This is a genomic window from Cytobacillus sp. FSL M8-0252, from assembly GCF_038007345.1.
In the GTDB taxonomy this organism is placed as follows: Bacteria; Bacillota; Bacilli; order Bacillales; family Cytobacillaceae; genus Cytobacillus; species Cytobacillus kochii.
The window spans coordinates 2824068-2939410 of record NZ_JBBOWZ010000001.1; the positions used below are offsets into that span (position 1 = coordinate 2824068).

General features: G+C 36.1%; 118 protein-coding genes, 1 pseudogene and 2 riboswitches (1 of these 121 only partly in view). Of the genes and pseudogenes, 16 read left to right on the forward strand and 103 right to left on the reverse strand.

What is annotated here, in order from left to right; translation table 11 throughout:
* From MKX83_RS14165 to MKX83_RS14205, 9 genes are all read right to left on the reverse strand, one after another.
* Positions 1–981 carry the 5' portion of a DEAD/DEAH box helicase gene (locus MKX83_RS14165; protein WP_095372952.1) on the reverse strand. 483 nt of this gene lie to the left of the window's left edge, so only the first 981 of its 1464 coding nucleotides appear in the window; its start codon is at positions 979–981; its stop codon lies off the left edge, out of view.
* 183 nt (positions 982–1164) lie between these two features.
* Positions 1165–1365 (reverse strand): cold-shock protein, encoded by a 201-nt coding sequence (locus MKX83_RS14170; protein WP_095372951.1) that lies wholly within the window; start codon positions 1363–1365, stop codon positions 1165–1167.
* A 241-nt stretch (positions 1366–1606) separates the two neighbouring features.
* Positions 1607–2449 carry a bifunctional 5,10-methylenetetrahydrofolate dehydrogenase/5,10-methenyltetrahydrofolate cyclohydrolase gene (locus MKX83_RS14175; RefSeq protein ID WP_095372950.1) on the reverse strand — a complete coding sequence of 281 codons (843 nt, stop codon included), beginning with the start codon at positions 2447–2449 and terminating at the stop codon, positions 1607–1609.
* A gap of 39 nt (positions 2450–2488) precedes the next feature.
* A riboswitch (ZMP/ZTP riboswitch) is annotated at positions 2489–2571 on the reverse strand.
* A 729-nt stretch (positions 2572–3300) separates the two neighbouring features.
* On the reverse strand, positions 3301–4947 hold the full coding sequence (locus MKX83_RS14180; RefSeq protein ID WP_095372949.1) for a glycerol-3-phosphate dehydrogenase/oxidase: 1647 nt from the start codon (positions 4945–4947) through the stop codon (positions 3301–3303).
* A 37-nt stretch (positions 4948–4984) separates the two neighbouring features.
* Positions 4985–6475, reverse strand: a complete 1491-nt coding sequence (gene glpK / locus MKX83_RS14185; protein ID WP_322909499.1) for a glycerol kinase GlpK — start codon at positions 6473–6475, stop codon at positions 4985–4987.
* Between the two features lie 15 nt (positions 6476–6490).
* Positions 6491–7132 carry a phosphatase PAP2 family protein gene (locus tag MKX83_RS14190; RefSeq protein ID WP_095372947.1) on the reverse strand — a complete coding sequence of 214 codons (642 nt, stop codon included), beginning with the start codon at positions 7130–7132 and terminating at the stop codon, positions 6491–6493.
* Positions 7133–7198: 66 nt separating this feature from the next.
* On the reverse strand, positions 7199–8059 hold the full coding sequence (ku, locus tag MKX83_RS14195; RefSeq protein WP_095372946.1) for a non-homologous end joining protein Ku: 861 nt from the start codon (positions 8057–8059) through the stop codon (positions 7199–7201).
* Between the two features lie 195 nt (positions 8060–8254).
* Positions 8255–8509 (reverse strand): spore coat protein, encoded by a 255-nt coding sequence (locus tag MKX83_RS14200; protein WP_233435229.1) that lies wholly within the window; start codon positions 8507–8509, stop codon positions 8255–8257.
* A gap of 94 nt (positions 8510–8603) precedes the next feature.
* Positions 8604–9509: an ATP-dependent DNA ligase gene (locus MKX83_RS14205; RefSeq protein ID WP_341055946.1), complete on the reverse strand. Its 906-nt coding sequence runs from the start codon at positions 9507–9509 to the stop codon at positions 8604–8606.
* Positions 9510–9620: 111 nt separating this feature from the next.
* Between MKX83_RS14205 and ligD the strand changes: the two genes are divergently transcribed.
* Complete coding sequence (gene ligD, locus MKX83_RS14210; protein WP_224938493.1) at positions 9621–10826, forward strand: non-homologous end-joining DNA ligase; 1206 nt, start codon at positions 9621–9623, stop codon at positions 10824–10826.
* Positions 10827–11147: 321 nt separating this feature from the next.
* Here ligD and dapF read toward each other — a convergent pair whose 3' ends face one another.
* From dapF to MKX83_RS14280, 14 genes and pseudogenes are all read right to left on the reverse strand, one after another.
* Positions 11148–12137, reverse strand: coding sequence for a diaminopimelate epimerase (gene dapF / locus MKX83_RS14215; RefSeq protein WP_341055947.1), 990 nt, complete (start codon positions 12135–12137; stop codon positions 11148–11150).
* Between the two features lie 128 nt (positions 12138–12265).
* Entirely contained in the window at positions 12266–12733 is a 468-nt protein-coding gene (gene ribH / locus MKX83_RS14220; RefSeq protein WP_224938495.1) for a 6,7-dimethyl-8-ribityllumazine synthase, read from the reverse strand.
* 46 nt (positions 12734–12779) lie between these two features.
* Positions 12780–13370, reverse strand: a pseudogene (gene ribB / locus MKX83_RS14225) (3,4-dihydroxy-2-butanone-4-phosphate synthase); the annotation flags it as partial.
* Positions 13371–13380: 10 nt separating this feature from the next.
* Positions 13381–14022 (reverse strand): riboflavin synthase, encoded by a 642-nt coding sequence (gene ribE / locus MKX83_RS14230; RefSeq protein ID WP_224938510.1) that lies wholly within the window; start codon positions 14020–14022, stop codon positions 13381–13383.
* Positions 14023–14282: 260 nt separating this feature from the next.
* A riboswitch (FMN riboswitch) is annotated at positions 14283–14425 on the reverse strand.
* Between the two features lie 932 nt (positions 14426–15357).
* Positions 15358–15822: a YxiG family protein gene (locus tag MKX83_RS14235; protein ID WP_341055949.1), complete on the reverse strand. Its 465-nt coding sequence runs from the start codon at positions 15820–15822 to the stop codon at positions 15358–15360.
* Between the two features lie 89 nt (positions 15823–15911).
* Entirely contained in the window at positions 15912–16112 is a 201-nt protein-coding gene (locus tag MKX83_RS14240) for a hypothetical protein (RefSeq protein WP_341055950.1), read from the reverse strand.
* Between the two features lie 104 nt (positions 16113–16216).
* Complete coding sequence (locus MKX83_RS14245; RefSeq protein ID WP_224937597.1) at positions 16217–16777, reverse strand: hypothetical protein; 561 nt, start codon at positions 16775–16777, stop codon at positions 16217–16219.
* 143 nt (positions 16778–16920) lie between these two features.
* Positions 16921–17853 carry a ribose ABC transporter substrate-binding protein RbsB gene (gene rbsB / locus MKX83_RS14250; protein ID WP_341051433.1) on the reverse strand — a complete coding sequence of 311 codons (933 nt, stop codon included), beginning with the start codon at positions 17851–17853 and terminating at the stop codon, positions 16921–16923.
* A 39-nt stretch (positions 17854–17892) separates the two neighbouring features.
* Positions 17893–18837 (reverse strand): ABC transporter permease subunit, encoded by a 945-nt coding sequence (locus MKX83_RS14255; RefSeq protein ID WP_095372933.1) that lies wholly within the window; start codon positions 18835–18837, stop codon positions 17893–17895.
* Positions 18824–20329 carry a sugar ABC transporter ATP-binding protein gene (locus MKX83_RS14260; protein ID WP_307313344.1) on the reverse strand — a complete coding sequence of 502 codons (1506 nt, stop codon included), beginning with the start codon at positions 20327–20329 and terminating at the stop codon, positions 18824–18826. The genes MKX83_RS14255 and MKX83_RS14260 overlap by 14 nt, the downstream gene beginning before the upstream one ends.
* On the reverse strand, positions 20329–20718 hold the full coding sequence (gene rbsD, locus MKX83_RS14265; protein ID WP_307313342.1) for a D-ribose pyranase: 390 nt from the start codon (positions 20716–20718) through the stop codon (positions 20329–20331). Before rbsD ends, MKX83_RS14260 begins: the two co-directional genes overlap by 1 nt.
* A complete protein-coding gene (gene rbsK, locus MKX83_RS14270; RefSeq protein WP_095372932.1) occupies positions 20693–21601 on the reverse strand; it encodes a ribokinase in 909 nt (302 codons plus the stop codon). The genes rbsD and rbsK overlap by 26 nt, the downstream gene beginning before the upstream one ends.
* A gap of 23 nt (positions 21602–21624) precedes the next feature.
* Positions 21625–22608 carry a LacI family DNA-binding transcriptional regulator gene (locus MKX83_RS14275; protein WP_263624248.1) on the reverse strand — a complete coding sequence of 328 codons (984 nt, stop codon included), beginning with the start codon at positions 22606–22608 and terminating at the stop codon, positions 21625–21627.
* A gap of 250 nt (positions 22609–22858) precedes the next feature.
* A complete protein-coding gene (locus MKX83_RS14280) occupies positions 22859–23479 on the reverse strand; it encodes a TetR/AcrR family transcriptional regulator (protein WP_095372931.1) in 621 nt (206 codons plus the stop codon).
* Between the two features lie 205 nt (positions 23480–23684).
* On the opposite strand from MKX83_RS14280, the gene MKX83_RS14285 reads away from it, so the two are divergent.
* A complete protein-coding gene (locus tag MKX83_RS14285; RefSeq protein WP_322909504.1) occupies positions 23685–24431 on the forward strand; it encodes an SDR family NAD(P)-dependent oxidoreductase in 747 nt (248 codons plus the stop codon).
* Between the two features lie 51 nt (positions 24432–24482).
* On the opposite strand, the gene MKX83_RS14290 is transcribed toward MKX83_RS14285, so the two are convergent.
* The 4 genes from MKX83_RS14290 to MKX83_RS14305 form a co-directional block, all read right to left on the reverse strand.
* Positions 24483–24794: a hypothetical protein gene (locus tag MKX83_RS14290; RefSeq protein WP_095372929.1), complete on the reverse strand. Its 312-nt coding sequence runs from the start codon at positions 24792–24794 to the stop codon at positions 24483–24485.
* A 74-nt stretch (positions 24795–24868) separates the two neighbouring features.
* A complete protein-coding gene (locus MKX83_RS14295) occupies positions 24869–25441 on the reverse strand; it encodes a TlpA disulfide reductase family protein (RefSeq protein ID WP_322909505.1) in 573 nt (190 codons plus the stop codon).
* 79 nt (positions 25442–25520) lie between these two features.
* On the reverse strand, positions 25521–26291 hold the full coding sequence (locus MKX83_RS14300; protein ID WP_322909506.1) for a hypothetical protein: 771 nt from the start codon (positions 26289–26291) through the stop codon (positions 25521–25523).
* A 165-nt stretch (positions 26292–26456) separates the two neighbouring features.
* Positions 26457–27299, reverse strand: a complete 843-nt coding sequence (locus tag MKX83_RS14305; protein ID WP_341055959.1) for a patatin-like phospholipase family protein — start codon at positions 27297–27299, stop codon at positions 26457–26459.
* A 415-nt stretch (positions 27300–27714) separates the two neighbouring features.
* On the opposite strand from MKX83_RS14305, the gene MKX83_RS14310 reads away from it, so the two are divergent.
* The 3 genes from MKX83_RS14310 (at position 27715) to MKX83_RS14320 (ending at position 31149) form a co-directional block, all read left to right on the forward strand.
* Complete coding sequence (locus tag MKX83_RS14310; RefSeq protein ID WP_095372926.1) at positions 27715–28200, forward strand: DinB family protein; 486 nt, start codon at positions 27715–27717, stop codon at positions 28198–28200.
* A gap of 178 nt (positions 28201–28378) precedes the next feature.
* Positions 28379–29674: an IS110 family transposase gene (locus tag MKX83_RS14315; protein ID WP_341054155.1), complete on the forward strand. Its 1296-nt coding sequence runs from the start codon at positions 28379–28381 to the stop codon at positions 29672–29674.
* Between the two features lie 764 nt (positions 29675–30438).
* Positions 30439–31149 (forward strand): DUF421 domain-containing protein, encoded by a 711-nt coding sequence (locus MKX83_RS14320; protein WP_224937586.1) that lies wholly within the window; start codon positions 30439–30441, stop codon positions 31147–31149.
* 336 nt (positions 31150–31485) lie between these two features.
* On the opposite strand, the gene MKX83_RS24665 is transcribed toward MKX83_RS14320, so the two are convergent.
* Together MKX83_RS24665 and MKX83_RS14325 are read right to left on the reverse strand one after the other, a co-directional pair.
* On the reverse strand, positions 31486–31641 hold the full coding sequence (locus tag MKX83_RS24665; protein WP_445293186.1) for a YkoP family protein: 156 nt from the start codon (positions 31639–31641) through the stop codon (positions 31486–31488).
* Positions 31642–32015: 374 nt separating this feature from the next.
* A complete protein-coding gene (locus MKX83_RS14325; protein WP_191811190.1) occupies positions 32016–32339 on the reverse strand; it encodes a DUF4870 domain-containing protein in 324 nt (107 codons plus the stop codon).
* A gap of 211 nt (positions 32340–32550) precedes the next feature.
* Between MKX83_RS14325 and MKX83_RS14330 the strand changes: the two genes are divergently transcribed.
* From MKX83_RS14330 to MKX83_RS14340, 3 genes are all read left to right on the forward strand, one after another.
* Complete coding sequence (locus MKX83_RS14330) at positions 32551–33330, forward strand: undecaprenyl-diphosphate phosphatase (protein WP_224937585.1); 780 nt, start codon at positions 32551–32553, stop codon at positions 33328–33330.
* 106 nt (positions 33331–33436) lie between these two features.
* Entirely contained in the window at positions 33437–34564 is a 1128-nt protein-coding gene (locus MKX83_RS14335; protein ID WP_224937584.1) for an amidohydrolase, read from the forward strand.
* Positions 34565–35057: 493 nt separating this feature from the next.
* The gene (locus tag MKX83_RS14340) at positions 35058–35618 is read left to right on the forward strand and encodes a GNAT family N-acetyltransferase (protein WP_224937583.1); all 561 of its coding nucleotides are present in this window, start codon (positions 35058–35060) and stop codon (positions 35616–35618) included.
* 21 nt (positions 35619–35639) lie between these two features.
* On the opposite strand, the gene MKX83_RS14345 is transcribed toward MKX83_RS14340, so the two are convergent.
* Together MKX83_RS14345 and MKX83_RS14350 are read right to left on the reverse strand one after the other, a co-directional pair.
* Positions 35640–35795: a DUF2639 domain-containing protein gene (locus MKX83_RS14345; protein ID WP_341055961.1), complete on the reverse strand. Its 156-nt coding sequence runs from the start codon at positions 35793–35795 to the stop codon at positions 35640–35642.
* A 56-nt stretch (positions 35796–35851) separates the two neighbouring features.
* Positions 35852–36625 (reverse strand): SDR family oxidoreductase, encoded by a 774-nt coding sequence (locus tag MKX83_RS14350; RefSeq protein WP_341055962.1) that lies wholly within the window; start codon positions 36623–36625, stop codon positions 35852–35854.
* 189 nt (positions 36626–36814) lie between these two features.
* Between MKX83_RS14350 and MKX83_RS14355 the strand changes: the two genes are divergently transcribed.
* Together MKX83_RS14355 and MKX83_RS14360 are read left to right on the forward strand one after the other, a co-directional pair.
* A complete protein-coding gene (locus MKX83_RS14355) occupies positions 36815–37279 on the forward strand; it encodes an Hsp20/alpha crystallin family protein (protein ID WP_224937581.1) in 465 nt (154 codons plus the stop codon).
* Between the two features lie 18 nt (positions 37280–37297).
* Positions 37298–38752, forward strand: a complete 1455-nt coding sequence (locus MKX83_RS14360; protein WP_341055963.1) for a flavin monoamine oxidase family protein — start codon at positions 37298–37300, stop codon at positions 38750–38752.
* A gap of 248 nt (positions 38753–39000) precedes the next feature.
* On the opposite strand, the gene MKX83_RS14365 is transcribed toward MKX83_RS14360, so the two are convergent.
* The 7 genes from MKX83_RS14365 to MKX83_RS14395 form a co-directional block, all read right to left on the reverse strand.
* A complete protein-coding gene (locus MKX83_RS14365; protein WP_224937579.1) occupies positions 39001–39771 on the reverse strand; it encodes an SDR family NAD(P)-dependent oxidoreductase in 771 nt (256 codons plus the stop codon).
* A gap of 104 nt (positions 39772–39875) precedes the next feature.
* The gene (locus MKX83_RS14370) at positions 39876–40520 is read right to left on the reverse strand and encodes a GntR family transcriptional regulator (protein WP_341055965.1); all 645 of its coding nucleotides are present in this window, start codon (positions 40518–40520) and stop codon (positions 39876–39878) included.
* Positions 40521–40866: 346 nt separating this feature from the next.
* Positions 40867–41709 carry a CAP domain-containing protein gene (locus MKX83_RS14375; protein WP_341055968.1) on the reverse strand — a complete coding sequence of 281 codons (843 nt, stop codon included), beginning with the start codon at positions 41707–41709 and terminating at the stop codon, positions 40867–40869.
* 479 nt (positions 41710–42188) lie between these two features.
* The gene (locus MKX83_RS14380) at positions 42189–43592 is read right to left on the reverse strand and encodes a sensor histidine kinase (RefSeq protein WP_341055970.1); all 1404 of its coding nucleotides are present in this window, start codon (positions 43590–43592) and stop codon (positions 42189–42191) included.
* Complete coding sequence (locus MKX83_RS14385; RefSeq protein ID WP_095372912.1) at positions 43589–44269, reverse strand: response regulator transcription factor; 681 nt, start codon at positions 44267–44269, stop codon at positions 43589–43591. The genes MKX83_RS14380 and MKX83_RS14385 overlap by 4 nt, the downstream gene beginning before the upstream one ends.
* Positions 44266–45240 (reverse strand): YncE family protein, encoded by a 975-nt coding sequence (locus tag MKX83_RS14390; RefSeq protein ID WP_341055971.1) that lies wholly within the window; start codon positions 45238–45240, stop codon positions 44266–44268. Before MKX83_RS14390 ends, MKX83_RS14385 begins: the two co-directional genes overlap by 4 nt.
* Before the next feature lie 75 nt (positions 45241–45315).
* Entirely contained in the window at positions 45316–45579 is a 264-nt protein-coding gene (locus MKX83_RS14395) for a hypothetical protein (RefSeq protein WP_095372910.1), read from the reverse strand.
* A gap of 100 nt (positions 45580–45679) precedes the next feature.
* Between MKX83_RS14395 and MKX83_RS14400 the strand changes: the two genes are divergently transcribed.
* The gene (locus tag MKX83_RS14400; RefSeq protein ID WP_341055973.1) at positions 45680–45922 is read left to right on the forward strand and encodes a DNA alkylation repair protein; all 243 of its coding nucleotides are present in this window, start codon (positions 45680–45682) and stop codon (positions 45920–45922) included.
* Positions 45923–46013: 91 nt separating this feature from the next.
* Here MKX83_RS14400 and MKX83_RS14405 read toward each other — a convergent pair whose 3' ends face one another.
* The 10 genes from MKX83_RS14405 to MKX83_RS14450 all read right to left on the reverse strand — a co-directional run bounded on the left by MKX83_RS14405 (position 46014) and on the right by MKX83_RS14450 (position 56672).
* Positions 46014–46832 (reverse strand): hypothetical protein, encoded by an 819-nt coding sequence (locus tag MKX83_RS14405; RefSeq protein WP_341055974.1) that lies wholly within the window; start codon positions 46830–46832, stop codon positions 46014–46016.
* A gap of 220 nt (positions 46833–47052) precedes the next feature.
* Positions 47053–47973: a CobW family GTP-binding protein gene (locus MKX83_RS14410; protein WP_341055976.1), complete on the reverse strand. Its 921-nt coding sequence runs from the start codon at positions 47971–47973 to the stop codon at positions 47053–47055.
* Positions 47974–47995: 22 nt separating this feature from the next.
* Positions 47996–48358, reverse strand: a complete 363-nt coding sequence (locus MKX83_RS14415) for a hypothetical protein (protein ID WP_307313291.1) — start codon at positions 48356–48358, stop codon at positions 47996–47998.
* Between the two features lie 56 nt (positions 48359–48414).
* Entirely contained in the window at positions 48415–49314 is a 900-nt protein-coding gene (locus tag MKX83_RS14420) for an LCP family protein (protein ID WP_322909517.1), read from the reverse strand.
* A 181-nt stretch (positions 49315–49495) separates the two neighbouring features.
* Positions 49496–50701 (reverse strand): MDR family MFS transporter, encoded by a 1206-nt coding sequence (locus tag MKX83_RS14425; protein ID WP_340975308.1) that lies wholly within the window; start codon positions 50699–50701, stop codon positions 49496–49498.
* A gap of 5 nt (positions 50702–50706) precedes the next feature.
* Entirely contained in the window at positions 50707–51942 is a 1236-nt protein-coding gene (locus MKX83_RS14430) for a multidrug effflux MFS transporter (RefSeq protein ID WP_341055980.1), read from the reverse strand.
* A 429-nt stretch (positions 51943–52371) separates the two neighbouring features.
* Positions 52372–53865, reverse strand: coding sequence for a S41 family peptidase (locus tag MKX83_RS14435; protein WP_341051451.1), 1494 nt, complete (start codon positions 53863–53865; stop codon positions 52372–52374).
* Positions 53866–54363: 498 nt separating this feature from the next.
* Positions 54364–55221, reverse strand: coding sequence for a M15 family metallopeptidase (locus MKX83_RS14440; protein ID WP_095372900.1), 858 nt, complete (start codon positions 55219–55221; stop codon positions 54364–54366).
* Positions 55222–55530: 309 nt separating this feature from the next.
* Positions 55531–56232: a purine-nucleoside phosphorylase gene (deoD, locus tag MKX83_RS14445; protein WP_307313278.1), complete on the reverse strand. Its 702-nt coding sequence runs from the start codon at positions 56230–56232 to the stop codon at positions 55531–55533.
* A gap of 131 nt (positions 56233–56363) precedes the next feature.
* Positions 56364–56672: a YodL domain-containing protein gene (locus MKX83_RS14450; protein WP_095372898.1), complete on the reverse strand. Its 309-nt coding sequence runs from the start codon at positions 56670–56672 to the stop codon at positions 56364–56366.
* A 185-nt stretch (positions 56673–56857) separates the two neighbouring features.
* Between MKX83_RS14450 and MKX83_RS14455 the strand changes: the two genes are divergently transcribed.
* A complete protein-coding gene (locus tag MKX83_RS14455) occupies positions 56858–57736 on the forward strand; it encodes a glycerophosphodiester phosphodiesterase (RefSeq protein WP_095372897.1) in 879 nt (292 codons plus the stop codon).
* A 74-nt stretch (positions 57737–57810) separates the two neighbouring features.
* On the opposite strand, the gene MKX83_RS14460 is transcribed toward MKX83_RS14455, so the two are convergent.
* Positions 57811–57993, reverse strand: coding sequence for a YozD family protein (locus MKX83_RS14460; protein WP_095372896.1), 183 nt, complete (start codon positions 57991–57993; stop codon positions 57811–57813).
* 148 nt (positions 57994–58141) lie between these two features.
* Between MKX83_RS14460 and MKX83_RS14465 the strand changes: the two genes are divergently transcribed.
* Positions 58142–58312, forward strand: a complete 171-nt coding sequence (locus MKX83_RS14465; RefSeq protein WP_157733954.1) for a hypothetical protein — start codon at positions 58142–58144, stop codon at positions 58310–58312.
* Here the strand turns inward: MKX83_RS14465 and MKX83_RS14470 are convergent.
* The 21 genes from MKX83_RS14470 to MKX83_RS14570 form a co-directional block, all read right to left on the reverse strand.
* Positions 58287–59003: a hypothetical protein gene (locus MKX83_RS14470; RefSeq protein ID WP_095372895.1), complete on the reverse strand. Its 717-nt coding sequence runs from the start codon at positions 59001–59003 to the stop codon at positions 58287–58289. The two genes, MKX83_RS14465 and MKX83_RS14470, sit on opposite strands and share 26 nt — an antisense overlap.
* 354 nt (positions 59004–59357) lie before the next feature.
* Positions 59358–61073, reverse strand: a complete 1716-nt coding sequence (locus tag MKX83_RS14475; RefSeq protein ID WP_341055989.1) for a SulP family inorganic anion transporter — start codon at positions 61071–61073, stop codon at positions 59358–59360.
* 93 nt (positions 61074–61166) lie between these two features.
* Complete coding sequence (locus MKX83_RS14480; RefSeq protein ID WP_341055991.1) at positions 61167–63047, reverse strand: alkyl/aryl-sulfatase; 1881 nt, start codon at positions 63045–63047, stop codon at positions 61167–61169.
* Positions 63048–63095: 48 nt separating this feature from the next.
* Positions 63096–64685 (reverse strand): class I adenylate-forming enzyme family protein, encoded by a 1590-nt coding sequence (locus MKX83_RS14485; RefSeq protein ID WP_307313265.1) that lies wholly within the window; start codon positions 64683–64685, stop codon positions 63096–63098.
* Between the two features lie 27 nt (positions 64686–64712).
* Positions 64713–65882, reverse strand: a complete 1170-nt coding sequence (locus MKX83_RS14490) for an acyl-CoA dehydrogenase family protein (RefSeq protein WP_341056007.1) — start codon at positions 65880–65882, stop codon at positions 64713–64715.
* Between the two features lie 78 nt (positions 65883–65960).
* A complete protein-coding gene (locus tag MKX83_RS14495) occupies positions 65961–67466 on the reverse strand; it encodes a tripartite tricarboxylate transporter permease (protein ID WP_341056009.1) in 1506 nt (501 codons plus the stop codon).
* A gap of 28 nt (positions 67467–67494) precedes the next feature.
* Entirely contained in the window at positions 67495–67947 is a 453-nt protein-coding gene (locus tag MKX83_RS14500) for a tripartite tricarboxylate transporter TctB family protein (RefSeq protein ID WP_307313261.1), read from the reverse strand.
* 34 nt (positions 67948–67981) lie between these two features.
* Entirely contained in the window at positions 67982–69013 is a 1032-nt protein-coding gene (locus MKX83_RS14505; protein ID WP_341056012.1) for a tripartite tricarboxylate transporter substrate binding protein, read from the reverse strand.
* Positions 69014–69051: 38 nt separating this feature from the next.
* The gene (locus MKX83_RS14510) at positions 69052–69858 is read right to left on the reverse strand and encodes a GntR family transcriptional regulator (protein WP_180316956.1); all 807 of its coding nucleotides are present in this window, start codon (positions 69856–69858) and stop codon (positions 69052–69054) included.
* Between the two features lie 677 nt (positions 69859–70535).
* Positions 70536–70754, reverse strand: a complete 219-nt coding sequence (locus MKX83_RS14515) for a YozE family protein (protein WP_095372886.1) — start codon at positions 70752–70754, stop codon at positions 70536–70538.
* 68 nt (positions 70755–70822) lie between these two features.
* Positions 70823–71113 (reverse strand): YokU family protein, encoded by a 291-nt coding sequence (locus MKX83_RS14520; RefSeq protein ID WP_095372885.1) that lies wholly within the window; start codon positions 71111–71113, stop codon positions 70823–70825.
* A gap of 10 nt (positions 71114–71123) precedes the next feature.
* Positions 71124–72539 (reverse strand): lysine 2,3-aminomutase, encoded by a 1416-nt coding sequence (gene ablA / locus MKX83_RS14525; protein ID WP_341056015.1) that lies wholly within the window; start codon positions 72537–72539, stop codon positions 71124–71126.
* A gap of 218 nt (positions 72540–72757) precedes the next feature.
* On the reverse strand, positions 72758–74173 hold the full coding sequence (locus MKX83_RS14530; protein WP_307313254.1) for a sigma-54 interaction domain-containing protein: 1416 nt from the start codon (positions 74171–74173) through the stop codon (positions 72758–72760).
* A 75-nt stretch (positions 74174–74248) separates the two neighbouring features.
* A complete protein-coding gene (gene ablB, locus MKX83_RS14535) occupies positions 74249–75109 on the reverse strand; it encodes a putative beta-lysine N-acetyltransferase (protein WP_341051466.1) in 861 nt (286 codons plus the stop codon).
* Between the two features lie 70 nt (positions 75110–75179).
* Positions 75180–76601 carry an aldehyde dehydrogenase family protein gene (locus tag MKX83_RS14540; RefSeq protein ID WP_307313249.1) on the reverse strand — a complete coding sequence of 474 codons (1422 nt, stop codon included), beginning with the start codon at positions 76599–76601 and terminating at the stop codon, positions 75180–75182.
* Positions 76602–76691: 90 nt separating this feature from the next.
* Positions 76692–77960: a peptidase gene (locus MKX83_RS14545; RefSeq protein ID WP_095372880.1), complete on the reverse strand. Its 1269-nt coding sequence runs from the start codon at positions 77958–77960 to the stop codon at positions 76692–76694.
* 108 nt (positions 77961–78068) lie between these two features.
* Positions 78069–78731: a 3-oxoacid CoA-transferase subunit B gene (locus MKX83_RS14550; RefSeq protein ID WP_095372879.1), complete on the reverse strand. Its 663-nt coding sequence runs from the start codon at positions 78729–78731 to the stop codon at positions 78069–78071.
* Positions 78716–79408, reverse strand: coding sequence for a CoA transferase subunit A (locus MKX83_RS14555; protein WP_095372878.1), 693 nt, complete (start codon positions 79406–79408; stop codon positions 78716–78718). Before MKX83_RS14555 ends, MKX83_RS14550 begins: the two co-directional genes overlap by 16 nt.
* Entirely contained in the window at positions 79405–80775 is a 1371-nt protein-coding gene (locus MKX83_RS14560) for an aspartate aminotransferase family protein (RefSeq protein WP_095372877.1), read from the reverse strand. The genes MKX83_RS14555 and MKX83_RS14560 overlap by 4 nt, the downstream gene beginning before the upstream one ends.
* 330 nt (positions 80776–81105) lie before the next feature.
* A complete protein-coding gene (locus MKX83_RS14565; RefSeq protein ID WP_340975324.1) occupies positions 81106–82080 on the reverse strand; it encodes a S66 peptidase family protein in 975 nt (324 codons plus the stop codon).
* A gap of 172 nt (positions 82081–82252) precedes the next feature.
* Positions 82253–82426: a YjcZ family sporulation protein gene (locus MKX83_RS14570; protein ID WP_095372875.1), complete on the reverse strand. Its 174-nt coding sequence runs from the start codon at positions 82424–82426 to the stop codon at positions 82253–82255.
* A gap of 206 nt (positions 82427–82632) precedes the next feature.
* Between MKX83_RS14570 and MKX83_RS14575 the strand changes: the two genes are divergently transcribed.
* Together MKX83_RS14575 and MKX83_RS14580 are read left to right on the forward strand one after the other, a co-directional pair.
* A complete protein-coding gene (locus tag MKX83_RS14575; protein WP_341056022.1) occupies positions 82633–83721 on the forward strand; it encodes a GDSL-type esterase/lipase family protein in 1089 nt (362 codons plus the stop codon).
* A gap of 78 nt (positions 83722–83799) precedes the next feature.
* Positions 83800–84888: a DUF3500 domain-containing protein gene (locus MKX83_RS14580; RefSeq protein ID WP_341056023.1), complete on the forward strand. Its 1089-nt coding sequence runs from the start codon at positions 83800–83802 to the stop codon at positions 84886–84888.
* 11 nt (positions 84889–84899) lie between these two features.
* Here the strand turns inward: MKX83_RS14580 and MKX83_RS14585 are convergent, their stop codons facing one another.
* The 3 genes from MKX83_RS14585 to msrA all read right to left on the reverse strand — a co-directional run bounded on the left by MKX83_RS14585 (position 84900) and on the right by msrA (position 86802).
* Entirely contained in the window at positions 84900–85679 is a 780-nt protein-coding gene (locus MKX83_RS14585) for an IclR family transcriptional regulator (protein WP_180316955.1), read from the reverse strand.
* A 147-nt stretch (positions 85680–85826) separates the two neighbouring features.
* A complete protein-coding gene (msrB, locus tag MKX83_RS14590) occupies positions 85827–86264 on the reverse strand; it encodes a peptide-methionine (R)-S-oxide reductase MsrB (protein WP_095372872.1) in 438 nt (145 codons plus the stop codon).
* Positions 86257–86802 carry a peptide-methionine (S)-S-oxide reductase MsrA gene (gene msrA / locus MKX83_RS14595; protein ID WP_095372871.1) on the reverse strand — a complete coding sequence of 182 codons (546 nt, stop codon included), beginning with the start codon at positions 86800–86802 and terminating at the stop codon, positions 86257–86259. Before msrA ends, msrB begins: the two co-directional genes overlap by 8 nt.
* 208 nt (positions 86803–87010) lie before the next feature.
* On the opposite strand from msrA, the gene MKX83_RS14600 reads away from it, so the two are divergent.
* Positions 87011–87670, forward strand: coding sequence for a DUF4397 domain-containing protein (locus MKX83_RS14600; protein ID WP_341056025.1), 660 nt, complete (start codon positions 87011–87013; stop codon positions 87668–87670).
* An 83-nt stretch (positions 87671–87753) separates the two neighbouring features.
* Here the strand turns inward: MKX83_RS14600 and MKX83_RS14605 are convergent, their stop codons facing one another.
* From MKX83_RS14605 to MKX83_RS14750, 30 genes are all read right to left on the reverse strand, one after another.
* Entirely contained in the window at positions 87754–88335 is a 582-nt protein-coding gene (locus MKX83_RS14605) for a YpmS family protein (protein WP_095372869.1), read from the reverse strand.
* Between the two features lie 12 nt (positions 88336–88347).
* Positions 88348–89163, reverse strand: coding sequence for an SGNH/GDSL hydrolase family protein (locus tag MKX83_RS14610; RefSeq protein ID WP_233435227.1), 816 nt, complete (start codon positions 89161–89163; stop codon positions 88348–88350).
* A 309-nt stretch (positions 89164–89472) separates the two neighbouring features.
* Positions 89473–90054, reverse strand: a complete 582-nt coding sequence (locus MKX83_RS14615) for an SCO family protein (RefSeq protein ID WP_370873261.1) — start codon at positions 90052–90054, stop codon at positions 89473–89475.
* A 149-nt stretch (positions 90055–90203) separates the two neighbouring features.
* Positions 90204–91049 (reverse strand): DegV family protein, encoded by an 846-nt coding sequence (locus MKX83_RS14620; protein WP_307313220.1) that lies wholly within the window; start codon positions 91047–91049, stop codon positions 90204–90206.
* 309 nt (positions 91050–91358) lie between these two features.
* Entirely contained in the window at positions 91359–91613 is a 255-nt protein-coding gene (locus MKX83_RS14625) for a DUF2535 family protein (protein ID WP_095372867.1), read from the reverse strand.
* An 86-nt stretch (positions 91614–91699) separates the two neighbouring features.
* Entirely contained in the window at positions 91700–92443 is a 744-nt protein-coding gene (gene tatC / locus MKX83_RS14630; protein WP_341056027.1) for a twin-arginine translocase subunit TatC, read from the reverse strand.
* A 201-nt stretch (positions 92444–92644) separates the two neighbouring features.
* Positions 92645–92833: a twin-arginine translocase TatA/TatE family subunit gene (locus MKX83_RS14635; RefSeq protein ID WP_095372866.1), complete on the reverse strand. Its 189-nt coding sequence runs from the start codon at positions 92831–92833 to the stop codon at positions 92645–92647.
* Positions 92834–92918: 85 nt separating this feature from the next.
* Positions 92919–94187 carry a threonine ammonia-lyase IlvA gene (gene ilvA, locus MKX83_RS14640; protein ID WP_095372865.1) on the reverse strand — a complete coding sequence of 423 codons (1269 nt, stop codon included), beginning with the start codon at positions 94185–94187 and terminating at the stop codon, positions 92919–92921.
* Between the two features lie 655 nt (positions 94188–94842).
* On the reverse strand, positions 94843–95328 hold the full coding sequence (locus MKX83_RS14645; protein ID WP_095372864.1) for a dihydrofolate reductase: 486 nt from the start codon (positions 95326–95328) through the stop codon (positions 94843–94845).
* 133 nt (positions 95329–95461) lie between these two features.
* Complete coding sequence (locus tag MKX83_RS14650; protein WP_307313211.1) at positions 95462–96442, reverse strand: thymidylate synthase; 981 nt, start codon at positions 96440–96442, stop codon at positions 95462–95464.
* 26 nt (positions 96443–96468) lie between these two features.
* The gene (locus MKX83_RS14655) at positions 96469–97179 is read right to left on the reverse strand and encodes an anthrax toxin lethal factor-related metalloendopeptidase (RefSeq protein ID WP_307313209.1); all 711 of its coding nucleotides are present in this window, start codon (positions 97177–97179) and stop codon (positions 96469–96471) included.
* A 118-nt stretch (positions 97180–97297) separates the two neighbouring features.
* Positions 97298–97909 (reverse strand): TerD family protein, encoded by a 612-nt coding sequence (locus MKX83_RS14660; RefSeq protein ID WP_341056029.1) that lies wholly within the window; start codon positions 97907–97909, stop codon positions 97298–97300.
* A 22-nt stretch (positions 97910–97931) separates the two neighbouring features.
* Positions 97932–99026, reverse strand: a complete 1095-nt coding sequence (locus tag MKX83_RS14665; protein WP_370873270.1) for a toxic anion resistance protein — start codon at positions 99024–99026, stop codon at positions 97932–97934.
* Between the two features lie 28 nt (positions 99027–99054).
* Positions 99055–100686 (reverse strand): YceG family protein, encoded by a 1632-nt coding sequence (locus MKX83_RS14670; RefSeq protein WP_341056032.1) that lies wholly within the window; start codon positions 100684–100686, stop codon positions 99055–99057.
* A gap of 436 nt (positions 100687–101122) precedes the next feature.
* A complete protein-coding gene (locus MKX83_RS14675; protein ID WP_341056033.1) occupies positions 101123–101968 on the reverse strand; it encodes an HAD family hydrolase in 846 nt (281 codons plus the stop codon).
* Positions 101965–103050, reverse strand: coding sequence for a cysteine protease StiP family protein (locus MKX83_RS14680; protein WP_322909684.1), 1086 nt, complete (start codon positions 103048–103050; stop codon positions 101965–101967). The genes MKX83_RS14675 and MKX83_RS14680 overlap by 4 nt, the downstream gene beginning before the upstream one ends.
* 25 nt (positions 103051–103075) lie before the next feature.
* Positions 103076–104434, reverse strand: coding sequence for a phosphoribosyltransferase family protein (locus MKX83_RS14685; RefSeq protein ID WP_322909530.1), 1359 nt, complete (start codon positions 104432–104434; stop codon positions 103076–103078).
* Entirely contained in the window at positions 104343–105554 is a 1212-nt protein-coding gene (locus tag MKX83_RS14690) for an HpcH/HpaI aldolase/citrate lyase family protein (RefSeq protein ID WP_341056035.1), read from the reverse strand. The genes MKX83_RS14685 and MKX83_RS14690 overlap by 92 nt, the downstream gene beginning before the upstream one ends.
* Before the next feature lie 130 nt (positions 105555–105684).
* A complete protein-coding gene (locus tag MKX83_RS14695) occupies positions 105685–106455 on the reverse strand; it encodes a TerC family protein (protein WP_341056037.1) in 771 nt (256 codons plus the stop codon).
* Positions 106456–106545: 90 nt separating this feature from the next.
* Entirely contained in the window at positions 106546–107124 is a 579-nt protein-coding gene (locus tag MKX83_RS14700; protein WP_307313193.1) for a YpjP family protein, read from the reverse strand.
* A 31-nt stretch (positions 107125–107155) separates the two neighbouring features.
* Positions 107156–108322, reverse strand: coding sequence for an LL-diaminopimelate aminotransferase (locus MKX83_RS14705; protein ID WP_341056040.1), 1167 nt, complete (start codon positions 108320–108322; stop codon positions 107156–107158).
* A gap of 267 nt (positions 108323–108589) precedes the next feature.
* Positions 108590–109366: a class I SAM-dependent methyltransferase gene (locus MKX83_RS14710; RefSeq protein ID WP_307313188.1), complete on the reverse strand. Its 777-nt coding sequence runs from the start codon at positions 109364–109366 to the stop codon at positions 108590–108592.
* 97 nt (positions 109367–109463) lie between these two features.
* Positions 109464–109898, reverse strand: coding sequence for a BrxA/BrxB family bacilliredoxin (locus MKX83_RS14715; protein ID WP_095372850.1), 435 nt, complete (start codon positions 109896–109898; stop codon positions 109464–109466).
* 672 nt (positions 109899–110570) lie between these two features.
* Entirely contained in the window at positions 110571–110798 is a 228-nt protein-coding gene (locus MKX83_RS14720; protein ID WP_341056046.1) for a hypothetical protein, read from the reverse strand.
* A 52-nt stretch (positions 110799–110850) separates the two neighbouring features.
* Positions 110851–111102, reverse strand: coding sequence for a hypothetical protein (locus MKX83_RS14725; protein ID WP_341056048.1), 252 nt, complete (start codon positions 111100–111102; stop codon positions 110851–110853).
* Between the two features lie 30 nt (positions 111103–111132).
* A complete protein-coding gene (locus MKX83_RS14730) occupies positions 111133–111618 on the reverse strand; it encodes a hypothetical protein (protein WP_341056052.1) in 486 nt (161 codons plus the stop codon).
* A complete protein-coding gene (locus MKX83_RS14735) occupies positions 111619–111822 on the reverse strand; it encodes a hypothetical protein (RefSeq protein WP_341056054.1) in 204 nt (67 codons plus the stop codon).
* Positions 111823–111960 (reverse strand): hypothetical protein, encoded by a 138-nt coding sequence (locus MKX83_RS14740; protein WP_341056055.1) that lies wholly within the window; start codon positions 111958–111960, stop codon positions 111823–111825.
* Between the two features lie 287 nt (positions 111961–112247).
* On the reverse strand, positions 112248–113372 hold the full coding sequence (locus MKX83_RS14745) for a conserved virulence factor C family protein (protein WP_095372847.1): 1125 nt from the start codon (positions 113370–113372) through the stop codon (positions 112248–112250).
* Between the two features lie 83 nt (positions 113373–113455).
* On the reverse strand, positions 113456–115339 hold the full coding sequence (locus tag MKX83_RS14750) for an ABC-F family ATP-binding cassette domain-containing protein (RefSeq protein ID WP_341056061.1): 1884 nt from the start codon (positions 115337–115339) through the stop codon (positions 113456–113458).
* Positions 115340–115343 lie beyond the last annotated feature (4 nt).

Sequence of the window (115343 nt, forward strand, 5' to 3'; positions counted from 1 at the left end):
AATACGGTGCACATAGCTTTCAGGATCTTGAGGAATATCAAAGTTATAGACATGTGAAACGCCTGAAATATCTAGTCCACGTGCGGCAACATCTGTTGCTACCATAATATCGATTGTTTGATCTTTAAAACGACGAATAACTTGATCACGTTTCGCTTGTGGAATATCACCATGAATACCTTCTGCAGAATATCCACGTTTAATTAATCCTTCTACCACTTCATCTACGCGTTTTTTCGTTCTACCAAATACAATCGCAAGTTCAGGAGATTGAATATCCAATAAGCTGCATAATACATCAAATTTTTGTTTTTCATGCACTTCGATATAAGATTGTTCAATATTTTTTACTGTTAACTCTTTTGCTTTTACACGAACAATTTGTGGGTCATTCATAAACTTCTCAGCTAGAGTTTGAATACGTCTAGGCATTGTTGCTGAGAAAAGAAGCGTTTGACGTTCATGCTCAATTTCACCAAGAATTCTTTCAATATCTTCAATGAAGCCCATATTTAGCATTTCATCCGCTTCATCTAGAACAACTGATTTAATATTGTTTAGACGAATCGTTCTTCTTTCAATATGATCAATTAGACGGCCTGGTGTGGCAGCGATTATTTGCGGACGATTTTTAAGTGCGCGAATTTGTCTACCAATATCTTGACCACCATATATCGGTAAAGTTCTGATTCCTTTCACTTGTCCAATACGATTTAATTCTTCAGCCACTTGCACAGCTAGTTCCCTTGTTGGAGCAAGAACCAAACCTTGAATGCCATCTTCTTTCGTTACTTTCTCTAACATTGGGACACCAAATGCCGTTGTTTTACCAGTACCTGTTTGGGCTTGACCAATCATATCCGCACCAGCTAATGCGATTGGTAGTGATTGTGCTTGAATAGGTGTTGGCTCTTCAAAACCCATATTAGAAAGAGCTTTTTCTAGCTCTGTACTTAAACCAAAATCCGAAAATTTTACCAAGATAAATCCTCCTTGTATTTCAAACATACTTCAAAATAATCTATAGTATGAGTGTATCCAGTTTCCATTAATTTTTATCAATTTATAAGCAATAAAAGTAAAATCATTGTAACGGTATAAGAACGGTTGGGGAGTAGTTCACATAAAAAGGTGATGCATGAAAGGCCATGCATCACCGCATTATTATGCTTTTACAACGTTTGCAGCTTGAGGGCCACGGTCGCCATCAACGATTTCAAAAGTAACTTCTTGACCTTCTTCAAGAGTTTTGAAACCTTCAGATTGAATCGCACTGAAATGTACGAATACGTCTTGTCCTTCTTGAGACTCGATGAAACCAAAACCTTTTTCTGCGTTAAACCATTTTACTTTACCGTTATTCATGATAATACCTCCAAAAAATAATCACTAAAAAGTCATAATTATATAAGCTTATAGAGAAAAGTGGAATGCCTCGTACTTTAATTTTCTTATGAAGTTAAAAAGGCCGTAACTGAAAGAAATGAAGAGTACAATCGCCTACATTTCTTGCAGTTACGACCACTTATCCAAATAATATATAACGAACTTTACAGCGTATATTTTATAATACATTGTTTTATCGCTAAATGTCAATAGTTATTTCTCACTGAACCGTTTTCTCTGCGGAAGCTACAGTGTGTTTTAATAACATAGAAATCGTTACAGGGCCCACTCCACCAGGGACAGGTGTAATGGCAGATGCTTTTTCATAACAGCTATCATAATGAGCATCGCCAATATTTCCTGGGTTGTATCCCGCGTCTAACACAACAGCCCCTTCTTTTAGCCAGCTTCCTTGAATAAAATTAGGTTTCCCAACAGCTGCAACAACAATATCAGCTTTGCTTAAATGTTCACTTAAATCCTTTGTTTTAGAATGACAAGTCGTTACAGTTGCATTACGATTGAGTAGTAATGCAGAAACAGGCTTACCTAAAATAGGACTTCTTCCAACCACAACTGCATTTTTCCCTTCAACAGGAATATCATAAAAATCAATAATTTCCATAATAGCAGCAGGTGTACAAGATGGGTAAACACCAAAACCAAGTGCTGTTTGACCATAGCCCAGACTGGTGACACCATCCACATCCTTTTCGATGTCAATCGCTTCAAATGCTTTTCTTTCATCTATATGTGCAGGTACTGGATGTTGCAATAGGATCCCATGTACATTTTTATCATTATTCAAATCCTGAATCGTTTCTATGAGTGTTTCAGTAGAAATACTTGCATCTAGATGTATTCTCTTTGATAAAATACCCAGTTTTTCACAGGCGTTACCTTTCATACGTACATACGTAGCAGAAGATGGATCATCTCCCACTAAAATAGTAGCTAGGCAAGGCGTTACTCCTTGTGCCGATAATTTTAATACTCTTTCTTTTAAGTTTTCTTTTACATCTTTCGAAACTTTTTGTCCGTCTAGTATCGTTTTTTCTTCCATGTCTATTCCCTCCGAAATAAAAAAGAGATAAGGAAAACTTACCTCTGCCCAGACGACCGGCTAAACATAGACGCAGCTCCCCAGCGGTTATTTCCGCAATGTCGTCAGTTACTGCGATTTCTTCAGCTTCCTCTTTATTATAACAGAAAACACATATGTTTCAATAAAAAATACGCTTATTGTTCGCCTTTTTGAATTTACGTCATAGGCTATTTTATTACTTTACATTTGATTATTGGTTGATTATTGCATAATTTTTGTTGAGAATCAAAGGTAATGCTGAGAACTACATAAATGAAGGGAATTTATCTTAATTAACGCTACACGACTTTATCTCTATTATAAAGAATAAATCAAAAGCGAACCGCTTCAATGACGGTTCGCTGGTTATATTTGAGATTATTAAATTTCAATAAGTTCTTTACCTAAAACAACGAAAGCCCTACCTCTCTTCCATCCTTGCAACCCCGAAGCTGCGCCAGTGAGAATCAGGTTAAATCTTCATTTGTTCTTGAGAAAAGTAACTCTTTGTTGAATTGTATATTGGGGTTTAATTATTGAAGTAACCATATAAAGTTCATTTATGGGTAAATAGAAGATGATTTAAGAAGAATTTCAACTTACTTATGAAGTTGTCCACAAAATAGTTCTTAATTATAAACCTTGCTTAGCGAACTTTACTCTAAAGAGTAACTTTCACATCAAGAAAAGCCGTATGACTACCGACTATCTTTCTATCTCAAATACCACAATCTATTATAGTACTTTGGTAGATATATGTCAAATTCATTGGTTTTATACGACAGGATATGAGAGAGGCTCACTATATCCCGTCGTCACCCACGATCTTTTCACCCTTTGTTTGTCGCCCATTTAATTACTTCATTTAGTTCGTTCGTATATGATCGTGTTTGTTCAACTGTCCAGTCAAGCTCATCTTCCATGATCTCAATGATAGCCTTTTTATATGTGAACACACACTTAATGTTAAACAACAATGCGCCTGTCCGGCGGAAAAAAAAGTCTACAGGCGAAACAACCATTTCATATTCAATTGCATATTTTAGCTCTAACCATAAGACTCGTGGGATTAGATGCTCTCCTTTATGATATTGCTTAACCAAAGAGAATAAAACCGGCGCATTTGAACCGTAACGCCTTAAGAGATAAAGAGACTCTTCTCCATTTAATCCAGCTTTTATCCCTTCCTGTTTCTTTGATTCAATAAAAGTAGGGAAATATTTTGCTCCGCCTACTCTTCCACCTGACAACGGTAGATGTTTTGTCATACTTTTTGAAAACAATAGTTGATATTCTTCTTTTAACATAAACGAAACTTTGTCTACAATTGTCTCGGCCATTTTCCGGTAACCTGTTAATTTACCACCAGCAATCGTAATTAAACCGTGCTCTGACACCCAGATTTCATCTTTTCTCGAAATTTCTGACGGTGACTTTCCTTCTTCATGAATAAGTGGACGCACACCTGACCAACTAGATTCGATATCTGCTTCTGTCACCTTCACGTTTGGAAAAATCCCTTTAATTGCGTTCAGTAAATATTGCCTATCTTCATCTGTTATCGAAGGATGCACAGGATCACCTTTATAAAAGGTATCGGTCGTTCCAACATAGGTTTTCCCTTCCCTTGGAATAGCAAAAATCATTCGACCATCTTCACTGTCAAAGTAAATAGCTTGCTCTAATGGGAAAATAGAATGATCGATGACAATATGAACACCTTTTGTTAGTTTTAAAGATTTATTTTTCATTTGCTCATCTTTATCTAAAAGCTGTTCCACCCAAGGACCGGTTGCATTCACGCATTTTTTTCCGAAAACTTGAAAAGACTCATTACTTAGTTGGTCTTGCACCTCAACACCAATAATCGTTCCATCCCTATAAACAAAATCAGTTACTTTAGCATAATTAATCACATCTGCTCCTCGATGAGCGGCTTCTTTCATCACTTCAATAGTTAACCGTGCATCATCAGTCCGGTATTCCACATAATGACCACCACCAAGTAAACCTTCTTCTTTCAATAATGGTTCTTTTATTAGCACCTCTTCTTTATTTAACATTTCTCTTCTTTCATCTCTTTTAACTCCCGCAAGGAAATCATAGACCTTCAACCCAATTGATGTTGTGAACTTCCCGAAAGTTCCTTTTTGATAAAAAGGTAAGACCATCCATTCTGGTTTTGTAATATGAGGGCCGTTTTCATACACAATCGCCCGTTCTTTTCCTACTTCAGAAACGACATGAAATTCTAATTGTTTTAAATAACGTAGACCACCATGCACAAGTTTAGTTGAGCGACTTGACGTTCCTGCAGCAAAGTCCTGCATTTCAATTAAAGCTACTTTCATCCCTCTTGTCACAGCATCAAGGGCAATTCCAGCTCCTGTAATACCTCCACCGATAACAACGAGATCATACTCATTGTTAGTTAAATGCTGAATGGTAGTAGAACGATTTTTCACAGAAAATTTCATTTTCGTACCCTCCTGTTTTTTCAAATGGTGAAGTACCTTACTTAAATGCCATTGTTGCGTTGATTGCTGTTTGCCAGCCTTGATACAGTTTATCTCTTTCTTTTTCATCCATTTCTGGTTGAAATTCTTTATCTAGATCCCACTTCTTGGTAAGTTGCTTTTTGTTTTCCCAAAAACCAACAGCCAAGCCTGCTAAATATGCTGCTCCTAAAGCTGTCGTTTCATTAATCTTTGCCCGTTCAACAACTGTATCCAGTAAATCTGCTTGGAATTGCATGAGAAAGTTATTTTTTGCTGCACCGCCGTCCGTCCGTAAAGAAGTGATATCAATCCCCGAATCCTCAATCATCGCTTGTAATACATCCTTCGTTTGATAGGCAAGTGACTCCAAAGTGGCTCTTATAAAATGTTCCTTTTCCGTTCCACGAGTTAATCCAAAAATAGCTCCCCTTACCTCACTATCCCAGTAAGGTGTACCTAAACCAACAAATGCAGGTACCATATACACACCTTCTGTTGATTGTACTTTTGTTGCGTAATCTTCACTATCCTCCGCATGCTTTAACATCCTCAAACCATCTCGTAACCATCCAAGAGCAGAACCGGCTACGAAAATACTCCCCTCAAGCGCATAGGTGATTTTACCATCTATCCCCCATGCTATCGTTGTTAAGAGACCATTATCTGAATGTACTGCTTTTTCACCTGTATTCATGAGCATAAAACAGCCCGTACCGTACGTATTTTTTGCCATACCTTCAGTAAAACATGCTTGACCAAATAATGCAGCTTGTTGATCACCTGCTGCGCCGGCTATAGGAACTGACTGACCGAAAAAATGATAAGGAGCCGTTTCTGCATATATCTCTGAAGAACTTTTCACTTCAGGCATCATAGAATGGTTTGCCCCAAATAAATCTAACAGTTCTTCATCCCATTTCAGGTCAAAAATATTAAACATTAGAGTTCTTGCCGCATTTGTATAGTCCGTGACATGAGCTTTACCACCGGATAATTTCCATATAAGCCATGTATCAATGGTCCCAAATAATACTTCCCCTTTTTTCACCTTTTCACGTGCACCTTCCACATGATCTAGGATCCACTTCACCTTTGTTCCAGAAAAGTAAGGGTCAATTAATAGACCAGTCTTTTGACGCACCTTCTCTTCCATTCCGTTTTTCTTAAGCTCTTTACAGATGTCGTTCGTTTGTCTAGATTGCCAAACAATGGCATGGTAGATGGGGTCTCCCGTTTCTTTGTCCCATAAAACTGTTGTTTCTCGTTGGTTCGTAATACCTATACCGGCAATTTGAATGGGAGTAACATTTGCCTCTGATAAAACACTAGCAATCACTGACAGTACACTTCCCCAAATTTCATTCGCATTATGTTCCACCCATCCAGGTTTCGGAAAATACTGTTTAATCTCTTTTTGCGCACTATGTACTGGTTCCCCTTCATGATTGAATAAAATTGCTCGAGAGCTCGTTGTTCCTTGATCTAATGAAAGAATATATTTTTCCAACCTTTTCCTCTCCTTTTATTTATTAAATATATGCTCATACATATGAAAAACCATAATTGAAAGCATTAACCAAATCGCTCCGACCAAAAAACCAGCCGCTACGTCACTAGGGTAATGGACACCTAAATATATCCTACTTAACCCAATCGACAAAATCAGTAACCCCATGATGATTGCTACAGCCCATTTCATACTTGTCTTTTTAGCTACATGAATGATGACAAAAGCAAGCGATCCGTAGAATATAAACGAGCCCATTGAATGTCCACTTGGAAAGGCATAGCCAGTTTCTTCAATTAATGGAAGGATATCTGGCCTTTCCCTTTTAAAATAGTGCTTAAGAGTCCAATTTAAAAGAGCCCCTACTCCCGATGTCAAACAAATATAAATAGCTAATGCATACTTCTTTTTTAAGACAAGAAGGACTATTACAACAACTGTGGCTATGACAAACCACAGCACAGAACCTAGGAAAGTAAAACGATCGATAAATGTGGTTAATGCAGGAGTTACATTTTGCTGGACAATATGAATGACCTCCATATCAAACCAAGCAAGATCATTGTTTGTGTAATCGAAAACGATAAACAAAAACATACCTAAAAATAGAATGAATAGTATGATGTTTGTCGTTATGTATAAGGTTGATTTTTTCATTGCCCATTCCTTTATATTTTTTAGGAAGTTGGAGAAGTCTAGACTTCTCCAATTGAATAAACAAAACTATGCTTCCTTCTTTGTCTTTGCAGCACTCGTTGATTTTTTCTTTTTTGACTTCGTCGTCGCTTTTTCTTTTTTCGGTTGTGGTGGTTTTGTTTGATCGATGGATGCTTGCAATGCAGCCATAAGATCAGTAACATTGGATGTCTTTGGTTGCTGTTGATTTGTTATTACTACCTCTTCCCCATTTTTCTTTGTTTCAATCAACTCTAGAAGTGCTTGGCGATATTCATCTGTATATTTCTCAGGTTCAAATGTTGTCGTTAGTTGGTCTATCAATAACAATGCGGTGTCTAATTCTTTTTTGGCTATTTTTTCTTCTGCAGGAATATTAGGCACATCTGCAAAATTTCTCACCTCATCAGGAAAGTGGATGGTTTCCATTACTAAAGTATTGTGAAAAACTCTAAGAAGAGCTAGCTGTTCTTTTGCGCGAATGATAATTTTCGCTATCCCCACTTTTTCAGACTCCTTCAAAGCTTCCCTTAATAAGGCATACGCTTTCGATCCACTATCTCCTGGAGATATATAATAAGATCGAGAAAAATATATCGGATCTACTTCATTGATTTTGACAAAATCTAAAATCTCCACTGCTTTATCTTCATTTTCTTTTTTTAACGCTTGTAATTCCTCTTCATCAAGTACGATAAATTTCCCTTTCGTGTACTCATATGCTTTCACTATATCACTTTGTTCCACAGGTTCATCACATACAGGACAAACTTTCTCATACTTAATAGGCGAATGACATTTACTATGCAAATTACGCAATTTAATATCTTTATCTTCAGTTGCCGCATGCAATTTGATCGGGATATTGACTAAACCGAAACTAATGCTTCCTTTCCACATTGTGTGCATCAGAAAACCTCCTCCATTCTTATTAATTGTATTTTTTCTCTGAGGATTATTCATATACACGTACAATGTTGGTAAGATTAGCTACATCTCTTTTATATGTCTTCATCTAACACTGTCTTTACAAAAAAAACAAGCAATAAAAGCAATAAACACCACAGCTGAATCTGTGGTGTTTGTGAAATCTGAGCCATTTTTTTAATAAACCGGATAAGGTGGGTATGGTGGGTATACAGGATATGGTGGATAAGGCGGGTACACCAGAGGTGCTAATAATGCGCCACCTAATAAACCTGCCGCTACACCACCTAAAAATGGACCACCAAAACCAAAACCAGGTCTCCCAAAGCCGGGGCCGCCAAAGCCTGGCCCTCCCCCAAAACCAGGACGACCACCATAAGGCCTTCTATATAAGTGAGTCTGTGTATATGCCGGGTAAAAGTGTTGATTCACCATTTAACCTCCTCTGTCGTTCTCTTTATATACTCCTTATAAACTATGTAAAACACCTAAATTTGCTGTAGGCAAAAACCTATCCGAAAACGATTTAAAAAACAAACGACTGAATGACTGGTTGCCTCATTGTATGATCTTTTGTCCACTCTAAGAAAGTAACCTTCACTTTTAAAATTGGAGAAAGCCATTCATGATTTTTCAATAAGCCGCTATAATTATGAAACGGACTTGCTCCCTGAAGTATTTGGTTAGTCACTTCAGTCACTTCACGCCAATCCTTTAAAGTAAGCTTGCTCGAGCCTGCACTGCCGATATAAATAAGCTCACCCTTTTCATTATATACACCTAAATCAATTGAACGAATAAGTGCTCCATTATAAGTTACCCCTCCAACAATAGCAATAAGGTCCTGTTCTTTTTTCTTTTTTAACCAGCGTTCATCTTTTCCTCCTAATATATAAGCACTATATAAATCCTTACAAACAATACCCTCTAATCCTTGCTCTATGACAGCATCATATAATGATTGACAGTCTCTAAAACTTTGGACGATTTGAATCTCATTTGTTGGCTGGATGATTTCCATTAGCATCTCCTGACGTCTATATAATGGGGTTTCAATTAGCCATTTACCGTTAAAATATAAGAGGTCAAATATCATATAAGTAACAGGAATTTCTGTCTGTAAATGATTGATTGTTACCGTATTCTTCCGCCGATCTCTTCTCATCACATCATAAAAAGAGGGAACACCGTCTTGAAAAGCGATTACCTCTCCATCTAAAATGAAGGAATTCCCCTTAATTAATGAGGGTAATTGATGTAATTCCGGATATTGGATGGTGCGCTCATTTCCTTTTCGATTAAACATCCTTAAATTCTCTTTTTCATAATAAGTCAATATCCTTGTACCATCCCACTTTACTTGCGCTATCCATTGATCGCCATTTGGAATTTCATTTGTCATTTTTGGTTCAAAAGGAATAATTGGCTTCATTGGATCGATCCTCACTTGTATGTCTTTTTTTAATCTAACCATACTATGACCATGTGTAATAGGTTTTATGAATGTAAACCAAAATGTAGAAAAAGGATGGTTGAAGGTCATATGAGGAAAAAAGGTCGTTTCTTTATTACTGGCTGGAATAATACAACTAATCAGTTTGAATATAGTATCGTATATCAAAATAAAGTAAAGGCAATGGGCGAATTTTCCGAAGGTCTAAATGAACAAGAATTGGCTATTTTAGTCAGCTTGATTCAAAAGAATGGAAAAAAAGTAAATCAAGTAAAATACAGCATCTCCCCAAGCATTTGTATTCAACTTTGCTTTCGCGACATAATTGAGGATACCTTGATTCTCCCTCAATTTATGCAATTCTTACCGAATGAGCAATGGGAAACATGTACTTGGGAGAGATTATTGATAGAAAATGCAAATATCGATTCTTCTATAGAAGTGACCCACCCAGAAAAACCGTTATGGGACAACCCAAAGATCAATAAAGAGCAGCTCATTGCTTATCTTGTTTCCGTCGCTCCACGGTTGTTACCGTTTGTGAAGAATAGATTGTTAACAACCATTCGCTATCCACATGGCTATATCGGGAAAGAATTTTTCTATCAGAAGAATAAACCTGATTATGCACCGTCATTTGTGAATTCTTTTACAAAAGACGAAATCGACTATATCCTTTGTAATGATTTATCTACTCTTGTTTGGCTAGGTAATCAATTAGCACTAGAGTATCATACCCCTTTTGAAACAATTGGCAGCGACCATCCGGTAGATATTGTGTTCGACCTTGACCCACCAGATGAAACACACTTTCTACTAGCTGTTGATGCTGCACAGAAACTAAGTAAGATTTTCGAAGAATTAAATATTATCGGATTTCCAAAATTAACTGGAGGTAAGGGTATACAAGTACATATCCCAATTATGCATCATCATTTTTCTTATGAAGATACCCGACTGTTTACTTCGTTCATAGCTTCCTATTTAGTTGAGAAAAACCCAGATTTATTTACGACAGAAAGAATGAAAAAGAATCGCGGGAAAAAGTTATATATCGATTATATACAACATGCAGAAGGAAAAACGATGATTGCTCCTTACTCTCCTAGAGGCAGAGAAGGTGCGATAGTAGCAGCCCCTCTCTATTGGGATGAAGTAAATAAACAACTGCAGCGGGAGAATTTTTCACTAGACAACATCCGCAAGTATCGTTTAACTGATTGCTGTCCAATGGCAACTTTTTTCGAAACAAAAAATGACACGATTGCAAAAATTATAGATTCATTAAAAGAATAGACTATACACAAACGAAACTTTAGCCTATGCGATTTTTTTGTGACGGAAGTGAAAGCTAAGCAAATGTGATATGCACGTTATCCAATCCAAAACGCATTTAAACGATTGCCTTCTCCGTTTGCATATCACTCAAAAAGTAAACTGATTTGAACGTTTTGCTCATTCAGTTTGCACGACATCAAGGAGCGAAAACACTATGAAACGACCTGCTAATGCAATTTCTACGCGTTATTCAGATGAAAAAAACAAAAAACCGAACCAACACTATTTACTCATAAGTGTCGTTTCGGTCCAAAACCCATTTTCTTTCTTAAACATTTCTTAAGCATTTAATTGCTTAGTTAAAAAGGCAGAAGCCTCTTGTTGCAACTTCGCATATTGCATCATTTCTTCAATATATTCTTCGCTATTATCGACGGTAAATGTCCCTGGATGATTTATATCTATCTCAATTGTACATTGATAGACAAAGCTAGCATTACCAATAAGGTCGATTGTAAAGCTATCATTTTGCTTATGAACAATGCAACGGACCTTACCACCATTGTTATAAACCTCAATCGGCTGCTCATAGGTATTGATACTTTGCAGACATGTGACTAAACTTGAAGCCGACATCGCTGTCCCACATGCATTCGTAAAGCCCACACCTCTTTCATACGTACGAACAAAAATCCCACCTTCTGGAAGAGGTTTGACGAAACTCACATTTACACCATCAGGAAAGTAATCATTTTCTCCGTTGACATACAAACTTATTTCTTCTTGAATATCTGATTGCATCTGTTCTTTTTCGACAATAGCAACAAGATGGGGATTAGGTACAGAAAGAGCAGTAAAAGCGATATCTTCTGAAAGGTCTTCCATCTTTTCATTGACTAATTGGTTCTGATTGATGTGAAGTGGTAAAGTAGCAACATCAAATGATACTGGTGAAATTTCTACCTTGTAAGTAGGGATATCTTTATAAATATCGCTTTCTTTACTAACATGAAGGGTTACTTTCATCGTATCAATTGTCGCCTCTTTGATTTTCAATTTCTCACAAACATACCTCGCGACACAACGAAGACCGTTACCACACATGGAAGCTTCTGAACCATCTGCATTAAATACGCGCATTTTTGCATCAGCAACTTCACTGGCTAATATAAATAAAATCCCATCCGCACCGAGCTCACTGCCACGATTACAAAGACTAATCGTTAAATTCGCTCGTTCTTCATCACTCCAGCCAAAGGACTGCTCCATTTCATCAATAATAAAAAAGTCATTTCCCGAACCGTGACATTTAATTAATTCTAATTTCATCATAAACCCTCTTTCTCTTTTAGGCTCTTCATTTATCTTCTATACATGTTTTTACCATTGTTCATGTGAATATAAACGTAATATTATTATAACGAGAAAAAGAAAGAGGGAGCAAAGAAAATTAATTTTTAACGAAAATGTTTATTAAAATTACTCATTTCAATCGCATTAACAGCTGCATCCCAGCCTTTGTTACCTGCTTTTGTACCCGCTCTCTCAACCGCTTGTTCAATAGAATCAGTTGTTAACACACCAAAAATTACTGGAATGCCAGTTTGTAATGAAGTCGCTGCCACTCCTTTGGCTACCTCTGCATTCACATAATCAAAATGTGGTGTTGCCCCTCTAATGACTGTTCCAAGGGCAACAACCGCATCGTATTTGCCACTTTCCGCAAGTTTTTTCGCCGCTAAGGGAATTTCAAATGCACCTGGTACCCACGCTACCGTAATATCCTCTTCAGCCACATCGTGACGCTTGAAGCTATCTAATGCACCATCTAATAATTTTTTTGTAATAAACTCATTGAACCGTGATACAACAACGGCTACTTTCATTCCCGTTCCAATTAAATGTCCTTCTAGTATTGTATTCATTCTACTTCACTCCTAAATTAGATTAGTTTAATAATAATTGTGATTGCTTATAAGATATTAATTGTTCAATCGTAATCATCTTCAAATCATATTTTTCTGCTACTTTCTCTAACTCTGCTACTCTAGCCATTTCACCATTTTCTTTCATAATCTCGCATATAATCCCAACCGGACTTGCCTCAGCCAATTTCGCTAAATCTACCGCCGCTTCCGTATGGCCTGAACGCTCAAGGACGCCACCATCCTTCGCTATAAGGGGGAAAATATGACCTGGACGATTAAAATCTGATGCTTGTGTTTTGTCGTCTAACATTTTTTCTACGGTTAAAAACCGTTCAAATGCGCTTATACCAGTCGTTGTCTCTTTATAATCAATACTTACTGTAAAAGCAGTTTGATGGCTGTCTGTATTATTAGTTACCATCGGATGCAAGTCTAATTTTTTGGCGATTGACTGCTCAATCGGCACGCAAATAAGCCCTCTTCCCACTGTCGCCATAAAATTGATTGTTTCAGCTGAAGCATACTCGGCAACAGCGATAAAATCGCCCTCATTCTCACGATTCTCATCATCACAAACGATAATCACTTTTCCCATTTTCAAGTCAGCAATCGCTTCTTCAATTGAGTGACTCATATATTCCCTCCTAACTTAAGAATCCATTATTTTCTAATAACTGTTCGAAATTTCTTTCACGTTTCGATGTGTCTGAAAAGGCAAATACATATTTAGCAAATAAATCATATTCGATATTGACAGTATCATTTGGCTTTTTTTCACTAATCACCGTTTCTTCAGCTGTATGAGGAATTAACGCAATCGTAAAATAACCATCCCCTACCTCCATCACTGTTAATGAAGTGCCATCAATAGCAACAGATCCTTTAGGTAGAATTAAATGCTGATACTGCTCGGATAGTGAAATTGAAAGATAAATCGCATTTTCTTGTCTTTGTTTTTTTAGAATTTTTCTCGTTTCATCCACATGACCACTTACATAATGGCCGCCAAATCTTCCACCTGCTAACATCGCCCTTTCTAAATTCACATTGCTTCCTACTTTTAAAGAGGAAAGCGATGTCGCATGAAAAGTTTCTGGCATCACATCTGCTGTAAAACTTCTTTGTTGGAATTCGGTCACTGTTAAACAAACACCGTTTACAGCGATGCTATCACCGATATGGATATCATCCATAATCTTTGTAGCATTGAACACTAATTGGATAGTAGATCCACGATGAATCGTTCTTTGTACAGTACCGATTTCTTCGATAATACCTGTAAACAGAATGATCAACCTCTCTGCATAAGATTTATTCGTTTAAGTAAAAGTTGGAATTTTCCGCTCGGGGCAAATACGCGGTATCGGGAGAGTTTGTTGAAAATTACAAAAAGAGTTGGACTCACACTTATCGTTATCCCATATCATCACCACCCTTTTTAAAATACTCATGAATAAATAAACCCGTATACGAATACGTATACGGGAAAAGTAATCATGGCCAAATAAACGTCAAAATCAACTGTTTTTGAACGTTTTTACACACACGCATCCTTCTCCCATCCAGACTATACTGTCGGCTTTGGAATTGCACCAAATCCACCGTTCTCATTCCTGAGCCCGGGTCACGGACTAAGAGGTCACCCTCATCACCGCCGGTTGGGAATTTCACCCTGCCCCGAAGGATATTCTATTAAATTGTTGATACTATAAAGAACAAACAGTATCTATTACTTTTAAATAAATAAAGATTCTCCTGCTCTTATTAAAGTATCTAAATATAGGATAAATGTAAATAAGTAATTAATCAATAGAAAGAATGTTAAATAGGAGATTATACATAAAGAAAACTAAAATAAACCATCTCCCTAACATACGAGACAGAAAAAGGATATTAGTTAAATATCTAATATTATATTTCAAAACCCTACCTTAATTTTTTTCTTTACTCCTTATAGATGTCTATTCAACTATGATTAATATAATATACAGTTAAATACATTATTCCATTAAATTACACATAATAGAAAGTACCCTTTTGTAAATAACTATTCATCAAGACATAAAGATAACAAACAATCACAAAATCCAACTATAAAAGGAGGTCCATCTAAATAGAAAATTAATTATTATTTTCATCTTTCCTTTAATTCTTAGTGTCTTGGGTGATTTATTCTTATAAGCAACCAGTTGTAACAAAAGGAAAGAGCTTTGAATGGAACTTAGATAGCGGAATATAGACCTTATCATTTTCCTAACCCTAAAAGGGATGTGGAAAGGAGAGGCCATTTGGTTAGGAGGGATTAAACCTGAAAGGAAGCGGTCACTTTATTCGATAAGCTAAGTGATTTTCCTCAGGGAGATGTTATTGAATTTGTCAGTATCGAAGGCGCCCCGTTGGATGCGAATTACTCTTTACAAATTAAATGGACATACGAAAATAAGGAATTTGATGAGGAAATAAATCTAGAAAGAAAGAAACGCTTTTTCATCTTACCGTTTTAACAATATTAACATTATGCATAAAGCTAATAGCGCTATTAATATTGCTGACAGTATTTTTATCTGAAAATAGCTCCAATTCTTTCTATTGTAAATTCATCACACTCCATAAAGTTTGCTTCATTCACAATATTTCAGTGTTCTACTATCTGCAAGAAGGTTTACAAACCGTTTATCATTGATTTGCACACTATTGGCTTCAATAAAAAAAGAGTCCTTATTATTTACTTGAAAATAAAAATTAGTTTTAGCATGTAATTTCTCGATTTCTTTCAAATCTGATTCTAAGCTTTCAATTTTTATATGACCAAAACCATTCTTGTGATAACTAATTTCGGTTAATAAATTCGCATCAGTAAAATTACGGTCATTTAAGCGTATTGTTCCTACATTAGCCTCTTGATAAACAAAGAACGACATCACTTCCTTTATGAAGATGTAAGTTCTCTTAATCTGTTGTTTATGACAACTAAGTAATTTTAATGTTATGGTTTCATTTATATAATCAATCTGTAAATCATCTAAATCCCAGTATTCTGCTTTTTCGGCAAACAAAGTATTTATTCTATTTAGATCGCTAGACATCTTATCACCCCTTTTACTTTTTTCTTTTACCTGTGGAAAGCACACAATCTACCGGCGATATTTCAGTCAAACATCTTCTTTATGACCTTTTATTCTCCTTTGTTTTCAAGTATCTCAATATACCTTTCAAAATTGTCATTGAATCTTTGTTGTTCATAATGACCATCATTCCCTAAACTATTATCTAGTAGACTCTCAATCGCACCAGCAATAGTACACGATCCCAGTATAAAGCAAATTCCAATAATCCATGCAGCATTAAGTAAATCTTTCATGTTTATATTCATCATTTTTCTCCTATCCTTTAATTGTTGGACATCGAATTACATAGAACCGTTTTTTCAGTAATTTCTTAATGACGGTAACACTATTTGCTAATCCGTCTTACAGAAGATCACTCATCTTCGTAGAAAGTATCATACATTTCAGGGAATAGATCTTTTAATCTCCTTATCGTATGCGCATTTGCAACAATATCCAGTACATCAGAACTAATATAAAATAAACAATCGCGATGCACAAAACAAATATAGAGTGACGTGTGACCATCAATCATTTTAAGGGTATAGCGAAAAAACGCAGATGATTTCACGTTCTTTACTGTTGAAAAGACAAAATAACTGCTCATTTCTTCTTGCCAAACTACTTCATTAGACCAATTATTTATTTTAAAAAACCGCCGTAAGTTTAACTTTTCTCTCCTTACCCTTGTGCTATCAATATCTTGATAACCAGAAATAAACGTCATATCTAACTTTTCCTCTATAGGAAATAGATGATGAAATAAGCTTTTCGCTAAACCTGGATGTTGCCTGAATGTCTCTAAACCGAACCGAATTCGATTGTCTTTCACTACTTGAAAATAAGGCGTTGCGGCGTTCGTCATATCAACACCGAAAGTATTTGCAGGGATCATTCTACCACTCGCTTCTTCACAAAATATAATGATTACCATAATTATACACTCATTTCTTACTAACCGCTTATATATTTCTTTCACACTTCTTTCCATAACCTGCGTTCACTTAGAAAATAAAAAAGCACGTGCTCATTCCACCTTTAAGCAGAATCGACACGTGCTTCATTCAATCATTTTCCTTATTTAATTAACTCTAACTCAACAGGAATAAATTCTTCCACCGTTTCACCATCGAGTACTTTTTTGGCTGTTTCTACAGCTTGCTCGCCCATTCTGTCTGGTTTTTGAGCGACTGTTGCTGCCATATCGCCACCTTCAACTGCAGCAATGGCATCATCTGTTGCGTCGAACCCGACAACAATGACATCTTTCAATCCAGCAGCCGTTAATGCTTGATAAGCACCAAGTGCCATTTCATCATTATGAGCAAATACAGCTTGGACATCTTTATTGCTTTGGATGATGTTTTCCATTACTGTTAAGCCTTCTGCACGATCAAAATTCGCAGATTGTTTTGTTGCTACTTCCACATTGTCAGATGCTTCAATGGCTTCATTGAAACCCGCACCTCTTTCGCGTGCTGCCGATGAACCAGGGATCCCTTCAAGTTCAACTACTTTTCCTTCGCCATCAAGTTGTTCAATGATAAATTCTCCTGCCATTTTACCCCCTTCTGCATTATCAGAAGCTACGTGAGCGACAACTTCGCCACCTTCTGCACTTCTATCAACAGTAATAACCGGGATATCTGCATTATTAGCTGATGTAATGGCAGAAGCAACCGCTGCTGAATCAGCTGGATTAATAATTAATAAGTCAACACCTTGTTGAATTAAATCCTCAATATCACTTACTTGTGTTGCTGGGTCATCTTGTGCATCTACTGTTTTAATCGCATAACCAAGCTCTTTTGCCTTCGCCTCTGCACTATCACGTAGTGTAACAAAGAAAGGATTATTTAATGTAGAAATCGATAGACCAATTGTTTTTTCTCCTGATGCTTTTTCATCATTATCAGTTGCTTCATTATCATCAGCCCCATTATTTAATGAACATGCACCTAATAAAGCGACTACTAAAACCAAAGTAAGAAGCTTCCATATTTTTTTCATTTGAGTATTCCTCCTTCATAGGTTTGCAAATCATATATGTTAAGCAGCTTTCTTTCTATCAATTAGTACAGCTAATAGAATGACGCCGCCCTTCACCACTTGTTGGTAGAAAGATGATACATTTAATAAATTCAAACCATTATTAAGTACACCAATAATCAAAGCACCAATTAATGTACCAAAGATCCATCCGCGTCCGCCTGAAAGACTTGTCCCACCAAGAACAACTGCCGCAATGGCATCTAATTCGTAGCTTGTACCAGCTGTTGGCTGTGCAGAGTCAAGACGAGAAGTTAACGTAATTCCGGCAACTGCAGCAAATAAACCTGAAATCGCATAAACACCCATTTTCAAGCGATCCACTTTTAAACCAGAGAGCTTAGCGGCTTCTTCATTCCCACCAATCGCATAAACACCGCGACCAAAAGTTGTTTTCTTTAGCAAGAAGTATAAAAATAAATAAGCTAACAGCATCGTAACAACAGGAAATGGTACCCCGAGAAAATAACCTTTACCAATCATTTGAAAGCTAAAAGCATCAGATAGACCAGTTATTGGTCGACCTTCTGTATAAACAAGTGTTAACCCTCTGAAAATTGTCATTGTCGCTAATGTTGCAATAAAAGGAGCGACTTTACCTTTTGCAATAATTACGCCGTTGACAAGTCCCATTAAAGCACCTGCTAATAAACCGAGAAGAACCGCAATTACCGGATCCATACCACTAGCTAACATACCTGCAGTAAGTGCGGAAGATAGCGCTAAAATCGAACCGACAGATAAGTCGATTCCCCCTGTCAAGATAACAAATGTCATTCCAAACGCAATTAAAGCATTGATTGAAACTTGTCTTAATACGTTCAGTATATTGTCAGCTGTTGTAAAGCTTGGACTCATAACCGATAAAATAATAATGATGAGCAGTAAGCCTAAAACCGGTCCTAGCTTTTGAATGGAGCCGATGCCTTTACTAATTTTGTTCATGCTTTGTCCCTCCTGTTGCTGCTTCCATAATTTTTTCTTGAGTCGCATCTGTTTTTTCCAGAATGGCGGCTACTTTCCCTTCATGAATCACCATAATACGATCTGACATACCTAGTATCTCTGGTAACTCAGATGAGACCATAATAATGGAATGGCCCTTCATTGTTTCTTCATTCATAATCGTATATATCTCTTTTTTTGCTCCTACATCCACACCACGAGTAGGTTCGTCCAAAATTAACAGTGTTGGATCGATTCCAAGCCATTTTCCAAAGACCACTTTTTGTTGGTTCCCACCACTTAAATTCTTAACTTCTTGTTCAGGACCGGCTGTTTTAATTTTTAACTTGTCTATCATTTCTTTGGAGAAAGCTTTTTCCTTTTTAGTAGACATAATGGCACTTTGCGAAAGCGCTTTTAAATTAGGAACGGCTAAATTCTCCCTTACACTTAATCCAAGTATAAGACCTTCATCTTTACGGTCTTCTGTAATGAAACCGATACCGGCAGCAATTGCTTGTTTTGGTGCACGAATGTGTAGTTCTTGACCATTCAAAAATATCTTCCCAGACGATTTCTTTCGTGACCCAAAAATCGCTTCCATGATCTCCGTTCTTCCAGCTCCCATTAAACCGGCGACGCCAAGTATCTCACCTTTTCTAACATCAAATGAAATATTAGAAAAATGATCTTTCACACTTAAGTTCTCGACTTTGAAAAAAACATCACCAATGGTTGCCGTCCGAGCCGGGTAACGCTCACCAATTTCTCTACCAACCATCATTTTCACGATTTCATCGAATGAGGTGTCTGTGGTATATTTCGTTCCTATTGATTGACCATCTCGTAAAACCGTAATACGGTCACACATTTTAAAAATCTCTTCCATGCGATGAGATATATAAATGATTGCCACATTCTCTTTTCGCAATTGATCAATAACGGAAAATAATGTATCAATCTCTCTATCTGTTAAAGCGGCTGTTGGTTCATCCATGATAAGAACTTCAGAATTGGCAGCGATTGCTCTTGCAATTTCAATCATTTGTTGTTGTCCAACGGAAAGTTCTCCAGCAGGCTGTTTTACATCCATTTCAATGCCTAAGCGCTTTAAATGCTTTTCTGCTTTTACATTCATCTCTCTCGTCTTTAATAAACCGAAAGTACTTAATTCTTTACCTAAGAACATATTTTCAGCCACTGTTAAATAAGGAATAATATTTAACTCTTGATGAATGACAGCAATACCATTTTTTTCTGCATCTTTCGGTGAAGAAAATACGGCCTTATTCCCTTTATAATAAATCTCACCTTGATTGCTTTCATGAATGCCTGTAAGGATTTTAATTAAGGTCGATTTCCCTGCCCCATTCTCACCCATAAGCGCATGGATCTCCCCAGCTCTCAAGTCAAAATCAACGCCTTTGAGTACTTCCACCGAATAGAAGGATTTATGAATATTCTTCATTTCTATTATTGATGATTGCTTCATTAAAATATCACTCCTGACGTTAAAATGATGTTAGCGTAAGGGGAAGCTTCTCCAGTTCGTATAATCGCCTTTGCTTTTTCCGTTTTTTTCTTAAATGTTTCATGCGAGACATAGCTACAATCAGAGAACTTGTCTTTAATTGCTAAAAATAACGGTTCATTATCTGTTTTAATTTCAGTTGCTAATGTGACACTCTCTATCATTAATTCTTTTTCAAGCTCATTTAAGACGTCTAAAAAGGAAGGTGTCCCTAGCTTTAGAGCTAGGTCAATTTTTTTTACACCATCTGGGATAGGTAGTCCACAATCAGCAATAACAATTGTATCTGTATGTCCCATATCACTGATGACTTTTGTTATATCACTATTCAGCATTCCTTGTTTCTTCATGATGATTCACTTCCATTTTTTCAATTTCGGCTTTTGTCGGCATTCCTACTTGTGCACCCATTTTCGTTACAGATAAACCTGCAGCCTTTATTGCGAACGTAATTGCCTGTTCTATTGTTAAGCCATCATCAAGGGCAACCGCTAAAGCGCCATTAAAAGTATCTCCTGCTCCAGTCGTATCAACCGCCTTTACCTTAACAGCAGGAATGGTCATAAGTTCCCCGTTTTTAAAGAACGCGGCACCTTCATTTCCTTTTGTAATGACAAGCTTTTTTTTCAGTAGTTCCGTTGCCTCTGTATCATTTGCATATGCTTCGAATAACTGTTTCGCTTCATATTCATTCGGTGTGAGGTAAGTTACTAACTCAAACCAATGAGAAGGAATATGATGGAAGGGAGCTGGATTTAAAATGACACCGACATTGCCCTCTGCCGCAATCTCTAGTACTTTTTCTACGGCAGACAATGGAATTTCTAATTGCAGAAGCACCCATTCACTCGCTAAAATATCATCGCGATATGCTTCTATAACGTCACTTGTCATTAAATGATTGGCACCAGGTACAACAATAATTTTATTATCATGGTTATACACTGTTATGCTTGCTGTTCCAGTACGTACAGATTTTTCTATTTGGATACTTTCCGTATTGATATGCATGTCATTAAAATAATTCATATACTCTTGACCAAAAGGGTCATCGCCGACTTTACCAATCATTTTCACATTCGCTCCAAGCTTAGCTGCAGCCACTGCTTGGTTTGCTCCTTTACCACCTGGCACAGTAAAAAATGATTCTCCCATCACGGTTTCACCCATTGACGGGTCTATACTTGTTACCGTGACTAGATCCATATTGATGCTTCCGATTACTGTAATCATCTAATCACTCTCCTTCTTCTGTTTTAATGCGTTGTTGTTTCTCTTATTTTTAGTTCGGTCGGGAATACAATATGATCCTGACCTTCTTCCTTTCCGTTGATACGGTTCAAAAGCATGGTTGCTGCTTTTTTCCCCATCTCATATATTGGTTGAGCGATGGTTGTAATTTCTGGTGAAACAGTTTCCGTCCACTCAATTCCATCAAAACCAATGATTTGAAGTTCTTTCGGTACATTAATCCCGAGCTTTGTGCATGCCTTTAGGGCACCAACTGCCATCACATCATTACCTGTGAATATGGCATCAATGTCCTTCTGTTCGTGCAGGAGACGAAATGTAGCTTCTTGGGCTGTTTTCATTTGATAATGACCTTCACTTATATACACAGGTCTTTCTAGTGCCATCATGACATCTTGGTATGCTTTTTTCCTCAGTTGGGAATTGATAATATTTTCTGGTCCACTAATATGGGCGATTTTCTCGCAGCCATTTTCAACTAAATGCATAACTGCCCTTCTCGCTTCCTGATAATTATCTATCGTCACTGAGGGAATACTTTCATGGAACACACGGTCAAGTGCAACTACCGGGATCTGTAAATTGGCGAGATGGCTTTCATTCATATGATTGGATACAATGATTACGCCATCAATATAGTTTTCCGCCATTTTATTTAAATACATCAGTTCCTTTTCTAAATTGTCATCACTATTACATAGAAAAGTAGTATACCCTTGTGCTACTGTCACATCTTCCACAGCGCGGACAAGTTGTGGGAAGAATGGGTTTGTAATATCAGGGACAATGTACCCAATCATTTTTGACTGCTTTTTAAATAGGCTACGCGCTACATTATTAGGTCGGTAGTTAAGTGCTTTGATCGCTTCTTCCACTTTTGTTTGCGTTTCCTTTTGGACATATCCTTTTTTATTTATCACTCTCGATACAGTCGCAACAGAAACATTTGCATACTTTGCTACTTCTTTAATTGTGGCTATATGAATCATCACCTTACATTTGTTAATACTGCTATTATTAAACGTATATTAAAAGGTAGTATGTAACCCGTTACATATTAGACACTCACTATCTGAAGCGTTATTCTCTCATGACTAGGAAAGGCATGTAACGGGTTACATATTTCAGAAAAACTATTTTATTTGATATGTAACGCGTTACACACTCATCTGTAACCGTTTACACAAATTTAGTTTACCATCTATTAAAATTTTGTCAACTTTATTTTATCCCTCCTTTTTATAGAGAGGATTTCTGTTCTATCACCACTTGTTTATACGGTCCTTGAATGGTAACTTTCATGAGTTGCGCAGCCATATATTTAGCGGTATACGGACAATCATTTTTCAACCACCATATAATCACACCTAAAAACGCAGAAGCGTAGAAGCGTATGGCCATTTCTCTTGGTATAGTCAATAAGTCATCATCTGGTTGCATAACGGTCATGCCATCTGCAATAAATTCGCTCAACACAGCTGTTAGTTTATCACGAAAATGAGGCATTGTACTTTCAGACAGCAACACTCTATATATGTAATCATATGTGCCAATTTGCGCAAATAATTGAATAAAGCTTTCATTTGGTGATTCAGTATCATACGTCCCCTTACTTGCTACAAAAGAAGTCTTCATTGCTTCTTTTAACTCATCAATCATGTCATCTGTACTTTGCTCAAGCAAATCGTATTTATCTGTAAAATGGAGATAAAAAGTAGCGCGGTTCAGCATCGCTTTTTTTGTAATTGCCTGCACCGTTACTTTTTCAAAACCTTGTTCTTCTATTAAAGAAATAAGGGCGTCAGTTAACATTCGCTTTGTTCTTACTACACGGGGATCGACTTTTTCTTTTTTCGACATTTTTCTGCTCCTTGTATTAATTATTCTTATTTTTAAACAAATTTGTATGAACTGTTGAGTATACAACGATCTCAACTTTTTTGTTCATTGCTTCATTTTTTCATCAGTTGATATAATCAGATTATCAACGGATTGTTGATAAAGCAACTAGTTGTATTAAAAATCGTACGATATTGTCTAAGTTTTTACCAAATGGGGGTATATCATGAAAAGGTTAGAAGGAAAAGTAGCCATTATTACCGGAGCAGCTAACGGGATGGGTGCAGCAGAAGCAAAGTTATTCGCGAAAGAAGGCGCTAAAGTAGTAGCGACTGATTTACAAATGGAAACTTTAAATAAAGTGGTTGCAGAGATAAAAGAAGCAGGTGGTGAGGCGATTGCCCTTGCCCATAATGTGACGTCTGAAGAACAATGGCAAGCAGTTATAAATGAAGCCATTGAACAATTTGGTAAACTAGATATCCTGATTAACAATGCTGGTGTCGCTTCTCCCAAAACTCTAGAGGATATGTCAATGGATGAATGGAATAAAATTTTAGAAATCGACTTAAATGGTTGTGTAATCGGCATGAAATATGTCATTCCCGAATTAAAGAAAAATGGCAGCGGTTCCATTGTCAATATTTCTTCCATCGGCGGTATAGTTGGCATGGCAGGGACAAGTCCATATACAGCCGCTAAGGGTGCTTTACGAGTATTATCCAAATCTGCAGCAATAGAATATGGAAAAGAAAATATTCGAGTCAATTCTGTACATCCTGGGATTATTTCGACCCCAATGACAGCTCCTTCAATGGAATCTGCCTTACCGTTCTATCAAACTTATACGCAGTTGCCTTATTTCGGCAACCCTGAAGATGTTGCTTACGGTGTCCTTTTCTTAGCATCAGATGAGGCAAGATTTGTTACAGGTACAGAGTTAGTGATTGACGGCGGTTGGACTGCCATATAATAAAGCCTAATCTAAAAACGAGCCGTGACTGATTTCATCGGCTCGTTTCATTTAATATACTTTTGTTTTATTTTGTTTTGAACTAAGACCAGCATCTACAAATAATAACAACGCTGTAATAATATGCATAATCATTCCAACTACCGGAATCCAACCAATAATAGAAGTAATGATACCTGTGATACTACCGTACTTGTTTTCTCCAGCTCTTACGGATAGTACAAGTGTGATTACATGAAGGAAAAACATAACAATAAGTGGCACCCATCCATTTGCGAGGATAAAAATTCCTCCTAGAAAAGGAATGCCAAGAAATGCTTCACATGCACCTGTTATCCATTTTAGTATTGTTGATGTACTCAATTTGCCACATCCTTATTGCTTAATCTAATATTATTATACATTTATACCCACACATTCGTTTTAGAAAACATCCTCTATGGTAAACGTAAAATTTCCTTTTCCAAGAAGTCTTCATTTAGCGCACCTAATACTTTATTTCGAATAATCCCATCCGAATCAATGAAGTAACTAGTTGGGTAGGCAATCACCTCATAGTTATCTAAGACAACGCCTTCAGGGTCCATTGGTATGATGAAGGATAGTTCATTCGCTTTCACGAAATCAGCGGCATTTGTTTCGTTTCTTTCCGTTTTGGTCATATTTACAGCTATGACTTCAAATCCGTCATCTTTATATTCTTTATAAACTTTTTCCATATAAGGCATTTCTTCTTCACAAGGTCCGCACCAGCTTGCCCAAAAATTAAGTAATATTTTCTTTCCTTCATAGTCACTTAGTTGAAATGACTCACCATTCAGTGTTTCCAACTGGATTTCAGGTGCCTTCTGACCAATTTCCAGGCCAACAGCTACATTTTCAGGGTTTTCTATTTCCTCATATTGGTCAATTTGTACTTGTGACAATAAACCTTTGTCCTTTAGAATGGTCCGATCTACGATTAATAAAATAATAAGTAATGAAGCCGCAATGATTAAAAACTTTCTCATAGAACACCTCAACTTAGAACACTTTTCAAAACTGTCTTAATCATACTATAGTTGAGACAACTTTAGCGAATCTTTTACTTCAATGTTGAATGTTTTTTACATACATGATCAATAAACTATAAAAAATTAATTGTTCATCAGCGGGCAAAGGTTGATTCATCATTAAAAAGGGGGTGTTGTTTACCTTGAACGATTCCATCCATTCTCTCGGAATCCATCCTTTTTGTAATTTCCCAAGCTCCCTTCCATTCTCAGATTGAACCAATAGATTCATAAAAGTCCGTTCATACCTTAGCGTATAAGCTCGGCTATCTTTTTGACAAATAAAGCGTTTATTATTGTCATTGTGGAGAAGAATCGTATTACTGTTATAATCAATCTGGATATTGTGTTTTCGCACTGTAATTATTGCAAGCACCCTTTGATCAACAACTAAAGCATAGCGATTTCTATAAATCCAGCGGTCGACAAATGTAGGCAAAAACCAGCGCCACTTATGAAAAGCTAAATCACGAATTTCAGCAGCCGTTCTACCATCTCTATTAAATAATAATAATCTTAAATTCGGTGCTGGTAAAAAACCTATAAGAAATTCCCTTTGTGAAAATATATTTTTTTGCTTGCTATTTGTTGATGCATATGAACTTATCTTTGCTTGATTATTTGCTAACACATAGCTTTGATAAGACATCCCACTATATAAAACAAAGGGTAAACACCACCAAAGAAGCCCGCTAATCTCCTGAAAGAAACTATGATATATGACTAATATCCATAGTGGTATACACGCAACTAAACTACCATTAAGAGAGGCTTGTGCTGATTGCTGATAATATTGCTGAATATTCATGAACTTCCTACCCCGATTCTCTCAATAAATGTATTACTACCAATCTATTATAGAACGAAGGCAATCATGAGTAATATTCATTTTTACCGCCAAAAACCAAAAGAAAAAAGACATTTCTCCTCTTCTATGAGAGAAGAGAATGATCTTTTTTCACCAAACTTTCAATTAAAATATAAATCTTGTTAAACTATCTTCTGCATCCTTATAGCCTTGCTCATAAAAGGCAGATAATTTTTTTAAATCTCTTTCCATTCTTCCCACATCAACCTTCTCAGGTCTAATAATCATCACTTGTCCTTTTTTTTCTTGCTCCTCTAAATATTCAACGGTTTCATTATACATTTTGTAACGATTCATCATTGCTCTTTGGAGCCCTGGATATTGTGGATATTTTCTTCGCAATAAAAAACTCATTCTTGATGGTTTTTTTCGGTAACCTTTGGGTCGTGTTAAAACAACAACAGCTTTATCATATCCATCTGCTTGTGCTTTTCTTATTGGTATGGAATCAGCAATACCACCATCAAGTAACATTCGATTATTAAAAGAAATTTCAGGTGCAATAAAAGGTAATGAACTTGACGCTTTTAAAAGAAGCAACAAGTTTTCCCCATAGTCTTTCTTCCCATAATAAACAGCTTCTCCACTCAGACAATCGGTTGTACCAATAATAAACTTACTTTTCCCGTGAGAGAACGCTTCATAATCATAGGGAACGAGCTTATTTGGAATTTCATCAAAAATAAAGTCCATACCAAATAACTGTTTAGATTTTCGATAATTTCGCAAGGAGAAGTATCTAGGATCAGATACATACTCCACACTTACCTTCTTGTTACGGCCCTTTTGTTTCGATAAATATGAGGCAGCATTCGCGGCTCCTGCAGAAACACCAATTACATATGGAAAAGTAATACCTTTATCTAAAAATAATTCCATTACACCAGCAGAGTATGCCGCTCTCATTCCTCCACCTTCTAATACAAGGGCTGTTTGATGTACATTCATTCTCACAACGAATCCTTTCTTATTAAAGTCCTTGTTCTATTATAACAAGCTTGAGTTGTCTATTCTACGAAAGAGAGGTACGCGATGAATGATAAAAATGCCGGAAAAACGAAAATAGCATTGTGTGCTCTGTCCTAGTGAATGCATATAAAAAAGTTTGCTAAGAAGCTACCCCACTCCTTTTATTAAACACGGTCAGCTGTTCACGAATAATAATGTTATTTAATAAATAATAAAGTTATTTAAAAATGAAGAGCATACATCGTGATCTTGTCAGTTCTTCTTGAACTACCGGGCAGGTTAGTTGAACAAGGAACTTAAACTATGACTGAAGAAATAGTATATAGTAAGTAAAGTTTTTTATATTCCAAACGTATATTTTAAGGTTAATATTTTTTATTGCGGAGGGGTTTTATTGCAAACACTTTTTAAATATAACTGGATGATACGAAAAGATTGGTATAACTGGTGTGAAGATTTAAGTGAGGAAGAGCTTTTGCAAAATCGAACTGGTGGTATGGGCAGTATATTACATACACTTTTCCATATTGTTGATGTCGAGTGGAGCTGGATACGTCTATTACAGGGAAAAGCGGACTTTCAGGAGAGTTTTGATTATTATAACAGCTTGGACAAGGTTCGAAAATTGGACGCAGAATTTCATATGGAAGTAGAGAACTTTGTGAACAACTGGGATGCAAGTATGGAAAATCAATTATTTTACGATACCCTGCCAGATGGAAGAATTGTAACAGATACTTGGGGTGAAGTTATGCGCCATGCCATTGCTCACGAAATTCACCATATAGGACAATTATCAATTTGGGCAAGAGAATTGGGAAGGAAACCGGTTTCTGCAAACCTTATCGGGAGAGGACTTTCCTCTCATTCGACAAAATAGATGCAAGAGTTAAAGATGAGGATTGCTGGAGCGTTCTTTTTTTCTTGTTTAACAAACGGGGCAGCATTCCTGTAATAAGTGAAAATGAAATTTGATAGAAAAAAGACCTCTTGATAAGATAAATGTGTCCTAAGCCGGCTAGCTAAAAGGGACAAAATATCTATTCGGAGGTCTCAAAATGAATTATAACCAAAATCATAAAATAGCTCAAATTACATCAAAAACCTTAATCATTGGTATTGATATTGCCAAACATCATCATGTAGCTAGAGCACAAGATTATCGTGGAATAGAGCTAGGTTCTACTTGCTTTTTTGATAATACTCAAGAAGGAATTAGGACATTTATTAATTGGATTAATCAAATAAAAGATTCATACAAAATGGAGTCTGTCATTACTGGAATGGAGCCAACAGGCCATTATTGGCTTAATTTAGCTCATATTCTAAAGGAGGAACAGATTAAGTTCGTCGCGGTCAACCCCTTACACGTCAAGCACAGTAAGGAACTAGACGATAATTCTCCAACTAAAAATGATGTTAAAGACGCAAAAGTCATTGCACAACTAGTCAAAGATGGTAGATACTCCGAACCAACGATACCACAAGGAGTTTTCGCAGAACTGCGTGTGGCTAAGAAATTGCGTGATCTATTAAATGTAGACTTACAAATAGTGCAAGGACAGATACACAACTGGATTGATCGATATTTTCCAGAGTTCTTTACCGTTTTTAAAAGTTGGGAAGGGAAGGCAGCTCTTCATTTATTAAAGCTGGAAGCATTACCGGAAGAACTGGTGAGATATACAGAAGAAGAATTACTAGAATACCTTAGGCAAGCAGTGAAGCGCAGTATAGGGATTAAGAAGATTCGTGCCTTAAAAGAAGCAGCCAATCGCTCGATTGGCATCCGTCAGGGTGCCATGATGGCTAAAATGGAGTTAAGAACGTTAATTCAAAAGTATGAACTCATTCAAAAAAAGTTCGAAGAGCTTGACCAAACTCTGGATACACTACTTCAAGATATTCCAGGCGTTGATCAAATGTTAAAAATAACAGGAATTGGCCGTGATACAGTGGCGGGTTTCTTCGCTGAAGTAGGCGATTTGAGTGAATACAATCATCCTCGCCAGATAACTAAACTGGCTGGACTTAGCTTAAAAGAAAATACATCAGGTCAGCATAAAGGGAGAACCAGAATAACCAAACGTGGTCGAAAGAAATTACGAGCATTGTTATTCCGAGCATCTATGATTCTAGTAGCCAAGAACAAAGCCTTTAAAGCCCTACATTATTACTACACAATGAGACCTGACAATCCGTTAAAAAAGATGCAGTCTTTAATTGCCTTGTGTAATAAGCTCATCCGTATACTATTCTCTATTGGTAAGAAACAGTTTGTGTTTCAAGAGGAGAAGATGTTGAAGGACATCCCTCATATGCATGCATTTATCCAAGAACAAATAGCAGCTTAATCACTATTAAACTAACGATTAACCAATAGATTTAACAAGATGAACAGACAAAATCAGCATGGGATTAGTTGGCAACGCAACTAACGTAAGGACTTAGATCCTGTGGGGCAGCATGACCGACATCCACCTTATGGAAAGGTTGAACGAAGGAATGTAGGAGCGTAGACTCTGTGAGACTTGGGAGGGTAGACCTCCATAAGAGATGTGGACATCCATTGGTGCGTACATACCTATTTATCCAACTTTTGGGAATCAACCGAAGGTTGGCTAGTTTCCTGCGCTCATTTTCTTCGTAAACAGCTTGATTGTGTACTTTTCACTCTAATCAAATCTGTAAAGTAAAACAAGTTAGATAGCAATACGGTGAAAAACTGCGTAATTAAGAGATAAGTGTTTGTTTATTGAGGGAGGTTAATTGAATACGAATGAATCAGAAGATCGTCATTAAAGGCGATCTTCTTTCTTGTCACTGTTTCAGATAAAAGAATAACTAACCGTTGGAATCAATTTATAGTAATAAATTTTATTAATTGGAAAATAATAGTACAAAGAATGAGGGAGAAAAGGAAATACAGGGGAAACTTCGCTCGAGTCGATACCCGCTTATAGAGTCATGAGGTTTGGGAAGTCTTGCTTCAGCTTTCGTGCCGGACATGGCACTGCTAAAACCAGTTTGTCCAAATAATATATTTTCTTATCTTATGAATTCAGGCTGATCAAGATAAGTCTTCTTTTCTAATTCTGTTTAAAGGGTGTGTAAGATTATGGAATTTTTCACTTCGCAGGAATCCTTAACTATTGTCCAATGGATGCTCCGGGCAATTGTTGGATTTGTGTTTTTCATCATACTTGTCAAATTAATGGGTCAGCGTTCCCTTTCCCAAGTAGGACTTCTCGATTTTGTTATCGTGCTGATTATTGGAAATATTATTGCCCATCCGCTGTCCGATGAAGGATTAGGTCTGGAAGGGTCGATGATTACAATGAGTGTTATTTTAATCTTGTATATAATCGGAATCTACCTAAGTTTGCATTTTAGACATTTTAGAAAGTGGTTTATCACCGATCCGATTCCATTAATAGAAAATGGAATGATTAATAACCGTAATATGAAACGTGCCCGAATTTCACTTGATGAACTGCAGACCGAATTGCGAATGAAGAATATTGAAGAAATCCAAAAAGTCGCACTTGCCTTATGGGAGCATGGTGGCAAGGTTTCCATCTTTCTGAAGACGGAACATTTGCCTTTAACAGCCGTCACATTTAGCAAACCAGTCAAACCTTTTTATTTTCCAAATACCGTTATAAAAGAGGGAACGATTGATTGTAAACAGTTGCATCAATTAGGCAGGGATGAAGAATGGATTCTTAAAAAACTTCAAGATACCTATCCAAATATAACCATCAAAGATATTCTGCTTGGTACCGTAGATGACAAGGAAGATCTAAGTATATTCCTATATAATTCCTGAGCTTCCTCATGATCTTATTTTCCTCTGAGCAGTTGCAACCGCCAGGATGTTTTCCAATTTAAATAGCTGGAATTTTTTGTTTGCATAGCAAGAAGCAAGAATCGCGGACAATCCTTTTTTTCTTTGAAGAAGTTAACTAAAAGAAAATGTTGAGGCTAAGCTATTTTATTAGATGTTTTTATATTTATATAAGCGATCTTTCGACATGAATAAATATATAGGAGATGGCTTTTCTCTTTTTGATACACTATTATGAAGACAAAAAATAAATTGGTAGCACGAAAGCTTTTTTGAATAATTTATAATATCGGTTGTGGATGGCAAATGTTTCAAACCCTAATTTCCTACAACTTTATTAAGCATTGTAATGCCGACTAATCCCTTTTTTTCATTAACATTATCATGCAATTGTATACATTTAGCTATTAATGGAAGTGATTCCTTAACTTTTTTATAGATCATTGAAGCTTTTCTTGTTTCACTATCAAATATCTTGTTTCTGCCTTAGTAATTCTACATTATGGAGGTGGATTTTTAGAAGTACATCATTTTATTTATTACTGTTCCGTCCGATAAAGTTATTTTTTCCTTTGTACCTTGTTATACGAACACGCATAATGGAATGATATTTCAAAATTAAACGTGTTTATTATCTCTATACATCAGCTACCCTATCTTTGACACCCAAACCTACTTAAATCAAAGAATCACCGAATAAGCATTCCTCTATGAATGAAGCAATCATTTACTTTGTTCCTTATTAGTATTTAAGCCAATAATTCGGCTTACAATGGAAAGGCCAAAAAGAAAACACGAACATTGATTTGTTCGCGTCTTCTTTTTGGCCTTTTATATTTACTCGTTTATTAGAGGATACGGATGATAAACGGGATGCGATACTCTTCCCCTTCAAACGCCTTAACGGCTGCAATAATGGTAAATACGATAAATGCAATGCCAAATATCGCTGCTAATAAATAACCAATGAGCACTAACATCAAGATCGTACTAATGATTCCATAAACAAAGTAAGTAATGAGGAAGTTAAAATACTGTCTTCCATGATAGTCTACAAGCTTTGAGCTATCTTTCTTTATAAGCCAAATAACAAGTGGTCCTATAAATACAGTAAAGAAACTAATAATATAAATGCCCGCAGCAAGTATTCTGTCTGTTTGTGAATCTTTCATTGTTGTTTTCCCCTTTCTCTTATTCCTTCTTGTACTATATACCTATTTTACGAAGATTATTATAAAAAGTTTCAAAGTTTTTATTTTCAAATTTCGGTTCTTCTATTGGACAACTTGAATACATTTATAAAAGCGAGAGAAAACAAGTTGATACGTGAGTTCCCCTTATTTTACTACTAGGAAAAAAATAAACAAATAGGTGATTTATATGATGTCAAAAATTGAAGCATTTATTCTTGGAATCATTCAAGGGATAACAGAATTTCTTCCTATTTCAAGCACTGGGCATTTGTATCTTGGAAGACATTTATTTGGTCTTGATGAAGCAGGATTATTTTTAGATACCATGCTCCATATTGGTACACTATTAGCTGTCCTTGTTGTTTATAAAAATGAGTTACTAGAAATCATAAAAAATCCATTCGGAAAGTTATCTATGCTGCTTGTCATTGGTACGATTCCTGCTGTCTTTGTTGGTTTATTATTTAATGATCTATTTGAGACGATCTCAAAAACCGGCGTCACCATTGGCTGGGAATTTATTATTACCGGAATCATTCTTTGGTTCTCAGATAGTATTAAAAATGGTGCGAAAAAGATGAAAGATATTAGCTATAGTGATGCATTATTTATTGGTAGTTTTCAAGCAATAGCGATATTCCCTGCTATTTCAAGATCAGGTTTAACAATCGCTGCAGGGCTCATCCGTAAACTTGATCGAGAAACAGCTGCATACTTTTCATTTTTACTATCTATACCGACCATAGCAGGAGGCATTGTGCTGCAATTTGGTGAAATGTATGCTGGTCATATTGAAGCCATTAGCTTTGGCAGTATGTTAATTGCCACACTTGCATCAGCCATTTTCGGTTATATTGCCGTTGTTTGGATGATTAATTTTCTAAAAAGAAAATCACTAAAGATATTTGCCGTTTATGTTTGGATTTTAGGATTAACAATCCTATTTATGCAAATGGCAGGCATTTTTTAAATTTATTCTCATGAGTAGGTTCTTGATTTCTACTCACTTTTTTGTCACTTTAACAGTGTATTTGCTAAGGATGAATTTTATTAAGCAGAAAAAGGACTGGATGCTGATGTCGACGATACTTTTTAAAAATGCCATTGTCTATCCCATTACTTCAAAGCCTTTCCACGGAGATGTATTAATAAAAAATCGTATAGTGAAAAAGATCGGAAAAGATATTCAAGATTTGCATGCACAAGTCGTTGATTGTTCTCATGGTTTTCTGTTACCTGGTTTTATTGATGTGCATACACATATTGGATTATATGACGAGGGGACTGGTTGGGCTGGTAATGATGCGAACGAGACAACACAGCCATTAACACCACATATTCGGGCAATCGATGGCATCCACCCTTTTGACCCTGCCTTTCGTGATGCACTTAAAGCTGGGATAACTACTGTTCACGTAATGCCAGGCAGTGCGAATATTATTGGTGGCACCACATCCATCTTGAAAACGTACGGCAATAGTGTTGAAGAGATGCTTGTTAAAGAAACTGCTGGATTAAAAATTGCTCTTGGAGAAAACCCTAAAAAAGTTCATAGTCATAGCAATGATCATTCAATTACTAGAATGGGCATTATGGGGATGTTAAGAGAAGCGTTTTATAATGTTCATGCTAATCCAAATGAAGTAAACCTGCGCACATCCCCTATTATTAAAGCACTTACACAAGAAATACCTGTACGAATCCATGCCCATAGAGCAGACGATATTTTAACTGCACTACGATTTGCTAAAGAGTTTCATTTAGATATACGAATTGAACATTGTACAGAGGGTCATTTAATTACTCCTTATTTAGGTAAGAATCTCCAAGTGAGCGTTGGACCAACATTAACAAGACGATCAAAAGTAGAGTTAAAAAACAAGACGTGGGACACTTATAAAATCCTCGATCAAGCAGGTGTCTCCGTTTCAATAACTACCGATCATCCTTATACACCTATTCAATACTTAAACATTTGCGCAAGTATTGCTGTTCGAGAAGGTTTATCCGAACAAAAAGCATTGGAGGGAATAACGATCGCTGCCGCTAAAAACTTAAAAATCGATCATATCGTTGGAAGCATTGAAGAAGGGAAAGAAGCTGATCTTGTACTCTGGAGCCACCATCCTTTTCATTTTCTAGCAAAACCAAAATGGACAATGGTCTCAGGCAATTGGGCATATACAAATGCGGTGGATAAATAACATGATAAGGAGACAGATTTATCTTTAAATTAGAATTTCCGTCTCCTAACTCTGTCTAAATAATGATAAGGTTTCTTCACCATTTATCTCCAATCATTAAACTTTTTTTATGCCCCTACCTCACTTCACCTCAATGAATCGTACTTTTTTCACCATCTCACCTATTGATTGCTTTTTGCCATTTTACCTTTAGAATCAGGTATGCAAAAAATGGAGAAATTTGGCGAAAAATAATCTTAAAAATAAGGTAAAAAATCTATTCCCTTTTTGCTATTTTTTTAGTATTATACTTTCATAAAATAATATTTTTAGTCGATAATATCTTTTGTTTTTGGATATTGGGAAGGCAAATGGTGCGCCACCAGTTTACTGGTTCTAGTGGGTTCGATTCCCACCCCGAAATTTTTTAGTTACATTACAAAAAATTTCGAGGGTGGGCCTTTTCTGTCTTTTTGGCATGGAGTAGGTTTACTCTCACGTGGAGGGATAACCAATGCTGAAAAAACGTGACCTAAATGATTGTCAAGTTTTATTCGAATTGATGACGCACCCCGATGTCTTCCCTTTTGTGCGTCATAAAGCTCAATCTTATGAAGAACTGTTATTTATTACGAAACAAACGCTCGAAGCTGAGGAACAAGAAAAACTCATCTCTCGCACCATTACAGATGAATGGAATAATCCAATAGGCACAATTAGCTTATATGACATTGAAAACCAAGCTGGTTTTCTTGGCACATGGATCGGTAAACCTTATCATGGTAAAGGTTATAATCAATTAGCCAAAGATGCTTTCTTTAATGAACTTTTTTATGATTTAAATATTGAAACCATTTTTATGCGCATAAAAAAAGAAAATATTCGTTCATTAAAAGCTGCCCAGAAACTACCTTATGCCATTTATGCCAATGAATCACGTAAAAGTTTGTATGAAAAAATAAATGAAACTGGCCAGATTTACGATTTATTTGAAATCCCTAAAGATCTTTATTCTCTTCATATGCTTAGAGAAGGACTTACAGTAGAAGATACAACGCATCTAAAAGAAGCTTAAAAAAACAAGGGAGTTAAATAGCTACCCTTGTTTTTTATTCGCTAAAACCTGTTGATAAATTTTTCTGACTTCATAGGTCTTGTAAAGTTCTAATTTCCGCAACTCTATTGGATGTCTATTGACACCAAATTCTTTTAGTTTTGCAATATACCAGCCTTTTGAACCTTGAGAAGCCATTCTCATCTCTCCCACAGTCTTTTTAACAATATATGTGATAAGAATCGGAGACATGCTTATTGATGAAGGTTTTTTCCTAACACATCTTTTGCTCCAGTTATTGGGATGACACTACCCGTGATAAAGCTAGATGCAGGTTCAATAAGAAAAGCAATCACCCTCGCCACATCCTCCCCTGTGCCAGGGCGCCCTACAGGAGTTCGATCATCTTTTACTGTACAGGCATCGTCTATATCACTCTCTTTCCACTTGCCAATTATATCCCCTGGGCAAACCATATTAACTGTTATGCCATTTTCCGCTTCTTCTAAGGCAAGCGTTTTTGTTAATGAGACTACACCTGATTTTGCTGCAGCAAAAGCCGAACGATACATCCATCCTGGGGCAGTTTCGGCGCGATCAAAACCTATTGTAATGATTCTCCCCCAATTCCCCTTTCTCATGAGTGGAATGATGGCTTTGCCTAATATAAATAAAGCTTGTAGATTTCCATTTATTAAATAAGACCATTCATCTAAAGAGTATTCAATCATTTTCTTTTTTTCATGAATATATGGGCCTGCGTTATGTATCAAGATATCAATTGAATCTGTTTTCGCTAATGATTGCTGTATGAGATAATTACATTCATCTTCATTCGTAATATCTGCTTTAATGGCAATATTTTTTGTCCCATATTTGTTAGTAAGGGCCTCACAAAGTTCAATTGCTTTTTGTTCGCTATGTCTATAATTAATAATCACATTTACATTTTGCTCTGCTACTTTCCAAGCAATACTGCTACCGATACCGGTTGACCCACCAGTAATTAACGCTGTCTTTGTATTCACGTAACAACCCCTTTTAGTTAGAATTTTTAAAATTATTATTTAATTTTAATACTAATCACTATAAAGTAATGTTGCAAGTGATTTGAATTGATGTTTTTTTAACGAAAATAGAAATGTTGCATAAATTAATGAATAGGCGATTATCATCATCGGAAAGATCATCTCTTTTTTTGGAAGGGTGAAAAGTGTATGTTCCCTTGGAATCAATTCCCATTTAATAAAGAAATGAAGGCCAAATTCGAAAAATTAAACCAAAAAGAAGTCAATGAGTATGTACAAGGGATGCTCGGAAAAGTCTTTCCGAATGACCTTCAATATTCAAACGAGCAAAAACAAGAAGAAACTCAACATACAACAGAAAATAGTCAATCACAAAGTAAATTAAGATTTCGTGTCTTGGAGACACATAAATATGTTTTTGTGCGAATAGAAATCCAAAAACGAGAATGGTTAAAGCAATTAAAAATGTATCATACAACCAATCAACTCATTCTCGAACATATTCCAAAGGACAGTGACCAAACACTTATTACATTACCGACTCTTGTAAATAAAAAAGGCGCTAAAGCAGACTACCAAGATGCCATTTTAGAAATCCAACTTTATAAGTTGATTGACCGGCAATTATCTGAAATACATGTCGATGACCATTAGTTAGGAGGAAGAAAAAGTATGTTACTACCTAAATACCCTAACGACATGCTTTCCATCATCAAAAATGGATTACCAAATATAAAACAAAGAAAGAAGAATGTCTTGATTGCAGGTGCAGGCATGGCTGGATTAGTTTCAGCCTCACTCCTTAAACAAGCGGGGCATACTGTCACTGTCCTAGAAGGGAATAACCGTATAGGAGGTAGAATCTACACGCTTAGGTCCCCTTTTACAAATGGGAATTATCTTAATATGGGTGCGATGAGAATTCCTCATACACATAAACTCGTATTAAAATATATAGAAAAGTTTCAATTGCCATTATCGCCTTTTATTAATAGTCATCCAAACGATATTATTTATATTAATAATAGGAAAATTTCAAGAAAACAATACGAAGAAAATCCAAACTTACTTGATTTTCATTTAAATAAAAATGAGCAAGGAAAGACAGCCTTTACACTATTACAAGATGCGGTAGAGCCATTTATCACACTCTATAATAATAGTACAGAAGAAGAAAAGAAAAAAATGGTCTCAGAATACGACAAATATTCCATGGTCGATTTTTTAAAATATAACCCTTTAGCAACGCCTTTATCTTCAAATGCGATCAGATTAATTAGTATTCTCTTAGGTATTGAAGGGTTTCAAGAATTATCATTTATGTCGATTTTATCTAGTGTCCTCTCCCCACTCTTTCAACCTGATATCAAATATTTTGAAATAAGAGGTGGGAATGATCGACTTCCCTACTCCTTTCAAATGGAATTAGCATCGAACCTATTTTACAATCAAAAAATAGAAAGTATCAAACAAGGTAGTAATAAAGTATACATATATGTCCATGATACATATCAACATACTTTTAAAACGTATACAGGTGATTATTGTCTTATTACCTTACCGTTTACTACACTTCAATTTATAGATTTACTACCCAAAAATAGCATTAGTCAAAAAAAATGGCAGGCCATTAGAGAATTGCAAAACATTACTTCAATGAAAATTGGAATTGAGTTTAGTAGCCCTTTTTGGGAAAGGTACAACTTTGGTCATGTCATAACTGATTTACCGATTCGTTTTAGCTATATTCCAAGTAGAGTAAATAATGATGCACCAGCAGTTTTACTTGCAAGCTATAGTTGGGGCAGTGACGCTTTATTATGGAATAGCTTGTCACAATCAGATATTACGAGGGAAGTCTTGAAATGCTTAAGTGAAGTATATGGCAATATTGTCTATAAAGAATACCTAAGAACCGTTACATTTAATTGGAGCAGAAATTCATTTTCTGCAGGTTGTTTCACGTTATATGCACCAGGTCAACAAAAACATTTTGGTGAGGAGGTAAGTAAACCCTCCGGCAGACTTCATTTTGCTGGGGAGCATGCATCCTTATTCCCTGGCTGGATTGAAGGAGCAATCGAGTCAGGGATTCGTGCAGCGGCAGAAATTCACATGAGGGAATAGTCATAATAAAAAACGGTGAAAAAGCCATAAATAATACAAAGACCTTTTCACCGTATATGTTATTTAAGTAACAGTATATCCACCGTCAACTGTTACAGATTGAACCGTAAGTAAGCTTTACCCATCTTTACGCTCATATCAGCAATGACAACGTTTGCACATTTTTCACTGCATGCCTTGACATCTACATAGCCAATCACTGTAACACCACTCGTGATGATATGCTTTCGCGTAAGTTTATTTACAAATTAAACCGATGTAGCACCTTGTCCACCATCGATACGATAATATGAACCTGAAATAAATGAAGCTTTTTCTGATGATAAAAATACCATTAGATCAGCAATTTCCTCAGCTGTTGCATATCTTTTCATTGGTACAGAGCTTTCAAATTGTGTACGTGCATTCTCTGTTTGTTCAGGCATGGCGTTTGCTTCAATGGATCTCATCATTTGTGTATCTACACCAGATGGTGCAACCGCATTTACTCTGACACCATAATCTGCCGCTTCTAATGCAGCCGTTTTGTTTAACCCGATTACCGCATGTTTAGATGCAACATAAAGTCCCATACCTGGTGCACCTAATAAACCACCGTTTGAAGCCGTATTAACGATTGCCCCACCTTTTTGAGCTTTCATCACAGGTAAAACATATTTTAATCCTAAAAACGCACCGTAAACATTTACACCAAATACTGCATCAAAATTTTTCTTTGTTTGCTCATCTAAGATGGCAAAATCGCCATTGATTCCAGCGTTATTTATAAATGTATCGATACGACCAAATGCTTGTTGGGTATCTTCAACATATTTCTTTACATCTTCTTCTTTTGTTACATCAGCTGATAACAGTAAAATCTCCTCAGCATCAATAGAAGCAGCAGCCTTTTCTAATGCTTCTTTAGATAAATCTACTAGTGCGAGCTTAGCACCTTCTTTAGCAAAAGCTTTAGCTGCTGCTATTCCAATACCACCTGCGGCACCTGTAATTAGTACTACTTTGTTGGCAAAATTCATCTGATATTCCTCCCTTTTGTTTCATACAAAATAATCATACTACTAAAATTGTATATTGTCGACAATTTTGTTTGCTATAATAGGATGCCCAAAAAGTGGCATCCTTATTCTAACGTTTCTAATAAAAGAGCTGGAACTACATCCTTCGCTTCAGTAATCTTATTTTCCATTAGATTTTTGGTAATTAATTTCATTTTCGGATGAAAACGATTCATCGTATTCATTGTCCATTTCACTTGGGCAAACACCGTTAATATATAAACAGATTCATAATAAAATTTAGATAGTGCTTTATTATTCGCCACTTCAAAAAAGAATGTTGTTAAACCCGTGGATTTCATTTGATAACCAATGAGATCACCTGCAAGGAACGCTTCTTCCACAGCATTGAGTTTTAATTTTAACGTTTCTTTCGTTTCATCATGCCATCGATTCGAAGTCATATCTAGTGCCATTTGAATGAGTCCAACCATGACATGTGTATATTCTTTAATATCTTCTGTCGTAAAGGATTTTACAACTGTCCCTTTTCGATGAATACGCTCGACAATATTGTCTACTTGAAGTAAATATAATGCTTCTCTCACTGGAGCTCTGCTTGTTTTTAGCTCCTCTGCTATTTTCTCTTCAATAATTTTATCTCCAGGAATATAAGAACCTTCCATGATTTTCGTTAATATGTATTTGGCAATTTGTTCAGGAAGCGATTCACCAAATCGCTGTTCATTATTAAATAAAAAATCCTTCAAACCATTCACTCCGATGTTTAATTACTCTTTATTTATACATTATATCATTTAATTAGAACGATTTGGAAATTTAATCAGAATTGGATGAGTAAGCCGTCCGGTATATAGTTGTAATCAGATGGTTGTAAAAATTAATTTGGTATCCATCAAATTCATGCACATAAACTCAAACTATATTGGTAGATATTCATAAATAAACCTCACTTTGCTACATTAAGTCAAATCATAAAGTCTGAATATGTATTTGTTTTTATAAAGGAATAATAAAAAGATGAGCAACGTCTGCATCATATGATACAGGTGTTGCTCATCTTGAAGGATAATTTTAAGCGTATTTATCCGATGATTATTTACCGATGAACATTTGAGTCCAGTAATTACCGTTCTCAACATAACCTACCCCAAGGTGAGTATAGCTAGAGTTAAGAATGTTTTCACGGTGACCTTGGCTATTCATCCATGCTTGTACTACTTCTTCTGGTGTTTGTTGACCTTGGGCAATGTTTTCACCTGCTGAAGTATAAGAAATACCAAATTGTTTCATCATATCAAATGGAGAACCATATGTTGGGCTGTTATGATCGAAATACCCTTTTGTTTGCATATCACGAGATTTTTCACGCGCTACCTTACTAAGCTCCACATCAAGTTTTAATGCAGGAAGACCAGCATTTGCACGCTCTTTATTTGTTAAATCAAGGACTTGTTGTTCATATGCACTAACTTCAGATGAAGCTTCTTCTGATGGTGCTTGTGCTTCTTCAGTTACTTCTTGCTCTGGTTGTTTTTCTGGTTGTGCTGCTTCTTCAGCTGGTTGTTTTTCCGGTTGTGCTGCTTCTTTAGCCGGTTGTTTTTCTGGTTGTGCTGCTTCTTTAGCTGGCTGTTCCGCTTGCTCTGGTTGTGCTGCATGCGCTTTACCTTGTTCTAATGCTGCTTGTGCTTTTTCTTTCGCTTGACTTAAGATATTTTGAATATCTTCTTGATTCCAATTCACATTATATTTACCCATGCAATCTTGCATCACTTTATTAATATAATCTTGGTTTAACATATTAGAAGTTTGATAGACAAAAGCCTTTGTATCTACTTTTACCTGAGCTGGCTCTGCCGCTTCTGCCTTGTTTAAACCTGGTGCTGATACTAGTAATGCAGCTGCTGCCGCTACTGAAAAAATAACTTTCTTACTCATAATCTATTTCCTCCCTAATGGATGTTTTTTGTTGTTTCTTGCTGTGACATAATCATATCATAGGTTTTTTTGTAATATTTTTGGGAGGAAATAGCAATGAATTATTCTTGTATGGTTCTATCTAAAAATAGAAAGAAAAAACGTTATGATTAGTAGGTTTGTTTGATTTTTAGAGAATAGGTTTTTTTATCATTAATTGGTAATGACACTATCGTGTTTCCATTTATATACTAAAATACTATACTTGACAACTTAAAAAAACCTTTTTCTCTTTTACGTTTATTACATGAAGGTAACATTCGTGATAATTATTATGCAACTATAATGAAATGATATCAAAGCCTAAAAACCTTGATATAAGGCGGTTTGTAGCATATAAACCTATTTTCATTTGCCTATTGAAGAGGAAGGGAAATACATCCCTATCCTTCTATATAAAAGGCCACTCTTCTTCTTATAGAAAGAGTAGCCTTTAAAAATTAATGATCATTTACCATCGGAAGTATAATTTGTATCGTTGTCCCAATATTGTATTCACTTTGAATAAGCAAGCGCCCTTCATGTAAATGTACGAGTTTCTCCACAATAGCTAACCCAAGCCCTGTACCTCCATCAGCTCTTGTCCTTGCTTTATTCACTCGGTAAAATCTTTGCCGGATTTTATCTAAGTCTTCTTCAGGTATCCCAATCCCAGAGTCTTCCAATTGGATACAACAGCCATCTTCTGTTTGGAAAAGATCAAGTAGTAATGTGCCCTCATCAGTATATCTAATCGCGTTATCAAAAATATTTTGCATAATTTGTTCGATTCTTCCTTCATCTGCAATAATAATGATATCAGGATCAAGATCTACTTCTATAGATAAGCCTTTTCTTTTAATTCGCGGACTATACTTTTGCACGACATCTTCCAAAAGCTGGGCTAGGGGTATTGGCGCCTTCACCAAACGATAGTCATCAGTTTCAAGTTTTGACAAATCTAATAAATCACCGACAAGTCTCTCCATCCGAGTTGCTTCCCGATAAATGAGTGCAAGGTATTTTTCGTGATCTTCTTCATTTGTTACAAGACCTGACTTTAGTGCATCACTATATCCTTTGACATAACTAATCGGTGTTCTTAATTCATGAGACACATTAGCAAGAAATTCTCTCTTTCTATCATCTTCTTTTTGAATAGATGTGGCCATTGAATTAAAAGCACTAGCCAGTTCACCAATTTCATCTTGTTGATTTGTCGATAGTTGCACATTGTAATTCCCTCTAGACACTTGTTCAGCTGCTAACTTCATTTCCATTAACGGGCTAGTCATTCTTTTAATGAGGAAAGTACCTGTCATAATGGCGAATAGAAGAAAGATGAACGCGGCAAGCATCCAAAGATAAGCGAAATCCTGTGTAATATCAGAAATTTTCTCTAACGGTAAATAAACATATATAATACCAGCGAGACGATTCTCATCTAATAACGGGATAATGACACCCATAATACGAGTATCAAACCTTTCTTCAAAACCCGTTTTGTAAATTGGATTTCCTTTTAATAATTGCTCTCGTTCTTCTCCGTTAATGAGCGAATCATATTTCAATTCAAATGGAAAGCATGCGCTCAATTCCCTAGGATTATCTACCATGATAATATCGGTTTCTGATTTATCATTGTACCAAGCTACTTTTTCCTTTAAGTCTGTACTTATTTCTCCACCTTTGTAATCAGACGCTAAGGCTAATCCTTCTTCTAATAATGTATCTTCTACATTTTCGACATATAATTTCTCATAAAACAGATAAGATAAGATATAGGAATAAACAATTGTGATAAGTATCGCTATCGTCACCGTTAACCATAACTTTTTGGCTAATGTGTCGGTAAGGTACTTCATTTGTCTGGTACCTCTAGTTTATAACCTACCCCCCATACGGTTTGAATGTAATCTGCTATACCTAATTTCATCCTTAATGTTTTAATATGGGTATCAACCGTTCGTAGGCTACCATCATATTCAATTCCCCACACATGTTCAAGGAGCTGCTCCCTTGAAAGAGCCTGGTTAACATGTTGAATTAAATAAGAAAGCATTTCAAACTCTTTTAATGTTAAAGATATTTTTTCCTCTTCGACAAGGACTCTCCGCGCTTTTTTATCTATAGATAACTTTCCTATCTTTATTTGCTCTGATTCTTGTTTCACTTTTCCAGATCTCCGAAGGACTGCATGTATTCTAGCAACAAGCTCTCCTGGACTAAGTGGTTTAACAATATAATCGTCACCGCCTAATTGTAGCCCCTTCACTTTATCCCATTCTTCTCCTTTTGCTGAAAGAAAAATGATTGGAATATCTGAATTAGTACGTATTTTTTGACAAACTTCATATCCATCTTCATTTGGCATCATAATATCTAAAATGACTAAATCAATTTCAGCTTCCTTCAATTTCATGTAGCCCTCTTCACCACTCTCAGCTGTATAGCATTTAAATCCCGAATTCTCCAAATACATCTCAATCAATGTTCTCATATCTGGTTCATCATCAATAATTAATATATTTACTTTTCTCATGAATCCTCGTTCTCCCTAAGCAAAATTTGAAACGGACCTTCGCCTACTTCTACTGATCCTTTCAGTTTTATTGTTTCTGAATCGATAAATTGTAACTCAGAGCTATCATACCCTGCGACTAATACTATATCGCTAAAGGTTTCAATTGTGAAAGGGTTGGCTGTTACGCTCATTTCACCTATTACTTCACCAGCCTCATTTAACTTATACAGCAAATTGGTTCCATGGCTCACAACAAATATCGCCTCATCAGCTTTGGTAAAATCGACTGGCATCGAAGGAACACTAATTTTTCTTAATGCTTTTCCGGTCTCTCTATCATAAACATGTACATATTTTTCAATATCTAATCCTTCACCATGTCCACCAACCCATATTTCGTTATCTAATGGGAACAAACCTGTTGCATGTATATGTATTTCATAGTTTTCTTTTATTTCCATTGTTTCCAAATCAATACTTGTAAGAAGATTTTCATCAAACCCTATAATGATGAGTTCATCCCGAGCTTCATCATGTTTCATCTCGAGTGGTCGATCAAAGATATCAATATGACTCGTTTCTTCTCCATTACTATTAAAAAAACGGACGCTATTTTTTCTTTCATCTAAAGCAACTATTGTATCAGGTCTTAGTTCCTCAACATCTACAACACCCTCACCAATTGTCCACTGATGAATCAGTTCCCCTTTAGATAATGAATAAAGATCAATGGTGTTTAACTTTTCACCATACAGTAACAGAGTGTCGCCATCTGATAGTACACTTCCTCCTGTGTATGCTTTATTGACCTTCCATGAACCAATGTTTTTTTGCGCCTGTATGTCTATAAATGATAGGCTCATCTCCTTAATATTTACTGTTATCGCAATATCCCGCTCAGCTGGTATATTAGTGAATTCTTCTTGTCTACAACCAGTTAAGAAAGAAGAAATCAGTAAAAAAAATATGAACGCCTTGTAATAACGCATATAAAGTTTCTCCCCAGTTTTAATGTTTTTATAAGTCAAGGATACCGGATGGTTGTGTTAGAAGTGTGAAAACCTTCAATCGATTGTATCGAAAATTTCAAAATGTATATCAATGAGTGCGACTTTCATATCAGAAGAAAGTGAGGAGTCAATAATTCTTTTAATCGCAGCAATTAACTTTTTTTGTTTATCTCTTCTTACTCGTGGGTGAGCAGTTTCATCTCTTAATTCTTTTTCTATTGCTATCATTAACACAATATCCGGATTTTCTTCATCTGTTGCCAGTGCTCTATTTTTCCATAATGAACGGTAGCTTTGTAAAAGATCCTTACTATTCATTTTAATTCACTCCTCTCATATTGAATCTACTTGATTCATACATAAATTTCAATTGAACGTTAAAAATAAAAGTAATTCATTAATAGGAAGGGGCTAGTCTATGACTACACCATATTGCTGTCCATCATGTAAAACTAATCGTTCACGCTTTAATATTATTGAACAACATCCGCGTTCAGTTAAGCTTGATCCACAATCAGGCTCTGTACTGGAAGAATACGCAGCAGAAAATTTAACTGCTTTCCATTTAAAATGTAATGGTCCAACAGTAAGAATTCAATGCGGTGCATGTGGCCTAATAGAAGATGAAAAAACTTTTATTAAGTTTGGAGAAAACCAATAAAAAATAAGGGTGTAGTAATGAAGAAAGCGTTCAAAATCGATACGATTAAGAACGCTTTCTTTATCTTGTCATTTCCCTATCTCATTTAAAGTCAAATGCGATTTTTCAACAAAAAATTCTTAGCATCGACCTGCCATGGATCAAGTGGAGAGAATCTTACTAAACGAATGGAACCCCGATAGCTCTTCTTGCCTTTATTCTTTATATACCAATCCACTTGAATGGGAAGATTAACTACTAATGCAGTATTTCCATTCTCTAAGTGACCAATTGAAGTTAACTTTACATTTTCAATCGAACGAATCGCTTTGTCATCTATCTTGTTTAATGCGACAAGAGACAGGAGATAAGCATCTTGTTGTTTCAAGCCTGCTATAAAGGCAGCTGATACTTTTTCCGGATCAGATATTGCCATATACTCATCAAGTTTACCTGCAGCTTTGAGAATCATCAATTTATGAGATAAATCCATTGAATTGGTACGATGTGTCGTACTACCAAAAAAATGAATACAAAAATGACCTGGAAAATTATTCGATAAAGCACCTGCCCCGTGTGGCATCCCGTGCATGGAAGCAGCAATCCATTCTCCATCACTAATGACGATAATTGCTCTTCGCTTCCAACTCCATTTTCCATTATAAATTTCCTTCATTGTCTTTGTATCTACTTTCGTTAATGGTTGAACATCTGCATGCTCACTACCAGCTCTTCGTTGGACATCAAATCGCTTACCAGTATCGACATCTAGCACAGTAAACTTCTTAAACTTCGGTAAATGTTCTTTCGCTTCTTTCCAAGGCAACATCTGGATAGGTAATCCAATTTCATCATCCACCATACTATACATCTTTATAGGGGACACTAAATAAAGCATTAAAAACAGGGAGACAATGCTCAACTTTTTCATCTTTTATCACTCTTCTTTATTAGGTTTCATCGTAAAGTTTGCCTAAAGATGAGCATTTATATGTATAGTAACTTTTGGATGGATTTGTCCATATGAAAAACAATAACAGAGTAGCTTCTAGAATTACACCTCTCGACTTGTTAACAGCTAAAGGCTTGGACTGTATTCCACAAAAAAACTGAGTAAGAACAAAATCCTACTCAGTTTATTTTTAATCAATTTATTCTTTTGGTTTTTCTAGAGATTGTAGTCCGCTTTCGATTTTATCCCAATCAATATTTTCTCCGATGAATACCATGTTTAAAGGAATATTCATATCTTCTTGAAAATATACAGGCATCCCGTATGAAAATTGGAAAAGCTGTGGATAGGCTAAAGATGAGAACTTAATATATCCCTTCATTCGATAGAGCGTGTCAGGTAATTCCCTCAAAAAATCCTCAAAAGCAGATCGATCTACAGCTCCTTTAAATTGATAAACAAAGGTGCTCAAATGTAAATCTGTGCCAATCCTGCTGCTAGATTGTTTTTCTTTCGGCAGTAAGGACAATTCTCTTATTCGTTTAATTGGTACTTTTGCATTTTTTGTTAACAATGTAAAAGCTGTCGAATTAATACTTTGAACTTCTTGGATGACATTTGCTTGTTCATCTTCAGATAACAAGTCAATTTTATTAACAAGTAGGCAATCTGCATGTCTAATTTGTTCAACTAAAAGCTGTAGCACTTGCGGTGTCAATTGTTTTCTGTGTAGCCATCTTGCACTATCAAGGATTGAAATAATACCTTTAGGGACAATTGAGTTAGCAAAAAGTGGTGAAAGCACAGCATCTAAGACTTCCACTGGATGTGCTGCTCCTGTCGCTTCGATATAGATGACATCTGGTTTTTCAAGCGTTAATAAACCTTGTAACTGTCCTTCTAATTTGTCTTGAATGGTACAACAAATGCAGCCATCCAATAATTCTCTTAATGGAAGGTCCTCATCTATTGCATCTGAATCAATTGATACTTTTCCTAATTCATTCATTAAAACAGCCACTTTTCTACCGTTCTCTTTTTCATCCTGTAGCAACTGCTTTAACAGTGTGGTCTTTCCACTCCCTAAAAATCCAGCTAATATATAGATCTCTGTACTCATGTTTATTTTTTCCCCTTAAAGTCTATTCTGCAATTGTCTCTTCAATCATATTACTGAGTTTGTTTTTTATTATTTCATACGTATCGTCGGTGATATAACCTATTTTTTGGAACTCTTCTTGCTTACATTTCCATACGGGAATATAACCATGTGGGAAATATTCATCCTCTTCTTCTAATCCTACTTCAATAAAAGATTGGTAGTCGCTTTCTAAACATTGATCATGTTGTGCTTCTTTTCCTTTTTTACAGCGAATGAATTCAATCACCAAGTGTTCATGTTGTTTGTAATGTCTTAGCATTTCAGCGATTAACATTTCACAAGTTTGTTCGACCTGAACGACCTCCTTCTTCATATTATCATTCATTTGAACAATCTGCCTCATGGAAACCACCTCTTTCATTGAACCATTGTAAAGGATAGAAGAGAATGGCACAAATATTACGGTCGCCCATTGACCTCCGTGACATTCTTCTCTTTGAAAAACTGCCTGAGAGCGGAGATATTTTCTTCATAATCCATATCTAACACAGCGCCAGCATGTGGAGAATTTTTGTCAACAAATGAATCGTCTACCGGAATCCGCATTGTCTCTATATCTGTTATTGGATTCAATAATACAGAGGTCGCCATCGCAAACATCTGATCAATATGTAAATCTGTATCAACATTTGCCATAATCATTTTCATCATTTCAGGTGATTTGGCGATTCCTTCAATAGATGTCATATGGTTTTTTAGTTCTTCCTTTAATAAAGCAAGCACTTCCTGTTGTCGCTTTACTCTTCCATAATCGTATTCATCATCATGACGAAATCGAACGTAATCTAATAGTTGCTCACCATTCAAAAAGTTTTTACCTGGCTCAATGTTCATATTCATATCTTCAATCATTGCTGCAGGAACATCAACTTCCAGTCCATTTGGAGCAACAGTATTTAGGATATTTGCAAATCCTTTAAAGTCAATGACAACTGAATGATCAATATTTATTTGAAAATTTTCTTCGATTGTTTGTGAAAGTAATTCCGTTCCTCCTAAAAAATAGGCATGATTCAATTTATGGTATCCTTTTTCATAATTCGGAATTTCTACATAGCTATCACGCATAATAGAGACTAGTTTAACTCTTTCTTCTTTTGGTTCATACCGAGCTAACATAATTGTATCAGATCTTGAATCTGTTTCTCCTCTAGAATCAACACCAACAAGTAAAAATGTTTTTGGTTCTGAATTGTTCCATGTTGTTCCCTTCTCCTTTTGACGGTTATCTTTCTCAGATATGCCAGATGAACATGCTGCTAATAGTAAAGCTAACAAAATGATGACATATTTTCTCACGGTTCATCCTCCTTATTTTTCCTTATTCATTCATTGTAGGGATAGATGAACAACTTTATACTTTAAAAAAGAGGAAATAGTTTTTTACATTTTTTCCTTCCTAGAGTAAGAGCGGTTTCTCATAAAAAAAGAACAAACTAACAACCCATATAACGCGTGTTGTTAGTTTGTTCGGTGCTTATCAACTTAATTTCTTTTCAACTGTCACAATCACTTCTTTTTTAATTCCTGCTGAAAAGAAAATGATGCTACATAAACAAATGACGGCTATCACAAAGAAGGCAATCGTTCCCCCGCTGATACCAATCAAGTATCCACCAATCATTGGGCCTATAAAACTTCCTGTATTCCTGAACTGAGCAGCACCAAAATACGTGCCACGTAATTCCTCTGAAGCTAATTGATCAATTAATATACTACTTGCTGGAAACGATAATATTTCTCCAAAGGTGAATAAGATTACACCGATAACTGCCATTATCCAATGAGTGGATATAGCAAAAAAGAATAACCCAATAGCTACAAGAGCCGAACCAATAATCATAGATTTTAAAGGGCGAACCTTTTCCATCAGTTTTGCAAAAGGTAATTGTAATATAATTACAAGGATGGCATTAATGGATAAAAGAAATGAATAAATGACGACTCCATTCTCCAATCGATTATCAAAGTGTTGTGGTAAGTTAGAATCCATTTGCGAATAACCTATCGCAAGTAAAATACCACCTAGAATATAATACAATAGCGACCTATCCCTCCTAACAATGTGAAAGGCAACAGGCAAAGTAACATTTTCTTTATTCTCCAAACGAGGAACAGGCTGAATCGTAAACAATAAAATGAGCATATATGCTAAATAAATACCCCCAGTAATATAAAAAGTGAGAGTCGCATTTGTTAATGCTAATACAGCCCCGATTAATGGGCCAACAGCTGCCCCAATATTAATTGCGACATATCTTAAGGAAAATACTTTCATTCTTTGTTCCTTTTTTGTTAAATCGGCCATCAATGCTTGTGCAGTTGGTTCAAAAAAGGAATTACACAAACCAAGTAAAGCATTGAGTAGCAAAAAAGCAAGAGCTGAGGCGGACAAAGCAAAGCCAAAATAAGCGGCTGCTGTACCAATTAATGCAACAAGCATAATCGGCTTTCTTCCAAATTGGTCAGATAAATGCCCCCCTATAAAACCACCTATTGTCGACATTAATGGACCCATCCCGATAATGAGGCCAATTAAAAACGAAGGATAGTCCTGATTCACTAAATATATAGATAAAAAAGGCAACGTCATAAATGCCGCCCCGCGAGATAAGATTGTACCAACTAGTAAAATCCATATCGTGCGATGAAACTGATTATAATAATCTTGTAATCGTTTAATCATGTTGGTTATCCTTTCGATTCTTTTACAATACGCCCTTTAACTAGAAACAAATAAGATAATAGAGCTAAGATTTCTGCACTAGCAATAATAAATGCCATTGGCCATGAAGAAGATTCACCAGCTATTCCAACTAACGGAGCAGCCATACCACCAAGCAAGAACGTCATTAAGCCAATTAAGGCTGAAGCACTACCAGCATTTTCACCTTGTGAAGCCATTGCCAAGGAAAAAGTTGATGTATTAACAACCCCAACAGCAGAAACAACTAAAAATAACGGAATTAGAACACCCCAAATACCTAGATGGAAAATTTCACTTAGAAGTAATGTAACCCCTCCAACTAAAGCAATCATCAATCCACCTACTAATAAAATTCCCTCATGTATTCGCTCTGAAAGTTTTCCCGTTAATTGACTGCCTAAAATAATGCCAATTCCATTTATTGCAAAACAAACACTAAACATTTGCGGAGAAAGACCATAAATATTTTGCAATACAAAGGGAGATCCAGAAATATAAGCAAACATTGCAGCACCAACAAAACCTTGAGATAAAGCGTATCCCATAAATTTACGGTCTTTTACGATTTTTCCGAAACGGCTAAAGGAAACAAAAACGCCTCCATTTAACCTCTTCTCAACAGACAAACTTTCTTGTAATGAAAAGATAACCAGTAATAAGCTAAGAAACCCGATTAATGTTAAAACAAAAAATACTCCTCTCCAAGAGGTAATCGCTAATAGTTGGCCACCAAAAACGGGTGCTAAAATAGGGGCTGCCCCGTTTATTAAACTAAGTGTGGCAAAAAATTTAGTTAATTGTGTGCCACTGTATAAATCTCGAACTACGGCTCTTGATATAACAATTCCTACAGCCCCGGCTAATCCTTGAATAAACCTTAATATGATGAACAATTCAACGTTTGGAGAGGCCATGCAGGCAACTGAAATGAGACAGTATAAAATAAGTCCAACTATTAACGGCCTCTTACGGCCAACCATATCACTAATTGGCCCGGCAAAAATTTGTCCTAAAGCTAAACCAAGCATACATGCTGTTAAGCTTAATTGTGCATAGGATGCACTTGTTTGCAGATCATCTGCTAGATTAGGTAATGCCGGAAGATACATATCCAAGGATAATGGCCCAAAAGCAGATAACAATCCGAGAATAACGGCCAGCATGAGACGCTTACTTCTACTTTCCTCCTTATCGTTACTTAATTCACTCGTTTCGTGCATCACACATCCTTCTTTCCATCTTCAATACAATTTTAGAATATTGCTAATTTACCATAAAACCTTTAAAAAAACATCAGTCTTTTTTAAATAAATTCGTCAAGCGAAATAAATATTTTAAATTTATATTAAAGCTCAACAACTAAAGCCTCTCCGTTTGCTATTTTCTATTTAGTGCTAATCTCGGGATATCTAAATGACAAGTAAACCCTCTTTTGCGAGGCGTTTCACATAATTTGTCTTTCAATGAAGCGTAAACTCATCATATTCTTTCTCAGTCTTAAAATTAACTGTCAAAACTAACATCTCACAAAAAAAAGAAGCATATCAATTGTTGATTTTGATTAAAAAAGAAACGACCATAACCCTTATAAAGTAAAGGGTTATGGTCGCTTAAACGATTTTCACATGTTGTATAGAAGCTAGAATGAGTTATTTTTTCATTTCTTCTTTTAAAACTTCTATTGCTTTTTTGATTTGAGTATCGTTCTCTAGAAGCTTTTCACGTAAAGCTTCCATTAGTTTCACGGTTGTTTCACCTTCAATGACTCCAGTTTCATCCAATTCATTATCCTTTTGGAATGCTTTCACTGCAGCTTCTGTCTCTTCATCAAAGAATCCATCATTTTTAACAAGCTCATATTCCAGTGCCTCTAACATCTGCTGTGCTGCCTTAATTTGACTTGATGATTCCGATTTTTTTAATGGTTTCTCAGGATTAATATAAGGCAAGGAAGCATATTCAGGCAAGGAAACTTCATAATCAGGCTCAATACCTTTTTCATGAATCCAATTTGCATCTGGCGTTAACCATTTTTCTGTTGTAAATTTCATATTTGAGCCGTCAGTAAAATCTTGAGCACGTTGTACAGTTCCTTTACCAAATGACTTTTTACCGACTAGACTTACATCAGCTGATTCATGAACGGCAGCTGCTAATATCTCAGAAGCACTAGCACTACCTTCATCAATAACTACGACTAGAGGCGTCTCCATTTGCTTGCCATTAGGAGCTTGCACGGCCTCCCTATTCCCATTACGATCTTCAATTTGGAATAAAATTTCGCCTTCAGGTACAAACAAGCTCGAAATTTCAATTGCTTGATCTAATAATCCGCCAGGGTTTTGTCTTAAATCTAAAACTAGACCCTTCATCCCTTTTTCCTCTAAATCATTTAATACATCAACGAGTTCTTGCGCTGTATTTTCAGAAAAAGAAGTGATCTGAACTTTGGCGATATCATCTTCTAACATTTCGCCATATACCGTTTCAAGAGGAATTGTATCTCTCGTAATTGTTACATTCATCGGTTCACTGTTACCACCACGAGCAATTTCCAGTTCTACTTTGGAACCTTTTTCGCCTCTTATTAATAGGACAGCTTCTGAAGAACTCATTCCTTGCAAGCTCTTGCCATCAACAGAGACAATTTGGTCATTTGGTTGTAGACCAGCATCTTCTGCAGGTGAACCTTTTAATGGTGAAACAATGACAATTTGTCCGTCTTGTTCTGTAATTTCAGCGCCAATTCCTTCAAAAGAAGAGGAGATGCTTTGATGGAAATTAGCAGCTTCATCTTCATTCATATAATCAGAATATGGATCATCTAGAGAATCTAGCATCCCATTGATAGCTCCATTAATTAATTCACCCGAATCAATTTCTTGGAAATAATTTTCGTTCAAGGAATCATAGGCTTTATATAACTTTGAAAATTCACTTCTTTCATTCGTTCCTACATTTACGGCCTTCTCATCACCGAAAGACAATGCTAATGTGGTGATTCCAGCTGTAACAAAAACGAGGATGAATACAAGCATAATAAACGGGAATAACTTCATTTTTATTAGCTTAGGCTTATCCTTTACTTCCTGTTTTTCTTCATCATTATTTACTTCATTAGACAACCCTTTCACCACTTTCATCACTGTAAGCTGTGATGCTTACTCAAGTTTAAGATTCTTTATTGGCGTTATCGGTATCAATAACTGTACTACTGTAATGAAAATTATATCTTATTTCTTTGGAAAAGAGGAAGATTTTTCTTATGTATTCCTTTCATCTCAAGAATTCAAGCTTCTTTTATTATGTATCGATTAAATGGGGAAAGTCTTCTTCTACAAAGTGAATCTCATTTGTTCACTTCTAATTTCCCCAAACCCCACATAATCATTACATAAATGATGAAAGGAGAATGAATGCATGATTCCTGGTATATTACTATGGTGCTGTTTTGCTTTATCTATTATCTTTCTTATCTCAGGAATATTTAATCATTCTTATGTTCAAGCATTATTAAGTTTCGTTTTATTCCTGCCATTGAGTTGTTATTTATTTCGTATTGATCATTTTTTTCAATACTTTTTTCTTTTCCCTATTATTCCATTAATCGCTTTTTGGTACATTTTTATGAAGAAGCGTACTTAAATTTCTTTTACAGACTCAAAGTATTCTTCTAATGTTAGATCTTTCTCAAAAATGACTTTCGCTGCTTCTTTTCCAACATAGCGAAAATGCCAAGGTTCAAATTTGTATCCTGTTATTTCTTCTTTACCTTTTGGATAACGTAAAATAAAGCCGTACTTATGTGCATTCTCTTTTAGCCATTTACCTTCTGTTGTATCTTCGTAATCTTGAGTTAACGTGTAATCGACTGAAGGACTTGAAATATCCATCGCTAATCCTGTTTGATGTTCACTACTTCCAGGTAGAGCAACTGCTTCTGAAGCTTTTTCCTCACCTACGCTATTTACCTCTGCTTGGAAAACTGCTTCCTGCCGATCATATGAACGATACCCCGAAACAGCAAATAACGCTATTTTTTCTTTTTTAGCTGCAGAGAATAATTCTTCTAATGCATCTGCGGCTTCTTTTCTAAGGTAACTTTTTTCAATATCTTGATCTCCGAAAGAATATTCAACATCTGCACGAACAAGATCTTCAGGAGCATAATCTGCCGGTAAAGCAAAGTCTTTATTCACCATTACCATCAAGTTTGTTGGGTTTGCTATTGTTGGTTTTCCATCCACATCTTCAATTTGATTAAAAAATTGAGAAGCTAATGTTAGGTCATCTTCATTTTGTTCATCTTGTTCGGGAGGTTGTTCAGTTGGATTGTTTTCTGTTTCTTGCTGATTGTCCTCTTCTTTTTCTACAGGCTCATCTACTGAAGTTGGTTCCGAATTAGATAGAAAAGGTATTTTTTCTAAATAAGGATCTAATTGACTGCAGCCTCCAAGAAAAAGAGCAACTGTAACTGTTCCTGCAAGTACTTTCTTCATTACTTTTCCCCTATTCTCTTTCTTTATGTCAACGTCTATCATAACACTTTATATAATAAATTGCGAAAGAAGAGAAAGGCATAATCTATGAACCTTACTATTAGTGATTCTACCAATAACAAATGAGAAGAGGACCACTTTAAGTAGCTACAGATTCACTAGAGAAACGAGGGAAATAACAATTCTTAGAAAAGATGTCTTCATAAAATACTTCCCTTCATACGGATGTACATCTGCTTTAACTTTTACCTTAAGGCAAAAGAAAAGCGAGTGACTATGAAAAAATAATCACTCGCTAACATGTACGATTTATGAAATTGCTGCTTCTAATGCTACTTCAATCATTTCGTTAAAAGTCGTTTGTCTTTCTTCAGATGTAGTTTCTTCACCAGTAATAATATGATCACTCACTGTAAGGACAGAAAGAGCTTTTCTTGCATGCTTAGCTGCTAACGTATAAAGTGCTGCTGTTTCCATTTCGATAGCAAGAATTTGGTACTGTGCCCATTTTTCATGTTCAGCATTATCATTGTAGAACATATCAGCTGTAAAAACATTCCCAACCTTCAATTCCAATCCTTTACTTACCCCACTGTCATAAGCTCTGCGCAATAGATCGAAATCAGCTGCTGGTGCATAATCAACTCCACCAAAAGTTAAACGATTCATTTGTGAGTCCGTGGAAGCAGTCATCGCAAGGATCACATCTCTTACTTTTACATCTTTTTGGATGGCTCCGCATGTACCAACACGGATCAAGTTTTTTACATTATAACTATTAATCAGTTCGTTCACATAAATAGAAAGGGAAGGAACGCCCATTCCAGTACCCTGAACAGATATTCTTTTACCTTTATAAGTGCCTGTATAACCAAACATATTGCGGACTTCATTATAGCACTTTACATCTTCTAAAAAGTTTTCTGCAATATATTTTGCCCTTAATGGATCACCTGGTAGTAAAACTGTTTCTGCAATTTCATGTTCTTTTGCTCCAATATGTACACTCATCATATTCCTCCATCTATTAATCGTTCATTATCTAAAATATAGCATAGGATGAGTGATGATGGAAATGAAAAGGGGAAGCTAAGTTTTTCACTACATACCATTCATATAGATAAATATGAACAAACATTTTATTACCTAACCATTATTCGGTTCACTAAGGCCCAACCACCCGACTTTAATTGATAATAATATTGCCCTCTTCTCCCTTCATCAATATATAAAATATCTCCCGTTGATAAAAACCTCCCTTGGAAATCAAACGGCATGCGATCAAGGACATTAAATTGCTTAAATACAGTTGATAAACATTCTTCATGATTTGCACCTTCAATAAGTGTTCGATAAACTTCTCGATAGCCCCGAGTTTCTCTATATTTTGGAGTTTGAAAAATGGTAACATCATATTCTTTTGTTCTTGGTTTTACAAAAGTCTTGATCATATATACCCCTCCAATAAATGATTATTTTAAACAATATATTAGCTTTTTCTACGTTTATTTCCTTCAAAGAAATTCGCCTATTTTTGTCGATTAAAGAGAAATTTTATTATGAAAACGCTTACAATTTTATTTTTCTTTCATAAACTAGTATTAAACATAGTGGTGGTACAAAAGGGAGGGATAATTTGAAACGAGAGAAGATTCACTTCCATAAATTCTTTTTGTTGTTTGTTTGTATTTCCATCATATGCAGCTCATTACATTGGGTATTCCCATACAAAAACTATACAAAAATTGCACATCGTGGAGACGTTGCTTCAGCACCTGAAAATACAATGGCCGCCTTTCATTCTGCGCTAAACAATGGTTTTGATGTTATCGAATTAGATATCCATTTAAGTAAAGATAAAAAAATTGTCGTCATACATGATTCATCTGTTAACCGGACCACAAATGGTGAAGGTTTAGTGAGAAATATGTCAGTATCAGAGTTACAAAAACTCAATGCGGGCGGTTGGTACAGTCAACGTTTTTCTGAAGAGAAAATTCCATTATTACAAGAAGTGTTAGATGAGTTTGCTGGAAAGATCGTTCTGTTAATAGAAATAAAACCTGGCACAGAAACTCCAGAAATTGTAGATCAATTGGCAACTCTGCTAAAACAAACTGTAAATGCTGGTGTCCCTGAAAAAATGTTACAAATCCAATCCTTTCATATTGATACATTACAGCAATTTACACAACGCGCTCCTGACTTTCCCATTGGCCTTGTCTTAACCGCGCCTATTAATCTTATTCAAATGTATACGTATAAGACAGAAATTAGTTTTTTATCGATTCATTATACGAATTTAACACATTCATTCATTCAACAAGCACAACATTATGGATATACGATCTATGCCTGGACGATAGTTACCCCATCACAGTTCAAGCAAATGCAATTATTAGGTGTAGATGGAATTATTTCGAATAGTTTGGAGCGGAGAGAAGAGAATAGATATTATGCATTTCTACAATCATTTATAGAAGGTCATAAACTATTAGAAAGATTCTTTGTATAAATATAAAAACCCAATCAACTATAGCTCCATAAAGGAACATGAATAGTTGGTTGGGTTTTTGTTTATCTTGTTTCTTACTCTTCCGAATCAAAACTTACATCTTCATCGATAATACACTTTTTGATTAAGTATTCAAATGTAATATCAGCTAATTCATCTACTTCTTGCTCTACAGGAACGAACCCTCTTTTAGTCAACTCATGAAAGAAAAATTCTGCAATTTCTTCAGTATCAATAAAAACTTCAATTTCCTTCATATGCGACTCCCCCTTTGTACAAATTGTATGTGACACATTAATGAAACATGCAACATTTCAATAGAAAAATATTTTTTTATTCTTTTGTCATTAAATCTATTAAAAGTACATAAATATTTTCTATCACTAGTTTTGAAAGGTTGATTAGATGGAAAAATTCACAGCAGTCTGCGATCGTTTTGTAGAAGATATAAATAATGAAGAAGGAAAATGTCTACAACTATTTGATCGATTATTACATTTTTTATTCATCGCTGTTTTACTAGTAGGCATTCCTGTCATGTCAGTGGCAATTATTCAACTGTTTCATCTTTTGTAAGATTAACTTTTTTTACTTTTGTTGTGATGGTTTCTAGCTTTTTCAAGATGATTTTCATTGCTTTTTTATATTCTTCATCTTGAAAAAAGTTGTACAAAAAAGAATAGTCATTATATATGTCTAGCAAACCATCTATGATTTGTTTCTCTTCGTTAGTACGATCCATTAGATTTGAATCAACATCTTGATAACAAACATCCTCAGAATTCTTTATTTCGTTCAATGCTTGTTGGTTAATAAGAAACAACATCCCTAATTTTTCTATAAATTCGTCAGCCTGTTCGGCATCAGATAATAAGGAAAGTTCCTCTTCACCAGCCTCAAGCCACTCTCCGTCAGATATTCGAGATAACTCATAAATGACGTCTTCCCATGCATCTTCTTTATAACGCCAAATCTCGGTACGGAAGCCGACTACTTTAAAAATCTCAGTACCATATCCTTTCACTTGGACAAGGTCCCCAAAAAAGTATTGGTACTCAATATCTACATGCTCCTTATCACTTACATCTCCTTCAAACTCTGAAAGAGGCTGTAAACTTGACTCCAAATAGAGACCATCACTTTTATTCACTTCATAAACATACATACCATCAAGCCATTTTACATCTGTTACTTTCCCTACCGTTCCATAAATTGTAATCACGACTGTATCACCAACTTCATATTTCGGTTTTTTACGATTAACCATTGCCCTCATCCTTTCCAATATAGTCGTGACTTTTAATTAAGATAGTATATGCATGAAAAAGCATTTTCGCTCGTATACAGGGCCGTCCAAATTTTTTTAGGGCCATCTTCATCATATGTTTATTTACGCAAAAAAACTGAATAAGATTTTACCTCACTCAGCTTTTTTATTCTTTATCTATTTTGAATTGCACTACTACCTATTTGTTATCTACTTCAAGTTTATAAGCTTATCATCATTTCTATTTTTCTTATCTTTTGTTTTCTCATCGTCTAGGGAAACAAAAGAAGATTATACTGTTTTGATTAAAGCCTTCATAACTATTTACTCTCTTCACAAGTGATGAACAGTCTTTCACCTCATATATAGAAAAGAATCACCACTTTCCCGTTGAGCATAAAACTTTATTTGTTTATCTTCAAGTAATTGTAATATAGAGATATAGCTAAGCTCTTTTGCAAACTTCTTTGTCCATCCTGCTTTTGCTGCCGTATCTCTGATGGGTCCTTTCATACCGACAAAGTATATAGAAATCCCCTTTTCATGTTTTAATTGTTCTATCATTTCTTCTAAGGATTTAAAAGAGTGTGCATCTATATCATTTACTCCTGAAAAATCAACAATGACTAATTTAGCATTAGGTTTTATCAATATAAGCTCATTTAATTTATGCTCTAAATATGAAATATTTGAAAAATGTATAGAAGAGTCTATTCGTGCAATAATCAAATCATCTCGCGTTTTTGCATTTGGAAATCGTTTTATATCTCGAAATACTTTCTCCTTTTCTAAATATCCCATTTCTATGACCCTAGGTCTAGATATCTTAATTAATAAAAGGCTGAAATTAAAAACAACCCCAATAACTATTCCCCATTGAATGCCAATAACTAATGTCGCAGTAAAAGTAACTAACCAGCTCCAACCATCAATTGCCTTTATATTAAACCATTTCCTTATTTGCTTGAAATCTATTAGTTTATAGACCGCTACGATGATAACTGCAGCTAATACTGCATTAGGCAGATAATAAAAATAAGTAGTAAAAAATTGGAGGGCAATTATAACAAGTACGCTTGTAAATATGGATACCATTTGTGTAACTCCACCACTTTGATAGTTTACTGCACTCCTTGAAAAACTACCATTAATTGGTAATATTTGAAAAAAGGACCCTGAAAAATTGGCAAATCCTAAAGCGGTTAGCTCTCGATTAGGATTTATTTTATAACCTTCTTTTTCTGCAATTGTTTTTCCTATAGAAAGTGACTCCATAAACCCTAATAGCGCAATGGTAAGTGCAGGAAGGATTAATTGCCTAACTGCATCTAGCGTAATTGTTGGAAAAACCGGAATAGGCAAGCCACTTGGTACCCCTCTGACAATTTGAACACCTCGTTCATGTAAATCAAAGGCATAGACACTTATAATGGAAAAAACAATCAATAGTAACGCACCCGGAATTCTAGCATTTATTTTTTTTAGTACAAGTAAAAATACTATGCTGCATCCCCCAATCAAAAGTGTTAAAAAATGTATCTTCGGAATCCCATTGACTAAATCTATAAATATTAAGTGTATTTGTAGGTAAGTTCCTAATGTTATTCCCAATAAATGCTTTAATTGACTTAATCCAATAATAATGGCAGCGGCAGAGGTGTAGCCTCCCAAAACCGACGGAGAAATATAGTTAACAATCCTCCCCATTTTCAACACAGCTAAGAGAAGCTGAAAAACCCCAACCATCAAAGCTAAAAAGATTACAAGAGTGATATATTCATAGGTGCCCGGTTTTTCAAGTAAAGATACGCCTGAAAAAACCAGTAATGAGGTTATCGCAGTTGGTCCAACGGATAAATGCCTAGAAGAAGCAAATATTGCATATATGATTAATGGTAAGGTTGATGCATATAGACCCATTATTAATGGGAGGCCCGCTAACATCGCATAGGCCATTCCTTGGGGGACAAGCATGACAAAAAGAGTCATTGCTGAAATGAAATCTTTTTTTAGTGTTTGTAATTTGTATGATCTAATCGAAATGAAAGGATTATATTTTTTATCTAACATATCAACCTATCCTTTTTGCTTTCTATAAATGAGATTAGAGAGATTACCTTGGTACTGCCTAAGATAAGAAATAGGGCATTTCTGCCCTATCCATTAAGGAGTTACAATATTTATAAACTGATCAAAATGATCGAGTAGGTTTAAAAATTCATCCAATTTTGTTTGGTCTCCAAATAATTCTAGTTTGTTTGAAGTAACGGCTTCCCTTGGGTCAAGGATTCCACTTACTATCGCATAAAATGTTGCCTTATTACTAATGAAGGAAAGATCTGGATTATCATCTAGTTTATTTCTCTTATTTAATACACAATTTTCGAGATAAATGGTGTATTTCTCCTCTACATCTGATAGAGAAACATTCATGATTATTTTTTTATCTGCTGCTTTCGGACCATTTAATCTTACAGAAAGTAATTTAAAGAATTCATCAAACGGCATTTTAAGCATCATGCCCGAATGACCTTTTGCTATTGCTCCCTTCTTCCTAGTCCCATTTCTTAGTTCTGACGCACCGATAAGATAAGCGTTACGCCAATTAGCTGATTCGGCCTGATATCCTAATTGTTCAAAGGTGTCTGCTAATAACTCTTTTGCTTCCTTATTATCCGGTTCTGCCATCACTACATGTTTTAATACTTGAGCAACCCAACGATATTGCCCGTTTTCAAAATCAGCTTTCGCTTGTTTGACCACATGAGCAGAGCCACCCATGTAACTGACATATTTTTGACCTGATTCAACTTGCGGAAGTGGCTCCAAATCAGAAGGATGGCCACTATAATATCCTAGATAGAAATTATAAATCCCTTTAGAATTATGCTTTAAAGTACCATAGTATCCTCGATTACCCCAATATTGGTCCAACGTCTCAGGAAGCTTGAGCTCTTCTGCTATTTCTTCCATTGTATACCCGTGATTGGCTAGGCGAATGGTTTGATCATGGATATATTTGTAAAGGTCACGTTGTAACACTAAATGTTCAAAAGCTTGCTCTTTTCCCCATACTGGCCAGGCATGCGCCATGACTAATGCATCAATCTCTTTACTCATAGTAAGATCAATGGTTTTATCGATTGCCTTCACCCATTCTAGCGTATCGCGAGTTTTTGCCCCTCTAATCGTATAAATTTGATGCATTGTTTTATTAACATTTTCTGATACAAATAATACTTTGTAATCCTGAATATAAAAGTGCATTTCTGCTGGTGCTTCAGTATTTGGTGTTAACAGGAATTCGAAATTAATACCATCTATTGTTAATTGCTCAATCTCTTCTTTTATTTCTCTATTAGGCATTTCAAAACCATTACCTGAGTGGAAAACAGTTCCGATGCCTGCGGATAAAAACCCTTTTTCTCCCACTGGTAACCCTATACCAAACTGATAGGATGCACGCCTAGACATTATTGGACCTAATAGGACATTTTCACTGAACATCTCTTGTGTAAAATGTTCAGGGACAATAATTGGAATTGTGGATGTCTCAGCATATTGAAGAATTGAATGTGTACCCCCAAAATGATCAGCATGGCTTTGGCTGATGATAATTGCAGTAACTGGCCTTTTAGGTCGATAACTAAAATATAATTCAATGGCCGCATCTGCAGCAGAATTACTAGATGAAGTATCAATGACAATGACTCCGCTTTTCCCTTCAACAAAAATCACGGTAGCTAACGAAAGTCCGCGAACTTGATACACACCTTCTACGACTTTATAAAGACCTGATTTTGCCTGTAATTGTACATTTCTCCACAAGCTTGGATTTACAGTTTCAGGAGATGGCTGATTTTGGATATTTAAATTTTTTATCCTATTTTCATACGGAGCAATTAGACCCCTATCTGCATCTTCATAATCTTGCTTGTTTTCAAAATTTAGAGATTCAAAAAAATCCTTGTTAGCTTTTTTTGTCACAGTAGTAGCATTCTTTGGGAGCTTGGATAAATGACTTGTCGGAACAGTACCTGACATTTAATATACCTCCTAGATTAAGAGATGAGATATGATTTCTCATACTTTTTAATTTATTTGTCTTTCTTTATCTTTCCAGAAGTCCTTTTTCAATTCTTTTTTATCAATTTTTCCTATTTGAGTTAATGGTAAATTTTCTTTAAAATAGACTTTTTTAGGTACCATATAACTAGATGTCCGCGCTTTACAGAACTCAATAATTTCTTCATCGGAACACTTCAGCCCATCACGTAAAACAACAAAAACTGTTACTAGTTCGCCCCAATCTGGGTCCGGTACGCCAATACATGCACTCATAACAACTGCAGGATGTTGATTAACAACTTTTTCAACTTCAACAGAATAGACGTTCATTCCACCTGAGATGATCATATCTTTCTTTCTATCAACGATATACAAAAAACCTTCTTCATCGAATTGTCCAATATCTCCTGTATGAAACCAGCCATCTTTGATTGCTTCTAATGTTAAATCGGGCCTTTTATAATAGCCTTCCATTAAGTACGGTGATTTTAAAATCACTTCTCCCTTTTCGTATGCTTTAACATCTTGACCTTCCTCGTCTATTATTCGAATCTCGGTCATTAAACAAGGTTTTCCACAACTCTGGAGAAACTTAGCACCTGTCTCTAATGCCCGTACGTGATCGAATTTGTGCATTCTTGTGATAAGAACGTTCGCTTCAGTTGCTCCATATTGCTGCACAAATACCGGTCCAAACAGCTCCATCGCTTCTTTTAATCTTTCGGAAGAAATTGGCGAAGAACCGTAGTGAATGCTTCGTAAAGAACTAACATCAAATTTCACCTTTTTCACTTTGTCGATGATTCTGTAAATGATAGTTGGCACCGTGAATGTAACTGTAATCTTTTTTTCTTGCACCGTCTTTAAAAATGTATCGGGCTTAAAAGTATCAATATAAATATGCGCTCCACCAGCTAACGCCCGTAGCATTAAACTTCCCGCTGAATGCTGAAGCGGGGTTGTTAATAACACTTTATCGCGATCATCCATTGGAAACTCTATGAAGCTCGCAATAAGTGCAGCAGCTTTTCCTCCTTGAGAGTGCATAACACCTTTTGGCCTGCCTGTTGTCCCCCCGGTATAGGAAATCATAGAGATATCCTCAGGTAACATGTCTGGGAATGACGACACATTTTCGACCTTTTGAATCTCTTGTCTGCTTACCGTAGTAAATTCTTCAGGGTACTTTAGATTAAAACCCGCCAATCCCAGTACTTTTACGGATTGATGTTGCTCTTTTTTATCATTTACATATTTCAATACTGTTTTCATATGCATTTCCGTTGCCATAATGACAAAATCCGTATCAGAATCATTTAAAATAAAGTCAACTTCACGAACGCCTAACTTAACACCCATTGGAATTGAAGTTGCACCGCAGCGAGCAACAGCTTGGCTAAATAGAACGAATTCTATACTATTTGGAATGAGATAAGCAACGTGCGACCCTTTTTTTACACCTAAATGAACTAAAAAACTGGCAATTTTGTCTATTTCTTTCCGTAATTCACGGTAGGTTAAGGTTTCATTTGTTGACATGAATGTTACTGCAGGATGCTCTTCAAATCGTTTTAATGCTTTATTCATATAACCTTGAATAGTCTCTATACTCATCAGAATCACCTATCCTTTATTTTATTTTTACTTTGTCTGTAACAATTCTTTCGCAATTGTATTTCTCTGAATTTCAGAAGTACCAGTTAAAATTCTAAACATTCTTACCGTACGATACATTTGTTCAATTGGATGGCCCTTCAAAAGCCCCTGGCCGCCGAAGATTTGCACGGCTTTGTCCAACACACGTCCAGCCACTTCAGATGTAAACAGTTTTACCATTGAGGCAGTTGCTCGATTATCTTCCCCACTCTCGATTCTGTCGATAGCATCGTACACCATACACCTTGCAGCATAAATCTCTGTCGCCATATCCGCTAGCATATGTTGAATAGCTTGAAACTCACCGATTGACTGTCCGAACTGCTTTCGTTCATTTGCTCTTTCAATCGATAAATCTAATGCTCTTTGAGCCACCCCAATATATGTAACCCCCCAAATGGCTCGATTTTGACTGATCCTTTTTATTCCAAGTAAAAATCCTTTCCCTGATGCTCCAAGAATATTTTCAGAAGGTACTCGACAATTATTAAAAATCAGTTCCCCTGTTCCACGTTCTCCTGAAATGGGAATTTGTGTCTCACCTAATTCATAACCCGGTTTTTCATTTGTTTTTTTATCAACTAAAAAGGCCGTTATGCCAGCAAATTTTTCTTCAACGACTTCTTTGCAGATTACAATAGCAAAATCTGAATATGGTGCTGCACTAATAAAGTGCTTGATACCATTTAAAATGTATCCATCTCCATCTTTTACGGCAGTCGTTTGGATTGCTCTTGCATCTGAACCTGCTCCTGGCTCGGTTAGAGCGAAACAGCAACTCGTTTCCCCTCTAATTAATGGATTAACATACTTCTCAATCTGTTCTTTTGTGAATGATTCAAGCATCTGCCCGATTCTAAGGACACCGCCTTTTTCGCCTAAAACAAATCCCCATAGAGCAGACCCTGACCGAGCTAGTTCTTCTTTTAGCAAACATAACTCTTTTAAACTTACATTTTGACCACCATATTCGTGTGGTAGAGTAATCCCATAAAAACCTAATTCAATGGCTCTATTTCTCACCCATTGAATAGCTTCGTTCGGAATGACCTCTTCCGTCTTAATATTCATTGCTTTTTCATATGGTAGTAGCTCATTATAAATAAAGTCACGCATTTTAGTAAGTAATTCTTGTGATTCACTCGTTATCACCATATATACTCCCTCCTGATTATGTGTAGACATCTATATACATCTTATATAAAACCAAACGATGACGATTCCTTATCCTATTTACATGTTTTTAGTGGAAGAATCTTTTTCTGTTTTATTTTTCCTTATATGTGGAAGTACTAGAACGATAGCTGTTGCTATTAGGAAAAATAGTGAGATCGGGCTTTTAAAGAATACGGTTAAATCACCTGTGGCAGTCAAGATTGCTTTCCTAAGATTATCCTCAAGCATTGGTCCTAATATAAATGCAAAAAAGAACGGTGCTAACGGGAAATTCGTTTTTCTAAAAAAATAACCTAGCAGTCCAAAAATGATCATAAGCCAGATATCAAAAAAACTATAATTAATCATATAAACACCAATAAAACAAAATGCAGCAATAAATGGAACTAGGAACAGTTCAATTTTTTGGATTAAAAAGGCAAAGGCAGGCACAAAAGCAACGTTTAATATTAACAGCAATACATTTGCAATGAAAAAGCCTGCAAATGATGCCCACACGATGGTTGAAGAATTTTCAAATAAAAGCGGCCCAGGCTGTAAGCCAACCATAAGGAGTCCCCCCATCAATATGGCTGCAGAAGCGGAACCAGGGATACCTAAAGCAAATGTAGGAATAAGTGCACCACCTACTGACGCATTATTGGAAGCTTCTGGACCACTCAATCCAGCAGGGGCACCTTTTCCAAATTCCTCAGGTTCCTTCGACAACTTTTTCTCGACAGTATAAGACAAAAACGTGGATAGAAGACCACCGGGTCCTGGCAAAACCCCTACGATAAATCCGATAATTGATCCTCTTATCATCGAACCCGTGTTACTAACAACCTCACTTACTTTTGGAAATAAAGAGGAGAATTTTATATCTGTCTTCATCCCTCTTGTAGTTACTTTCTCTTCAAACCTAAACAGTACTTCTGAAATACCAAAAAGCCCAATACCGATGACAGCGATATTCATTCCATCCCATAATTCCACAAAGCCAAAAGTTAAACGTTCCTCACCTGTAACCATATCTGTTCCGATAGTTGATAGTAACAGACCTAACAATGTAGCGATAATTGGTTTTAATGGATTTTTCTGCGTTAACCCACAAGCTACAATCAACGTAAATAAGATGAGTGAGAAATATTCCGTGGGTCCAAACATGAGTGCATATCTAGCAAGGATGGTGGTTAAAAATACCATACCTGCAAACCCAAAAACGCCCCCAACAAATGAAGCAATCGCACTTAATGTTAAGGCATACCCGGCTTTTCCTTTTCTCGCCAATGGGTAACCATCGAATGTTGTCACAATGGCGCCACCATCTCCAGGTACGTTGATTAAAATTGAACTAATCCGTCCCCCATACATCGATCCTAAATAAATACTCATAAATAAAATTAAAGAACTTAACTGGTCCATCTTAAACGTTAAAGGTAACAGAAGGGCCATGCCGGTAATAGGACCCAAGCCAGGTAATGCACCGATGATTGTGCCTAAAGTTACACCAATTACACACCAGAGCATTGCTTCTGGACTTGAAAGCATCGTTGTAAATCCAGTTAATAATTCCGATAACAAAATCTCACCCCCAGAAATGAATTATTTTTCATCCAAAAATACCCAATGGTAGCGGACTATCTAACCACAATTCAAAAATCAAATACATCAAAATCAAAACAACAATGGTAAAGGTAAACGCTTTAAACCAAGGTATTTTCTGCACAAATGCTAAAATGGTGAACATAAACACCCCTATACTTGCTAGCATGCCAATGAAGTGTGATAATCCAATCGTCACTGCAAGAAAGAGGATAATGAAAACTTGTTGAAATCGGATTTTTTTATCGACTTCTTCTTCTGACTCTTTTTTCTTTAATCTCATTATCTGCATAAGGTGGAAGCAAAGAAGCAGGAATAATAATATGGAAATGATTCGTGGAAAAAAGCCTGCTCCAACCGCACCCAGATTAGTCGAATATACTTGTAAACCAAACGACATGATGAGAAAAACAATACTAATAAACAGTAAAAACAATCCAAAATAGCGCTCAACGAACATACGAAACCTCCTTTCGAGAAATGAAATTTAATAATTACAAGAAAATTATTTTTTCTAAATCTTCCAAATATTTTTTAAACTCTATTCCTTCTTCTTCAATTAATTTTGTATATTCTTCCGTATTTAGATAATAAGGAGACAAACCACGGTTCTTTAAAAATTTTTTCCAGGTATCTGTTTCTGTCATTTCCTCTAGGTTTTCTGCCCAATAATTAACAACCTCAGCTGAAACGTCCCCACCTGTCCAAATTCCTGTATATCGATGGAAAGCAACTTCCACTCCCGATTCCTTTAAAGTCGGGACATCTGGTAAATCTTTAGAACGTTCTTCTGAAAGGACAGCTAACACTCGCACTTCACCTGTTTTGATATAGTCATTAATTAATGGAAGTACACCTAAGGTTGTATCAATTTGGCCACCGAGTACAGCCGTCAAGCCTTCAGAAGCCCCTTCCATTGGAACGAAGTTTAATTTATCAATACCTGCACCTTGTTTGATTAGATCCCATTTAAAGGCTTCACCCCCATCAATTGGACCGAGTGTACCAATAGTTACATCTTTCTCCGATTTTAATGAACTTAACAACTCCTCTATCGTTTCATATGGGGAGTCTTTATGGACATAGATAAATAGTTCACTAGTAGCCAGGGAAGCAATAGGTTGGAAATCAGAAAACTTTAAACTAAGTCTTGGGTCCCAACCTGGACCATATTCAGGAATCACTATTAACTTGTAAGGATCACTATTTTGCCTCGCTAATTCTTCACTTGCAATACGACCTCCAGCACCTGTTTTATTAGTGACGACAAAAGATTGTTTTATTATCTCTGCATCATTTAAAATTTGTGCCGTTGTACGCATAATTAGGTCTTGACCACCACCAGGAGCAAAACCAACAAGTGCATCAATAGATTTATTAGGATAATTCTCTGGTAAGCCTTCATTTTCTTCTTTTGCTTTTTCAGACGAAGATGCAACATCTGATGAATTACACGCGGATAAAACTAGCATTACTAATGTAACTAGCAAAACAACAACGAATGAACGCGCTTTCATTTTTTTCATATTAAAATATTCCCCCCTAATTTTAAATTTATTTTTTATCAGTAAATTGATAACATCTCTAAAGTCGGCTTATCATTATTATCTTTACTGTTACTTCTAATAGTGAATTGATAACAGTCTGTATTTAGATACATGAGCCCTGCTACAAGAGGAGAAGCATCTTTATAGTAAAATACTCGGCTTAATGTCATTAGAGGCTGGTTATTAGGGACGTTTAGCCTATTTGCTATTTCCTTCGAAACAGGACGTACCCCTATTGAACATCTTATTTCCTCAAGACCCAGCAGAGAATTATCTTGGCTTGTTTTTAACAATGTACTTAATGGTTGGTGCTCCACTTCATCGATCATCTTTTCTGTAAAAACTAATTCAGGGGATAAATAGGTAATGTTAAAAGCGATCGGCATATCTTTCAAATAAAATATTCGGTATATTGTACGTATTTTAGTATCCATCGAGCATTCTAGTGCTTCGGCAATATTTTTTGGTATCTCTTCTTCGCCGTATTTGACTAACTTTATTTTCACGTTTAGACCTTGACCTGTTAAAGTTTCATAAAATCCTCTAAAGTTTTGCACGTCTAATACATCGTTCATAATGTCCGTTTGAATGATTGGAAATTTAACATACATACCTTTTCCTTGTTGAATGATAATTAGGTCTTCTTCCAATAAAAGTTTTATTGATTTTCGAACCGTTAATCTGCTTACCCCATATTCTTCTGTTAATTCATGTTCACTAGGTAATCTCTGTCCTGGCTCAAAGATGTTATTCTCAATCTTCCTTTGAAGGTCTTGAGCAATTTGTTTATATAAAGGTATATAACTTTCACGATTAATAGTCATCATAACTCTCCTCACATATATACATGTATATAGATATTATATATAAACTTAAAAAAATTTTTTTCAGGAAAACTATTGGGATAAGCTCTTTAATAAGTCTCATTTCACCCTTAGTTTAAATTCCCAACTTCTTTTGGTTTAGAAACTTCAAACTCCCCCATACATTTGTACATGTATGTAGACGTTATATAACAAGTTAAAAAAATACTGATATATTCGCCCTTATGATTAAGGTATGGCAAACGGGCGTATAAACACCAAGCTATTCCTACAGCTTTTTCTAAATATATCTCTTTTCTATTACCCCTCCTAACGAAGATTTGGGCGTATGCCTAGCTTATTAACTAACATTTTATTAAAACTATTTGTAATTGTCAATTTATTCTTAATATTATATTTCCATTATTATAGGCAATTCATTAAATAAACATGTCATTCACTTCATATGAAGATTATGGTCCTTGATCCTATCAAAGATATTATGTTACTAGCTAGGGAGTATAAAACACGGCGGTCATACCCAAGTCAATTATAAATAAAAAGCACCTTTAGGTAGATCTTTTACGTATCTACTCTATAAGGTACTTTTAAATTTACTTCCTACTCTCTTATATAAAACGTAAGTCTACACCATATTAATAGAATCATAGGCGAAGAAATTGAGTAACACTAAGCATTTATCCCTTATGATTATATAGTTCCCACGCTTCATCAAAGACAGTCATCGTTGCTAAATAAGATCCGTTTAACTCAAGGTAAGAACTGATTTCTTGATAGTTCTTAGACATTTTAGGAAAACTATGATCAAGGTAAGCATCGTTTGCAAAAATACTTATTTCATCCTTTGGTTCAGGATGGCGGTAGGTCATTAAAAAATGATAAAAAGATTTTGCCATCGTACCAACTTCCTTTAATCCGTTTTTCTACATCATGAAGGAAAGTTAATAACAAATCAAGCATTAGGTTAATCTAAATGAGAGAAATCAAAATAATTTCTCTTAAGCAATCGTGGTCTAGCCATCAATTCAGCAAAAGAAATCTCCTTATCTATTGTTTTCGTATCAATTAAAAAAAGTTGATCTTCAATTTCTTTAACTTGTTCATCAGGTTGATATTCCATATCACAGTCTTGGCACAAAATAGATGGTGTTTGGGTAATTTCTATTGCTCTCGTGCCATCTGGGAGCTCCCAAAACACACTGGCTTTTGTCTCTTCAATATGCTTACTATCACACCATGTACAATGGCTATGCATTGTTATCACCTCACTCATTAGAAGCTGCCGTTTCCGACTCTGACCTTTTCTTTTGTTCTGCTTGGTATTTCTTTTCTTTTAACTCGTCACGTTTTTCCCTACGATTCTTCAAATTACTATGAGATGGATCATGGTCATAATTATCACGACGATTTAATCTTGATAGTCCTTCTGGGACAAGATTAAATGCTTCATCATTCAATAGGCCCGCAATACCTACTTTTGATTTCATATCTTCCATATCTCCATATACACCTTGGAAATAATCATCAGCTTTACCTGCGACATAGTTTTCAGGCTCTGGATAAGTCGTAATTACTCCCTCAAAGTTTCTTAAGACTACTTTATCAGCACTTTGTGAGATCAAGTAATTCGGCTGAAGAGAAATTTTCCCTCCTCCTCCTGGCGCATCGACCACAAAGGTTGGCACAGCATATCCTGAAGTATGACCTCGCAAGCCTTCAATAATCTCTAACCCTTTTGAAACAGGTGCACGGAAATGGCCAATCCCTTCAGATAAGTCACACTGATAAATATAATACGGCCTTACCCTAATCTTAACTAAGTCATGCATCAGTTTCTTCATAATTGCTACACTATCATTGATTCCTGCCAAAATAACTGATTGATTACCTACTGGCACACCAGCATTTGCTAACATTTCACAAGCCTTTTTCGATTCTTCAGTAATTTCAATCGATGTATTAAAATGGGTATTTAACCAGACTGGATGATACTTTTTCAAAATATTACATAGATTCTCCGTGATTCTTTGCGGGAATACGACAGGTGCTCTTGTACCAATTCTAATAATTTCCACGTGATCAATTTCTCGCAAGCTTTTTAAAATATACTCAAGTATTTTATCGTTGATTAATAGACCATCTCCTCCAGATATGAGGACATCACGAACTTCAGATGTGTTTCTAATATACTCAATTGCATCATCTAATTGTTTCTTCGGCACACCCATGCCAATTTGACCGGAAAACCTTCTCCTTGTACAATAACGGCAATACATAGAACATTGATTAGTTACTAAGAAGAGGACACGATCTGGATAACGATGAGTCAATCCAGCAACAGGCGAATCCTCGTCCTCATGAAGTGGATCTTCCAAATCATATTTGGTTTTATGAATTTCTTCTGAAATGGGTACAGATTGCATGCGAATCGGACAGCGTGGATCATCTTGACTCATAAGTGAGGCATAATAAGGTGTAATATTCAATGGAATGGTTTTCGTTGATATTTTAACCCCTTCTTCTTCTTCAGGCGTTAAATCAATAACCTTTTTTAAATCATCTAACGTTCTTATCGTATTGGTTAGTTGCCATAACCAATCGTTCCATTTTTCCTCAGGTACGTCTTTCCAAAGTTCGATATCCTTCCAATGCCTTTTTGGCTTATACAAAAACTGTTTCACATGATTTCCCCCTTCAAAGTAGTCGTCAATTTTATTATGCAAAAGCCATGCCAACTATTTCATTCTAAGAATAAGATATGCGAACACCTACACAGTGGATACAAATGGAGGGAACAGCTAATAGAAGGGCTCTTAACAAATGGTGGTCATAAAAAAAATGCCGATTATTCGGCACTTTAAGAAGAACATTTATTATGTCAAAGCTTAGTCATCCCCTATCATTCTTTAGCACCTGATATCACTTCAAGCCTTTGTAGTTTATATTGAAGCGTTTGCCTTGGAATTTGTAACAATTTAGCTGCTTTTAATATATTTCCCTCTGTCTGGTTGATGGCTTCCTCTATTAATTGGTTCTCCAATTTGGCTAAAGCGGGACGCAGGGCAAAGTCAGTTTGTTTAGTAGAGTCCTTCTTTTCTTTTACATATTGTTTAAGCATTAGAGGGAGATCTTGAATAGTCAGGGTTGATCCATTACACACATTCATCATATATTCAATCGTATGCTTAAGTTCCCTGACATTTCCTGGCCATTTGTACTTGAAAAAAAACTGCTGTACTTGTGGGTGTAGACCTGTAATATTTTTTAAAAATTGCTCGTTATATTGCTTAATGAAATGTTCAGTTAAGAAAACAATGTCTTTTTTCCTTTCTCTTAAAGGTAATAATTCAAACGTGAGTACATTTAAACGATAGAATAAGTCTGCTCGTATTTTCCCTTCTGCCAGGGCAATTTGAGGGTGAATATTCATTGCCGCAATGACGCGAAAGTTCACATATGTGTTTGTTGTGCTTCCTAGTCTCCTCACTTGACCATCTTCTAACACACGTAATAGCTTCGCTTGTAGCTCTATAGGCATCGCATGAATCTCATCTAAAAATAATGTGCCCCCATCAGCCAACTCGAATAATCCTGGCCGATCCATGGCACCAGTATAGCTTCCTTTCGTTGTCCCGAATAAGACACTTTCTAATAAAGATTCTGGAATAGCAGCACAGTTTTGTGCAATAAAGGGAGCATTTGCCGAGAGTGATGCATCATGTATTCCTTGAACAAATAATTCCTTTCCGCTTCCACTTTCCCCAATTACAAGCATCGGTGACTGTGAACGGGCTAGTTTTTTTGCTTCGTTTTTTACCGCTATCATTTTCTCATCTTTTGTTAATAAGCTATCAAGGGTATATTTGGTTGCATGTGAATGACTTGTTGCTGTTTTTCTTTTGCTTTTTACTTTTGATCTTAAATCAATCAAACTATCATTCAGTTCTTTAATTCGCGAATAATCTTTCGCAATTTCAACCGCACCAGCAACTTTCCCATCAAGCTCGATCGGTAAAGTAGTATTGACGGTCTCAATCTGTTTTCCATATAAGTTCACATAACTTTGCTGTTCATTGATCATTGGTTGCTGAGTTTGCATGACATTAAACAATGTGCTCGTATTTTTGTTTAACGAGGGAAAAACGTCTAAAAGTGGTCTTCCTAACACTTCTTCTATTTTTAAACCATCATGTTTGGCCGCTATCTCATTGTAGTAGATCGTATAGCCATGTTGATCAACAACATGAATCCCTTCGTCTATGCTATTTAAAATTGCTGATAAGACCTCTTTAGAAATACCGTACTCGCTTGTCAATCTCATTCCCCCTCTATTCCATAAATACAGATGAGGTGCCGAAAATTTGTCATACACTGCCAACTTTTGGGCAAATTATTTTAAAATCGTTGTTGATAAATCTTTTACCCAAACATTCATATCCTCGAGTTTATTAAAAATATAACAATTCTTTCCTAACCTTCCACGATAGACGTAGTCTAATTGGTGTAGGGCTGCGTTCATACCAAAAGATAAAGAACGAGCAATCGAATAAGCACAAAAGATTCCATCATTTGCAAGTTCCTTCTCTAATCTCTGTAATAACACTTTCATTAGTCCATGCTTACGATGTTCCACTAAAGTAGCACAATCCGTTAGCTCTGCGTTTTTATACTCATTATTTACTTCTGCTGAAGCAGCGCTTACAATTTCATCTGCATAAACATAACCAAAATAAATCGTACCATCATTCATTGTTTTCTTAATATACTCGGGGTCATGAAGAGGCGTTGGATATACTTCAAATATAGCCCGATAAAGTGTAGCCAACCCTTTGGCATCATTTTCTGTCATTCTTCTTAATTGATAGTCTGCGGGTGGGATATTTATTTGAAACCCCTTTGACAATTTAGAAACATTTTCAACAATCTCATCTTCTTTTATCCAGTCATCACTTCTTCTTCTTTCTGTTTGATAATACTTACAGAAAAAGAATAAATCAGACCCAAGAAAATAGCGATTTATGGTAGCTTCACATAGAAAACCATTCTGTATCAGCGTTTCAAAATCCTCCTTTCTTGCTTTAATTATTACCTTTTCAATCTCATGTTCATCGGAAACTTCAGTTATTTTTTTTATGATTGCGCACATATCACCACGATAATCATCAATCCTTATTCGTTTATTATAGAAATCCTTTACAACGTCCATTACATAATGATTTGTACACAGTTTTTCCTGTATGATTTCAACCATTTTTCGCCCTCCATTATAGAAAAAGCCCGGCTATCGCCGAGCCTTCATATTCTGTCACTCATTTGGTTCGTTACGCTAAGCGAAAGCTTACTAGTTTCATTTCAGTCATTTCTTCCACCGCATATTTTATTCCTTCTCTACCTGTTCCACTTTCCTTCACGCCTCCATATGGCATATGATCTACTCTAAATGTTGGGAAATCATTAATCATCACACCACCAACATGCAGCTTTTTCGCAGCCTGAAACGCTCTTTGCAAGTCATTTGTAAACACACCTGCTTGTAACCCATATTTAGATTGATTCACCCAATCAAGTGCAGTATCAAATGAAGCAAACTCATTAATATGAACGACCGGGGCAAAGGCTTCCTCACAAGAAACTTTATCATCCAACCTTGTATTTAATAATATAGTTGGTTGCAGTACACCCTCTTCTTCTCTTCCTCCATATGCTAACTCAGCACCATTCCTTATCGCTTCATCAATCCATGCTGAAGCCCTCACTGTATCGTCTTCAGATATCAAAGCTGATACATCTGTTCGGTCATCGAGGGGGTTTCCTAAATTAAGCTTTTTGGTTTCAGCAACAAAGGCTTTCACAAAAGAAGCAAAAACATTTTGATGAACGAAGACTCTTTGTACGGAAATACACACTTGACCTTGAAAATTATAAGCTCCAGCAACAATCCGAGGTACGATTCTTTCAATATTTGTATGTTCATCAACAACAACAGCTGAATTGGATCCTAATTCAAGCGTCACCCTTTTTAAACCAGCATTTTCTTTAATTGATTTTCCAACTGCAGGCGAGCCCGTAAAAGTAATCATCGCAATTCGTTCATCACTGGTGAAAACATCGCCAATTATACTCCCGCTCCCTGTAACAACATTGAGCGCACCTGCTGGAAGACCTGCTTCTTGAAACATTTCGGCGATCTTATAGGCTGATAGCGGAGTTTGACTTGCTGGTTTAAGCACAACAGCATTTCCAGCTGCAATTGCAGGACCAACTTTATGAGCAACAAGATTCATAGGGAAATTGAAAGGGGTAATCGCAGCAATAACTCCAAGTGGTTCGCGAACAGTGTAAGCCACCCTTCCCTCTCCTCCTGGAGCCGCATCCATAGGGATTGTTTCACCTTGGATATTCCTTGCTTCTTGAGCGGCAAATCGATAGGTCATAATGGTCCGCTCTACTTCTGCTAATGCCGCTTTTATCGGTTTTGCTGCTTCTTTTGCAATGATCTCAGCACAATTTTGTCTTTGCGCCTTTAATTGTTCAACAACAGATTCTAAAATCTCTGCTCTTTGATAAGCAGGCATTTCTCTCATTTTTTTCGCCGCTTCATTTGCTGCTTCTATCGCCTCTTCTACTTCATTTGATGAAGCTTGAGCGATTTCTGCTATTACCTCTTGGTTATAAGGACTTTTTAGTGCTTTTAACGTTTGCGTATTTTTATGTTTTCCGTTAATCCATAATAATTGCTGCATCTAAATTGCCTCCTACTAATCTTTTAATATTGTTTGTTTATCTATTATTTACCCTACTGCAACCAACAACTAACCTAAGCAACTATCTATTTACTCTTCAACCATGCCACACCATGAAACAATGGAGAGGGCAATTACCTCAGCAGCCTCAAATACATCATCTAAAAAAATATATTCATTAGCATCATGAGCAGAAGCTGTGACACCTGGACCAATGACAACAACCGGTGTATGACCAACGTTTGATAAGATGCCTCCGTCCGTTCCCCACGGAGAGGCTTCAATGATTGCTTCTTTATTTGTCACCCTTTCAAAAGCTTTACCGACAGTAGTGATTAATGGATGATCACTTTCTAGATTCCCCGGTTGCCACCTGCCTCCAAACCATTCAATACTTGGTATATTTTCTGATAGCCATCCATCTTTCACACACACCTCATCAATGGCCGCTTCTAATTCTTTTTCTACGTCTTCCATTCTCTCATGAGGAGCTACACCGATTCTGCCCTCAATTATAGCTATATCCGGTACAGAAGATGGCCAATCTCCACTCTTAATTTTGCCAATATTCACTGGCACAGGGATGGGTATATTTTCATATAAAGGATCGTCAATTCTCGCATTTCGCACTCTCTCTAGCTGCTGAAGTCCTTCTATGACTAACATCGATTTTTCAATGGCATTGATTCCTTCATATCTGGTGCCACCATGTGCTGATTTACCTTTCACAGATACACGAAACCACATTGACCCTTGTTGCTTTGGAAATACTTTCATATTAGTAGGCTCTGGTATGATTGCGCCGTCCGCTTGGTAACCTCTTAAAACAGCTGCTAATGTTCCTGCTCCTCCACTTTCTTCTTCTATCACACTTTGAAAGATAACATCACCTTTCAGTTTAATATTTGAAGCAATAATCGCTTCTAAAGCGAGTAGTAATGCGGCTGTTCCACCTTTCATATCTGTTGTACCTCTACCGTACATTTTACCTTCTTGGATATGCCCACTAAACGGATCATCTGTCCAGTCATTTATATCCCCTTCTGGTACAACATCAATATGACCATTTAAAATGATTGATTTGCCGTCTCCTTTGCCCTTTAGAACAGCCACTACATTTGGATTACCACTATAATCCTTTCTATCAGAACAATAAGCAGGATGTTTAAGCAGCTCTTCATCTCCAATTTCCCATATATCGAGGGCAAGCCCTAATTTACGGCATTTTTCAATAATAATTGCTTGTGCACTACTCTCGTTTCCACGCGTACTTTTTTCTTGAACAAGCCTTTGTAAAAAACGTGTACCCCTCGCTCGATTTTCATTTAACCAGTCTTTGAGTTTTAAATCTTCATTCATCGAAGCCCCACTCCTTTAAAGATATCGTCGATGGTGAAAAAGGTTAAATCATGTGGAAAAAGTGCTTTCTTTTCAGTTATTCGCTAATGCTAAGTATTTTCCTTTGCCCTATGAAAAAATAATCTTGTCATGGAGTGACACAGTTGCATCAGTAAGTTGTAATACTTCATCAATAGTATGAGGTTTAAAGACCTCATGAAGAACTAATCCACGATTTTTCTCAACCGAAAAAACTGCCATATCTGTAATAACCATATTGACACAAGCAGTTGAGGTTAAAGGAAGACTACATTTTTGCACAATTTTCGATTGACCGTGTTTATCCGTTTGATTCATGACGACGATCACTTTTTTCGCTTTTTGGGCTAGCTCCATTGCCCCCCCCATCCCCGGTACCTTTTTACCCGGGACAATCCAATTAGCTAAATCACCGGTTTCACTCACTTGTAATGATCCTAAAATGGTTAAATCCACCTTACCCCTACGAATCATGCCAAAAGCGAGCGCGCTATCAAAATAAGAACCACCTGTAACTAAAGAAACAGGAAATCCACCGGCATTGCATAAGTTTTCATCTTCTTCGCCATGGATGGGGCTCGGTCCCATCCCAATAATGCCATTCTCGGCATGAAACATGACGGCAAAATCTCTAGGGAGATGATTAGGTACTAATGAGGGTATACCTATGCCGAGATTCACAACCATTCCAGATTTGATTTCTGCAGCTGCTCTTTTGGCCATACGATTACGCTTTTCTATTGCCAAGCCCATTTCCAGTCAACCCCCTCAGATTGGATGATATAATCAACAAATACACCAGGCGTAATTATTTCTTCTGCCTGTAAACTTCCAACTGGAACAATTTCTTCTACTTCAGCAATGGTAATGTCTCCTGCCATCGCACAAAGGGGATTCGTATTTCTTGCACTTTTATCAAAAATGAGATTACCAAATGTATCTGCTTTCTTAGCATAAACGATACTAATATCCGCTGTTAACGCCGTTTCAACCATATAGCGCTTTTCAGCGATTTCACAAAAAACCTTGCCCTTTTGTACGATATCATTATCGATTGCAATATCTGATAAAATCCCTGGTAACCCCATACCGCCAGCTCTGATACGCTCTGCCAGTATCCCTTGTGGAGAAAATTCAACCGCCATCCTCCCATCTGTCATTAATTGGCCTGCAATCGGATTAGAGCCGATATGAGAAGTAATTATATGGGACACACGGCCGAGGCTAACGATTTTTCCAATACCAATATGAGGAAACCCAGTATCGTTACCAATAAGCTTTAACTGTGAGACCCCTTTTTGCTTAATCGCTTCAATCAGTGTCGGCGGTGATCCTACCCCACCAAAACCACCATACATTAATGTCATACCGTCAAAAAATAAGTGATCCACTTCTTCAATAGATGAAACTTTATTGAGTGCCTGTTTCACTCTTCATCACCTTCTAACTTTAACTCGACTTCTTTTAAATAAAAGTTCGTAAATTGTTGTAAGGTTTCTTGCAAGCGTTGAATTAAGTCATCCATTTCTTTAAAAGTAATATTCAAAGGGGGGGCAATCATAACTGCATCTCCATTCACACCGTCTGAACCTGCTCCAGCAGGATAAACAAGTAACCCATGATGTTGAGCAATACTAATCATACTTTCGGTTACTTTCATCGCCCTAGGGAATGGCTTCTTTTCTACAAAGTTCTGGACAAACTCTATCCCCAGCATTAAACCTCTTCCCCTTATATCCCCGATAAATGAAAAACTTTTTTGTAGCTGTAATAACTTTGCTTTTAAATATTCACCTTTTTTCTTTACTTCAGGTATAATTTTATTCTTTTCTAAATATTCTATGACAGCGAGTGAAACGGCACAGGCTTGAGGGTTAGCACTCAAAGTATGCCCTCCCATAATGGTCTTAGAACCTGAGACAATCGGTTCCATCACATGATCACCGACTAAAGTAGCAGCAATCGGCGTGTATCCCGCCCCCATCCCTTTACCTAATGTAACGATATCTGGTTCAACACCCCACTGCTCACAAGCGAGCATTGTACCTGTGCGTCCAAATCCCGTCATTACTTCATCCGCAATAAATAAGATTTGATGGCGCTCACAAATCTCTTTAATAACCTTGTAATAATCTTGCGGTGGAGTGATAGCTGCCCCCGATGCCCCAATGATCGGCTCCGCTATAAAAGCAGCAATATGCTCACTCCCTATCCGTCTAATCATATTATCTAACTCATTTGCACAGAGGTAACCACACTCAGGAGCTTCTTTATTGTACGGACACCTGTAACAATAAGGAGGTTGAATTACTGGAAAATCTTCTAATAGGGGAATAAACCGCGCTCTTCTCCCAGTATGCCCTGACATAGAAAGTGCACCTAAAGTGATTCCGTGATAACTCATCCATCTAGATAAAACCTTTGTCTTGGTCATCACACCTTTTTCTTGCCAATATTGAATACTAATTTTCATGGCAGTTTCTGTTGCTTCCGACCCGCTATTGACAAAGAAACACCAATTCAACTCTGGGAAGGATAAACTTGCTATTTTCTTGGCTAACTTTTCTGCTGGCTCACTTGTGAACTGTGAGCGATATACAAAAGATACTCGCTTAGCCTGTTCTGTCATTGCATCAATAATTTCCTGAACTCCATGACCGATATTTGCCGTAATCGCTCCAGATGAAGCATCGAGATATTCCTTCCCCTCACTATCGTACAAATATACACCCTTGCCATAATCAATCATTGGATACTCTGCATCTATTACAGGTTTGATTAAATATGTGCGGTCCATCCCCATCCCCCTTACTAATCGAGCATTTAAACGTACATAAAGAAAACCCGCTAAAACCTACCAATAACATGTGAGGTAAACGAGCAATGAAGTATTATTATTTTTTTGGAGCGGGCGAATCAGATTGATTTATGTTTTTATTTCAATTGTATGTTTGAGAAATGTAAAACTTTCTTAAAGATTTAAAAGAATATTTTAGTTGCCATTGTTATGAATTGAATGAGGGATTTGACGGAGGCTCTAAGTGTGAAGTCAGCTTGATTTGTGTATTAATGACTTAACGAATAAAAAAACAGTATACCCAATTACATGAGTACACTGTTTCCCTATCTATTCACCTACAAAAATCTCCACATCTTCTTTTTCCGCTTTAATGGTAGCATACGACCCAAACGGAATCGTCGCTGCTTGATTTGTATGTCCAAAGTCAATATTGGCAATAATTGGAACACCGCTAATTTCCTTTTTCGATTCAATCATTTTCTTTAAGAAATAATCTGTAACCTGTGATTCCTTTTGAAATCTCCCGATAAGTATCGCTTTTATCTCATTCGCATCTTTTTGCTGTAGCAAAGATTGCAGCCCCCGTTCAAAAAGAAAGGGATGTGATTCTTCATTATCCTCTATAAAGATAATCGCACCTTTCAATGAAGGCATATATTCTGTCCCTTGTAATGACGTTAATGTTGATAAATTTCCACCTATTAATTTTCCGCTTGCCTCTCCTTCTTGAAGAACAAGATAGCCTTCGGATGCTATATACTGCTTTTCATCTTGCTCCAGATGCCATGGATCATCACTCCATTTATCCGAAGGTTCAATTTCATACATGCCATCAGTCGTTACTGCTTGAAGGAAGCTATTGAGTGTATATTCAAACCCATATTTTATACCAAAATCAGCAAAGAAAGGGCCGGAGTATGTAATTAAGCCCGTTTTATGATGAATGGCAGCTAGCAATGCTGTTATATCACTATACCCACAAAAAACCTTTGGGTTGTTCTTGATTAATGAATAATCAATTGATTTTAATAATTGATTGGTATTATAACCACCTATACCAGCTATAATCGCTTTAACATTCGGGTCACGAAACGCATCATGTATATCTGCCACTCTTTGCTCAATACTTGTACTAAAAAAATCATCATGTTCGAGGACATATTGACCATATGTTATTTTAAATCCTAAATTAGCTAACCGTTCTTCTGCTAATCTTCTTTGTTCACCCTTTATGACAGCCATACTTCTTGAAGGAGCAATGATTCTGATTTCATCTCCTGATTGTAATCTCTTTGGAAACATCTATGTACACATCCACTTTTTTCTTTCTATTTTACCGTAATTTTCATCTAATTTCGACAAGATACATGAAATCTTGTTTATAATCGCTCAACGATTTTTCACTTGTTATTCACTGACAAATATGTTGATGAAAAAAGAGAGACTCCTAAAAGCCCCTCCTTATTCTTTATTATTACCAGTTACCACACCAGCTAGCACCGATGATTACTAACAAGATAAATAATACTACAATTAACGCAAAGCCACCGAATGCTCCATTTCCACAACCACCGTATCCACCTACTGGATAGCTATAATAAGGTTGAACTTGTTGAGCACAAGGATCGCATCCATATCCGTAATTCATAATCATTCCACTCCTCTTTTTGTTTTAGGCATTTTCAAAATCATCATATGACATAGGTTCTTGTCCTGCATGTGTTTTTGCCCAATTTTTTTAGAATGTCAGTTTTTTTCTTTTTCCTCTAGACGTAAAGCGTTTTCATCTCATACAATTTAATTACAAGATAAATTGGGTAATCTAAAATTGTCATATTTAAAGGAGTACAAAGAATGAAAAGAAAATCACTCCTCCTATGTTCCATGTTATGTATTGGATTTATATTTTTATTTCAATTCTTTCAAGAACCTAAAGTGGAGGGAGATCAATCAGTAGAGAATTTTTATGAAAAAGTAGGAAGCGAAAAAACAATTAACTATTTAATCATCGGTGATAGTATTGGTAGAGGATCAGGAGCATCAGAGCCAAATAAAAGATGGTTTCAAATATGGGAAAATAAAATGAAAGATACATATGATGTTGATTTTAAACGTCATATGGTTGTACAAAGCGGAAGCACTGCTTTTGAAGGGTTAAATAAGCTGAACGCCACTCCGCACCTAGGAAGCATCGATTTAACTTTTATTGTGTTCGGGGAAAATGACCGAAAATATATGAATGAAAAGCAGTTTGCCCAATTTTATGAAGGACTTCTAAGGCAAGTAAAGAAAGATTATCCTGATACAGAAATATATACATTAACAGAATCACCTTTAGATAATGAATTATTCATTCAAAAGATCACAGATATCTCAGCCCATTATTTAGCTAAAAATATTGATTTACGACCTGTATTTAATGAATCAACTTATTCTGCCTTTGAATTAACGACAGACCTTGTACATCCAAACGATAGAGGCTATCAACTTTATGCCGAAGCGATTTTTCAAGAAACACAAAATTTGATGAATCAGGATACGCAAATAGCTGTACTAGCTGCTCCTCTTCATGATGACGTAAATATCGCCTTACCACAATCTTCAGCCTACACACATGCCAGTCATCCATATAAAGGTATTTACTGGTATAGTGAAGATGCTGGAGAAACAATCAAATTTTCCTTCTCTGGAACTTTTCTCGGGATGAAAGTGAAGAGTCACCCTGCAGGAGGCATGCTCGATATTTATATTGACGGTCAGCCTGTACGAACATTATCAACGTGGTGGCCTTTAGAAAAAGAAAGATATCTATATATATCAAGCGGTTTAGAGAAAGGTATTCATCAAGTTACATTTACTGTGTCCAAGCAAAAATCCATCTTTAATGAGTCAGGTAAAGCGGAGATATTTCTTTCAACGATCATTACCGAGGGTACGAACTAGACCGTTTTTCAAAATAAGTGAATGAGCTCTCCTTCCTTTACACACATTAACAAAAAAAGGACAGGGAGAGTTTTTCTCATGTATCGATGTTTAGTATTACTCGTTTTCATAGCCTTCATATATTCCAATCATGTGCTTGCCTCTTTTGCTCCAACAGCGGCAGAATTACAAGAACAAGACTACATTCTTGAACAACTCAACCATATCTTAGATGAACCCCATATTACGAGTAAGGAAGAATCAGTTAAACTTGCTCATCAACTTTTCGAAAGTTTAAATGAAGAACAAAAAGAAGAAATGATCCTTCCATTAAATAAGGCAATTGCACATAGATGGTCTAATCTACCTATTAATCAAGCAAGTAGAAATGGCGTTCCCTTGTCTGAACTAAATACACAAAGTTTTATACTCGCCATGTTATTACTTCAAGCAAATCTCAGTCCACTTGGCTTTGAGCATATGACAGAAATCATTAAAGCTGATTACTTTTTATCAACAACAATCAAGAACCCTCCATTTAAATGGGGGGCACAAGAATATTATATCTCTATACATGGAAACCCTTCCTTTACAAAACCTTGGATGATTCAACTAACAGGGCATCATCTTGCAGAGAATATTTTCATTAACCGTTCAAAAACGACGATTACCCCTGAGTTTACGGGGACGCAACCTCGTATTTTTCAAATAAATAATCGTACGTATCATCCAATGAATGCAAAAGTAAATGCTGTCCATGCACTCTTACTATCTTTATGTAATGAGCAAAAACAGCAAAGTAAACTTAATGATGAGTTTAACGACATTTTACTAGGCCCCGGAAATGACCAATCGTTTCCCACTCAAGAAGGTTTACTTATAAAAAATCTAAATACAGAGCAACAAATACAAGTAAAACACATGATTGAGGAATGGGTCGCTCATGCACCTTATGAAGCAAGAAAGGCATTGCTACACACGTATTTATCTCAGGAACAACTTCAGAAAACGACGATTGCTTGGGCTGGTTCAACTTCAATCAAGCGACCGGGTAGCTACTTTCGTATTGATGGACCGCAAATTTGGATAGAAATCTATAGTAAAGAGGGCGTTGCCAATAAAAAACAAGCACATGTACATTCTATATGGCGCGATAAATTAAATGATTATGGGGGGATATTGAAGTAAATAACATCAGTCTAATTTTTCTGTATCTTACCTGTTATAATCCTGGCTCCTTCAATGACAGTTTCAACTAGCTCTTCTTCTTCATAATCATCAATACGAACAGACGGGATGGTAATAGATATACTTGCTAAAATTTCATTTTGAGGATTAAATATCGGTGCACTATATGAAATCGCACCTTTCACTCTTTCACCATTGCTTTTGGCATATCCTCTTTGTTGAATAGATTGTAGCTCCTCATATAAGACATCTTTATCAATAATCGTCGTACTTGAAAGAGGTTCGAATTGGATTTTTGCTAAATACTCTCTTTGGATGTCTGCTGGGAAATAAGCCAATAATATTTTTGCTGAAGCGCCTGCATATAGTGGTGATTCTTGTCCCACCGTAATCATTGTTTGTAGTTGATGACTGCTTGCGATAAAATCTATACACTTTCTTTTTTCGTTTTCAATCACATTTAAACTAATGCACTCTTCTATTTTCACCCACATTTCTTTCATTACCGGGGCGGCTATGTTTAAAAAACTTGAGTTTTTTTCTACTAAATGACCTAAAAACAATAACTCTAATCCTAACTGATATCTTTTTGTTTCTTCATTTTTATGTAATAAGCCTTCATAAACAAGGGTAGAAAGCAATCTTTGCAAACTAGGTTTAGATAGACCCGTACGTTTATGTAATTCTGTTAATGACAAAGTTTTATGCTCATAAGAAAAAGATCGTAGAATTTGTAATGCTTTATGTAAGGTTTGCATCGAATAGTTCTTTTTAAACATTTGATCATTCATGGATGCATCCATCACCTCTTAAATAATATTTACTTTACAATAAATTTACCATTTTCAAAACCTTTCCACAAGCGGAAAAAGATTTCTTGGGAAATGAAAAGAAGGAATCAACTAAAGTGAATCCCCCTTGGTCTAAATACACTTATATTAAGCTTCTTCAGCAAATAATTTCAGATAACGCCCATAGCCTTCTTTCTCCATATCTTCATATGGTATGAATTTTAAAGAGGCTGAATTAATACAATATCTTAATCCATTCTCACCTGGCCCATCATTAAACACATGACCTAAGTGAGAATCAGCTTCCTTACTACGAACCTCTGTTCGAACCATATTGTGACTGTGGTCTTCTTTTTCTAATACTTCTTTCTCTTCTATTGGTTTGGTAAAACTTGGCCAACCACAGCCTGCATCATACTTTTCGGTTGAACTAAATAACGCCTTACCTGAGACGATGTCAACATAAATTCCCTTTCTAAATTCATCCCAGTATTCATTTCTAAATGGCGGTTCCGTACCATTATTTTGTGTGACATAAAATTGCATCTCATTTAATTTATTCTTCAAATCTTTTTTCTCACTCATCTTTTTTCTCACCCCAATTTTGTTTAATAAACCCTGCTCTACCTGAGCCTTGATGGTAAGCCTGGTAATGAGTTGGATTTTTCTTATAATAATGTTGATGATACTCCTCTGCAGGATAGAAAGCTTTTGCTGGTAATATCTTTGTCACGATTGGATCTTTAAAGGGCCCCTCTTTCTCCAATTTTTCTTTTGAAGCTTCGGCCAATTGTTTCTGCTGTTCATTATAATAAAAAATAGCCGTCTGATAAGATTGGCCCCGATCGTAAAATTGACCACCAGTATCGGTTGGATCAATTTGTTGCCAATACAGTTCAAGTAATCTTTCATACGGGAAAATCGTTGGATCAAACGTGATTTGCACCGCTTCATAATGACCAGTCGTTTCCGAGCAAACCTCTTCATAAGTTGGATTTTCTTTATCACCGCCGGTATAACCAGATATTACCGCTTTAATGCCCGGTAACTCATCAAATGGTTTAACCATACACCAAAAACAACCACCGGCAAATGTCGCTTTTTCCTCATTATTATTCGCCATCTTGTCACACCTCATTTTTATTTTCCTTAGCTCTTAAAGAAATAGCTTGTAACACTAAGATAAAGAAAAGTGGATGTAGATGCAAATAAACAACCTTCAATTTCTACTTATGGTCTCCGAAACCCTCTTCTCTATAATTTTTTAGCGCATTAAACATTTCGATGAATACAATAATGAAAAATCATAAGTAAGGAGGTTGGCTTAACTAATGGTGCAGCAATCATCTTCAGAGCAAAAGGTCTTACAAAAAATGTCGTCACCTGCCATTCAACTACTGAATCAGAACTTAGATGCATTAGGCTATATCCAATTCTTTCATCTCTCTTCAAGTAGCAAAATGATAGATATCTTTATAAATGGTGTCAAGATATACAAACAAATTTCTTATAAACAATTGACTAATAAACTTGCATTACCTGCCTCTAGTTACCATATTGATATTTATCCAACTGACGTCATGGTCTCATCTTTACTTAGTAGAAAAATTGAAGTCCTCCCCGAAACATTGCATAATATCGCACTCTCAGGTGAAGCAAATGACATGAAATATACTGATACACCAACTAGTATCGCTATACCAAATTCACTCAATGCAAAATTTATTCATCTGGTAGCTGATGGTCCATCATTCAAACCGGTAATATTAGCACCCAAAAGTGAGGAATTGCCACTCATACAATACAAGCAATCGAGTAAATGGATGAATCTTTCGCCTAGTATGCTTCAAGGCTGTATTTACGGTTACCCTTATAGAGATTATCTCACATCGTTTCGCTTTCCCCTACAGCCTCAAAAGCAACATCTTATCTATATCTTTGGTTCTGTGACAGGAGATCCACCATTAGAACTAATGGTACTTATTCAATAACTGCCAGAACTTTTCTTATTCGTTCATATTAAAACCTGTAGCTGGTATATTACTCAATAAGAGTACTCGCTACAGGTTAATGCTTACTTTACCGGTACTAATAAAGTAAAGTCAATATCATCTTCTTCTAAATTGAATTCATTCACTTTTACTTTTATATCACTTTTTAAATCCATTTCTGTTAACGCTACATAGATTTTCTCTTCATTTGGTTGGATGACTACCCAATCTGGTGTTTTATAATGATTATTAATTAGTTTGAGTAAGAAGGAGATCGGTAAATCCATTTGGCCAATAGATAAATCCTTTTGTTCCAATACAACATCCCCGTTTGGTAATACAGAGGGTTCAAAAGACATTCTTAAACGCAACTGTTGACTGAATACCGGTAAGGTGCCGTACAAATTCACTTCATCATCCAACCTTACTTCATAGTCCAGTCCTCCGTCTAAAATTTCTTCCTCTAAGTAATGATTAATTAATAGGTTTAAATCATTTTTATTTGTTGATATATGAAATGGAGCGTAATCCGCCTCATTTAATTGCACACTTTCATAAGGGTCATCCTTCGCTGGAATACTAACCATAATAAATAAAATAAGCGCAAATAGAATGATTATACCCAGTAGCCCTAAGAAAAGCACTTTCCATTTATTCCCCTTCAATGAAGCTCCCCCTTAATTCTCTTTATTTTCAATGACAGACTTAATTCCTATTTGATCTAAAACTTGATAAATTCTCCCTGCCATTAATTCATATCCTCGATCATTAGGATGGAAATGATCTGTGAATAGTAGATTTTCTTCACTCGTTTCAAAAATATCATCTACATTTACAAAATACATGTTCTCATACTCACCTAGTACTTGTTGGCTGGCTATATTCCACTGACGCATGATCAAACTTAGCTCTTTAATGCTTGAAAACCATTCTAAAAAAGGGTTATATAATCCCACTAATAATACTGTACTCTTCGGATTATATTCGCGAATGGTATGTAGAATTGTATTTAAATTATCTTCAAAAACATCTTGTTCTTTTTCAAAAGCAGCTACATTTAATTTGGTAAAATTAGATCTGACTACCTTCATAATATCATTGCCACCAATAGTAATAATAACGAGATCCGATTCTGTTACCGCATTTTTTACTTTGTCCATATTAAGCCGTTCTAATAATTGGTTTGACCGATTCCCTTTTACACCATAATTAATAAAACTTGTATAATTAATCGACCGATGTTCCTCTAAGAGCTTCTCTAAATAGGGTATATACCCACCACTTTCAGTCGTGTCGCCTACACCTTGGGTCAATGAATCACCTATTGATACGACATTTAAATCAATGGGGAAAAATTCTGCAGGAATATCTTGTTTAGTTAAATCCTCCATTTGTTTTGCTTCAGCGGCCTCATTATCGCTTGTCATCGCATTGGTATTACAACCCGCCAATAGAACCATGATTGATAGTAATAAGGTGAATATTCTTTTCAATTCTTTCTCACCTCTTTATTAAAGTATGTTTCATTATATCATGTTGTGGTAATCACATAAAAAAGTGTGATTACTTAATAATATTAAATTATACTCTTTTAACCACTATTAAACTTAAATGAAGAGAATAATTTAAATAAAATACCATCTATGGGTACAGAAGAAACAATTTTTCACTTGATACTCTTATGAAATGAAGTTAAAAGCAACACTTAAAGAGGTAAATATATTAGCACAAAAAAGAAGCAAGACCAAGCTTTGAGTTTACACTTTAGGCTTGGTCTTGCTTCTAAGATCTGTTGAATGAAATTATTGAATTTTTTTTATATCGGCAATGATTTCTTCATAAGGAACATCGGATACACCATCATAATCCTTCATAACCACACCATTTTGATCGACTAAATAAATTGAAGTCTGATGAATGACTTGATCATCATTCTTTGGTTTTTTTACTAATGACTTGAAAGAATCAACAGCAAAGCTTTCAATCTCTTCTTGGGTATAGCCCGTTAAAAAATGCCAGTTTGAAAAGTCTATTTCATAGTTGTTCGCAAAATCTTTTAATGCCTCAGGACTGTCCACAGTTGGATCAACACTAAAAGAAACAAACTCTACATTTTCAATCCCTTCTTCTTTAACCTTATCTTGCAATTGACTCATATTATATGTCATTGGTGGACAGACCGTTTCACAGCTAGTAAAAATAAAATCAGCTATCCATACTTTCCCCTCTAAATCACTTAAACCTACAGCCTGATTGTCTTGATTAGTATAATTAAAATCTCCCACATCATAGTTTAGTGCATTTTCTATACCACTTTGGCCACAAGCGGCTAGAATAATTGTAAAAAGACCAATAACCGCGGCTAATTTTTTCAACACTTTCACCTGCTTTTATGTATTTATCAATTCAACATTAATGTACCAAACGAAATTGTTTGAATGAAGAAAAAAGTATGACATCTATGTGAACAAAGGAAAATAATGCAAATACCTCTTCTAATAATCGAATAGAAGAGGCATTTACTGCTTAAAGGTTATTCGATGTGATAACAAAAACCAATTGCGCCTTCACCAGTATGGGTACTAATAATTGGTGTTGTATCCTCTATTGTTACATGATTAAAGCCTGTTAATTCACTGATTACTTCTTTCAGTTTTCTTGCTAATTCTAAACCACCCGCATGGGTAATTCCTACACTTTTAATCGTCTTTCCTTTTGCATCTTCTACTAATTGTTTGGATAAAAACTTTATCACTTGAGAGTGACTTCGTACCTTTGTTATTGGTGTATACACGCCATCTGCTAACGAAGCAATCGGTTTAATATTTAATAGAGAGCCAATTAAACCTTTGCCTTTGCCTATTCTTCCACCTTTAATCAGGTTTTCCAAAGTGTCTACAACAACATAAAGTTTCGTATTTTCTTGAATTTCTTGAATTCTCTGGATAATACGCTTGTAATCTTCTCCCTTATCTGCGAGTTCAGCAGCAGCTATGACTTGAAATGCCAACGCTTTTGAAATGAAGCGAGAATCAATAACAGTCACATTGGCCTCTGTTATGTCTGCAGCAGTTCGAGCAGAATCAACTGTCCCACTCATTCCTCCAGTCATATGGATAGAAATAATTTCGTCGTAACCATCTTTGGTTAGTTGATCATACAATTCTACAAATGTCCCTGTTGCAGGTTGAGAACTTTTAGGAAGCTCATCAGACTGTCGCATTAAATCCAGAAATTCTTGGGGCGTAATATCGACACGGTCCTCATAAGATTGTCCATTAATATTAATTGATAATGGTACAACAGCTATATCTAACTTTGTAATCATTTCAGCTGATAAGTCAACAGTTGAATCCGTTACAATTTTTATTCTAGTCATTCATTCACGTCCTATCATAGCAATTCAACCTTCATTATACATGTATATCACTGCGATTAAAAGATTTATGTTGAAACGTCTTTATACTGTCAAAATTACAATAAAAAAGATTATTATATTTATTTAATGTTTTTTTAGTTAGGTAAACTGGACAAATAATCAATAAACAAAACAAAAAACCTTTCAAAATAAATGTTAACTAAAATACATGATTTCACAGGCATATTAGCTTTTATAACTATGTGGACCCTTTTTATAACTTTCTCAACTTGTTCACTACACTAAAAAAAGACCCCTTTACGGGATCTATCATGCATTGCTTTTTAATTCTTTTGTTTGAAATACCATCTCAACATCTGACCACTTCATCACACGTTTTAAATACTCTTTAAATGAGTACACAGTTGTCTTACAATGTTCCGTATGATAAATTTTCGTTACAAACTGCTGTAGTCGAATGTGTACTAAGAAAAAACAAGGACTATCCTTATCCACTAAAGGAATCTCTGTAATCTTCACCTTCTGTCCAAATACATTTCTGAACTCTAGGCTTTTACATATCAAAATATCAATCCTCATTTTCACCCGTTTAATCGTATTATACATCATTTCGTTTAATAATTCTTCTAGATTTTTTGTGCTTATTAAAATTATGATGAGGAGCTTTCCAATGCTTCTAATTGTTCTTTCTTTAACTTTCTGCGATAAACGATTTTTGATAAGGTAATACTGATTTCATATAGGACAAGAAGCGGAATACTGACGATAATATCTGACATTAAATCAGGTGGTGAAATAATAACAGAAATCACTACAAGAACAAAATAAGCGTATTTCCTGATTTTTGTTAACACGTATGGGTTAATCATCCCGAGGGATGTTAAAAACATCGCCACAACTGGCAATTCAAATAGTATTCCAAAAGGCAACGTCATATGAAATATAAACTGAAAATACTTATCTACCGTAAAACTCATTTCCATCATACCTTCACTTAACCCCGTCAAAAAGTTAAACAATGTAGGCATAATGACAAAATAACCAAAGCTTAACCCAACTAAAAACAATACAAAAAGAGCTGGAATGTAAGCTAATGTAATTTTTCTCTCTTTAGGCACAAGTCCAGGTTTAACAAATTGCCATAATTGCAATGCCACAACTGGTATTGTCCCAGCTATGGCAATAACAGAAGCAATCGTAAAATACACCCAAATGATATCACTTGGTCCAAGTACAATTAACTGCTCTTTCAAATCACGGACAAACCATTGGTAAATATGATCGACGAACAGAAAACCGACAATAAAAAACAATACAAATGCCACTAAACAAAGAATTAACCGCTTTCTTAATTCCTCTAGATGCTCAATATAATTCAATTCTTCTTGTTTCATAACCTACTCCTGCTTCGTTTTCAATTTAACCTGTTGAATCTTGCTTCACTTTTGTCCACTATTTAAAGACGAACAAAATGGAAAACCTACACAAAAAACGAGAAACATGTGGTTAGGTCAAAAGTAGTTGATTACTTTGACTAATACATGTTTCTAATTTTCACAATTATTCATTTTCATAACTATATGTAGCCCTATCGATTAGGCCTTTTTATTCATTGTCTCTCTCTCAGCATCATCGTCATTGGCTAATTCTTTCGTAGATTTCTTAAACTCTCTTAATGTATCACCTAGCGCGCGACCAATTTCGGGTAATTTCTTTGGACCGAAGATGATGAGTGCCAGCACAAGAATGAGAATAAGTCCTGGAAAACCTATGTTTGAAAACATGAAAAACATCCCCTTAAACTGTTGTTCAAGCCATCCCCATTATAGCGTTATTTTAAAAGAAAAGTCAATTAATTCCTAACAATCATTAGACTAAAAGATGAAACAAATTTTCATCATTGTTAATTTCTTGGTAAGAGAATCCTTTTTTATTCATGCGCTCGATTAAACTATGATTATCACGTCGATTCTTTAGCTCAATACCGACTAGAGCTGGACCACTACCTTTATTGTTCTTCTTTGTATATTCAAATCTTACAATATCATCCGTAGGACCAAGCACCTCATCTAAAAACTCTCGTAATGCCCCTGCTCTTTGAGGGAAATTAACAATAAAATAATACAATAACCCTTCATACAACAAGGATCGTTCTTTAATTTCCTGCATTCTTTCAATATCATTATTTCCACCGCTTAAAACACATACAATTGACTTTCCTTTAATCTCATCTTTATAAAAGTCTAAAGCTGCAATTGATAATGCTCCTGCTGGTTCGGCAACAATTGCATGCTCATTGTATAATTCTAATATTGTTGTACAAACTTTTCCTTCTGGGACGCTAATAATGTCATCTACATATCGTTTACAAATATCAAATGTCATCTCACCCACTCTTTTAACTGCTGCACCGTCGATGAATTTATCAATTTCATCTAGGGCCACGACTTGATTTTGTTGAACGGATTCCTTCATCGAAGAAGCTCCTTCAGGCTCGACACCAATCATTTTCGTTAAAGGTGACACACTTTTAATGTACGTGGACAAACCAGACATCAATCCGCCCCCGCCAATACTTGCGAAAACATAATCAATTGGTTCATCGCAATCATGAAGCATTTCAACAGCAATAGTTCCTTGACCAGCTATCACATGCTCATCTTCAAAGGGATGAATAAATGTGCGCCCTTCCTGATTACAGCAAGCCTGAGCCTCAGCGAATGAATCATCAAATGTATCGCCAACAAGAATAATTTCAATTGAATCTTTGCCGAATAATTCAACTTGGCTTACTTTCTGTTTAGGTGTAGTTGCGGGCATAAAGATTTTCCCGTTAATACCTAATCGATGGCAAGCATAGGCAACCCCTTGTGCATGATTGCCTGCACTTGCACAAACAACGCCGTTCTTTATCCGTTCCTCTGGTAATGACATCACTGAATAATAGGCACCTCTTAGTTTAAAAGAGCGTACATGTTGCAAATCTTCCCGTTTAATATACACATTGCACTCATATCTTTCAGACAAGCGATTATTTTTTTGCAGCGGTGTATGGGCAACGATATCCTTTAAGTGCTGGTACGCAATTAAGATATCCTCCAATTGCACCATTTTCTCTTTCACTGCTCTCTGTTCCATTTGCCAACTCATCCCTTTTCCTTTTGTAATTTGTACATTATAACATGAGAATAATAGATTGATGCACAATTTTTTAAAAATTCATGTTTTTTTAAAAATGAAAACGGTTACTTTATTTCTGATTTTTTAATTTCCTATATATGGAATAATAATCATTTACTTCATAGAAAAAAATTGATGAGGAGATTATAGTGAATCGGGCATAAGACTTGGAGTACATACACTTATAATTGTTCCCGAGCAATAATGGGTTGCACGATTTTTTAGAAGTAAAAACTGGGATGAACGCTTTTTCAAATGTGATTTTACGTTATTCATGGTATGAGGGCAAATTGGCAATGTCATGTTTACATGCAAGAGTCAGAAGAAAAAAGATGACAACTGGTAGAAATGATATTATTTTATAAAATCACCAGAAAAAAGATAAATGTAGGTGTACCCACCCATAACATATAATTGTTTTTGGACATTCTTAAGTAATCAAAAAAAGAGATTAATAGCTTAACGTTTATAGTTACGCCGCATAATGCATTTTCTTACTCCTTGCCTGTTTTAGGGTAGGCAAATAGATAAAGAACAAATACTTCATAGGAGACCATGAAAAAAACACGAAGCCACTTCGTGTTTTTAATGGCTCATAAAGAAGCCGTCTATTTTATTTTCTAACATATACTTGAAATTCGTAATCGTAAGCATTTTTTTCGTCTTTGCTTCGTTTCTCGACGGACACTTGTTTCCATTCGGTGAGGTCGAATGATGGAAAGCTTGTGTCACCCTCGATTTCAGCATGAATTTTGGTAATATAGAGCTTATCTGCATAAGGTAAAGTAGATTGATAAATTTGCGCTCCACCAATGACAAAAACTTCCTGCTGTTTTTCTTGACTGTATGTAATTAATTGTTCAATCGAATTTAATACTGTTGCTTGCTCTGGAGAAAAATCTGTATTCCTAGTAATGACAATATTTTCTCTTCCTGGAAGTGGCCTTCCAAGTGAGAGCCATGTTCTTCTCCCCATCGCAACTGGGTGACCTAACGTCGTCTCTTTAAAAAACTGCAAGTCCCCTGGTAAATGCCACGGTAACTGATTATCTTTTCCTATCACTCTATTTTCACTCATTGCCCAAATTAATGAAATCATTTTCATATCCTCCAATCGGCACTAGCAATTAATTATAAGTTTAATATAATTCTCTGCACTTGAAAAGAAAATCCAATAATAAAGCTTCTCAGCAAAAGAAAAGCACTCATCCCATGATGAGTGCTTGGTCTACTTAAACGGCAACTGGGGCTTTAATTGTTGGATGAGGATCATAGCCCTCAATTGTTAAATCTTCCATTTCTATATCAAAAATCGAGGTTTTATTGTTATTAATTCGTAGTTGCGGCAATGCCTTTGGTGTTCTTGATAATTGTTCCTGTACTTGCTCAAGATGATTCGAATAAATATGCGCATCACTGATTGTATGAACAAAATCACCAACCTCTAAACCACACTCATGAGCAATTAAATGAGTGAGCAACGAATAGGAAGCCACATTAAATGGAATCCCTAAGAAGGTGTCGCCACTGCGTTGTAATAGATGGCAACTCAACTTACCATTTATGACATAAAATTGGAACATGGCATGACAAGGAGGTAATGCAGCTTTGCTTCCTTTTCCACCTGCATTGATCACATCTTCAGGGTTCCATGCATTCACAATGATTCGTCTTGAGTCAGGGTTATTTTTTATCTGTTCTATCGCATCTTTTAACTGGTCAAGCTCTTCCCCAGTTGAAGCAGTCCAATTTCTCCATTGCTTTCCATATACATTTCCTAAATCTCCGTATTTTTCTGCAAACTCATCGTTAGTAAGGATTCTTTCACAAAACTGTTGTAATTCTTTTTGATAGATTTCATTAAACTCGCTATCAATTAAACAACGTCTACCAAAGTCTGTCATATCAGGACCGTTATATTCATCTGATTCAACCCATTTTTTAAACGCCCATTCATCCCAAATATGGTTATTATGCTGCAATAAATAGCGAATGTTTGTATCACCTTTAATAAACCAGAGTAATTCACTTGCAATTAAACGGAACGGTACACGCTTTGTTGTAAATAATGGGAATCCTTGACTTAAATCGAAACGCATTTGATAGCCAAAAACACTTAAAGTTCCAGTACCAGTACGATCTTGTTTCTTTTGTCCATTTGTTAAAATATGTTGTAGCATGTCTAAATATGCCTGTTCTGGATGTTTCTCCATGATACTCACCTCTTAAACTTTATATCTTAATGATTATGGGCCATTTGTCTAATAAAAGAAAACGTTTTTGGCGCATTTTCATACAAGTAACTTCTCGTTTCTACATTCAAAAAATAAAGGGCAAAACTCTCAGCAAAATATTCTTCGGAAAACGTAGAGAAATAGGAGTCATTTGGAAATAATCGTGGTTGCTCTTCTTGCCAAATACGAATAAATTGGCTATTCGAACGGATTTCCTCAAAGATATAACGATCAATGGAATGTGCCAGCTCATGTAATTCCAAATTAACGGAGCCATGGTCCATCCCTTGGTCACTATAGCCTATTTTTACAAGCACTGTTTTCCCTCCACCAATGCCTGGAACTTGATCCCATGTCGTTGATGAAGTATATCCACGTGGAATCATTCCAGTTAGATGTTTTACGCTAGGATTCTCTGTCAACCTGCCTGAAAAAAGCTTAATCTTAATATTTTGATTGTCTATTTTTTGTAATAAGGTAGACGGTAATTGGTCCAAGCGGGATATGATGGCAGCTGCTTCTATTTCATCAAAAGATTCTGTTGGTAATAAGACAATCTCTCCTAACAAATCCGCTGATGTAAGATCAACTGCTTGCTTTAGTTCTGAAGAATATGGATAGTTCTTTAACTGAATCGCACCGATATCGGCTTGTGAACTTCCCATTAATGTTAAGGAAACAACTAAAAATAAGCCTGTAAATATCCACTTTTTCATAGCTGTTCCTCCCTTTTCTATCATTAATCGTATCATTACTAGTCTATTAATTATATCATAGATTTTCATTAAATATAAAAAGGACTAATCAAAGATCAGCCCTTTTAATCTAGCACACTTATGAATAAGAACGAACAATATCGCTTAAGCTAGCAGCTTGCGTACCATTCCCTACCGCTGCAAATTTCCAGTCTTGACCATGGCGGTAAATCTCACCAGCAACTAAACTTGTTTTCCCATCGTAATTTTCCGTTAAGTTAAAATGAATTAACTCTTGATGATTAATTGAATTGACAATGCGAATAAAAGCATTCTGAATCATACCAAAATGTTGTTTTCGTTTTACACAATCATAAATATTAACAACAAATACAAGTTTATGGATATGACTAGGAATACGACTCAAATCGATAAGGATTTGTTCATCATCACCATCTCCATCGCCCGTTAAATTATCACCGGTATGTTGAATGCTTCCATCACCACTTTTTAAATTTCCAAAATAAATGACATCTTTATTGTTACGTAATTTATCGTTATCCCCAAGCAGTATAACCGAAGCGTCACAATCGATATCGACACCCCCACCGCCTCCAAAGAGACCAGCTAATAGTCCACCACTACTTTTTTGCTTTACTGGATCCCATCCTAAACCAACAAGTATTTTTGAAAGACTTGGATTCCCTTTTGTTAAATCTACTCTTTCTCCCTTTTGTAAACTAATCGCCATTGTTTATCTCCCCTTTGTTTTTTTATCTCTTGTTTTTCATATTGCGAAAATTATCTTGCAGCTGTTCTAATTTTTTCGTTCCTTCTTCTCTTAATTTGCGATTCTCTTCCTCAATCGACTTTGTTTCTTGCATCCCCTTCATGATGATATCCCAAGACTGTTCAATTGTTTCAATCTTAATACTTGGTCCACCAGCAAGTCTTGCAATGTCTGTACTTTGTTGTGATATATTTTGCGCATTTCTAACTAACATTTCATTTGTTCTGCGATCTAATTCACTCATCGAATCAGCAACGAGCTTTTGCCTTTTCGCTGCCATCGCTTGAATAAGTCCATTTTTAAAGATTGGAATCGTCGTCACAAAAGCTGAATTAATTTTCCCAATTAACTTCGTATTCCCTCTTTGAAGCATACGGATTTGTGGTGCCGTTTGTAATGCAACCATTTTCGCCATTTCTAAATCATACACTCGTTGATCTAATAATTCGACTGCATTTCTTAGAGTATCTAATTGCATAGAGGCCATTTGATCACCTGCAATTGCTTTTTGCTCTAATTGTGGCAATTGATTGGCTTTGAGTTCATCAGATTTCATCTGACCAGCAACAGCATACTGTTCAAGGGAAAGGTAATATTGATAGTTTTCCTCATACATCCTATCTAACGTAGTAGTTGCTTCAACCATTTCATTTTGATATTTAGAGATTTCAACATAAATTTTATCGATTTCCTTGCCCATTGTTTGGTATTTTCCAAACAACTTTTCAATAAGTTTTTCGCCCTTTTTGAAGAGTTTATCAAAGAAACCTGGCTTTTCTTTCTCAAAATCTTTCGGGTCAAACTGATCCATAATTTTTCCAAGCTGTTTCAATAATTCTCCGGAATCCTCTACTTTTGTTGTTCTCATATTGCCGAGAATTTGATCAGAAAACTTGGATATCTCCTCAGCTGGTTCTTTACCAAATTCCAAAATTTGGATTTGATCGCGCTCGTCTATTGAGGCAGAGAGTTGTTGAACCTCTTTATTTTCTCTTAAAGCTAGTTTAATTTGACTCGCAGATGCTTCTGTTAACTTGTCTTCTGGGTTTGTTGAAATGACATCCAAATTCGTTTGCATATCAGATGAATTCATTTATTTCACTCCTTTATAACTTCTTGAAAAATTTAGTTAGTGCAGATTTTATGAAAGATGGTTCTTTATACTCTAATTCAAAAATGACATCTTCCAACCAATGAACATCATATAAACGCTCATCAATATAATTCTCAATATCTTTATGTCCTGCTGGATTATAAACGGTGATATCCACACCGAACTGATTCATCAAAAGTAGCAATACGGCATCATGGCGACTCATTAAGCCATTTAATTCATTATTAAATAAGATAAGCTTAGGTACATCTTGTGAATAATCAAAACGTTGAATGAGTTGTAGCATCTTACCTTGGAGTTGCATACTTTGAGCAAAAATATAAACCTTTAAATCTTCTTCAGATTCATTTGCTTGTTTTTTTAATAATGATTTTTCACAAATTTTTCTTATCGCATAGGCTATCCCTTGCTGTAAGCCATTAGGTAAATGCTTGTAAGTCCAAAAATGAGCATTCATCACTTTATCTGGATCAACTAATCCGTCTTGATCAAGTGCATTACGATAATGGTAGCGATAATCGCTGCTCACCCCTTTTGAAAAAGGAAAAGAGCGGATTAAATAACTATGATCGTTTTCTTCAAGTGTGTGAAGCCTTTCCCAGTATTCTTTGCGGTCTCTACTGACACCTTGAATTTTTGCAAATACGTGCGGAATTTTCACAACCTTGTCTGCCACATCAAAATTAGGGCGAATCATCGCCTTTTCTTTAACAAGTAGAAAAAGTTCATCATAAGTTGTTTTCAACGTCAGCGACGCGGGCAAATATTCTCGTAATTGCCATGGCTTAAAAATACCTGATCCATCTTGATTAAGTATCGATTCTATTTCTTTTGATGCACGATAGGCAACGGTCGATTTTCTTCGTCGCTTTTCAGTTGGAAAAGGTTCAGCCTCATTCTTATTTTGAAAATGATGTACCGGAGTATTTGCCCAATCTAATTGAAACGAGGCAAACGCATCTTCTCCACTAGGTGATATGTAAATCACATCACAACCGAGCGAAAGTAAATAGTAAATAAAGTAAGCATGCGTTTTTTTATAAGGTCCATACCAAATAAATTTCGGGAGCTTTACTGTTAAATCAGCGTTGGTTAAGCTTTCTCCCAAATGGTTATGAGACCATTTAATAAGATCTGTTAAGATTCTACGCAAATCATTATGCTTAAGCCCACCTTCCTCTTTATTAGAGAAAAGTTGTAATGTTTCCATTAATGCTTCGCGGATTTTACGCTGAATAGCTGGTCGTTCTGAACGAAGTAGTAATCCTTCCCCATCTAAAAAAGCGACAAATCGATTAATTGAAAGCTGCTGATCTCTATGGATATTAATAACCTTTTGGATGGACTTAAAATGTTCATTATTCATCGATTTGTCTAAATAGTCTTCACCAATTACTGAAATATCGATCGTTGGATCATTAGCTAGGTCAAACAGTTCATTATAATAGGCATCCTCGTCTAATGGTACACCTAATAACCGGAGAAAGATTTGATTATAAGTAAGTGTACGATTGGCCACCTCATACATCGGCCTTTCATTTAGTGGCGTTTTTAATGCTTCTTTATACCCTTCATATGTAACTGCCATTCGGATATTTTTCACATGACTATGAGTGACATTCATTGACTGATCCCTTCCCTTTAATACATTCGTCTTACAGGTTCATTTTGTATATATATTGTTGTTTTAGAAACAATGATTATAAACACGTATCCATTTCATCTTAACATAAATAGTTACGATTTGAAGCTATTGAATAAGGGCTTCTGCCATTTTCACCATTTACTGTGGTTATGCATATAGTTGCATTACTAAGGATACCTGTATTTGCTTCAAACGAAAGGATAAATGTAATCAAAGGATGGATTAAAAATGAGAATGTTAGCGAAGCGTTCCAAGTTACCTAATATCGATTCAGAATTAAAAATACTGGAACGAACTTTAAACTCCTCAATATTTATAATGCTTGATTTACTCTTTTTGGCTGCCTTTCTTTCATTATTCACTTATACAGTTCACCAGTCCATTTTCTACACGAGCATGATCTTTATTTTCTTTATCACAGCTGGATTGGTTGTATTTTCTGTTGTAAATCGGATCTTTCTCTCCGGTCGAAAGGATTGGTAACTGTCTGAAGTATTTTAGTAAGGAATTCTTCTGTTGCCAGCATCCCTTTTTCCTTTGTTAACCAATGGGAAGACTTTTTTAAATGTTGAGCCAGTTCTCCATGAGCAGGAACAAATGATTCATCACAAATTTTTAAAAAGTCATAATCTAATAATGAATCGCCTGCTCCGAATAAATACTGGGCCCCTTCATTTTCTGCGATATACTGTAGTGCCCTACCTTTGCTAATCGCATTTGGTATAAAATATAATTTTCTACCTTGCAAAGAAATACGCCATCCAAGCCCTTCTGCCGTTAGGCGTATTTCAGCCAATTGGCAATCTGGCAATGTTTCCATTAGCACATAGTAGAAAAACCACCCATCTGCTTCACGCAATCTACCCTCTATCTTAAATGGGATTAAATGATTCAAGAGTTTCTCTTTCGTTCCACTCTTATCATAGACTTCTCGCTTGATACTTTCTTCCCAATTTAGCAAAGGCTGACCGTTATATAGAATTTGTGCGCCATTGGCAACAACTGCATAACGATGGCTAAAAGGAAATTCAATCCGCTCAAATTGTTGCCGTGTTCGTGTAGTAATTGGCACGAACAGAAGGGTATTGCGAATTTGTTGTAATAATTTTATGGCACGATCACTCATCACAGATAAAGCTTTATTATTTTTATATTCAACAACGGTTGCAGATTTACTTGGAATTGCTTCCAATTGCGATATCGCTGTCTCTGAATAGATTAATGTCCGATCTAAATCTGAGGCAAAAATTCCTCCTCTCATTGGATAACCTTCTTAATTAGCCCACAACATGTATAGCTCATTTGTGGATAATGAACCAATTCAATCTTTCTCTCCTCAGCAAGTGCAAACAAATGTTTTAGATAAGGACTATTTTTATCTTTAATCAGTATTTTCCAAGGTACCCTTCTTAAAGCTACTCTCGTCGTCTCACCTACACCTGGTTTAACGAAATGAGAAGATTCGATACCGAACTCCTTTTGGATTCTTAGTATTTCATTCATACCTGAAAAGGTCGCTCCGTAATTTTCATCCACTATTTTACTTGCTTCCTGCTTTGCAATAGATACAACTTTTTGAAATTGCTGAGTTATTTTGTCTAAATAGATGTTTGATAAATCTTCATCAATCATATGATGGTAATATTTCGCCCCATGAAAATCCTTTTCACCAATCCATTGATTATTTAAAACCGTCCTGCTGACTAGTCCTGAAACAGTTGAATTTAAGCAAGCACTCGGAATTAAAAAGTCTTCCCTCGTTCCAAATACGGTTGTACAATGGCCAGGGTCAGCTAAAACAGCCAATGTATCATCAATTTTCACTCCATATTTCTGAAAGAATAAGTGGCAAGCATTTGTTAATTCTATCGAAATGGCACCTTTTCCTGTCCAACCGTCTACGAATTGAATCATTCCCGTTGAATGTTTTTCTAAAATATAGTGAAGAGCATTTTCATCGATTCCTCTATCGCGAATAATAGAAATACTATAATGCGGCAAATCTACATGGTATTTAAAAAACAAATATCTTTTAATTAAAATGCCTATTGGTGTACCTGCTCTCGCTAGTGAAACCAAAACTGTCTGTTTGCCTTTAGCTGCATAAATCTGTTCTGCTACAACAGCTATACTTAAAGCCACTTTCTCTTTAAATTCGTCTAAAGAACGAAAGAAAAGATCGATATACGCTTTTGGTGGCTGGTATTCTATTGGTAAGGTTTCACTATAATGAGCACCTGATTGAATGGCATGTTCTCTGTTTTCTGTTGTATCTTCTAAATGGATATGACTTAAATCCTTTAAAAGAAAGGTGACCTCTCTTCGGTCATATGACCCAAACATAGGCTGTCTGGCGACAATAGTCAAATCACCTCACTCCTTTCAAAAAGACAACTTGAATACTTGGTATTTTTAACTGTTGTAAAAACTTGCTTAAAACCTGTTCATCTACTAATCTTTCAAAAAAGATAAATACTTCATCATATGTTTCCGGTGGAATATTATAGATATAGTTCACCACTTCTTCCACTTCAGGGCTAGGAAAAGTCATACCAAAGCGTGCGCCATAGGATGGTTTATTATGGACATGAATAGGGCTACGGGTTGTACTTTGATACTTTACACTACCCTCCATTAAGCTAGCTATTTTCATTGGCAAATACATAAACTCACCTGTGCCGATACATAAAATATGTTTACCCTTTCTTTTTTGATCAAGAAATGTTGCAACCTTCTCTGCTTTTGAGTTTAATAAAACGTTCACTTTACTATCCAACCCGAATCGACCACTTTCAGCAATATAAGGAACAGTGTTGAAGGGAGACTTTTGATTTGTCGTAGGATAATACTTAGAAGCAAACAGCATAGGTAATTCTTTTTCTATGTAAATTTCATTCATTTCTGTAGATGGACGGTAAAAGTCTACACTTTCTTCCTCCTTAATAACTGGGTTCCCATCTACTTCAACTTCGCCAGCAAGAAGGGATATATGACGTATAGTGATATCTAACGCTTCCTCTAATTCAATAAATGCATTCTTGTTGGTCTCATTTCTCCAATCAAGAATAGAAACAACAGTGTAATGCTTCCTCGGAAACTTATCATGTAATGAAGTGATAATATTTCGCGCTGTCTTTCCAGTCGTCATCTCATCATCTACTAATATAATTTCCCGACTATTTTGCAACAAATTGGCGTCGATATAACAACGATGAGAAGTAGCATGTGAATGCTCTTCCTCAAAATGAATGATCGATTCAACGTTTAAAAGATCTTCTCTCGTTGTATGAAAATAATCTGCATTCTTAAACGCTTGAAAAAATGCCTGACCGAGCGCTGTCGCAGTTTCTGCAAAACCAATAATGATGGGGGAATATTGATCGCCAATAAATGCTGTATCACTAAATTTAGACTGCTTATTTTTCAGTACATCCACAAAGGGTGATGATGACGAAAGCTTTTTCCCTTCCACATCCTTAAGGTAGCTTTCTGCTAATAACAGTCCCGTTGCTAACCCTTTTGCCGGCGAGATAGGCAGATGTTTACCTAACACTTTACTAACGAATAAAAAGGATCTTTTTTTATTCTTTCTTGCTGCCATCTGGAATAATTCATCGAATTTAAAATGGTAAGGATTATAGTTGATATTTAGCTTCACCTGCATGGGCTCGATGACGTCTATCATGTGATAACTGTTGGAAGAAATCAATTGTGTTGTATTGTTCATTTAGCACCCCGTAAACTCTTGATTTTAACTCGATTTTTTTTGCCCAATAATAATGGGGCTTCATTTCGTTCATTTTGTTCTGACTCGCACTTTTCATCACACCACGGGCCCCATTTGAATGATTTAATATATCCATTGCATCATTGTATTCTTCATAAGTCACAGTGTTTAAAGCTTGTACCGGCGTAATTTGCGTGGGATGTATAATCGTTTTACCGATGATACCATTACTAATATCGAGTAATATTTCTGCTATGAATCCTCTCATCTCTTTCGGTAGTTTGTTCATAAATGACGATGAATCCATGATTTGCTCCGTTTGATTACTTAGTACGTTAACTTTTTCTTTAGAAACAAAATGCTCCCAAACAGGTCCAGAAAGTAAGTAAGTATTAGGTGCCCTTTGGAAAAAGTTCATAATGTCTGCTAGACAATCTCTCAATACAGCAATATCATATAATGAAGTGGATGTGTTTCTTCTGATTCCTAAAAGTCCACAAAAATCTGTCGCCCCTATCCGGATATTCAAAATAAAATGGGCGTACTTATCGAATATTCCTTTTATTTTTTTTAATTCTTCCATTCTTGTTTCTTTAAATAGAACTTCTTTCGTTTCAAGAATTGGCATCGCATATAATTCATGGCCACTATTTCGTATATCACTTACGAGTTGTAGCATGTCTTCACCATCGATTGAAGAGAATTTTGGAATGACAATACCAGTTAGTAACTGCCATTCATCTTTAAATAAAGTTATTAGCCGAACTAACTGCTCTTTATTTCTTATACGAATAAAAAGTAATGGCAATTCTTCTAATGTAATAAAGCCTCTAGAAATATCTTGTTGAAGTTTATGTAATGAATGCTGTAATTCCTTTTCCGCTATTTCCACTTCTAGATCACCAATACTATCTTCTAAACAAATGACAACTGATGTTAGACCAGCGTGCTTTTTATTAATCAAATCTTGATGGATTGCAGGACGTGTTGCAGGCATATAAAGGGTGGCTGCTAATGCATATGCAAGCTCATTCTTCGGTGTATATTTATTAAATGTCGTCGGTTCTTTAAAAAAGTACTCATCTAGTGCAGCTTGAGATAAATCTGTAAATAACCTCATACGCCAACTCCTTTTTTTAATTTCAGAAAAATTTAATAGAGGGGACCCAGAAATAATTGCAATTATTATCAGATATTGGAAGATATTGATGGAGTGAAAAAAGAGGGATGAAGCAATTCATCCCCTTTTCTTATGAGCCTGCTGCTTCAGTACGTTTTCTCTTCGCATGTACAATAAAAGTAATTGCAAAAACAATCACAAGTACGCCAAAGAAATACATATGATCTATGTGAATACCTGCTGCACTTAACAACATCTTTAAAGAGATTAATAGAATAAGAATATAAGAGCTTGTTTCAAGTTCAGGTACACGGTCAATTAATTTTAAGAATACCCCTGCAACGCCCCTCATCATGATGATACCTAGCATACCACCAACAAGAAGTACCCATATTTCTTGACTCACACCTAGTGCTGCTAAAATGCTATCAATTGAAAAAGCAATATCCATTAATTCAACGGCAATAACTGTTCCCCAAAATGTCCCAAACAGACGAATCAATAAGCCTCGTTGATTGATTCCTTCCAACGCTTCTTCGTCTTCTGCTTCTTCTGCTTTCTTTTTGTCGATAAAATATTTAATAGCTAACCAGCCTAAGTAAGCGGCTCCTAGTACTTTTATCCACCAAAATTTAATTAAAAATACACCTACACCTATCGCTAAAAAACGGAAGAAATAAGCGCCAAGCAACCCATAAAAAAGTGCTTTCTTTCGTTGTTTTGGTGGTAGGTGCTTAACCATTACTGCTAAGACAAGCGCATTATCGGCTGAAAGCAAGCCTTCTAAAATGACCAATGTGCCAATTAGCACCCATGCATCTGGTCGAGATAATGCCTCAACCCACATATCCCAATCAAAGAAACTAGAATAGGTATGTATGATCCCATCGATAATTTCCATAGTGAATTTTTCCCCCTGATCAACTTTATATACTATCGTTCCTCACCTAGTATATACGAATATGTACTAGAAAAGTTTCAATTTTTGAAATTAACTCATCCATTTTGGCGGGGTATTTTTATCCCAGTAGATAGATCCTAGTTCATGGTGAGTTTGGAATTGATCATAGGCAGTATGATAATGGAAATTAAACCAATAACCTTGCTGTGGTGGATGATCTCTTCTGACATGAAAACGAATGACATCTTTCTGCTTGGCCTCATCTGCTATATGAAAAATTCGTTCTGAAACGCCCGCAGAGGCCGTTTCAGTGATACTCAAATGATGCAGATTCTCCTCTGTATACTGCTCTGCAACTTCTGAAATCGCCTTTTCTATATTAGGTAGGATGACGATTTGAAATTCTGATTCAATGACCGGTTTAATTTTTTCACCAAACTTTTCGAAAGAATGCTTTTCCGCGGAAGTAACCATTTCCTTTATAAAATCCTCCCTCGAAACTTGTGAAGTTTCTTCTCCACTTACATCTGGTAAGCTTTCAGCTAAAACTGCTTTTCTTGGTGACTTATCTTCTTCATGCTGAATAGGTAATAAACTCGTTGGTGTTACCAATCCAAATGTAAAGATTGTCACCATCACCACTAATGATTTTCTTAACCAACTCGGCAAGTGTATCTCCTCCTCAGATGACTTTCATTATTTATTTAAAAATGCCACTTTTCTCAATACGGGAAACAACTTCTAATAATGTTTCTTCTGATTGGACAATACCCATGCGTACATAACCTTCGCCCCATTCACCAAAGGCATTTCCAGGTGTTACAACGACTCCCGCTTTTTCAATTAATTCAAGTGCGAATGGCTTAGATTTCATTCCAACCGGTAATTTCCCCCATACGAACATCGACCCTTTAGGTAAAGCCACATCCCAACCTACTTCTCGTAATCCAAGAACAAAAGAATCTCTTCTTTTTTTATAGACCGCTCTCAATTCATCTAAAAAGGAGGAATCATCAGCTAACGCCTGTACAGCAGCCATTTGAATAGGATAAAAAACGCCATAGTCAAGGTTAGACTTTAGATTACTTAAAAGAGAAATAACTTTACGATTTCCTGCAGCATAAGCCACACGACACCCTGCCATATTAAAGCTTTTAGATAACGAGTTCATTTCAATCCCTACATCCATCGCACCATCAACTGATAAAAAACTAATTGGCACCTCTTCAAAATATAATTCAGAGTAAGCAAAATCGTGGAGAATGACAATCTCATTTTCTTTCGCATATTCGATTGCTTGTCCAAAAAATTCTTTTGTCGCCAGGGCAGGAACCGGATTTCCAGGATAATTTAGAATTATTATCTTTGCTTTTTTACTAACTTCTTTTGGGATATCAGCGAAAGAAGGTAAGTAATCATTTTCTTCTTTTAAAGGCATACGATACATTTGCCCTCCTGCAAGATTCACACCTGCTTCGTACGCTGTATAACCAGGATCTGGAACGAGTACTATATCACCAGGATTACAAAGCACCATTGGTAAATGGACCAAACCGTCTTGTGAGCCCATCAGTAACGTGGTTTCTTCCTTCGCATCGAGGGTTACGCCGTATTTTCTACTGTAATAATTCGCCACTGCCTCATGAAACTCCGGAATCCCTTTTAATGTGTAACCATAAAGCTTTGGATCACTTGCCATTTCGCCCATTATCTTTGTTATAATTGGAGGAGGTGGTAAATCGGGACTACCGACACTAAGATCGATCATTTTTATGCCTTCTTCTAGTTTCCGTTGCTTGATTTCAGCTAGTTCCGAAAAAATACTCTCTTGGAATTGCTCCATTCTCGCTGCCATTTGAATATTCATGTTCATTGCCTCACAAAATTTTTCTTTTATTCTACCATATTTTATCACTTTTTGGGCATTGGTTCATGATTAATTGCTGCTTTTTTGGGGGATATATACAAATAAGAAAATAAGAAGGGGGAAGGTACATAATGGATTCTAGTTGGATTGCGCTTGTTGGTGGTTTAGTACTACTTGCTTACTTTGTTTATATGTGTATCACTGATTAAAAAACGTTTGCCATTAGTTTCGATTGCTGTAGCCATTAGTAAGGCAACAGCAATCTTTTTATCTTTTTTCCCACACACCGTAGTGGAATTTCGCTGATTTACGTTTGATTTGCTGAAATGCAAAGGCTTGGAATCTTTCACTACGGAAATGATCCTTCAATACCACTCTCTCTTTAGACACGCGCTTCGCCTCAATAATCATATCCTCAGTCAAATCACCTTTGTATGTAATCGAATGTAATGCATTGATATTAGGCGATTCTTTTATCGTTGTTTCAAACATGGGGTCAATATAGACACATTCAAAGGAAGCATCAGGGACAGATTTCAAGTAATTGATGGCTAAATCATGAACTACTTCGATTCTTTCCATACTGCCTTTCATGATTACGTTGTCATTTGGCCATTCTTTCAAACCTTGACCAACGAAATACGCTATCACCTTACTTGCTTCTAACCCAATTACCTTCCCTGTCTCACCTACAGCATAACTTGCCACAATGCTATCTGAAGCTAGCCCAAGTGTGCAATCAAGAAAAGTAGAACCCGCTTTTAGTTGACAAATTTCTATAAAAGGATCATGTTCACCTTTTTGCAGACGCTTAAGGCGGAACATTGCTGAACTAGGATGAAAGAAAAAAGGGCTTTCCTCACCTACTTTATATAGTTCCATTCGCTCTTTTCCAACGACAATTCCGTTCGTTTCGTATTGATTGACCATACTCTTTATTGTTCTTTTTCTTCTATGTATAAAGGGAAGGTTCAGCGTCATTGCTACCTGCTTTGCCTTATTGGTTTCGTCAGGATTTGTCCTCGCTGATGTTGTAACAAACATCAAAACACCTACTTATTTATTGAAATTAAAAAGCAACAGTCAGGATAAGAGTGCTCCTAACTGCTGCATTCAATCACCTTTTATCGTGTGATCCTTTTTATAATTTATTATCAAACGCTGCTAATAAATTGTGCATAATTTCTTCCATAGAGTGATCTTCAATATCATGACGTGGAATAAAATGTACCACTTCTTTCCCTTTAAGAAGGGCCATAGATGGAGAAGACGGCTCAATACCTGTGAAATATTCACGCATTTTTGCTGTTGCATCTTTATCTTGACCAGCAAAAACGGTCACTAAATTGTCTGGTTTCTTCTCTGCATTTAATACAGCCTGAGTCACTGCAGGTCTTGCTAATCCTGCTGCACAGCCACAAACAGAATTCACGACAACTAATGTTGTACCTTCTGCTTGCTCCATATAATCGTTTACTTCTTCTTCAGTTGTTAACTCGCTAAAACCGGCCTGAACAAGCTCAGCTCTCATCGGCTTCACAACTTGTTTCATATACTCTTCATAAGCCATAGACATAAATATTCCCCTCCTTTACTAATGATTGCACAGTAAGCATACTATATTTCAAGCCTATATTGCAAAGTTATCGTTCTCGGATAAAAGGAATAGCCAATGATAGACGATTGAATAATTGGAAATCCAAAATATTTATGACTGGACGGATGCTTCTAAGTCTATTGCAGGGTTTCGCCTTTTTTGAGGTGTTGATGCATGTGTTTTTTTCGGATAATACCAAAAGTGCGATGTTAGGTCACGTCACAAAGGGAGACATCCCCACACACATTAAGCTAACAAACACAAGAGCCCACAATTGAATAGTCCTACTATAAATTTTTGCCTAAGGTTAGTCAATTAGCCATAAAAACTGCTACTAGCCGAAGTTACTATTGATTGCCCTTCCACTCTATTCTAAGCAAACTATAAGTGACAATATTGTTATAACATCCGTTGATGAACTCAGCTTCACGGTTTATACCTTCTTGTTTAAACACTAGACGTTTAGGTATATTTCTACTTTTAATATTTGCTTCTGCACACTGAATCTCGACTTTATTAAGCCCTAAATCACAGAGAATATAGTCAAGCAGTGCTTTTACACAACATTGAAATTATCCCCTTACCTTCAATAGTATCCAATGCTCATATGTTTTGTCTTCCAATTGATAAAATGAAGTGAACTCATCCCAACTAATCTACCATCGTAAAATATACCTGTGTTAAAACCTTGATTTCTGCAAATTGCTTAACCAGATAGGAACTCAATCTCTTTTGCGAATCTGAGTGACTTGCAAAACCTGTTTGCTCTGCTCTCAATCTCATTTGGGAAACTGAGTGACTTGCAAAAACTGTTTGCATTGCTCTCAATCTTATTTGCGAACCTGAGTGACTCGCAAATCCAATTTGCTCTGCTCTCAACCTCATTTTCGAATCTGAGTGACCTGCAAAAATGTTTGCATTGCTCTCAATCTCATTTTCGAATCTGAGTGACCTGCAAAAATGTTTGCTTTGCTCTCAATCTCATTTTCGAATCTGAGTGACCTGCAAATCCAATTTGCTCTGCTCTCAACCTTATTTTCGAATCTGAGTGACCTGCAAAACCTGTTTGCATTGCTCTCAATCTCATTTTCGAATCTGAGTGACCTGCAAAACCTGTTTGCTTTGCTCTCAATCTTATTTGCGAATCTGAGTGACTCGCAAATCCAATTTGCTCTGCTCTCATTACTTTTTTTCGACCTGAGCGACTTGCAAATTATATTTGCTCTGCTCTCAACCTCATTTTCGAATCTGAGTGACTCGCAAATCCAATTTGCACTGCTCTCAACTTCATTTGGGAATCTGAGTGACTCACAAATCCAATTTGCTCTGCTCTCAACCTCATTTTCGAATCTGAGTGACCTGCAAAACCTGTTTGCATTACTCTCAATCTCATTTTCGAATCTGAGTGATTTGCAAAATCTGTTTGCACTGCTCTCAACTTCATTTGTGAATCTGAGTGACCTGCAAAAACTGTTTGCACTGCTCTCAATCTTATTTCCGAACCTGAGTGACCTGCAAAAACTGTTTGCACTGCTCTCAATCTCATTTCCGAACCTGAGTGACCTGCAAATCCAATTTGCTCTGCTCTCAACTTCATTTGGGAATCTGAGTGACTCACAAAACCTGTTTGCATTGCTCTCAATCTCATTTTCGAATCTGAGTGACTTGCAAATCCAATTTGCTCTGCTCTCAACTTCATTTACGAATCTGAGTGACTCGCAAATCCAATTTGCACTGCTCTCAACTTCATTTGGGAATCTGAGTGACTCACAAAACCTGTTTGCACTGCTCTCAATTTCATTTGGGAATCTGAGTGACTCACAAAACCTGTTTGCATTGCTCTCAATCTCATTTTCGAATCTGAGTGACTTGCAAATCCAATTTGCTCTGTTCTCAACTTCATTTACGAATCTGAGTGACTTGCAAATCCAATTTGCACTGCTCTCAAACTCATTTCCGAACCTGAGTGACTTGCAAATCCAATTTGCACTGCTCTCAAACTCATTTCCAAACCCGAGTGACTCGCAAATCCAATTTCCATAGCTCTCATTCCCTTTTTCTAACCTGGCCGACGTGCAATTCCGGTTTGCCCACTCTTTTTCACTCAACTCATGGAGGCACGCACACATCTCGACATAACACTATTCCTGCCAATGTAAAAACCTTCTATATCTATGTTTCTATCTCTACTTTTTGATCGAGTTTCTTTTGGACTGAACCCTGCTTATCCTCAGTTCTAACACAAAAAAATTACCTACGGCTTCGTCGTATACTGGTTATGATTGAAAAAGGACACCTGCATGTTGCGCATGCAGGTGTCCTTCTAACTCATCCATTTTTCCGTGATTCTGTCATTTGCTTCCATACAGACCCTTTTGCTTCTTCGCCTTGCTCAATTCTTTCAATTGCTAGTTTAATTTGCAGACTTACTTCAAATTCATTATCATTTTCAGCTGCTTTTAAGGCAGGAAGCGCTTTTTCGTCGCCTACTTCGTATAAGAACATTGCTGCACGCCAGCGAACCAGCTTGCTTTTATCAGATAATGCTTCCATCATTTTTTCAGAAGCTTCAGGGAAGCCGAGATCTGATAAACAATCCCCCGCTGTTCTTCGCACTGTGACTGATTTATCTGTTAGCGCTTTATATAGATAAGGTAGTACTTGAACGTCTTCAATCATCCCTAAGTAAACAGTTGCTAATCTTCGCACAGACGCTTTTTCATCTTGAAGGGCAAAGTCAAGTACATCTAAATCATCTAGAGAAGGATCAGCCATTTGCTCAAGCTTTTGATAGCGTATACGCCAGTCTTCCACTTTTAAATCATCTGGGGTAAGTTTAAGACGGACTCTAGGTGCCAATGCTTCTTCTGATTCTGGACTTTGGGCTGCAGTGATGAGTGTTTTTACTCTTTCCTCTGGGTATGCAGCTAGAATCTCATCCACTACTTCTTTACCTACTTGTTCGAATTCACCATAACGCACTCCTAGTTCTTTCCACTTTCTCACCATGACTACATTATCATCAGGTGCTTGTGCATCACCTACAGCTTTAACATAAAGTTCCGGTAAGCCAAAGCGCTTTTCTTCTGTACCATCTGTTAATTTCACTTGCATCGGTATGCCTTTATACGTTTGCACAAAAGCTTGTACTTCACCAAAATGTTCATTTACTTCCGTTCCCCCAGCACTCTCAGCTTCTTCACCAAAGGCTGCTCTCACTTGAGGAAGTAAATCTTTCCAATCGAATTTCGCATTTCGTTCGACTGCAAGAAAATCGGCTACATGATAGACACCTTTAATTCCATCTATTTTTAAGATATCAACAATGACTTCCGGCGCTCCTTCAGCCTGACCTACTTTGTAATTATTGCTTGTCCCCATAGGCAGTTCTTTATCTAAGATCACCTTCATCGTATTCGGACTTGGTGTAGGTTCAATCGCTTTTATAATCAATGAAATCACCCTTTACTTTAATTGTTCTCTCATGATAATTATTCTAACATAAATCATCGTCTACTTTCATTTATCTACATTGACTAAGCATCTGCCCATTCAGACAGATAACTCCAACGTTCAATGAGATATTCTAAATCATGATTTAGCTTTTTTTGTTCATCCATGAGCTGTTGAGCTTTTTCGAAATCACTACCAATATTGTTCATATCCTCATCGATTTCTTTCAAACGACTTTCAATCGCTTCCATTTTGTCATCGATTTGCTCCCATTCTCTTGCTTCATTATAGGAAAGCTTTTTCTTTTTTGGTTTACTTTCTTCCTTTACTTCTACTATCTTTTTCTCTTCCGCTTTTTTACTTGATGCTTGTTTTGATTTCTCAAGGTATTCACTATAATTCCCATAATAACTTGTTATTTCCCCATTTCCTTGTAATACAAGTAATTGAGTGGCGACTTTATCGAGAAAATAACGATCATGTGAAACCGTTATAACCACACCAGCAAAGCTTTCTAGATAATCCTCTAGCACCGTTAACGTCTGTGTATCAAGATTATTTGTCGGCTCGTCTAAAAGCAAAACATTCGGTGAAGTCATTAAGATTTTCAATAAATATAATCTACGTTTTTCTCCACCTGAAAGTTTTCTAATTAATGTACCATGCATATAAGGTGGAAACAGAAAACGCTCAAGCATTTGAGCAGCAGATATCGTTTTTCCGTCAGTTGTTTCGATTACTTTGGCCGCTTCCTTTAAGTATTCAATCACTCTTTTGCTCTCATCCATTTCTTCACTTTCCTGTGTGTAATAAGCGATTTTAACCGTCTGACCGATGATTCTCTCACCTTGGTCTAACGGTAAATTGCCGGCTAAAATATTTAGAAAAGTGGTTTTTCCTGTCCCATTTTGACCAATAATGCCTAGTCGGTCACCTGGTTTCACTAGCAGGTCATAGTTTTTTAGGATGGCTAAATCACCATAGTATTTTGTCGCTGATTTCAACTCAAATACTTGCTTTCCTAACCGACTACCACTTAAAGACATGTCTAATTTTTCACTTGAAGTAACATTTGTCAATTTTTCATCTAATTGATCAAAACGATCTATGCGCGCTTTTTGTTTGGTTGTTCGCGCCTTGGCACCACGTCTCATCCACTCTAACTCTCTACGATATAAATTCCGTTGTTTATCGATTACAGCTGCTTCATTCTCCTCTCGGACCGCTTTCGCCTCAAGGAATGCTCCATAGTTACCTTTATAACTGTATAATTGTGCCGCATCAAGTTCAAACATCCGGTTTGTCACACGATCAAGGAAATAGCGATCATGTGTCACAAGCAGAATTGCTCCCCGGTATCGGGTAAGATACTCTTCTAGCCATTGAACCGATTCATGATCAAGATGATTCGTTGGCTCGTCGAGAATTAATAAATCACTATCTTGTATCAACGTTTGTGCTAACGCTACCCGTTTTTTTTGTCCACCGGACAATTCACCAACTTTTTTTTCAAAGTCGACAATACCTAGTTTTGTTAGGATCGTTTTGGCATTTGTACTTGCTTCCCACCCATTATTAGCATCTAATTTTTTTTGTAATTGGAAAAGATGCTCCTGTACTTCGCTATGTTCTGGATGTTCATTCAAAGCGATTAATGCTTGCTCATACTCTCTTAAAAGCACGAGTAAAGGAGAATCGCCTGCAAATACTTGTTCAAGTATAGTCAATTGTTCGTCTAATTTAGGTTCTTGTTCAGCGTAGGAGACTGAATAATCCTTAGGCGCAATAATCTCTCCAGCATCAGCCAAATCAATACCCGCGACGATTTTTAACAGTGATGACTTTCCTGTTCCATTTACACCAATTAAGCCAACGCGGTCATTTTCTCCGATAGTAAAATTAATTTGCTTAAATAGCTCTTTTTCACCGTAAGTTTTTGTTATATTTTCTAATGATATATTTTTCATTTCG

Coding starts and splice junctions, on each gene's coding strand:
- MKX83_RS14465 (WP_157733954.1), top strand. CDS start 58,142: ATGGAAAAATTCACAGCAGTCTGCGATCGTTTTGTAGAAGATATAAAT.
- MKX83_RS14730 (WP_341056052.1), bottom strand. CDS start 111,618: ATGAAGTTGAGAGCAGAGCAAATTGGATTTGCAAGTCACTCAGATTCG.
- MKX83_RS14620 (WP_307313220.1), bottom strand. CDS start 91,049: ATGACTAGAATAAAAATTGTAACGGATTCAACTGTTGACTTATCAGCT.
- MKX83_RS14515 (WP_095372886.1), bottom strand. CDS start 70,754: ATGGCAAAATCTTTTTATCATTTTTTAATGACCTACCGCCATCCTGAA.
- MKX83_RS14570 (WP_095372875.1), bottom strand. CDS start 82,426: ATGAATTACGGATATGGATGCGATCCTTGTGCTCAACAAGTTCAACCT.
- MKX83_RS14460 (WP_095372896.1), bottom strand. CDS start 57,993: ATGAAGGAAATTGAAGTTTTTATTGATACTGAAGAAATTGCAGAATTT.
- MKX83_RS14255 (WP_095372933.1), bottom strand. CDS start 18,837: ATGAACAAAATTAGTAAAGGCATCGGCTCCATTCAAAAGCTAGGACCG.
- MKX83_RS14740 (WP_341056055.1), bottom strand. CDS start 111,960: ATGGAAATTGGATTTGCGAGTCACTCGGGTTTGGAAATGAGTTTGAGA.
- rbsK (WP_095372932.1), bottom strand. CDS start 21,601: ATGATTACAGTAATCGGAAGCATCAATATGGATCTAGTCACGGTAACA.
- rbsB (WP_341051433.1), bottom strand. CDS start 17,853: ATGAAAAAAATATGGAAGCTTCTTACTTTGGTTTTAGTAGTCGCTTTA.
- MKX83_RS14635 (WP_095372866.1), bottom strand. CDS start 92,833: ATGTTTTCAAACATAGGTTTTCCAGGACTTATTCTCATTCTTGTGCTG.
- MKX83_RS14285 (WP_322909504.1), top strand. CDS start 23,685: ATGAAAAGGTTAGAAGGAAAAGTAGCCATTATTACCGGAGCAGCTAAC.
- MKX83_RS14600 (WP_341056025.1), top strand. CDS start 87,011: ATGGTGCAGCAATCATCTTCAGAGCAAAAGGTCTTACAAAAAATGTCG.
- MKX83_RS14340 (WP_224937583.1), top strand. CDS start 35,058: ATGCTGAAAAAACGTGACCTAAATGATTGTCAAGTTTTATTCGAATTG.
- MKX83_RS14260 (WP_307313344.1), bottom strand. CDS start 20,329: ATGAAGCAATCATCAATAATAGAAATGAAGAATATTCATAAATCCTTC.
- MKX83_RS14275 (WP_263624248.1), bottom strand. CDS start 22,608: ATGATTCATATAGCCACAATTAAAGAAGTAGCAAAGTATGCAAATGTT.
- MKX83_RS14470 (WP_095372895.1), bottom strand. CDS start 59,003: ATGGTTAATCGTAAAAAACCGAAATATGAAGTTGGTGATACAGTCGTG.
- MKX83_RS14735 (WP_341056054.1), bottom strand. CDS start 111,822: ATGAAGTTGAGAACAGAGCAAATTGGATTTGCAAGTCACTCAGATTCG.
- MKX83_RS14355 (WP_224937581.1), top strand. CDS start 36,815: ATGTTCCCTTGGAATCAATTCCCATTTAATAAAGAAATGAAGGCCAAA.
- ribH (WP_224938495.1), bottom strand. CDS start 12,733: ATGAATACAATACTAGAAGGACATTTAATTGGAACGGGAATGAAAGTA.
- MKX83_RS14520 (WP_095372885.1), bottom strand. CDS start 71,113: ATGCATAGCCATTGTACATGGTGTGATAGTAAGCATATTGAAGAGACA.
- MKX83_RS14330 (WP_224937585.1), top strand. CDS start 32,551: ATGTCAAAAATTGAAGCATTTATTCTTGGAATCATTCAAGGGATAACA.
- MKX83_RS14435 (WP_341051451.1), bottom strand. CDS start 53,865: ATGAAAGTGGTGAAAGGGTTGTCTAATGAAGTAAATAATGATGAAGAA.
- MKX83_RS14650 (WP_307313211.1), bottom strand. CDS start 96,442: ATGGAGAAACATCCAGAACAGGCATATTTAGACATGCTACAACATATT.
- MKX83_RS14490 (WP_341056007.1), bottom strand. CDS start 65,882: ATGGTGATAACGAGTGAATCACAAGAATTACTTACTAAAATGCGTGAC.
- MKX83_RS14315 (WP_341054155.1), top strand. CDS start 28,379: ATGAATTATAACCAAAATCATAAAATAGCTCAAATTACATCAAAAACC.
- MKX83_RS14565 (WP_340975324.1), bottom strand. CDS start 82,080: ATGTTTCCAAAGAGATTACAATCAGGAGATGAAATCAGAATCATTGCT.
- ablB (WP_341051466.1), bottom strand. CDS start 75,109: ATGGTTGAAATCATACAGGAAAAACTGTGTACAAATCATTATGTAATG.
- MKX83_RS14235 (WP_341055949.1), bottom strand. CDS start 15,822: ATGTCTAGCGATCTAAATAGAATAAATACTTTGTTTGCCGAAAAAGCA.
- MKX83_RS14300 (WP_322909506.1), bottom strand. CDS start 26,291: ATGAATATTCAGCAATATTATCAGCAATCAGCACAAGCCTCTCTTAAT.
- MKX83_RS14585 (WP_180316955.1), bottom strand. CDS start 85,679: ATGAATGATCAAATGTTTAAAAAGAACTATTCGATGCAAACCTTACAT.
- MKX83_RS14545 (WP_095372880.1), bottom strand. CDS start 77,960: ATGAATGAAGATTTAAAACTCAAAGACTGGTTAAATGAAAATCGAGCG.
- MKX83_RS14540 (WP_307313249.1), bottom strand. CDS start 76,601: ATGCAGCAATTATTATGGATTAACGGAAAACATAAAAATACGCAAACG.
- MKX83_RS14660 (WP_341056029.1), bottom strand. CDS start 97,909: ATGGCGATTAGTTTACAAAAGGGAGAAAGAGTAGATTTAACAAAAGGG.
- MKX83_RS14450 (WP_095372898.1), bottom strand. CDS start 56,672: ATGATCAAGACTTTTGTAAAACCAAGAACAAAAGAATATGATGTTACC.
- MKX83_RS14205 (WP_341055946.1), bottom strand. CDS start 9,509: ATGAAGCCAATTATTCCTTTTGAACCAAAAATGACAAATGAAATTCCA.
- ku (WP_095372946.1), bottom strand. CDS start 8,059: ATGCACACAATGTGGAAAGGAAGCATTAGTTTCGGTTTAGTCAATATC.
- MKX83_RS14305 (WP_341055959.1), bottom strand. CDS start 27,299: ATGAATGTACATCAAACAGCCCTTGTATTAGAAGGTGGAGGAATGAGA.
- MKX83_RS14345 (WP_341055961.1), bottom strand. CDS start 35,795: ATGGCTTCTCAAGGTTCAAAAGGCTGGTATATTGCAAAACTAAAAGAA.
- MKX83_RS14675 (WP_341056033.1), bottom strand. CDS start 101,968: ATGAGAGGAGGAATTTTTGCCTCAGATTTAGATCGGACATTAATCTAT.
- MKX83_RS14190 (WP_095372947.1), bottom strand. CDS start 7,132: ATGAAAAAATCAACCTTATACATAACGACAAACATCATACTATTCATT.
- MKX83_RS14295 (WP_322909505.1), bottom strand. CDS start 25,441: ATGAGAAAGTTTTTAATCATTGCGGCTTCATTACTTATTATTTTATTA.
- MKX83_RS14715 (WP_095372850.1), bottom strand. CDS start 109,898: ATGTCTATGGCTTATGAAGAGTATATGAAACAAGTTGTGAAGCCGATG.
- dapF (WP_341055947.1), bottom strand. CDS start 12,137: ATGAAATTAGAATTAATTAAATGTCACGGTTCGGGAAATGACTTTTTT.
- MKX83_RS14240 (WP_341055950.1), bottom strand. CDS start 16,112: ATGATGAATATAAACATGAAAGATTTACTTAATGCTGCATGGATTATT.
- MKX83_RS14475 (WP_341055989.1), bottom strand. CDS start 61,073: ATGTTAGATAAAAAATATAATCCTTTCATTTCGATTAGATCATACAAA.
- MKX83_RS14655 (WP_307313209.1), bottom strand. CDS start 97,179: ATGAAAAAGTGGATATTTACAGGCTTATTTTTAGTTGTTTCCTTAACA.
- MKX83_RS14390 (WP_341055971.1), bottom strand. CDS start 45,240: ATGCGTTATTACAAGGCGTTCATATTTTTTTTACTGATTTCTTCTTTC.
- MKX83_RS14365 (WP_224937579.1), bottom strand. CDS start 39,771: ATGAATTTTGCCAACAAAGTAGTACTAATTACAGGTGCCGCAGGTGGT.
- MKX83_RS14690 (WP_341056035.1), bottom strand. CDS start 105,554: ATGAGGTTATTTACAGATTTATCTCAAGCTGCACTAGATGAGTACTTT.
- MKX83_RS14405 (WP_341055974.1), bottom strand. CDS start 46,832: ATGAAAAAGTTGAGCATTGTCTCCCTGTTTTTAATGCTTTATTTAGTG.
- MKX83_RS14325 (WP_191811190.1), bottom strand. CDS start 32,339: ATGAAAGATTCACAAACAGACAGAATACTTGCTGCGGGCATTTATATT.
- MKX83_RS14665 (WP_370873270.1), bottom strand. CDS start 99,026: ATGCAAACGAATTTGGATGTCATTTCAACAAACCCAGAAGACAAGTTA.
- MKX83_RS14280 (WP_095372931.1), bottom strand. CDS start 23,479: ATGTCGAAAAAAGAAAAAGTCGATCCCCGTGTAGTAAGAACAAAGCGA.
- MKX83_RS14575 (WP_341056022.1), top strand. CDS start 82,633: ATGAAAAGAAAATCACTCCTCCTATGTTCCATGTTATGTATTGGATTT.
- tatC (WP_341056027.1), bottom strand. CDS start 92,443: ATGAAACAAGAAGAATTGAATTATATTGAGCATCTAGAGGAATTAAGA.
- MKX83_RS14335 (WP_224937584.1), top strand. CDS start 33,437: ATGTCGACGATACTTTTTAAAAATGCCATTGTCTATCCCATTACTTCA.
- MKX83_RS14725 (WP_341056048.1), bottom strand. CDS start 111,102: ATGAGAGCAGAGCAAATTGGATTTGCGAGTCACTCAGATTCGCAAATA.
- MKX83_RS14400 (WP_341055973.1), top strand. CDS start 45,680: ATGACTACACCATATTGCTGTCCATCATGTAAAACTAATCGTTCACGC.
- MKX83_RS14705 (WP_341056040.1), bottom strand. CDS start 108,322: ATGAATATTCAAATGGCAGCGAGAATGGAGCAATTCCAAGAGAGTATT.
- MKX83_RS14245 (WP_224937597.1), bottom strand. CDS start 16,777: ATGGTAATCATTATATTTTGTGAAGAAGCGAGTGGTAGAATGATCCCT.
- MKX83_RS14425 (WP_340975308.1), bottom strand. CDS start 50,701: ATGATTAAACGATTACAAGATTATTATAATCAGTTTCATCGCACGATA.
- MKX83_RS14375 (WP_341055968.1), bottom strand. CDS start 41,709: ATGAGTAAGAAAGTTATTTTTTCAGTAGCGGCAGCAGCTGCATTACTA.
- rbsD (WP_307313342.1), bottom strand. CDS start 20,718: ATGAAGAAACAAGGAATGCTGAATAGTGATATAACAAAAGTCATCAGT.
- MKX83_RS14510 (WP_180316956.1), bottom strand. CDS start 69,858: ATGACTATTAATCGTGAAAGTTATATACCTTTATATAAACAAATTGCT.
- MKX83_RS14360 (WP_341055963.1), top strand. CDS start 37,298: ATGTTACTACCTAAATACCCTAACGACATGCTTTCCATCATCAAAAAT.
- MKX83_RS14500 (WP_307313261.1), bottom strand. CDS start 67,947: ATGTTCGTTGAGCGCTATTTTGGATTGTTTTTACTGTTTATTAGTATT.
- MKX83_RS14505 (WP_341056012.1), bottom strand. CDS start 69,013: ATGAAAAAAATGAAAGCGCGTTCATTCGTTGTTGTTTTGCTAGTTACA.
- MKX83_RS14440 (WP_095372900.1), bottom strand. CDS start 55,221: ATGAAGAAAGTACTTGCAGGAACAGTTACAGTTGCTCTTTTTCTTGGA.
- MKX83_RS14680 (WP_322909684.1), bottom strand. CDS start 103,050: ATGTTTGGGTCATATGACCGAAGAGAGGTCACCTTTCTTTTAAAGGAT.
- MKX83_RS14750 (WP_341056061.1), bottom strand. CDS start 115,339: ATGAAAAATATATCATTAGAAAATATAACAAAAACTTACGGTGAAAAA.
- MKX83_RS14170 (WP_095372951.1), bottom strand. CDS start 1,365: ATGAATAACGGTAAAGTAAAATGGTTTAACGCAGAAAAAGGTTTTGGT.
- MKX83_RS14685 (WP_322909530.1), bottom strand. CDS start 104,434: ATGAACAATACAACACAATTGATTTCTTCCAACAGTTATCACATGATA.
- MKX83_RS14560 (WP_095372877.1), bottom strand. CDS start 80,775: ATGGACCGCACATATTTAATCAAACCTGTAATAGATGCAGAGTATCCA.
- ilvA (WP_095372865.1), bottom strand. CDS start 94,187: ATGGAACAGAGAGCAGTGAAAGAGAAAATGGTGCAATTGGAGGATATC.
- MKX83_RS14480 (WP_341055991.1), bottom strand. CDS start 63,047: ATGTCAGGTACTGTTCCGACAAGTCATTTATCCAAGCTCCCAAAGAAT.
- MKX83_RS14695 (WP_341056037.1), bottom strand. CDS start 106,455: ATGGAAATTATCGATGGGATCATACATACCTATTCTAGTTTCTTTGAT.
- MKX83_RS14380 (WP_341055970.1), bottom strand. CDS start 43,592: ATGAAGTACCTTACCGACACATTAGCCAAAAAGTTATGGTTAACGGTG.
- MKX83_RS14415 (WP_307313291.1), bottom strand. CDS start 48,358: ATGAGGCAGATTGTTCAAATGAATGATAATATGAAGAAGGAGGTCGTT.
- MKX83_RS14710 (WP_307313188.1), bottom strand. CDS start 109,366: ATGTTTGTTACAACATCAGCGAGGACAAATCCTGACGAAACCAATAAG.
- MKX83_RS14485 (WP_307313265.1), bottom strand. CDS start 64,685: ATGAGTATAGAGACTATTCAAGGTTATATGAATAAAGCATTAAAACGA.
- MKX83_RS14430 (WP_341055980.1), bottom strand. CDS start 51,942: ATGCACGAAACGAGTGAATTAAGTAACGATAAGGAGGAAAGTAGAAGT.
- MKX83_RS14385 (WP_095372912.1), bottom strand. CDS start 44,269: ATGAGAAAAGTAAATATATTAATTATTGATGATGAACCAGATATGAGA.
- MKX83_RS14550 (WP_095372879.1), bottom strand. CDS start 78,731: ATGGGCTTGGCAATAGAAAAGCGTAATCGTATGGCCAAAAGAGCAGCT.
- ligD (WP_224938493.1), top strand. CDS start 9,621: ATGAGGAAAAAAGGTCGTTTCTTTATTACTGGCTGGAATAATACAACT.
- MKX83_RS14410 (WP_341055976.1), bottom strand. CDS start 47,973: ATGAGTACAGAGATCTATATATTAGCTGGATTTTTAGGGAGTGGAAAG.
- MKX83_RS14320 (WP_224937586.1), top strand. CDS start 30,439: ATGGAATTTTTCACTTCGCAGGAATCCTTAACTATTGTCCAATGGATG.
- msrB (WP_095372872.1), bottom strand. CDS start 86,264: ATGAGTGAGAAAAAAGATTTGAAGAATAAATTAAATGAGATGCAATTT.
- deoD (WP_307313278.1), bottom strand. CDS start 56,232: ATGAGTGTACATATTGGAGCAAAAGAACATGAAATTGCAGAAACAGTT.
- MKX83_RS14670 (WP_341056032.1), bottom strand. CDS start 100,686: ATGAATGTCACTCATAGTCATGTGAAAAATATCCGAATGGCAGTTACA.
- msrA (WP_095372871.1), bottom strand. CDS start 86,802: ATGGCGAATAATAATGAGGAAAAAGCGACATTTGCCGGTGGTTGTTTT.
- MKX83_RS14645 (WP_095372864.1), bottom strand. CDS start 95,328: ATGATTTCATTAATTTGGGCAATGAGTGAAAATAGAGTGATAGGAAAA.
- MKX83_RS14175 (WP_095372950.1), bottom strand. CDS start 2,449: ATGGAAGAAAAAACGATACTAGACGGACAAAAAGTTTCGAAAGATGTA.
- MKX83_RS14395 (WP_095372910.1), bottom strand. CDS start 45,579: ATGAATAGTAAGGATCTTTTACAAAGCTACCGTTCATTATGGAAAAAT.
- MKX83_RS14180 (WP_095372949.1), bottom strand. CDS start 4,947: ATGAAATTTTCTGTGAAAAATCGTTCTACTACCATTCAGCATTTAACT.
- MKX83_RS14580 (WP_341056023.1), top strand. CDS start 83,800: ATGTATCGATGTTTAGTATTACTCGTTTTCATAGCCTTCATATATTCC.